The 92,537-nt window shown below is 37.9% G+C and carries 73 protein-coding genes and 1 tRNA gene (1 of these 74 running past the window's edge); 33 read left to right on the top strand and 41 right to left on the bottom strand.

Going from position 1 to position 92,537, the window contains the following annotated elements; genetic code table 11:
• The 5 genes from BUC12_RS08965 to BUC12_RS08985 form a co-directional block, all read right to left on the bottom strand.
• Nucleotides 1-427, bottom strand: the 5' portion of a protein-coding gene (locus BUC12_RS08965) for an MIP family channel protein (protein WP_062180558.1). Its footprint begins 245 nt before the window's first position; 427 of the gene's 672 nt are visible here — the first part of the coding sequence; its start codon is at nt 425-427; its stop codon lies off the left edge, out of view.
• Between the two features lie 130 nt (nt 428-557).
• Complete coding sequence (locus BUC12_RS08970; RefSeq protein ID WP_139262039.1) at nt 558-1,112, bottom strand: hypothetical protein; 555 nt, start codon at nt 1,110-1,112, stop codon at nt 558-560.
• 119 nt (nt 1,113-1,231) lie between these two features.
• Nucleotides 1,232-1,792: a hypothetical protein gene (locus BUC12_RS08975; protein WP_062180552.1), complete on the bottom strand. Its 561-nt coding sequence runs from the start codon at nt 1,790-1,792 to the stop codon at nt 1,232-1,234.
• Between the two features lie 84 nt (nt 1,793-1,876).
• Nucleotides 1,877-2,365, bottom strand: coding sequence for a GAF domain-containing protein (locus BUC12_RS08980; RefSeq protein WP_062180549.1), 489 nt, complete (start codon nt 2,363-2,365; stop codon nt 1,877-1,879).
• A 2-nt stretch (nt 2,366-2,367) separates the two neighbouring features.
• Nucleotides 2,368-3,018, bottom strand: coding sequence for a YceI family protein (locus BUC12_RS08985; protein ID WP_070808589.1), 651 nt, complete (start codon nt 3,016-3,018; stop codon nt 2,368-2,370).
• Between the two features lie 639 nt (nt 3,019-3,657).
• Between BUC12_RS08985 and BUC12_RS08990 the strand changes: the two genes are divergently transcribed.
• The 11 genes from BUC12_RS08990 to BUC12_RS09040 all read left to right on the top strand — a co-directional run bounded on the left by BUC12_RS08990 (nt 3,658) and on the right by BUC12_RS09040 (nt 15,651).
• A complete protein-coding gene (locus BUC12_RS08990; RefSeq protein ID WP_062180543.1) occupies nt 3,658-5,148 on the top strand; it encodes a 2-isopropylmalate synthase in 1,491 nt (496 codons plus the stop codon).
• Between the two features lie 8 nt (nt 5,149-5,156).
• Nucleotides 5,157-6,248: an acyltransferase family protein gene (locus tag BUC12_RS08995; RefSeq protein ID WP_062180540.1), complete on the top strand. Its 1,092-nt coding sequence runs from the start codon at nt 5,157-5,159 to the stop codon at nt 6,246-6,248.
• Nucleotides 6,245-7,639 carry a 3-isopropylmalate dehydratase large subunit gene (gene leuC, locus BUC12_RS09000; protein WP_062180537.1) on the top strand — a complete coding sequence of 465 codons (1,395 nt, stop codon included), beginning with the start codon at nt 6,245-6,247 and terminating at the stop codon, nt 7,637-7,639. Before BUC12_RS08995 ends, leuC begins: the two co-directional genes overlap by 4 nt.
• A 120-nt stretch (nt 7,640-7,759) precedes the next feature.
• Complete coding sequence (gene leuD / locus BUC12_RS09005; RefSeq protein ID WP_062180534.1) at nt 7,760-8,350, top strand: 3-isopropylmalate dehydratase small subunit; 591 nt, start codon at nt 7,760-7,762, stop codon at nt 8,348-8,350.
• Nucleotides 8,351-8,431: 81 nt separating this feature from the next.
• Nucleotides 8,432-9,943 carry an alpha-isopropylmalate synthase regulatory domain-containing protein gene (locus tag BUC12_RS09010; protein WP_062180531.1) on the top strand — a complete coding sequence of 504 codons (1,512 nt, stop codon included), beginning with the start codon at nt 8,432-8,434 and terminating at the stop codon, nt 9,941-9,943.
• Nucleotides 9,944-10,074: 131 nt separating this feature from the next.
• Entirely contained in the window at nt 10,075-11,133 is a 1,059-nt protein-coding gene (locus tag BUC12_RS09015; protein WP_062180528.1) for a hypothetical protein, read from the top strand.
• 20 nt (nt 11,134-11,153) lie between these two features.
• Nucleotides 11,154-12,416: a protoporphyrinogen/coproporphyrinogen oxidase gene (locus BUC12_RS09020; RefSeq protein ID WP_201780490.1), complete on the top strand. Its 1,263-nt coding sequence runs from the start codon at nt 11,154-11,156 to the stop codon at nt 12,414-12,416.
• Nucleotides 12,417-12,457: 41 nt separating this feature from the next.
• Nucleotides 12,458-13,525 (top strand): 3-isopropylmalate dehydrogenase, encoded by a 1,068-nt coding sequence (gene leuB / locus BUC12_RS09025; RefSeq protein ID WP_062180524.1) that lies wholly within the window; start codon nt 12,458-12,460, stop codon nt 13,523-13,525.
• 100 nt (nt 13,526-13,625) lie between these two features.
• Nucleotides 13,626-14,066, top strand: a complete 441-nt coding sequence (locus BUC12_RS09030) for a DUF4348 domain-containing protein (RefSeq protein WP_062180521.1) — start codon at nt 13,626-13,628, stop codon at nt 14,064-14,066.
• Between the two features lie 55 nt (nt 14,067-14,121).
• On the top strand, nt 14,122-15,051 hold the full coding sequence (locus BUC12_RS09035; protein WP_062180519.1) for an RluA family pseudouridine synthase: 930 nt from the start codon (nt 14,122-14,124) through the stop codon (nt 15,049-15,051).
• 3 nt (nt 15,052-15,054) lie between these two features.
• Nucleotides 15,055-15,651: an IMPACT family protein gene (locus tag BUC12_RS09040; protein WP_062180516.1), complete on the top strand. Its 597-nt coding sequence runs from the start codon at nt 15,055-15,057 to the stop codon at nt 15,649-15,651.
• 5 nt (nt 15,652-15,656) lie between these two features.
• Here the strand turns inward: BUC12_RS09040 and BUC12_RS09045 are convergent, their stop codons facing one another.
• Complete coding sequence (locus BUC12_RS09045) at nt 15,657-16,151, bottom strand: GNAT family N-acetyltransferase (RefSeq protein WP_062180513.1); 495 nt, start codon at nt 16,149-16,151, stop codon at nt 15,657-15,659.
• Between the two features lie 11 nt (nt 16,152-16,162).
• Nucleotides 16,163-16,564 (bottom strand): tautomerase family protein, encoded by a 402-nt coding sequence (locus tag BUC12_RS09050; protein WP_062180510.1) that lies wholly within the window; start codon nt 16,562-16,564, stop codon nt 16,163-16,165.
• Between the two features lie 312 nt (nt 16,565-16,876).
• On the opposite strand from BUC12_RS09050, the gene proC reads away from it, so the two are divergent.
• Together proC and BUC12_RS09060 are read left to right on the top strand one after the other, a co-directional pair.
• On the top strand, nt 16,877-17,656 hold the full coding sequence (proC, locus tag BUC12_RS09055) for a pyrroline-5-carboxylate reductase (protein ID WP_062180508.1): 780 nt from the start codon (nt 16,877-16,879) through the stop codon (nt 17,654-17,656).
• Complete coding sequence (locus BUC12_RS09060; RefSeq protein ID WP_062180506.1) at nt 17,649-18,857, top strand: hypothetical protein; 1,209 nt, start codon at nt 17,649-17,651, stop codon at nt 18,855-18,857. Before proC ends, BUC12_RS09060 begins: the two co-directional genes overlap by 8 nt.
• A 381-nt stretch (nt 18,858-19,238) precedes the next feature.
• Here BUC12_RS09060 and BUC12_RS09065 read toward each other — a convergent pair whose 3' ends face one another.
• The 16 genes from BUC12_RS09065 to BUC12_RS09140 form a co-directional block, all read right to left on the bottom strand.
• Entirely contained in the window at nt 19,239-19,853 is a 615-nt protein-coding gene (locus BUC12_RS09065; protein WP_062180504.1) for a hypothetical protein, read from the bottom strand.
• 54 nt (nt 19,854-19,907) lie between these two features.
• Nucleotides 19,908-20,681, bottom strand: a complete 774-nt coding sequence (gene trpA / locus BUC12_RS09070) for a tryptophan synthase subunit alpha (protein WP_062180502.1) — start codon at nt 20,679-20,681, stop codon at nt 19,908-19,910.
• 9 nt (nt 20,682-20,690) lie between these two features.
• Nucleotides 20,691-21,311 carry a phosphoribosylanthranilate isomerase gene (locus tag BUC12_RS09075; RefSeq protein WP_062180499.1) on the bottom strand — a complete coding sequence of 207 codons (621 nt, stop codon included), beginning with the start codon at nt 21,309-21,311 and terminating at the stop codon, nt 20,691-20,693.
• 5 nt (nt 21,312-21,316) lie between these two features.
• Complete coding sequence (trpC, locus tag BUC12_RS09080; RefSeq protein ID WP_062180496.1) at nt 21,317-22,102, bottom strand: indole-3-glycerol phosphate synthase TrpC; 786 nt, start codon at nt 22,100-22,102, stop codon at nt 21,317-21,319.
• A 6-nt stretch (nt 22,103-22,108) separates the two neighbouring features.
• Nucleotides 22,109-23,296 (bottom strand): MFS transporter, encoded by a 1,188-nt coding sequence (locus tag BUC12_RS09085; protein WP_062180493.1) that lies wholly within the window; start codon nt 23,294-23,296, stop codon nt 22,109-22,111.
• Nucleotides 23,297-23,312: 16 nt separating this feature from the next.
• A complete protein-coding gene (locus BUC12_RS09090; protein WP_062180490.1) occupies nt 23,313-24,104 on the bottom strand; it encodes a class I SAM-dependent methyltransferase in 792 nt (263 codons plus the stop codon).
• A 40-nt stretch (nt 24,105-24,144) separates the two neighbouring features.
• Nucleotides 24,145-24,432, bottom strand: a complete 288-nt coding sequence (locus BUC12_RS09095; RefSeq protein ID WP_062180487.1) for a chorismate mutase — start codon at nt 24,430-24,432, stop codon at nt 24,145-24,147.
• Nucleotides 24,433-24,436: 4 nt separating this feature from the next.
• On the bottom strand, nt 24,437-25,435 hold the full coding sequence (gene trpD, locus BUC12_RS09100; protein ID WP_062180484.1) for an anthranilate phosphoribosyltransferase: 999 nt from the start codon (nt 25,433-25,435) through the stop codon (nt 24,437-24,439).
• Nucleotides 25,436-25,448: 13 nt separating this feature from the next.
• Complete coding sequence (locus tag BUC12_RS09105) at nt 25,449-26,804, bottom strand: TrpB-like pyridoxal phosphate-dependent enzyme (protein ID WP_062180481.1); 1,356 nt, start codon at nt 26,802-26,804, stop codon at nt 25,449-25,451.
• Nucleotides 26,805-26,827: 23 nt separating this feature from the next.
• Nucleotides 26,828-27,394, bottom strand: coding sequence for an anthranilate synthase component II (locus BUC12_RS19820; RefSeq protein ID WP_062180478.1), 567 nt, complete (start codon nt 27,392-27,394; stop codon nt 26,828-26,830).
• A 9-nt stretch (nt 27,395-27,403) separates the two neighbouring features.
• Nucleotides 27,404-28,810 (bottom strand): anthranilate synthase component I family protein, encoded by a 1,407-nt coding sequence (locus BUC12_RS09115; protein WP_062180476.1) that lies wholly within the window; start codon nt 28,808-28,810, stop codon nt 27,404-27,406.
• Nucleotides 28,807-30,000, bottom strand: coding sequence for a tryptophan synthase subunit beta (trpB, locus tag BUC12_RS09120; RefSeq protein ID WP_062180474.1), 1,194 nt, complete (start codon nt 29,998-30,000; stop codon nt 28,807-28,809). The genes BUC12_RS09115 and trpB overlap by 4 nt, the downstream gene beginning before the upstream one ends.
• Before the next feature lie 255 nt (nt 30,001-30,255).
• Nucleotides 30,256-31,275, bottom strand: a complete 1,020-nt coding sequence (gene fbp / locus BUC12_RS09125; RefSeq protein WP_062180471.1) for a class 1 fructose-bisphosphatase — start codon at nt 31,273-31,275, stop codon at nt 30,256-30,258.
• A 159-nt stretch (nt 31,276-31,434) separates the two neighbouring features.
• Nucleotides 31,435-32,160, bottom strand: coding sequence for a lysophospholipid acyltransferase family protein (locus BUC12_RS09130; RefSeq protein ID WP_062180468.1), 726 nt, complete (start codon nt 32,158-32,160; stop codon nt 31,435-31,437).
• Between the two features lie 157 nt (nt 32,161-32,317).
• Nucleotides 32,318-34,063 carry a phospho-sugar mutase gene (locus BUC12_RS09135; RefSeq protein WP_062180465.1) on the bottom strand — a complete coding sequence of 582 codons (1,746 nt, stop codon included), beginning with the start codon at nt 34,061-34,063 and terminating at the stop codon, nt 32,318-32,320.
• 148 nt (nt 34,064-34,211) lie between these two features.
• Complete coding sequence (locus tag BUC12_RS09140; RefSeq protein WP_062180462.1) at nt 34,212-35,042, bottom strand: TerC family protein; 831 nt, start codon at nt 35,040-35,042, stop codon at nt 34,212-34,214.
• A gap of 302 nt (nt 35,043-35,344) precedes the next feature.
• Here BUC12_RS09140 and BUC12_RS09145 point away from each other — a divergent pair, with 302 nt between their 5' ends.
• On the top strand, nt 35,345-36,757 hold the full coding sequence (locus BUC12_RS09145) for a DUF3943 domain-containing protein (RefSeq protein WP_236689396.1): 1,413 nt from the start codon (nt 35,345-35,347) through the stop codon (nt 36,755-36,757).
• 42 nt (nt 36,758-36,799) lie between these two features.
• Complete coding sequence (locus tag BUC12_RS09150) at nt 36,800-37,651, top strand: MBL fold metallo-hydrolase (RefSeq protein WP_062180456.1); 852 nt, start codon at nt 36,800-36,802, stop codon at nt 37,649-37,651.
• A gap of 86 nt (nt 37,652-37,737) precedes the next feature.
• Here BUC12_RS09150 and BUC12_RS09155 read toward each other — a convergent pair whose 3' ends face one another.
• From BUC12_RS09155 to secDF, 3 genes are all read right to left on the bottom strand, one after another.
• A complete protein-coding gene (locus BUC12_RS09155; RefSeq protein ID WP_062180453.1) occupies nt 37,738-38,325 on the bottom strand; it encodes an FKBP-type peptidyl-prolyl cis-trans isomerase in 588 nt (195 codons plus the stop codon).
• A gap of 103 nt (nt 38,326-38,428) precedes the next feature.
• Nucleotides 38,429-39,601 carry a MalY/PatB family protein gene (locus BUC12_RS09160; RefSeq protein ID WP_062180450.1) on the bottom strand — a complete coding sequence of 391 codons (1,173 nt, stop codon included), beginning with the start codon at nt 39,599-39,601 and terminating at the stop codon, nt 38,429-38,431.
• A gap of 165 nt (nt 39,602-39,766) precedes the next feature.
• A complete protein-coding gene (gene secDF / locus BUC12_RS09165) occupies nt 39,767-42,658 on the bottom strand; it encodes a protein translocase subunit SecDF (protein WP_062180447.1) in 2,892 nt (963 codons plus the stop codon).
• A 365-nt stretch (nt 42,659-43,023) separates the two neighbouring features.
• On the opposite strand from secDF, the gene BUC12_RS09170 reads away from it, so the two are divergent.
• Nucleotides 43,024-43,097: transfer RNA gene (locus BUC12_RS09170), tRNA-Met, on the top strand.
• A gap of 65 nt (nt 43,098-43,162) precedes the next feature.
• Here BUC12_RS09170 and BUC12_RS09175 read toward each other — a convergent pair.
• The 3 genes from BUC12_RS09175 to BUC12_RS09185 all read right to left on the bottom strand — a co-directional run bounded on the left by BUC12_RS09175 (nt 43,163) and on the right by BUC12_RS09185 (nt 44,860).
• Nucleotides 43,163-43,618, bottom strand: a complete 456-nt coding sequence (locus BUC12_RS09175) for a hypothetical protein (RefSeq protein ID WP_062180443.1) — start codon at nt 43,616-43,618, stop codon at nt 43,163-43,165.
• A 24-nt stretch (nt 43,619-43,642) separates the two neighbouring features.
• Nucleotides 43,643-44,251, bottom strand: coding sequence for an NAD(P)H-dependent oxidoreductase (locus BUC12_RS09180; protein ID WP_062180440.1), 609 nt, complete (start codon nt 44,249-44,251; stop codon nt 43,643-43,645).
• A gap of 78 nt (nt 44,252-44,329) precedes the next feature.
• The gene (locus tag BUC12_RS09185; RefSeq protein WP_062180437.1) at nt 44,330-44,860 is read right to left on the bottom strand and encodes a Crp/Fnr family transcriptional regulator; all 531 of its coding nucleotides are present in this window, start codon (nt 44,858-44,860) and stop codon (nt 44,330-44,332) included.
• Between the two features lie 181 nt (nt 44,861-45,041).
• On the opposite strand from BUC12_RS09185, the gene BUC12_RS09190 reads away from it, so the two are divergent.
• The 10 genes from BUC12_RS09190 (at nt 45,042) to BUC12_RS09235 (ending at nt 53,672) form a co-directional block, all read left to right on the top strand.
• Nucleotides 45,042-45,422, top strand: a complete 381-nt coding sequence (locus BUC12_RS09190; protein ID WP_062180434.1) for a tautomerase family protein — start codon at nt 45,042-45,044, stop codon at nt 45,420-45,422.
• A gap of 117 nt (nt 45,423-45,539) precedes the next feature.
• Complete coding sequence (locus BUC12_RS09195) at nt 45,540-46,103, top strand: Crp/Fnr family transcriptional regulator (RefSeq protein WP_062180431.1); 564 nt, start codon at nt 45,540-45,542, stop codon at nt 46,101-46,103.
• 80 nt (nt 46,104-46,183) lie between these two features.
• Nucleotides 46,184-46,762, top strand: coding sequence for a hypothetical protein (locus BUC12_RS09200; protein ID WP_062180428.1), 579 nt, complete (start codon nt 46,184-46,186; stop codon nt 46,760-46,762).
• A 223-nt stretch (nt 46,763-46,985) separates the two neighbouring features.
• Complete coding sequence (locus BUC12_RS09205; RefSeq protein WP_062180426.1) at nt 46,986-48,101, top strand: acyltransferase family protein; 1,116 nt, start codon at nt 46,986-46,988, stop codon at nt 48,099-48,101.
• A gap of 72 nt (nt 48,102-48,173) precedes the next feature.
• On the top strand, nt 48,174-49,196 hold the full coding sequence (locus tag BUC12_RS09210) for a sensor histidine kinase (protein WP_062180424.1): 1,023 nt from the start codon (nt 48,174-48,176) through the stop codon (nt 49,194-49,196).
• A 1-nt stretch (nt 49,197) separates the two neighbouring features.
• Nucleotides 49,198-49,902 carry a LytR/AlgR family response regulator transcription factor gene (locus tag BUC12_RS09215; RefSeq protein ID WP_062180422.1) on the top strand — a complete coding sequence of 235 codons (705 nt, stop codon included), beginning with the start codon at nt 49,198-49,200 and terminating at the stop codon, nt 49,900-49,902.
• Nucleotides 49,903-49,921: 19 nt separating this feature from the next.
• Nucleotides 49,922-50,611 carry a class I SAM-dependent methyltransferase gene (locus BUC12_RS09220; RefSeq protein WP_062180420.1) on the top strand — a complete coding sequence of 230 codons (690 nt, stop codon included), beginning with the start codon at nt 49,922-49,924 and terminating at the stop codon, nt 50,609-50,611.
• A 74-nt stretch (nt 50,612-50,685) separates the two neighbouring features.
• Entirely contained in the window at nt 50,686-51,225 is a 540-nt protein-coding gene (locus tag BUC12_RS09225) for an HXXEE domain-containing protein (protein WP_062180418.1), read from the top strand.
• A 2-nt stretch (nt 51,226-51,227) separates the two neighbouring features.
• Complete coding sequence (locus BUC12_RS09230) at nt 51,228-51,938, top strand: class I SAM-dependent methyltransferase (RefSeq protein ID WP_062180415.1); 711 nt, start codon at nt 51,228-51,230, stop codon at nt 51,936-51,938.
• A gap of 402 nt (nt 51,939-52,340) precedes the next feature.
• Entirely contained in the window at nt 52,341-53,672 is a 1,332-nt protein-coding gene (locus tag BUC12_RS09235) for a KamA family radical SAM protein (RefSeq protein WP_062180412.1), read from the top strand.
• Nucleotides 53,673-53,732: 60 nt separating this feature from the next.
• On the opposite strand, the gene pdxY is transcribed toward BUC12_RS09235, so the two are convergent.
• The 3 genes from pdxY to BUC12_RS09250 form a co-directional block, all read right to left on the bottom strand.
• Nucleotides 53,733-54,581 (bottom strand): pyridoxal kinase, encoded by an 849-nt coding sequence (gene pdxY, locus BUC12_RS09240; protein WP_062180409.1) that lies wholly within the window; start codon nt 54,579-54,581, stop codon nt 53,733-53,735.
• A 151-nt stretch (nt 54,582-54,732) separates the two neighbouring features.
• Nucleotides 54,733-57,252, bottom strand: a complete 2,520-nt coding sequence (locus BUC12_RS09245; RefSeq protein WP_062180406.1) for a glycoside hydrolase family 2 TIM barrel-domain containing protein — start codon at nt 57,250-57,252, stop codon at nt 54,733-54,735.
• 60 nt (nt 57,253-57,312) lie between these two features.
• The gene (locus tag BUC12_RS09250; protein ID WP_062180403.1) at nt 57,313-60,138 is read right to left on the bottom strand and encodes a TIM-barrel domain-containing protein; all 2,826 of its coding nucleotides are present in this window, start codon (nt 60,136-60,138) and stop codon (nt 57,313-57,315) included.
• Nucleotides 60,139-60,347: 209 nt separating this feature from the next.
• On the opposite strand from BUC12_RS09250, the gene BUC12_RS09255 reads away from it, so the two are divergent.
• The 3 genes from BUC12_RS09255 (at nt 60,348) to BUC12_RS09265 (ending at nt 69,525) form a co-directional block, all read left to right on the top strand.
• On the top strand, nt 60,348-64,466 hold the full coding sequence (locus BUC12_RS09255; protein WP_082141912.1) for a two-component regulator propeller domain-containing protein: 4,119 nt from the start codon (nt 60,348-60,350) through the stop codon (nt 64,464-64,466).
• A gap of 252 nt (nt 64,467-64,718) precedes the next feature.
• Nucleotides 64,719-67,076 (top strand): glycoside hydrolase family 95 protein, encoded by a 2,358-nt coding sequence (locus BUC12_RS09260; protein ID WP_062180399.1) that lies wholly within the window; start codon nt 64,719-64,721, stop codon nt 67,074-67,076.
• 250 nt (nt 67,077-67,326) lie between these two features.
• Nucleotides 67,327-69,525: a glycoside hydrolase family 3 C-terminal domain-containing protein gene (locus BUC12_RS09265; protein ID WP_062180396.1), complete on the top strand. Its 2,199-nt coding sequence runs from the start codon at nt 67,327-67,329 to the stop codon at nt 69,523-69,525.
• Nucleotides 69,526-69,569: 44 nt separating this feature from the next.
• Here the strand turns inward: BUC12_RS09265 and BUC12_RS09270 are convergent, their stop codons facing one another.
• Complete coding sequence (locus BUC12_RS09270; RefSeq protein WP_062180393.1) at nt 69,570-71,201, bottom strand: ArnT family glycosyltransferase; 1,632 nt, start codon at nt 71,199-71,201, stop codon at nt 69,570-69,572.
• Between the two features lie 150 nt (nt 71,202-71,351).
• Here BUC12_RS09270 and BUC12_RS09275 point away from each other — a divergent pair, with 150 nt between their 5' ends.
• Both BUC12_RS09275 and BUC12_RS09280 read left to right on the top strand, forming a co-directional pair.
• On the top strand, nt 71,352-72,095 hold the full coding sequence (locus tag BUC12_RS09275; protein ID WP_062180389.1) for a glycosyltransferase: 744 nt from the start codon (nt 71,352-71,354) through the stop codon (nt 72,093-72,095).
• The gene (locus BUC12_RS09280; protein WP_394333930.1) at nt 72,096-72,722 is read left to right on the top strand and encodes a lipid-A-disaccharide synthase N-terminal domain-containing protein; all 627 of its coding nucleotides are present in this window, start codon (nt 72,096-72,098) and stop codon (nt 72,720-72,722) included. It abuts the gene before it with no gap.
• 39 nt (nt 72,723-72,761) lie between these two features.
• Here BUC12_RS09280 and BUC12_RS09285 read toward each other — a convergent pair whose 3' ends face one another.
• The 6 genes from BUC12_RS09285 to BUC12_RS09310 form a co-directional block, all read right to left on the bottom strand.
• Entirely contained in the window at nt 72,762-74,732 is a 1,971-nt protein-coding gene (locus BUC12_RS09285) for an alpha-amylase family glycosyl hydrolase (RefSeq protein ID WP_062180382.1), read from the bottom strand.
• A 102-nt stretch (nt 74,733-74,834) separates the two neighbouring features.
• On the bottom strand, nt 74,835-79,079 hold the full coding sequence (gene glgP / locus BUC12_RS09290) for an alpha-glucan family phosphorylase (protein WP_062180379.1): 4,245 nt from the start codon (nt 79,077-79,079) through the stop codon (nt 74,835-74,837).
• A gap of 70 nt (nt 79,080-79,149) precedes the next feature.
• Nucleotides 79,150-80,577, bottom strand: coding sequence for a glycoside hydrolase family 57 protein (locus BUC12_RS09295; RefSeq protein WP_062180377.1), 1,428 nt, complete (start codon nt 80,575-80,577; stop codon nt 79,150-79,152).
• Between the two features lie 40 nt (nt 80,578-80,617).
• Entirely contained in the window at nt 80,618-81,895 is a 1,278-nt protein-coding gene (locus tag BUC12_RS09300; RefSeq protein ID WP_062180374.1) for a glycosyltransferase family 4 protein, read from the bottom strand.
• A 35-nt stretch (nt 81,896-81,930) separates the two neighbouring features.
• Nucleotides 81,931-83,883 (bottom strand): amylo-alpha-1,6-glucosidase, encoded by a 1,953-nt coding sequence (locus tag BUC12_RS09305; protein WP_062180371.1) that lies wholly within the window; start codon nt 83,881-83,883, stop codon nt 81,931-81,933.
• Nucleotides 83,884-84,089: 206 nt separating this feature from the next.
• A complete protein-coding gene (locus BUC12_RS09310) occupies nt 84,090-84,863 on the bottom strand; it encodes an RNA methyltransferase (RefSeq protein WP_062180368.1) in 774 nt (257 codons plus the stop codon).
• Between the two features lie 118 nt (nt 84,864-84,981).
• On the opposite strand from BUC12_RS09310, the gene tamL reads away from it, so the two are divergent.
• Nucleotides 84,982-87,429, top strand: a complete 2,448-nt coding sequence (gene tamL / locus BUC12_RS09315; RefSeq protein ID WP_062180362.1) for a translocation and assembly module lipoprotein TamL — start codon at nt 84,982-84,984, stop codon at nt 87,427-87,429.
• 21 nt (nt 87,430-87,450) lie between these two features.
• On the opposite strand, the gene trmD is transcribed toward tamL, so the two are convergent.
• Both trmD and BUC12_RS09325 read right to left on the bottom strand, forming a co-directional pair.
• Nucleotides 87,451-88,128, bottom strand: a complete 678-nt coding sequence (gene trmD, locus BUC12_RS09320; RefSeq protein ID WP_062180359.1) for a tRNA (guanosine(37)-N1)-methyltransferase TrmD — start codon at nt 88,126-88,128, stop codon at nt 87,451-87,453.
• A gap of 18 nt (nt 88,129-88,146) precedes the next feature.
• Nucleotides 88,147-88,926 (bottom strand): polyprenol monophosphomannose synthase, encoded by a 780-nt coding sequence (locus BUC12_RS09325; protein ID WP_062180356.1) that lies wholly within the window; start codon nt 88,924-88,926, stop codon nt 88,147-88,149.
• Nucleotides 88,927-89,214: 288 nt separating this feature from the next.
• On the opposite strand from BUC12_RS09325, the gene mfd reads away from it, so the two are divergent.
• Nucleotides 89,215-92,424, top strand: coding sequence for a transcription-repair coupling factor (gene mfd, locus BUC12_RS09330; protein WP_082141913.1), 3,210 nt, complete (start codon nt 89,215-89,217; stop codon nt 92,422-92,424).
• The last annotated feature ends 113 nt before the right edge of the window (nt 92,425-92,537 follow it).

Here is a 92,537-nt window from a genome sequence, read left to right on the forward strand (position 1 = left end):
TAGATCCGAATACTACCATCAGGAATATAAACGTAAAGACTGTTTCTGCAACAAATGCAGGAATAAGGTCTGTATAACCGTTTGCTCCTGTCAATGTAGTTGTAGAACCCGATCCTTTAGCTAAAACATATAAAATTGCCGAACCTAAAATTGCTCCAATCACTTGAAATACAATATAGAATCCGGCATCTTTAGCTGATATCTTATTAGCAACTAACATTCCTAATGTAATAGCGGGATTGATGTGGCAACCCGAAATTTTACCGATTGTATAAACCATAGCAACTACGGACAAACCGAAGGCAAAAGCTACACCTAATGTTCCAACAGCGGCAAATGGTTGTGCAGCTCCTGCAAATACAGCACTACCGCAACCCATAAGAACTAAAACCATAGTTCCAATTAACTCTGCTAAATACTTTTTCATTTTGTTTATGCGTTAAATTATAAGCTACAAATATAACAAGATAAAGCATAATTTGTTTTTCTTTCCTTAATTTTATCTGGAAAAGTCTCTAACGCTTTTGTACAACAAGATCGAAGGGGTAAAAGATATTTTATTTTTGAGGACGGCTGCTTACTTTCTCTACCAATTCTTTAGTTACAATAATCGGATTTTCATCCACTTCCATTCCTAACACATGGATAAGTATCCGTTTCGATTTTTCCGACATTTTTTTAGCTCCTCCTCCGGATAAGTTCAAACCGGAAGGTACAACCAAGCCATCCGCCCGTGTTGTAGGATTGGCAAATATCCATTGTCCGCCCGTGAAAACAGGAACAACATAGCCATCCGGTAATTTATTAAAGGGAACCTTCGGATTTAAATTTGTTAAACCCTCCCCTATTCTATATTTATCTTCGAACTGGGCTCCTCCTGTCTTTTTGTATTTCTTGGCAAACTCAAGTAAGTCATCTTCAACAACAACTTTATTTGATTCGGAATAAGGACGTAATCCTGTAGATGGTTCTAAGGTGGGTCTAACCTGTTTTAACAAATCTTTCTTCATATCATCCTTGATCGACATAGATAATGAACTTTGAGCTTGTATATAAACACTCATCGATAAAAACAGAAAACTTGTTGCGCAGCAATGACCCAATTTCTTCATTCTCTCTATTATAAAACTGGAACAAATCTATGAAATTAGATTGTTGTATTATATGCAAAAAAGTTAACATTACATAAGGCTATTTTGTGCTTTCTTTTCCTGTTCCCGCTCCGGAAATATCATTCGTCTACGGTCTCACCTAAAACGTGTATAAGTATTGCTTTTGATTTAGCCGACATTTTCTTTTTTTCCTTCCATCCCGATAAGTTTAACCCTCCGGAAGATACATTAAGCATTAGACCTTGCAGGCGCTGCCTTTGAGATAATTGATCATGTATAAATTCATCATCTTTTTTCTCCTCCAAGCCTAGTTTTCCATTACGTACCACTGATTTAACATTTGCACCTTGCCTGATTTTCAATAAATCAGCATCACTGACAGAAGTCTTAAGTCTTTCAACGGATAATTTATCTTCGAATTGCGAACCTCCATTCCTATATAATAGTAGTTTACTTTGAATATTATCTTTATTTACGACCTTATCGTCTCCTACTACTTTCCCGATAGGCTTATCTGTAGTCAGATTCTGATCCATTATATCTACGGGAGGTTTAACCTGTTTGAGCAGATTCTTTTTACGTTCATCTTCCAGCGAATAAGAATCAGATATCTGTGCATAAACAATGTTACAGGTAAAAATGAAAAACAAATTAAGACAAAAATGTTTATTCAAGTACATAATAGTGTTGTTAGCTTATAGGACCAAAGCTAACAAAACCTATTGTTGATTTTTATATAAAAAGCTTAAATGAATATAAGAATATTATTCCAACCGGGAAACGGACAAAAACGAGATGAATTTTTGAAGATAAATAACATCTGTTTCAGAAAAATGGTTTAAAAACTGGCTGTCAATATCCAGCACTCCAATCACTTTCCCATCTTGATTCAATGGTAAAACAACTTCAGACCGCGAATCTCCATCACATGTAATATGTCCCGGAAAAGCATCTACATCGGGTACGACCAAAGGTTTGTTTTCTTTCCAGGCTGTTCCGCAAACTCCTTTACCATAACCAATCCGTGTGCAGGCAATCTTACCCTGAAACGGACCCAATACCAATTCCTTGTTTCTAACTATATAAAATCCCACCCACAAGAAGCCAAAAGCTTCTCTCAGTACAGCCGACAGATTAGCCATATTAGCAATCAAATCTGTTTCGTAAGAAATCAGAGCCTCTACCTGAGGAAGTAAATTCTTATACTGCTCTTCGCGTGAAGTTGTTTGTAATACATCAAGCTTTTCTGCCATAATTACTTCAAATCAGTAGACTCCAGCCTTGCTGTTATTACAACCTGTATTTGTATATTATCTTCAACTATACTGTTTTGCATAGCATCATAAACTGTATTCGACCCATATTTAATCCCCCATAGAGTCCGGTCTATATTAAACGGAGCAGTAATAGCTTTATAGGTATCTCCGTTTTTAGTGATTTTAGCATCAAATGTTACACCTTTTTCCATCCCTATTAATTCTAATGCGCCATTTAACCGGTGTGTCAATGAGTCCGATTTAATCTCGGTCGAATTGTAAATTGTAAAACGAGCTTCAGGATAACGAGCTACATTAAAGAAATCTCCTCTATTCAGGTGTGTCACCAATTTCTTATTATTAGCCGCATCCGTAATACTGGTACACTTTATCGTATTCATATCAATAATAAAACCTCCAAGCTTTACATTATTACCTACAACAGTAATAATACCTTCTTTTAGTTTCAATGTTCCGGAATGTTCTGTTTTAGGACCAAATCCTTTCCAGTAAATAATAGAAGCAGCTGTATCAACTTTAAGTGATATACCATTTTCTTCGGCAACAGGTACAACCTCTGTCTGCTTCTTCTCTTTACATGAGCATACAAACAATAAACTAATTAATGATATCCAGTAAATATTTCTCATATTTCTCCCTAATGGTTTTGTATCAAGTATGACTTTATAAACACAATACAAAAATAGCATTAATAATTATTCAAGCCGAATTATATGAAAAATTTTCACGACACAGTACCTTAAACATACAAAGGGCTTCATAAATACCTAATAATAAACAACAAAATACAAAGAACGACACGCATACACATATATAGAATACTGAGAGCATAAACAAAACCACAAATATAGATCACAATACTAAAAGAATAATCAAATCAAAAAGCTTATATTATATACTATCACTTTATTAAATAGCATAAAATGAAACCGAATCATAGATAAAATCGTCATTAAACCTATCACAAATGCAATAATTTAATAATTATCAAGATATTTTTTGTAGCATTTTATTTGGAATTAAAGAAATATATTATACTTTTGCTGGTGTAAAATTCAAAGCTGATTATAATGAAATCATTTAACAATAACATTAGCATTTCTATTATTCTCCTCTGGGACAAACTTAGAGTGAGTAGTGCTGTGTATTGATGAATGATCTAAAATATATTCTAAAGCCTTTCTCACTATGATGAGAAAGGCTTTTTTAATGAAAAGCAAGACACTCGGAAAGTGATTAACTATTAAATTTTTAATATTGATTTCGTTATGGACAAATTATTTATTTTTGACACGACATTGAGAGATGGAGAGCAGGTTCCCGGCTGCCAGTTGAATACAATAGAAAAGATCGAAGTAGCCAAAGCCCTCGAAGCGCTCGGTGTAGATGTTATAGAAGCAGGGTTTCCGGTTTCTAGTCCAGGCGATTTTAAATCTGTAGTTGAAATATCTAAAGCTGTAACATGGCCAACTATATGTGCTTTGACCCGTGCTGTGGAAAAAGATATAGAAGTAGCTGCCGAAGCTCTTAAATATGCAAAAAAGAAACGCATACATACAGGAATAGGTACATCGGATTACCATATTAAGTATAAGTTTAACTCTACACAAGACGAAATTATAGAGCGTGCAATTGCTGCTGTTAAATATGCAAAGCGTTATGTAGAAGACATTGAGTTCTATGCCGAAGATGCGGGGCGTACCGACAATGCTTATTTGGCAAAAGTGGTTCAGGCTGTCATTAACGCAGGAGCTACAGTCGTCAACATTCCGGATACGACCGGCTATTGTTTACCAACCGAATACGGTGCCAAAATTAAATACCTGATAGATCATGTGGATATGAAAAATGCCATATTATCGACACATTGTCATCAGGACTTAGGTATGGCTACAGCAAATTCTATCATGGGAGTTCTGAATGGAGCCCGTCAGGTAGAAGTTACTATTAATGGCATTGGAGAACGTGCCGGAAATACATCACTGGAAGAGGTGGTTATGGCAATCAAGAGTCACAAGGAACTGAACATCGAGACTAATATCAATACCCAGAAAATATATCCGATCAGCAGAATGATATCGAGTTTGATGAATATGCCGGTTCAGCCGAATAAGGCTATTGTGGGTCGGAATGCTTTCGCTCATTCATCCGGTATCCATCAGGATGGGGTTTTGAAAAATATGTCAACTTATGAAATTATCGATCCGAAAGAAGTCGGCATAGACGACAATGCGATAGTACTTACTGCCAGAAGTGGCCGTGCCGCACTGAAAAACAGGCTGATGATATTAGGCATTGAAGTTAATGATGATGAACTGAGCGATATTTATCAGAGATTTCTGGAGCTTGCCGACCGCAAAAAAGATATTACAGACGAAGATATTCTTATCTTAGCAGGCAAAGAAACTGAAAAGATGCACCGTATAAAATTAGACTACTTACAGGTAGTCGCTGGAATTGGTGTACGATGCGTTGCCAATGTCGGTATCGATATAGCTGGTGAGAAATTCGAAGCTTCAGCATCCGGCAATGGCCCTGTAGATGCTGCAATTAAAGCAATCAAACAGATAGTACGCCGTCAGACCGTAATTCAGGAGTTCCTGATTCAGGCTATAAATAAAGGTAGCGACGATGTAGGTAAAGTGCATATGCAAGTTGAACATGACGGACAAATGTACTACGGCTTTTCGGCAAACACCGATATAGTAGCTGCATCTGCCGAAGCTTTCATCAATGCAATAAATAAGTTTGTTAAGTAATAAACAATATGGCGGAGCCAAAGAAATACGAATATATCGATAGTTTAAGAGGGATAGCCATACTTATGGTAGTAGGTGTCCATATTTTATCTTTTTTCAAGGTAAGCACATCCGACTTTTTCCCTCCTTTACTGATCGATTATATATATGATTTCCGCTGCGGTGTATCGTTATTCTTCATTGTCAGTGCATATACGCTTACAATGTCTCACGAAAGGCGAAAAGACGAAAAACGTGCTACCCGCAATTTTTTTATCAGGCGTTTTTTTAGGATAGCCCCTATCTATTATTCAGCCATTATACTTATTTACCTGTTTAATATAGACCACAGTGCCGCTTACATAAAAGCAATTCCAACCTTTTGGTTTTTGAGTAATTTTCTTTTTCTGAATACATTATCTCCATATATAATTGGCACTATAGTGCCGGGAGGATGGTCGGTATCCGCCGAATTTATATTTTATTTCTTATTCCCGATATTAACAATATGGGTAAGAAATACAAATACCAGCCTGATATTCTTCGGTATCTTCATAGCAATAGCTTCAATATTTCATTACAATTTCTATGACGATCCGTTTTTATCTAAGTTCGAATTTATGGAAGTGAACTTTCTGAATCAGGTACCCATTTTCTTCTTAGGTATATTTGCATATCATGTAACTCAGAAAAAAGATTACCGGGTCAGTCCTTATACTGTAGTATTTCTGGCGTGTGTATGCCTGCTATTTGCCCATATACCGTTCCCGTACTATTTTATGTGGACTATCGCATTCACTGCACTAGTTATTATATTGAGTAAATATTCTCTCAAGGCTTTTTCGAATAAGGTACTAGCCAGTGTTGGCAAAGTCAGTTTCAGTATGTACATTATTCATTTCCTTGTAATAATGGCTCTTAACAACTTTGAATTCGGGCGAATATTACCAATAACAGGATTTATCAGTTCGCTGCTCAACTTTATATTATTATATTCGATAGTAGCGGCAGTTACATTTTGCTTATCCAATATCACATATAAATTTATAGAAATACCCGGACAAAATCTGGGACGTAAAATCATCAAAAAATTAGATCAACAAAATAATATTACTGTATGAAAACATTGTTTGATAAAATCTGGGATGCACACACTGTATCTACCGTAGCTGATGGACCTACACAATTGTACATCGACAGGCATTTTTGTCATGAGGTTACAAGTCCTCAGGCTTTTAATGGACTGCGTGCCAGAGGTCTGAATGTTCTTCGTCCCGACAGAACTACTCTAACGGCAGATCATAATACACCTACAATCAATCAAGATCAACCTGTTAAAGATCCGATCTCCAAAAACCAATTAGATACCCTGTCTAAGAACGCAAAAGAATTCGGTTTGACATTATATGCATTAGGTCATAAAAAAAATGGTGTCGTACATATTATCGGACCCGAAAACGGATATACACAACCCGGTATGACAATTGTTTGCGGAGACAGTCACACATCTACACACGGAGCATTCGGATCAATCGCTTTTGGTATCGGAACATCTGAAGTGGAAATGGTATTGGCTACTCAATGTATTTTGCAATCGCGCCCCAAAACCATGCGTATAACTTTCAACGGAAAGCTAGGAAAAGGTGTTACAGCAAAAGACCTTGCCTTATATATGATATCGAAACTTACAACAGGTGGTGCTACAGGTTATTTTGTTGAATATGCCGGAGAAGCAATCCGCAATATGTCGATGGAAGAACGTATGACACTTTGCAATTTAAGTATCGAAATGGGTGCCCGTGGAGGACTTATAGCTCCGGACGAAACAACATTCAACTATGTAAAAGGCCGTGAGTTTGCACCTAAAGGTGAAGAATGGGATAAGGCACTGGCATATTGGAAAACATTGAAAACCGATGAAGGAGCCAAGTTCGATAAAGAACTTATATTCGATGCTGCTGATATACAACCAATGATCACATACGGAACAAACCCGGGAATGGGTATGGGTGTAAACGAAAATATACCAACCTTAGAAGATATTGATGAAGCAGGACGTATATCGTTCCAAAAATCAATGGATTACATGGGATTCAATCCGGGTGAAAACCTTGAAGGAAAATCAATCGACTATGTATTTCTTGGAAGTTGTACTAACGGACGTATCGAAGACTTCCGCGCATTTACCAATTTTGTGAAAGGAAAGAAAAAAGCTGATAATGTTACGGCATGGCTTGTTCCCGGAAGCTGGATGGTAGAACAACAGATCAAAGACGAAGGATTGTATGATATACTTACAGCTGCCGGTTTCGAATTACGTCAACCCGGATGCTCGGCTTGCCTTGCAATGAATGACGATAAAGTTCCGGCAGGGAAATATGCAGTATCCACTTCGAACCGTAATTTCGAAGGACGCCAAGGTCCCGGAGCACGTACTATTCTGGCTGGTCCTTTAGTAGCCGCTGCTGCTGCCGTTACCGGTAAAATTACAGACCCAAGAACTATGCTGTAATTTCAAACAGAAGCCTTTAAGGTCTCAATACTTTTTATTTCTTTGGTAACTACAACAACAATAAGTTGTTATGATTCCAAAACATATCATTAATTACTTACAGTTACTTTAATTAAGAAAATGGAAAAATTTCAGAAATTAACATCGACATATGTTCCACTTCCGATCGAAAATGTGGACACAGACCAAATAATTCCGGCTCGTTTCCTCAAAGCTACAACAAAAGAGGGCTTTGGTGATAATCTTTTTGCCGACTGGCGGTACGAAAAAGACGGATCTCCTAAAAAAGATTTCGTATTAAATAATCCTACTTATAGCGGAGAAATCCTCGTTGCTGGTAAAAACTTCGGAAGCGGATCCAGTCGCGAGCATGCAGCATGGGCTATCGGAGGATATGGATTCAGGGCTGTAGTATCAAGTTTCTTTGCCGATATATTCCGCAACAATGCGTTAAACAATGGTATATTACCTGTTATTGTTTCGGCTGACTTTCTGTCCGAAATATTTAACAGTATAAATAAAGACCCGAAAGCAACATTAACTATCGACCTCGAAAGCCAGACTATTACTAACAATGCCACAGGTAAAAGCGAATCATTCGAGATCAACCCTTATAAAAAAGAATGCTTGCTGAAAGGATTGGATGATATAGACTATCTTCTTTCCAAAAAAGATTCAATCGAAAATTACGAAAAAGAGCGTACTTTTTGATTCTAAAAAAAACACAGTCGTGCCGGTATCTGTACAAAAGTACCGGCACGGCTCTGAAACCTAATAACATCTGAAGATATTATGCTAGAGATAATGGATACTACCCTGCGGGATGGAGAACAAACTTCCGGAGTATCGTTCTCGTCGCAGGAGAAAATGAGTATTGCTCACTTACTACTGGTCGACTTAGGTGTTAATCGTATAGAGATAGCATCAGCCAGAGTGTCGGAAGGTGAGTTCAATACTGTAAAAAAAATAGCAGATTGGGCAAAAGGTGCCGGGTATATAGATCAAATCGAAATACTGGGTTTTGTAGATAAAGGCGCATCGCTTAAATGGATAAAAGATGTGGGATGCAAGACTATAAACCTTTTAACAAAAGGATCTTACAAACATGTAACCGAACAACTGCGCAAAACTCCACAAGAACATCTCGACGATGTAAAGAGGGAAATAAATCTGGCGGCAGAAATGGGTATCGAAGTAAACCTTTACCTCGAAGATTGGTCTAACGGAATACTCAATTCGATGGACTATGTTTATTTTATGGTTGATAACCTCAAAGATATGCCCATCAAACGGTTTATGTTACCGGATACATTAGGGATACTCAACCCCCATACCACGATGCGTGCCTGCCGCCGTATGGTAAGACGCTACCCTAACCTGCATTTCGATTTTCATGCGCACAACGATTATGATTTAGCTGTTGCCAATGTAATGGTTGCCATAGAAGTAGGTGTAAAAGGTGTACATGTTACTATGAACGGTTTGGGCGAACGTGCCGGTAATGCCTCATTATCGAGTGTAATTGCCGTTGTACACGATCAGCTAAATATGCAAACCTCAATCCGCGAAGATAAACTGAACAGGGTAAGCCGTGTTGTGGAAACATACTCAGGATTAAATATTGCAGCCAACCAGCCTATTGTCGGAGAAAATGTATTCACTCAATGTGCCGGAATACATGCTGATGGAGACAACAAAAACAATCTGTATTACAACGAATTATACCCTGAAAGATTTGGCCGAAAACGGGAATATGCATTAGGAAAACTTTCGGGAAAATCCAATATACGAAAGAACATAGAAGCTCTCGGTATAGAGTTGGATGATAACGAAATGACTCTCGTCACCAACAGAGTTATAGAGCTAGGTGATAAAAAAGAAATTATTACACAGGATGACCTTCCATACATTATATCCGATGTATTGAAAGGCAGTGAGAAAGAAAAAAGAGTAAAAATCGTATCTTTCGCCTTTGTTCTATCAAGAGGAGTGCGCCCTTCGGCATCCGTACGGATTGAAGTGGACGGAAAAGAATACGAAGAAATCGCTGCGGGAGATGGTCAGTACCATGCTTTTTCGAAAGCCCTTTGGAAAATTTATACCAAACTGGATAAACCCAAACCCGATTTGACGAACTATTCGGTAATTATACCTCCGGGAGGTCGCACCGATGCTTTGGTGCAGACTGTTATAACCTGGAGATTCAATGGAAAAACATTCAAAACAAGAGGTCTGGACGCTGACCAGACAGAAGCTGCGGTAAAAGCAACGGAGAAAATGTTGAATATTCTGGAAGATATGTAAGCTTGGTAGTATCTAAAACCCCAGATTTAAGGTTACAGACCTTTTTTATTACTTTTGTAAGTAAAATAGCAATAAGCAATTATATTTCAAAAATATATAATTAAATACCTGTTGCTACTCATCATAAAGAAATGAAGCTGAATATAAAAAATATTATATCTGATCGAAAATTTGAGACATGGGTTAGTTATCAGTTGATCTACGAATGGGAAGATCAACTGTCGCAGTCTCTGCAAATACCCATTATCGATAATCCCGACAGGCTGGAAACCAATTTCATAAACCGAATCAGATATAATATATCCAAAAGAATTTCGTATCCGATTACTAAGTTTTTCCGGAAGATCAGCTCATTTGCAGGCAAACCGGACGAGTTATCTGTAAGCCTGTACTTCCATCTTATAGTATCGGCTCCTATTGAATTGAAAAAAAGTCGTTTAAACAAGATTATTCCTGTAATTGTAGATGCTTTTATTGATGAAAACTTCTTACCTGAATTCAATAAAAAGTATGCCGATTGCCCTTTGGTGCTGATTTCCAGTATCGAAGCTTATAATTATTTGAAATCGGCAAACTGCACCCTCAATATTCAATACTGGGGACTTAGTTTGCCTGACAAATACAGGATGGTAAAAGATATTGTTTATCAAAAGAAATACGACATCCTTTTAGCCGGAAGACAGAATAGTAGCCTCGAACATTTTTTAGATCAGTATCTGAAAGAAACAGAAGCTTCTTCAGGCTTAAATATTGTAAAAAGCGAAATCCAAAACGGGCAGGTTATTTTTACATCTAACAAAGATGGTAATCTGGGCAGTTTCAATAGCAGAGAAGAATACATGAAACTACTCCGGACGGCAAGGATTGTCTTTTATGCAACACCGGGTATAGATGGTGGCGAAAAGAGGACAAAGGGTTATAATCCTGTAACTCCCAAATATCTTGAATCACTATCTGCCCAATGTAAAATACTGCTCCGGTATCCGGATACTGTAGAGACCCGATTGTTTGAAATGGAAAGAATATGTGCAAGTATAAACAATTACGAAACATTTAAACAACAGATAGAATTGTATATCTCCGAAAAAGATAATTTCGATAAAGAAACTTACCTATCCATTTTAGATAAATCATATACATCTGTCAGGGCGAATGAATTGATGGATATTGTTCAATCAACCGAAATATAATTATTACTCAACACGTAAAAATGAACGATTCACGTAAAATAAAAATAGGGATTTTGGGAGCCGGCATCAGCGGACTTAGCATAGGGCAACTTCTTAAAGACAAATTCGATATAGAAATTCTGGAATCGAAACCGGTATGTGGAGGAATAGCCCGGACTACGGATGTAAACGGGATAGCTTACCATACTATAGGAGGACATTGCTTCAATTCGAAATATGAAGATGTGCTTTCATTTGTTTTCGGACAGATTCTGCCTTTAGACCAATGGAACAAAATCGAGCGGAAATCCAAAATCAAATTCCATGACTATGAAGTCGATTATCCGATCGAATTTTCGATAAAGCAAATCTACGAACACGATAAAGAGCTGGCCAAACGACTTACTATAGACTTCCTCAATTCTGAGGACGATGGCAAATATGCCAATCTGGAAGAATGGTTCGAAAAGAAATTCGGCAAAAGCTTTGCTACTGAATATTTTATACCTTACAATTCTAAGATTTGGAAAAATGATCCTAAAAAGATGAGCTATCTATGGGTAGAGGACAAACTGCCGATTCCCGATAAAGATTCTTTTTTCGAAGGGTTAATTTCGAATACAAAAGACAAAATGTCTCATGCCCGGTTTTATTATCCTAAGAGTAATAATCAGAACACCTTTCTGGATGCATTAGCTAAAAATCTGAATATAAAATACAACTATACCGTTTCGTCTATCGAGCATAACAAGGATTCGAATAAATGGGTTATTAATAAAAAAGACGAATTTGACCTGATAATAAATACCACACCTCTCGATAAACTTATCGATTGCTTTAGTGATGCCCCTGCCGATGTACAAGCATCAGCCAAATCACTGAGAAAGAACGGTGTATCAAATGTACTTTGGAAGACGCAGTCTACAGATAAAACTTGGACATATATCCCTAACAAAGATTATCTTTTTCACAGATATATCCATATAGGATCTTACTTTAGCCCGAAAGAAAACTACTCGGTATCGGAAGTCATAGGCAATCATTCTTTTGAAGAAATGGCTAAAGCCGGACAATCCGATAACTTTTTAATAGAGCCTTTAGCACATTCTATATCAGAATACGCTTATGTTGTTTTTGATGAAAATTACGACAAGTCAACTAAGAGCGTAAAAGACTATCTTCAAAATATAGGTATATATACGCTCGGAAGATTTGGCGAATGGCAATATTACAACATGGATGTTTGCATAAAAAAAGCTATAGATTTATCTAAGACAATCACAGATAAATATCTAAAAGTCTAGAAATTAAACAAATAATATTATATATAAACCGAAATAAAATTATGAAATTAAACATTGCAGTATTACCCGGTGATGGTATCGGACCCGAAATAATCGGACAGGCTCTACGTGTAACCGAAGCTATTTGCGAAAAATTCGGACACGAACTATCATACGAATATGGTATTGTAGGAGCATGTGCTATCGACGAAGTCGGAAGTCCCTACCCTGAAGCTACTCACGAACTATGTATGGAATCAGATGCTGTACTATTTGGTGCAATCGGAGATCCTAAATACGATAACAATCCTTCGGCAAAAGTACGTCCCGAACAAGGATTATTGAAGATGCGTAAAGACCTGGGGCTTTATGCCAACCTCCGTCCTATTACAACATTCCCGTCATTGATACACAAATCTCCACTTCGTGCGGATTTAGTAGAAGGTGCAGACTTTATGTGTGTACGCGAATTGACCGGAGGCCTTTATTTCGGTCGTCCCCAAGGACGTTCGGAAGATAACAATACGGCATATGATACTTGCGTATATACACGCGAAGAGGTCGAACGTATATTGCATCTTTCTTATAAATATGCACGTCAACGCCGTAAGAAAGTAACTGTTGTCGACAAAGCTAATGTCCTTTGTACATCTCGTCTGTGGAGAGAGGTTGCTCAGGAAATAGAGAAACAATATCCGGATGTAGAAACCGAATATATGTTTGTAGACAATGCTGCAATGCAGATAATACAATGGCCTAAACGTTTTGATGTTCTGGTTACCGAAAACCTGTTCGGAGATATTCTGACAGACGAATCTTCTGTTATTACAGGGTCTTTGGGTATGCTCCCTTCTGCTTCGATAGGAATTCATACTTCTGTATTCGAACCTATCCACGGATCGTATCCTCAGGCAGCAGGCAAGAATATAGCTAACCCTGTAGCCACTATCTTGTCGGCAGCCATGATGTTCGAATACGCTTTCAACCTGATGGACGAAGGCAAACTTATACGTGACGCCGTAAACGCATCTTTAGAAGAAGGTATTGTTACCGAAGACATTGCTTCGGGCGGAAAAGCTTACTCAACATCCGAAGTTGGAGACTGGATCGTGAATTTTGTAAAGAAATAACTTTCTCAGTACACAATAAAAGGGAAAGGCAACATCGGCAAGGTGTTGCCTTTTCAGCTTTTTAATCGTATTTTTGATTGCATCGAATTAAAAACTTACAATGAGAAAATTATTTTTATTAGTTATACCGATTTCTGTTTTCATTATTCTATCATCCGGATGCAAAAACCAACAAAATACACAGACAACCCAGAAAACAGGAAAAAAGATAGAGAAACAAAAAGGTGAGAATTTCGATGAATTTTATTCAAAATTTTTCGCCGATCCCAAATTTCAGTTGTCCAGAGTTACATTTCCTCTTGAATGCGACATTCAGGAACACGAAAGACGATTGACAATTATGCAAAAATCAGACTGGGACACCATGATAGTCCCCATAGATAAGGTAGACCGGAAAACCTATGAAGTAACAATAAAACGTACCCCAACCACAGTCTCGCACCGTATATACATCAAAAACTCCGATACAGACATACTCATAAAATATCAACAGATCAGAGGTAAGTGGTATCTTGTTTACTATAAGAGTATATTTCTCTAAAAAATCATACCTTTGCAGTCCTAAATAACAGACCGGAGAAATAAAAATAAACATAATGAAGGGAAAACCTCAAAATACAGCATTACAAGAAATAAAAGTAACTGAAGCAGCCGAATTACTTACATTCTTACTCGATTCTAAAGTACGTAAAAGCCGCAATGCCATTAAATCGTTGCTTTTACATAAACAGGTTAAAGTTAACGGTCAGATAGTAACCCAATATAACCACCTTCTGAAACGGGGAGATGTTGTGTCTATACATAAACACGATCATAAGCTTGACGAAAAGAAGCTGAAAGGATTAACCGTAGTTTACGAAGACAAAAGTATTATTGTAATAGATAAAGAATCGGGGCTTTTATCTGTATCCACGGGCAAAGAAATGCTTAAAGAGACAGCATATAATATTGTAAGTAACTATCTGCGGCAAAAGAACGCTTTGGTAAAACCTTATATTCTATTCCGGCTCGACCGCGAAGCTTCCGGTCTAATGGTTTTCGCCAAAGACCCCGACCTTCAGGAAAAAATGCAAAAAGAATGGATACTGCATCCGCCAAAACGTTCGTATCAGGCGGTTGTCGAAAGTCCTGTTATTCCGGAATCGGGCACTATCACATCGTGGCTTACCGAAAATAAGAATTTTGTGGTTTTTGCTTCAGAAAAAGACAATGGAGGACAAAAAGCCGTTACTCATTATAAAACAGAAAAAGCAAACAACCGTTATACCTTGCTAAAGGTAAATGCCGATACTTCGAGAAAAAATCAGATAAGGGTACAGCTCCAGTTTATAGGGCATCCTATAGTCGGAGATAAAAAATACGGTTCCAAGATCAGCCCTATCCGCCGTATAGCTCTACATGCAGACGAATTATCGTTCAATCATCCCGTAACAAAGGAAAAGATGCATTTCATATCAGCATTACCGAAAAAAATGCAGGTGATGGCAGACGCCATTAATCCACCGAAAGCAGAAACAACCGAATAAAAGATGGATACATTCAGAACAGTAAAAGAAACAGCACAAGGATTATTTACTGAGAAAAAAAGTAAATTTATCTCCTATGCTGTTCCTGTGCAAACTGTTGATGAAGTAAAATCGGAACTCGAAAAATACAGGAAAGAATATTATGATGCCCGGCACATTTGCTGGGCTTATATGTTAGGGGCTGAAAGGACAGAATTTCGGTCAAACGATGATGGAGAACCCTCCGGCACTGCCGGAAAACCTATCTTAGGGCAAATAAATTCTAATGAGCTGACAGACATATTGGTTTTAGTAGTCAGGTACTTCGGGGGGATCAAGTTAGGGACAAGCGGGCTCATTACCTCTTACAAAGAGGCAGCGGCAGAAGCCATTTCCTCGGCTGAAATAATAGAAAAGACTATCGATATGGATATTTCATTCAAATTTGAATATCCGTTTATGAATGATGTCATGAAAATAGTAAAAGACCTTGAACCTACAATATTAGATCAACAATATGATATGGATTGCCTGATGTCTTTACGTATACGGAAAGCTTTATATGATCAGCTTTTAAGCCGTTTGGAAAAGGTTGAGACTTTAGTCTTTAATGACGAATAACAACCTTATTTTATTTCTTTCCTCATAAAGCATACCCTAAAGGGTAAATGCTCAAAATCCTTGAAGCCGCTCTCAATAAACCCTTGAGCTAAATACCATTTTTTTAGCTTTATATTTGAGTCTATTAAAGAGACGGAAATAGCTTTCGCTCCCAATATTTTTATTTTAGAGGTGGCAAAATCCATTAACTTAAGCCCGTACCCTTGATTTCTGAATTCCGGAATAACAGATACTTTCTCAATATAAAATGTACCGGCTTCCCTTGACGATCTTTCAATTGCAATACAACCTACTAACTTATCATTATTGGAAATTGTATACAGATCAATCCCATTATTCAACTGAAACTTTAATGTATTTACATCAATAAAGGCGTTGTTTGTAGGATTGGTCTCTTTTGTGAAACCAAAATCTTTGGCAACGGTACCATGAGAGACATTCAATGTATTCATTACATCTGATAAATCTTTATTGGGATCAACATGAGTAAAATTGTTCATAAGCGATAATTTTATTTCTCTCTCTCGTTTCTAATTGTCATGGATACACCATCAAAACCCCAACTGTCGGGGTTCAGCTCACTAATAATAAAATAATTTGTCTTATCACATGAACCTAAAGCGTGATTGACCAGTTCCTTTCCCGCTTTTATTACTTCAGCCATTTGTTCCGGATTACTTGTTCCTTTCGAAATCCGTATCTCAATAAATGCAAGCTTCTCATGGGTTGATCTATCCATTGGTTTACCTCCTATAAACCAATTGGATTGATCGATTTCGTCTAATGTTATCACTGTCGTATTAGAATTACGTCCCATAATATTTACAATAATATCCATTAATACTTCTATCAATAAATTCTTTTGATCCTGACTAACCTGTTGCTTTATTAACTTTACATTTACGAATGGCATAACTTTTTTAATGTTTAGTTTGTGAATAATCTCATTTCTGCGATTGTTATTCGAACCTGTATTTATTGATCTGATAAACAGAGTATCCTTAATAAACAATAAAACAAAAATATAGTAAATTAATAACAAAACGATTGATTTAGCCCAATCGTTATTAGATATTACTATTTTTAGAGATTTTAGTAGGAAGAAACCCTTTAAATGATTCAAAATATCGGGTTATCGGTAAAATTTTCGATGGAGAATTGATTCAAAAATGGATTTTTGAAGATAACTTTACAGAATAAGATCATATTATAAAATAAGTATCCAATGAAAATAACAATTATAGGTGGCGGAAATATGGGTAGTGCCATTGCTTTAGGATTAGCATCCGGCAATATGATAAAAGCATCAGATATCACAGTAATCAACCGCAGACAATCTAAGGCTGACGAAATCAAACAAGCTGATAACCGCATCAATGCAGTGGTAAACAATTATACATCGATAACAGGAGCAGATATCATTATTTTAGGTGTAAAGCCATGGATGATAGAAGATGTGCTAAAAACGTATAAAGACCAGATCAATGATAACCAGATGATTCTGTCTGTTGCTGCCGGCATCACATTAGATCAGCTATCAACATGGTCAAATTCGGCCTCTCCGGTCTACCGTATTATGCCGAATACAGCGATCGCCATAAAGCAAAGTATGACTTTTATCGCTTCTAAAAATGCAATATCAGAGCAAGATAACCTTATTCTGGAACTTTTTAACGAACTAGGCAAAGCATTGCTTATCGAAGAGAAACAATTTTCGGGAGCTACTTCCCTAGCCTCTTGCGGTATAGCATATGCCTTCAGATACATACGGGCGGCTATGGAAGGCGGTGTCGAAATCGGTATAAAAGCCGACCTGTCAAAAGAGATCGTATTACAAACCATACGTGGAGCCGTTGAATTACTCGAAGCAAACCAATCACACCCTGAGGCCGAAATAGATAAAGTAACTACACCCGGAGGTATTACCATAAAAGGGCTGAACGAAATGGAACATGCCGGATTTACATCTGCTGTTATCAAAGGATTGAAAGCCAGCAATGTCTGACCTGCGCCAACTTTATTATTTCAATCCGGGGCACGAAAATGCTATTCTGAACAGCTCGCCCTACTACATGGCTCCTGCCAATGTGGTTACTATGCAGAACGATTTGCAGTATCTGCCTGTATGGTATGCCAATCCACAAGATGTGATATTAGTTGATAAGCACTTGTCCGACGATTTTCTTCATTTTTTAGCGATCAATGAGGTCTCTATGGCACAGTGTATCACAAAGAAAGATTTAAGCACAGATAAGAGAACTTATCAAACGCATTTATGGGGAATTTCTCCTCAGGGAATACATAAGCTTGAAGAAGTAAAAAGAGATACAGGTAGTAACCTCATAGTCCCTGAATGGAATCCCCGGTTAACGGAGCTCAGTAGCCGGAAAACAGCCCAGCAATGCCTATCATATCTGATAACTACCATATCCGGTATTTCATCCGATATAAAACCTCAATTTTTTTACGACTTAGAGAGCCTCGAAGAAGAAGTCAGACAAACGCCTTATCAATTACTGGCTAAAGCTCCTTTCTCTTCATCCGGAAGAGGATTATTGTGGCTTCCTGTGGAAGGATTAACCCGTACTGAACGGCAAATCCTTCATGGGATACTGAAAAAACAAGGCTCGGTCTCAATAGAAAAGGCGCTGAATAAGCAACTGGATTTTGCTATGGAATTTATTTCCGGAAAAAGCGGAAGTGTAGAATTTACAGGTTACTCACTGTTCGAAACTAATAACAAGGGTGCATATCTGGGGAACTACTTAGGATGCCAACAACATTTGGCGGATAAAATAACAAATTTCATACACCTTGATTTACTCAACAAGATTCAGAACGAACTTATTGAATATTTCACACAACACTTTTCGCCTCACTATCAAGGATGTATTGGTGTCGATATGATGGTATATGAAGAAAATGGACAATACCTGTTACACCCGTGTGTAGAAATCAATGTACGCGACAATATGGGATTAATAGCTTTACATTTAAGCCAAAACTATCTGGATAAAAATACAACCGGATCGTTTTATATTGACTTTAGCCCAAGAACAGGCGAAATATTCCGTAAACATCAGCAAATGGTCGAAGATTATCCTCCTATAATATCGGACAAAAAATTCAAAAAAGGATATTTCAGTCTTTGCCCTGTCACTGCTGATACCAAATACAGAGCTTATATATTATTAGATACTATTTAATGCAAATCTACAGTTGAAAAAAATGTCCTTTTGCTCTTGTCCATTAACCCAAGGTGCATTGGTGAATAATACAATATTTCAAGAACTTCTTCCGATTATAAATCCGTTTTATTTTTATCTATTATATACAAAGAGGGTTCTTTGAAATATTGAAAATGACAAAAATAAAAAGGAGGAAAAAATAATGAGAAAAAGATGTCACTTTTGTCACCTTTGTCACTTTAACGAGAATAATCCATTGATTTAAAACAAAATAAAAAAGTAACAAAAGTGACACTCAGGTAACAGGCGGATGTCACTTTTGTGTAGTTACTGTCACCTGTCTATAAGGAGTGCAGTAACAGAAAAAAACTACTGATTGGTATTAATTAAGAAGAAATCTTAATTACCATTTATAAAGTCGCTGTATTTTTTCTTTCCTATAAATATCTTGTAATATTCTATAGTCTCATTTCCCTGAGTATCAGTAACAGATAACCTGAATTGATATGGACCATCCATCCATGTAGGATACTCTTTGGTAGTGGGCTTATTTGTGGTATTATTAGTAATAGTTCTTGTAGAATCAATAGCAATAGATTGAATTATAGCTATATCAGTCTCTCCGAATATTTTAGTAGACTGGTAGTTTTTACGCCAGAACCCATAAGTTGTAACCACTCCGTCTACAGTCTGGTTAATGGTATCTACAACTAAAGTATCCCCTATTATATCTGTCGCATCAGGCTTCAATCCTCTGATCTGAATATTATATGAAGAGAGCTTCTTGTCATCCATAAAACGAATACGAATACGATTAAATATAGTATCCTGATCCGTAAAAACATACAGATAATCACCATCGACCAGCGAAGGCGGATAAGTAGCCGTAGAGTCTAATGGCAATATCTCGTACGTAGGCGGCGTATGATCATCGTTATCTTCCTTACTGCATGAGTAAAGTACACATATGGTAATAAAAACTGTCAATAACGAAATAAAATACGCCTTATTCATATATTTTGTTTATTTCAGCCAAATTTAAGAAAATAATTGTTCAGGTAAATAATATCAATGGCTTAAAGTTTCTTTCAAATTCTTTACAGCCTCTTTAATATCTTTCGATTCCTTCAACAGAGTAATAAATTTACTGCCGATAATAGCTCCACTCGAATTAGCCTGTGCAGCGTCAAAAGTCGCTTTATTCGAAATACCAAAACCTACCAAGCGAGGATTACGCAAGTTCATTGCATCTATTTTCTTAAAATAATCCTGTTTCTTCTCATCAAAACTACTTTGCGCACCTGTAGTAGATGCCGACGAAACCATATAAACAAATCCGTCTGTATGTTCATCTATCAAGCGGATACGCTCATCAGAAGTCTCGGGAGTAATTAACATAACTATTTTTATATCGTATTTTTCAGCAATAGGCTTATATTCTTTCAGGTAGTCATCGAATGGCAGATCGGGAATAATTGCTCCATCAATACCTGCTTCGTGACATTTTTTACAAAAATTCTCAAAACCAAATTGCATAATAGGGTTCAGGTACCCCATCATTATCAAAGGAATATGGATTTCCTTACGGATATCAGCTAATTGGTCAAACAACACTTTCAATGTCATTCCATTTTTCAATGCTACTGTTCCGCTAGCCTGAATAGTAGGGCCATCGGCCATCGGATCCGAAAATGGTATGCCTATTTCGATCAGGTCTACACCATTGTCCTGCAACTCTTTTATCACAGTAACTGTATCATTTAATTGTGGATATCCTGCTGTAAAATAGATTGATAATATATTTTTAGGCTTTTGTATAAAAAGTTGTTTTATCCTGTTCATGATCTTTGTTTATTTAAAATGAGTTATAAAGTTGTTTAGTTTTTCAATATCTTTTAATCCCGGTTCTATCTCGAATTTACTATTCACATCCAAAGCATATAAATTAGAGAATGAGAGCTTTTTGATATCATCAATATCCGCATCGGAAATTCCTCCACTCAGAAAAAAAGGAATTTGCTCTTGGTATGATTTCAGTATTTCCCAGTCGAACTTTTCACCCGATCCTCCATGCTGCGGAGTTTTTGTATCGAATAAGAAATAATCACAACAGGCAATATATTCCTTTGTCTTTTCCAGATCAGCGGATTCCGATACATTAAAAGCCTTTATGATCTTTACATTAAAACGTTCCTTGCATTGGATACAAAAATCAGGTGACTCTTGTCCATGTAACTGAATGTATGTCAGATTATATTTATCTACCAATAAACCGATTGTATCAATATCTTCATTGACAAACACCCCTACCCGGTTAATATTATCCGGCATATTTGCTAAGCTTACAGGTTCCAAATCTCCTGCATACCGGGCGGATTTCGGATAGAAAATCAGCCCCATATAATCAATCGGGAGCGCCGATAAACTATTGATATTACCGGGATACTTCATCCCGCAAACTTTTATCTTCATCACCTTCAGGCTTTCAGTTCTTCTATAAATTGCTTCAATGCCAATCCGGGATTATCGGTCTTCATAAAATTCTCGCCCATCAAGAAACCTCTGTAACCAACTTCACGTAGTTCTCTTACTGTTTGAGCCTTAGAAATACCACTTTCGGATATTTTCAGGAAGTCCGAAGGTATCTTTTCCGCCAGATCAAACGAGCCTTTTACATCGGTTATGAATGTGGTCAGGTCACGATTATTGACTCCCACTACATCCACATACTCATTGATATGCCCCAATTCTTTTTCATTATGGATTTCAAGCAGAACGTCTAATCCCAGTTCCCGTGCTTTTACCGCAAATTGCTTTGTTTCGCCGATTGTCAGTGATGCTGCAATAAGCAATATAGCATTAGCACCTAATAGCTTAGCCTGATATATCTGGTACTCGTCTACCATAAAATCTTTCCTTAGAAGCGGTGTACGTGTCAGGCTTCGGGCAAGCTCAAGGTCTGCAAAAGTACCTCCAAAAAATTCAGTATCGGTCAATACCGAGATAGCACTCGCCCCATTTTGCGAATAGTATGGAATAACTTCCTGTATTTTAGCATTCTCGAAGATCCAACCTCTGGAGGGAGACTTCCGTTTAAATTCAGCTATAATACCTGTCAGTGAATTAGCTAGCGATTCTTTGAAAGAATACAGATTTGTTGTATTCGTGATCTTCGCAGCTAATTGATCGATACTTATTCCTTTCTTTTGTTGCTCAATTTCTTTACGTTTATTAGCAACAATTTTATCCAATATATTAGTCATAACATCTTATTTTTCTGTTTTGAATATTTTTATCACAGATGATAAAATAACTATGCATATCCCGAAAACACCTATCAGACCATACGAATACCGCAAGTTTGTTGCCTGAGATATATAACCTATAAGAGGAGGCCCCATAAGAAAACCAAGGAAGCTGATACTCGAAACGATGGTCAATGCTATTCCCGTCGGTATTCTTGTACGCTGTCCGGCAATACTATATATTGTAGGAACGATACTGGATGTACCCAAACCGATAATCATAAACGCAAGAAGAGTTACCGGAAGATAAGGAAATGCCACAGCTAAAAATAATCCGATGGATATAAGTATACCACCCGCCTGAATAATCCTCTGACGTCCCCAACGTTCTATTATTCCATCTGCCAAAAAACGTCCCGATGCCATAGTTACCATATATGCGGCAAAGCCAAGGGGTACTAACGAATCCGACACTTTTACAATGTCTTTCAGGTATAATCCGCCCCAGTCAGACATCGCTCCTTCGGCTGCCATACCACAAAAAGCAACTATTCCCAATAAGTAAAGAAAAGTTTCGGGTTTATTCTTTTTCTTTGTTTCTGCTTCCTGCGGATCTTTCTTCTTCTTTATATCGGGTTGCAAATACCTCTTACTAACAACCAGATTGGCGAGAACAATAACAGCCACTATCAGGAAATGGTAAAACGGGTTCAGATGTATATTTATCATTAATAGCCCAATTGCCGAACCTGCAAAACAGGCTAAACTCCATCCTCCATGAAAAGACGACATTATGGCTTTTCCGTACATTGCTTCTATATTAACGCCTTGTGTATTGACTGATATATTACAGAAATTACCACAGAATCCGAAAAAGATCAGACTCATTAACAAAGCATATTCGGTACGCGAAGCCCCGATAGCTAATAAGGCCAATACATAAAAAACTAAAGACACAGGAAGAATTTTCTTACTTCCAATTTTCGATACCATCAAACCCGAGATAGTCATACCACATATCTGACCGATAGGTATCATCAATAATATTGTACCCCATGCCGCATCATCAAGTCCTAAATAACTTTTAATATCGGGGATACGACTGGCCCAACTCGAAAAACACAATCCTTGTGAGAAATAAAAAGCAAACACTCCTAACCGGATCCGTTTCCGTTGAGATTCACTTAACTCATGTACCACTTCTTCTGACATATTATTTTTAATAAAATCAACGCTTCATTCCTTCCAGCGCGTATACCATAGGTATAGTGTATTGCAAGTGTTTTATTTTGAACTTGCCTTTTTCGATCTCTTCTACATTTTTGAAACAAGGATATGGAGAGTAATCAAATTCTTCAAACTGCTTTATCTCGATTCCCGAATTAATCAAATTACCCATAACCTCACTCAAACTATGATTCCAACATACAGTCGTATAACTGACATCTGCATTCCGATCGGCATAGGTTCCTGCAAAGGTCTCAATAATTTCTCCTGTATTGAAATAATCATAGGCAATTGTTGTAAAATTATCATCAAATACCCATACTAATGGATGAAACTCAACAAAGATAAAACGTCCCTGAGGCTTTAGATAATGTGAAACTATCTCGCTCCATTTTTTCATGTCAGGCAACCATCCTATCACGCCATAACTAGTAAACACAATATCAAATTCTCTATCTAGAACACTAGGTAGATTGTAGATATCAGAACAAATAAACTCAACATCTACATTTAATTGTCCGGCAAATTTCTGTGCTCTTTTTATTGCTTCATCCGACAAGTCAATGGCTGTTACATTTGCTCCCATACGCGCCAAAGAGATAGAATCCTGTCCAAAGTGACATTGAAGATGTAAAACACTTTTCCCTTTAATATCACCAAGCATAGATAGTTCTATATCCTGTAATGTATTCTTTCCTTGTAAGAAAGCTTCATTATCATAAAACTCAGAACCGATATGAATCGGGGTTTTATAGTTCCATGCCTTTCGGTTTATTTCAATATAATCATTCATAATCAATCATTTATAACTGACATTCCAATTACGAGATATTTTATCGGTTTATGGCTTCTTTTTCCTGCTCAATGAAAACTCCAATCATAGCCCTATAAACCTTTTCCGCAATATTGGGATTCAGTTTTTTAGAGACAGCCACATGACGGATTTTACCAATCACCTCTTCCACTCTGTGAGGAGCTTCCACTTCCTGCTCATTTTTTTTAAAACGGGCTGCTTCATTCACAAAGAAACTTCTTTCCGAAATTAACTGTATGATAACTTTATCAATCAGGTCAATATTGTACCGCACATCTTCCAGTGATTTATAACTATTAGTTTCCATCTTCTTAACTGTTTAGTTCAAGAAATTTCTTGAAAGTTTCCTTCAATCTGCCACTATCTATAGATTCAGTAGCTTTTGATATACATTCTTCTACACTCAGCAAGGGATCAATTGTATAGATCGCAATTGCCGAGTTAGCTATCACTGCATTCTTTTGAGCCTCTGTGGCTGTATTATTTATCACATTATCAAAAATAGCAGCAGCTTCTTCGGCTGTACGTCCGCCATCAAGGTCATTTTCTTCACATCTCCTGAATCCTAATTCTTCGGGAGTATAAATACTTTCCTCTTGTTTGGTTATTACTTTAAAATCGCCGGTTAACGAAATTTCGTCATAGCCATCCAAACCATGTACAATGGAATAATCTACATCGGTCTGCTGGTACATATAGAAATACATACGCGCCATTTTCAGGTTGAAGACACCTAATACCTGTTTCTTCGGACGGATAGGATTCACCACAGGCCCCAGCATATTGAAGAATGTGCGAACCCCCAAAGCCTTACGAACCGGGGCAACTACTTTCAAGGCATTATTAAACAATGGTGCATGCAGAAATGCTATATTGGTTTTCTCTAATGAATTTTCGAGTTTGCCAATATCTGTTGTAAACTTCACTCCATGTTGCTCCATAACGGTCGATGCTCCACTGACGGATGTCGCTCCGTAATTACCATGTTTAGCCACTTTATAACCTGCTGCCGCAACTGTAAAGCATGACAGTGTAGATATATTAAATGTATTCTTGTTATCACCGCCCGTACCCACAATATCAATAGGATCATAGGCTGATAAAGCATCTACATTGGTGCGTAAGTCAACAAGTGCATCGGCAAATCCCATAAACTCTTCGATAGAAATACTCCGCATAAGGTAAACACTGATAAACGCAGCTATCTGTGAGTCGTTATACTCACCTGCCGCCATACGGCTTAATATATCTTTGGCTTCCTGCCTGTCAAGATACTGGTGATTAAATAATCTGTTTAATATCTGTTTCATAATAATTATTTCTTCATACCAGTTTCTCTAGAGAATCACGGGTTTTAGCGATTTCTTCATCTGTCAACTGATAATTTTTCATATTACCATTCATATACTGATCGTAAGCTGACATATCAATTAATCCATGTCCTGACAGATTGAATAATATAGTTTTAGGTGTACCTTCTTCTTTAGCTTTGAGTGCTTCGCGGATAGCAACAGCTATGGCATGAGTCGACTCAGGCGCAGGAATTATACCTTCGGTATTCGCAAATAGTTTACCGGCTTCAAATGTTTCAAGCTGTGGTATAGCCTGTACTTCAATAAAACCGTCTTTACGCAATTGGCTGACAATAGTTCCGGCTCCATGATAACGTAATCCACCGGCATGAATATCAGCAGGTTGAAAATCATGCCCTAAAGTATACATAGGAAGAAGCGGTGTTAATCCCACGGTATCTCCAAAATCATATTCGAAACGCCCTCTTGATAGTTTCGGACAACTCGCAGGCTCTGCAGCTATTACACGAATTTCTTTTCCTTCGGTTAATTTATGGCGTAAAAACGGAAAACTTATACCCGAAAAATTAGATCCTCCACCAAAGCAACCTATCACAATATCGGGATATTCGCCAGCCATATCCATTTGCTTTTCACTTTCCAATCCAATAACTGTTTGGTGTAAAGCAACATGATTAAGCACACTACCAAGTGTGTAGCGGGCATCAGGATCTTGTACTGCCATTTCTACAGCTTCTGAAATAGCAATACCTAAGCTTCCCGAATTATTAGGATCTTTCGCTAAAATACTGCGTCCTGATTCAGTTGTATTACTAGGCGACGGTATTACATTTGCGCCCCATGTTTGCATCATCATGCGTCTGTATGGCTTCTGCTCGTAGCTGACTTTCACCATATATACATCCAATCCTAATCCGAAAACGCTGGATGCAAAACTCAGGGCTGCACCCCATTGTCCGGCTCCGGTTTCGGTTGTCAGACGTTTTATTCCCTGTTTCTTATTATAGTAAGCCTGTGGCAATGCCGAATTAAGCTTATGCGAACCAACAGGGCTTACGCCTTCATTCTTAAAGTATATACGAGCCGGGGTACCTAATGCCTTTTCGAGCCCTGTAGCTCTGACTAAAGGCGTAGGGCGCCATATTTTATAAAGTTCCCTTACCTCTTCGGGTATTTCGATCCAACGATCCTGTGACATTTCCTGTTTGATAAGCTCTGTTGCAAAAACAGGTTCTAAGTCTTCAGGTGTCAAAACTTGCTTAGTAGCGGGATTCAAAGGAGGCAAAGGTTTGTTTACCATGTCCGCTACAATATTGTACCACTTTTCGGGAATTTCGTTCTCGCTCAAAAATATTTTCTTACTCATAGCACTAATAAAAATGAATAGGTTTATCGGGTTAAAAAGTTTTTTACAATAGTTGCTCCCTGAGGTGTTAATACAGATTCGGGATGGAACTGTACACCATGCACATCATATGTTTTATGTTTCATAGCCATAATCTGTTTAGTGTCATCAATTGCTGTCACCTCAAAGCACTCCGGCAGATCTTTTGAATCTACTATCCATGAGTGGTAACGACCTACTTCCAGATTCGGGTCTACAGCCTCAAAAAGGTAATCATCTGCTATAATATCTACCTTGGTAGAAATTCCGTGATATACATCTTCCAGATTTACCAGTGCTGCTCCAAAAGCCTCACCTATAGCCTGATGCCCCAAACAAACACCTAATACAGATTTCGTAGCGGCATATTCTTTGATCAGAGGAAGCAGTAGTCCGGCTTCGGATGGAATACCCGGTCCCGGTGACAAAATAATCTTATCATATTTAGCCACATCAGGCAAAGCTATTTTATCGTTTCTGAATACATCTACATCAGTATAACCCAGTTCTTTTACCAAATGCACCAGATTATATGTAAACGAATCGTAATTGTCGAATATTAATATTTTCATAATTTCTACTTATTTTCGTAGGGTTTCTGCCACTTTTACTGCTTTAGCCAATGCCCCAAGCTTGTTTTTGACTTCCATAACTTCTGTTTCGGGGTTCGATTTGGCTACAATTCCCCCACCCGCCTGATAGTACAATGTATTATTCTTACTCAGGAAAGTACGTATAGTTATAGCCTGGTTAAGATCTCCATCAAAACCTATATAGCCGATACATCCGCCATAAACACCACGCATAGCCGGTTCTATATCACGTATCAATTGCATAGCTCTTACTTTGGGTGCACCGGAAAGCGTTCCGGCAGGAAATGTGTCGGCAAATACTTTAATGCTATTTACTCCTTTGTCCACAACACCGCTAACCCTTGATACCAAATGGATAACATGTGAATAGAACTGAACATTTTTATAAAATTCGACTTTCACGTTACTACAATTACGGCTTAAATCGTTCCGGGCAAGATCGACCAGCATTACATGTTCGGCATTTTCCTTTTCGTCTTTCAATAAATTCTCAGACAATATACGGTCTCTTTCATCGTCTCCGGTACGGAAGTAAGTTCCGGCAATGGGATCGATATATGCTTTGCCTTTGCTTACTTTGCAGTGAGTTTCGGGCGAAGAACCAAATACCCTGAAAGAACCGAAATCGAAGAAGAACAAATAAGGAGAAGGATTGACCGAGCGTAAAGCACGATATACATTAAACTCGTCTCCTTTAAACTTCTGAGTAAAACATCTGGATAGAACGATCTGGAACACATCACCACGTTTGCAATGGGCAATCCCTTTCTCGATCATCTTAATATGCTCTTCATCTGTTATATACGAAGACTCATTTCCAATACATTCAAAATTATATTCCGCAATATTATTATTTGAAAGTACAGCTTCGAGTTCGTCTATTTTGGAATCCTCTCCATGTAGCGTATTCTCTACAATAGTCAATTCGTTCTTTAAGTGATTGATAACTATTATATAATGATACAAATTGTAGTAAAATTCGGGAACATCAGCATTGTCAAGCTTTTTATTTATCGGGTCTACATCTTCAAAAAAGCGAATGGCATCATACGAAGTATATCCCATAAATCCATTTAAGCCTGTTGGATTATTGCCTGTAACTTCAAAATCCTTTAAATAATCCTGAAAAGCTGAAGTGAGTTTCAATGAATCAGACAATAACACCGTTTCTATTGTGCCACAGGGGTATTCTTTAATTACTTGCTGTCCGAATACTTTGAATGATGCTATAGGTTTTACACCGATCAATGAATAACTATTATCATTACTATGATAGTCTGTACTTTCGAGCAGAGCCGATTCAGGATAAATATCTCTTATTTTCAGATAGATACCAACAGGAGTCTGTAAGTCCGCTAAAAGTTTTTTGGTAAGTACATGTATTTTAGTTTTCATAATCTCTGATTTTCTCTGATACGTACATAAGTCTCCATATCTTTATCGCCACGTCCCGAAAGACAAAGCACTATAACATCGTCACTCTTGAATTTCTTTTGTGCCAAAACACCCAAGGCATGAGCCGATTCGATAGCCGGAATAATACCTTCGATAGCAGTAAGCTCGAAAGCCGCTGTTATAGCTTCATCATCAGTTACAGCTAATACTTCTGCCCTACCTACTTCGGCTAAATAGGCATGCAATGGCCCGATACCGGGATAGTCTAATCCGGCTGAAATAGAATATGGTTCTTCGATTTGTCCGTCTTCCGATTGCATTATCAAGGTTTTAGTTCCATGAATAATACCCAAGCGTCCCAAATGTATTGTTGCAGCAGACTCACCCGAGTCTAACCCTTTACCGGCAGCTTCTGCCAAAAGAATTTTTACATCCGGTTCATCCAGATAATGGTAAATCATCCCTGCGGCATTACTACCTCCACCGATACAGGCTATTAAATAATCAGGAGTTTCACGTCCTTCTTTTTCAAGTAATTGCTTGCGGGTCTCTTCACTGATAACAGATTGTAAACGGGCAACCATATCCGGATAAGGGTGTGGCCCTAGTGTAGATCCTATAATATAATATGTATCCGACGGATTACAGCACCAATCCCTAATAGCTTCGTTAGTTGCATCTTTCAATGTCATATTGCCACTGGTAACGGGTACAACCGTAGCTCCCAGCATTTCCATTTTCTGTACGTTCAGTTTCTGGCGTTCCACATCGGTCTTTCCCATATAAACAATACACTCCATATTCATCAGCGCACAAACTGTAGCTGTAGCTACACCATGCTGTCCGGCTCCGGTCTCTGCAATAATGCGGGTTTTACCCATTCGTCTCGCCAATAATATTTGTCCGATAGTGTTATTTATCTTATGTGCACCTGTATGGTTCAGATCTTCCCTTTTAAGATATACTTTACATCCGTATTTCTCTGATAAGCGTTTTGCCAGATATAAAGGACTGGGTCTTCCTACATAATCACGAAGTAAATCGTGGTATTCTTTCTGGAATGAAGGATCTTCCAAAACCTCTAAATATGCATTTTTTAAGTTCTCTACGTTGTCATAAAGTATTTCGGGTATATAGGCTCCTCCGAAGTCACCATAGAAACCTTTTGAATCAACTTTAAATTTTTCCATTTGTATATATTTTGTTTTTTATTTATTCCGGTAAAAGTGTTATCAAAGAAAAAAGCCCATCGTGAGTACGACAGGCTTGTATTTTTATTAAAATTTCATTTTACTACAATACACAATGACCTAGGCTCACGACCGTTGAAGTTGTAAGCGCCACCACCAATATGTATTTGTAAGTTGAAAGTTCATTTCAGTTTCTTTTTAATAGTTGCAAAGTTATAAAAATTTTAGAATGAGCAAATATTTATCTAATAAATTTCACTTTTTTCCTTCGGATTTTGCAACAAACTCCTCTACTTTCTTCACCATGTTCTTACTTCCGCAATAAAACGGAGTACGTTCGTGAAGTTCCGTAGGCACCATTTCCAAAATGCGGGTACGCCCGTTAGACGCATATCCTCCGGCTTGTTCTGTTATAAATGCCATAGGATTACATTCGTATAACAAACGCAATTTCCCCTTAGGCGTTTTAAATGTAGACGGATACATATACACACCTCCACGCATTAAATTGCGGTGACAGTCGGAAACAAGGCTGCCGATATAACGGGATGTGTATGGACGGTTTTCTTTTTCTTCCTGACAGTATTTAATATAATCTTTCACACCTTGAGGAAAATGCACATAGTTACCTTCGTTTACCGAGTATACGTTACCATCTTCAGGGCATTTCATATTAGGATGAGAAAGGTAGAAACTACCGATTGCCTGATTCAGTGTAAATCCATTCACACCTTTCCCTGTGGTATATACAATCATGGTAGAAGTTCCGTATAAGATATATCCGGCTGCTACCTGCTTGATACCCGGCTGAAGGAAATCTTCCATAGCAACAGGTGTTCCTACCGGTGATATACGGCGGTATACCGAAAAGATAGTACCAACAGATACATTTACATCTATATTAGAGGAACCGTCCAGAGGATCCATCAGCACTACATATTTATTGTTATGAGCTTCATCAAGACCTTCGATAGTAATGAAGTTATCATTTTCTTCGGAAGCAATACCACAAACAATCTCCCTGTTGACCAATGTCTCTACAAATACATTGTGTGCATACAAGTCTAACTTTTGTTGATCTTCACCTTGCACGTTTGTAGCCCCAGCAGACCCGATAATATCAATCAGTCCTGCTTTTCTGATTTTATAACTGACAACTCTGGCTGCCAGCAAAATAGAATTTAATAACCGGGATAATTCTCCTGTGGAATATTGAAAGTGGTCTTGTCTTTCAATAATAAATTCATCCAACGTCTTTCTAGTGTTCTTCTTCATGTCAAGTGCAACGTTAAAGGTTTACATTCATCGTTTTTTATTATAAAATTCATATTTGCGTAGTTCCATAAAATCGCAATATGTTATATAAACGATTATTTTAAACGAATGTTTTAGTAAACCTATAATTTTGTCTAATAAAAATGCAGTCAGACTTATTTATTCGGAGTTCAATCCTGACTTTATGACAGCATGGACTTTATCAATCAACTCCTGTAAATCATTATTTGTCAATCCGGCTGTTTCAATAGGATCATGAAAAGTCAAAGAAATAGCCGAAGGATTCATTTGCCACGAATGAATAGGAAGCACTTTATAGACACCATCTATAGTAATGGGTACGATTGGCAATTTAAGGCTCATAGCCGTCTGGAAAGCTCCTTTCTTGAATTCTGCTATATTTCCGTCTGGGCTACGATGACCTTCGGGAAATACAACTGTCGACATTCCGTCTTTAAGTGTCTCCCTAGTGTTTTTCATAGTTTGAACAATACCGCTCCTACTCGACTGGTCTACAAATACATGTCCGGCCTTTGACGAGGCAAAGCCAACTAATGGCATCTTTTTGAGGCTTTGTTTCATCAACCATTTAAAATTATGACCTAAATAACCGTATATCAGAAATATATCAAAAGCCCCCTGATGATTGGCTACAAATACATACGACTGATTTTTGTCCAGTTTATTATTCCTTTTGACTTTTACCTTCAATAAAGCAGCCAAACAAACAAATCGCCCCCAGATAACTCCGGGATAATATCCCCAGAATTTATTGTCGCCTAATGTAGAACCGATAATGATAGTTAGTGTACACCAGATTGTAGATAGAATAAGCAAAGGCACAAAGATTAGCCATTGATAAATACGATAAAGAAATATTTTCATTAGAAAGAATTTGAGATACTACTGAATTAGTTTCAAATTTAATGGTTTAATCTGAAACAGTAAAATTTAAAACTACATCTTCTTTATTCATGATAAAGAAAAAAGCGAAAACAATTAATCTTTGTTTCCGCTTTATATTTAAAATCAGGCATCTAAATTAAATACCCAGATCTTTACAAATCTGTTCAATTTTTTTATCTGCGTCAGCATCCACTTTTGCAAAATCAGCACGCGATGCTAACTTTCCATGGATTTCGATATAGAATTTTATTTTAGGTTCGGTGCCCGAAGGACGGATCGACACTTTTGTACGGTCTTCTGTTATGTATTGTAATACATTAGAAGTTGTAGGCATATCCATCTTTGTAATTGTGCCTGTAGTGATGTCTTTTGATTCCAACGGAATATAATCTTTGACAGTTATCACCTTAGAGCCGGCAATTTCTTTCAAAGGATTATGGCGGAATTTATCCATCATAGCTTGTATTTCCTGAGCTCCGGTTATACCTTTTTTCACAACAGAAATACCTTTTTCCTTAGAGAAGCCGTATTCAACATAAATGTCTTGTAACATTTGATAAATGGTACGTCCATTATCTTTACACCAGGCTGCTATTTCGGCAAATAGAGCTGCGGCCGATACAGAATCTTTATCGCGGATAAAGTCGACAGCCAAGAAACCGTAGCTTTCTTCACCACCACCTATGTACTTACGTTTACCTTCCAGTTCACGCATAACAGTGGCAACCCATTTGAAACCGGTAAAACATTCGAACATTTCAACGCCGTTCTTTTCAGAAATAATCTGAGTAAGCTCACTTGTTACAATAGTACGAACTGTATATTCAGATCCGGTAAGTTTACCTAGCTCTCTCCAACGTGTTACCAGATAATAGATAAGGATAATCATAGTCTGGTTACCATTCAGCAGAATGAAATCGCCGTTATCATCACGCACACCTGCTCCGAAGCGGTCGGCATCAGGGTCTGTAGCAAATACAAGTTCTGCTCCTGTTTCTATTCCTTTCTGCACAGCCATAGCCATAGCAGCAGGCTCTTCCGGATTGGGAGAAACGACGGTTGGGAAGTCACCACTTACCACATCCTGCTCCGGTACATGTATTATGTTCGTAAAACCATATGCTTTTAGGGCTTTAGGTACTAATTGTCCGCCTGTACCGTGAATGGGGGTATATACAATACCGATATTTCCGTGACGTTTTACCGATTCCGGAGACAAAAGAACACTACGTACAGCATCTATAAACTGGGTATCCATATCTTCTCCCAGTTTTTCAACCAGTGAAGGATTACCATTAAATTTAATATCGGCAGCAGTTACTTTATTTACTTCTGTTATAATATTCGCATCATGCGGAGGTGTTACCTGAGCACCGTCCGCCCAATATGCTTTGTAACCATTATACTCTTTCGGATTGTGAGAAGCTGTAAGCATTACCCCACTCTGGCATCCCAGTTTGCGAATAGCAAAAGATACTTCAGGTGTAGGACGCAGGTTCTCGAACAAGTATACTTTTATTCCATTTGCAGTAAAAACATCAGCTACAATTTGTGCAAATTTCCGGCTGTTATTACGGCAATCATAACTGATTACGACTTTGATCTGCGGAAGAGCAGAGAACTCTTTCAGCAAATAGTTCGAAAGTCCCTGAGTTGCGGCTCCCACTGTATACTTATTCATACGGTTAGAGCCTACGCCCATAATACCACGAAGACCTCCGGTTCCGAATTCCAGATCTTTATAAAAAGATTCTATTAATTCGCTTTTGTCCGAACTATCTAATAATTTCTTTACTTCTGCTTTAACATCAGCATCGTAGTTTCCTTCGAGCCATGAGTTTGCTCTTGATGTAACCAGGTCAAGTAATTCTTTGTTTTCCATGAATCTTATTTTGTGTGACTATTTTATTTTCATTAAATACAAATATAATAAAACTTGCAGACAGTTAATCGCCAAGAATGGTAATTCTAAAGCAAAACAGAGAAACTTTACCATATCTTAAAATTTCTCTGTCTTTACCCAATCTATATTATTTCTTATCTTTTTCTATTATTTCCGAGTCTCTTAGCTGTACAGGTTTCGAACGTTTACGCATTTTCATATTGAAAAATTCAACCAATAACGAGAATGCAATAGCAAAGTATATATATCCTTTAGGTATTTCGCCGACAACAGTACCGAAAATACTTATTTGTGATAAATGAGCCGCCTCTAACAGAAGCATTACTCCTATCAGTATAAGGAACGACAATCCTAATATCTGAATAGTGGGATGTGTATTTACAAAACGGCTGACAGGGCCCGAAAACAACAACATGATCATTACCGATATCACTACAGCTGTTACCATTATCGCCATAGCACCTTCGTAACCAAACTCATTGAAACTGACTAAGCCTACAGCAGTCAGTACACTATCGAAAGAAAAAACAATATCAAGAGCTATAATCTGAACTATTACGGATACTAATCCTGTTTTTTTCGCTCCGTTATGGCTATCCTCTGCACCTTCCAGCTTATGATGAATTTCGGTCACACTTTTGTATAGTAAAAATAATCCTCCGCAAAAGATAATCAAACTTTGTCCGGATATAGACCCGTCGAACCACGAAGTATCGAAACTAAAGATTGGTTTGGTTAATTGCATCAGCCACGAAATACAAAACAGAAGCAAAATTCTGAAAAACATTGCACAGATCAGTCCGATAGTCCGGGCTTTACCTTGCTGTTCGGGTGGCAGTTTGGATGACATAATAGACAGAAACACAATATTGTCGACCCCCAATACAATCTCCAGAAAAGCCAACGTCAATAGCGCAATCCACGCCGATGGTAATAAAAACGTTTCTAATATTTCCATTCTAAAAAAACTTAGTATATTCGCACTTTAATAAGATCACAAACCTTTTTGTTTGTCTTGTAAGCAAATCAACAATAATCAGTTATATTTCGGCTATGCATCATTAAGCACCAACTTATATTTAACCAATACAAACGTTTGTTATCAGGTATCAATCTATCCCTAAAACGGGATCAAATGTAAAATAAATTCCTTAATATAGGCTTCGGTCTTAAATATATTTTCACTCAAACGCTATGAAAAAGTTCCTACCGATTCTTTTTCTTATATTACTTTCAACTAACACGCATGCACAATTTATAATGCGACACAAAACGACCCGGTCTCAACCTGTCGATTCTTTAGACTTACAGTATTATGCCAGAGAGAAAAAAGTCTGGACAGCTGCTACTCAGGTGTTCGGTCTCAACATGTCTGTATGGGCTTTCGACAGGTATGTGCAACAAGCTGATTTTGCTAAAATCAGCATGCACAGTATCAGGGAAAACCTAAAGGAAGGATTCTATTGGGACAACGACCGGTTAGGTACCAATATGTTCCTGCATCCCTATCATGGCAACCTCTATTTTAATTCTGCCCGTTCCAGAGGATTCAATTACTGGGAGTCAGGAGCTTTCGCCCTCGGAGGCAGTGCTATGTGGGAATTGTTTATGGAAAACGAATTTCCGTCTACCAACGATATCATCGCAACACCCATCGGAGGTATGGCTATAGGCGAAGTTTTCCACCGGGGATCGGATATGATACTTGACGACCGTAAGCGTGGAGGCGAGCGTATCCGTCGCGAGGTTTTAGCCGGAATTGTAAATCCTATGCGGGCATTAACCCGTGTTATCAATGGTGATGCATGGAGAGTGAGACAAACATCGGGCCGTCAGTTTGGTATACCGGATGTCAGTATCGAAGTTTCTGCCGGAATAAGAATTATTGAAGTTCAGGATGAAATATTCGACAAAGGTGCTGGCCTTGGTACTACTTTCAGCATCGAATACGGAGATCGCTATGATGGCGAAAACATAAAGCCTTTTGATTATTTCACCATCCGCGGGAGCTTAAATGTACAGGCATCACAACCGTTACTCGGTCAGCTAAATATAATCGGGCGCTTATGGGCCGCAGAACTGCTGGATACTAAAAAAGACTATTTCAATATAGGTATTTACCAGCATTTCGACTACTACGATTCGGATACCATTTCAAATGTATCTAATGAAATCCCTTATAAAATGGCTACGCCTGCTGCATTCGGAGTCGGGCTTATTCATAAAAGTAAAAGATTCAAGGATTGGGATTTTAATTCATATCTGCATATCAATGGTATATTATTAGGTGCAAGTCTTAGTGACCATTACAGAGTATCTGAGAGAAACTATAACCTTGCGAGTGGATTTGGGTGGAAAACCGGTGTAAATATCTCTTACAAAGATAAGGTCGGTGTAGCGTGGATATACGAAGGGTATCGGCTGTTCACATGGAAAGGGTATCCCGAAGGTACTGATCTGGCAACTGTAGATTATGATAATCTGGATGCTCAGGGAGACAATTCAAATGCAACATTTAATACGACCAGCCTAAAAATTGATCTGAAACTAAAAGATCAGTGGTATCTGACTGCTGTGGGAACCTATTTCAGACGATCTACCCATTACCGGTATTTTGACGATGTATATTCGAAATCAGGAGAGGGTAAATTAATGCTTACTTATAAATTTTAACAGATATATCTTATCAGTAGTAACCTTAAACTCATAGAAAAGATGAAAAAATATCTAGCAGTCTTATTGTTATTTACACACTCGGTTTTTGCACAAGTAAAAACTGACAGTTTGCATGTCACTTATATTGCAAACGAAGGATTCATCTTGGAGACCAAAAATAAAAAGATTTTAATAGATGCCCTGTTTACCGATGGTTATAATGCATTTGCCTCTCCAACTCAAAACTGCATTGACAATATAATGAATGCCCAAAGCCCGTTTGATAACATAGATGCTTTGCTCTTGACTCATTATCATAAAGATCATGCAGATTCTAAATTAATACGGGGTTATCTCACTAAGCATCCGCAAATGAAACTTATCACTTCTAAACCATCACTTGTATTTATTGATGGTGAAGAGTTTGGATTTATCACGCTTAAAAATCAATTTGAGGAAATGACTCCCCAAGAAAACCAAAGCGTTTTCCGCACTGTAAATGGTATTGATATACAAGCATTGGGTATAAAGCATCTTTCATTTTTTCAGAACGGTATCGACCTCGAAGAATACATGTTCAATATGGGATATCATCTGAATATTGATGGTATCAATGTCTTTCATTCAGGAGATGCTTCAATGGAAACGTTTAAAAAGTACATACAAGATAATGGTAAATGGAAAGCTCCGGTAGATGTGGCCATCATCTATTTTGATATGCTTCAAAACGGAAAAACAGATATAGAGTATCTGAAAGAAACCATCAATCCTAAATACATTATCATTATGCATGTGTGGAATAATGCGCAGGAGGAATGGACAAAAAAAGTAGAAGAATTAAAAGTATATTTCCCCAACATCTGGTTTCCTAAACAGGAGATGGAATCACGCTGGCTTAATACAACAAGATAAAACAGCAAAAATATGATAATAAAAAGGGTAGCTAAAATAATAGCTACCCTTTTGTATTTTATATTTTCTGACACATTTGTTTCAGATCAGTGACATCCACAGCCTCCGGAACCGCATCCGCAAGATTCGGCTTCCTCTTCACCGCTTCCACATCCGCAACCCGAGCCACATCCACAACCACCACCCTGTGGTGCGAATAATGCAGCAATCTCTTCGGCAGTAGCTTCTCTTACTGATAATATCTTACCTGCAAAGTTCAAAGTTTCGCCTGCCAAAGGATGATTGAAGTCCATTTTTACAACTTCATCACCAACTGATACTACAGAACCATTCAGTCTGTTTCCGTTAGCATCCATCATTGGAACAGTATTTCCTTCGAATACTACATTTTCATCCAGTTTTCCGTCTACTTCGAATATATTGCGAGGTAAGTCAACCACATGTTCATCATCATACTCACCATACGCTTGGTCAGGTGTAAGTACAAAGTCAAAAGTAGCACCTTCTGTCAGATCTTCCAGGTTTTTCTCGAATGCTTCCAACATAGAGTTGGTTCCGAAAATAAACTCAAGTGGATTTTCAGCAGTTGCTCTTTCCATTAATTCTTTCTCGCTACCCTCTCCCACATTCAGGTCGTATGATACCGAAACAAATTTATTAGGTGAAATCTTCATTTTGTTTATTTAGTTATGATTTTAAATTTATATTTGCTCTAATCTGTACTTAAAGCATTTTTGAGTATATAACAAGAACCATGCCCTTTTTGTTGTGGTTCTCTTATTTCGATAAAGCTTTTTTCAAATTATCCATAGCCTGTGCCAATACACTTCGTGGAGATCCGACATTCAACCTCATAAAGCCGGTTCCTCCCTGTCCGAACATACTACCATCATTCAACGCCAGCTTTGCATCATTGACAAATAATGACACCAGTTGCTCTTGTGTAAGATTGAGTTCGCGGCAATCGAGCCATACAAGGTACGATGCCTGAGGAATTATCGCTTTAACCTGAGGGATATTTGTTTTCAGATAATTATCTACAAACTGAATATTCTGCCAAATATATTCAACAGCTTCTTTCAACCAGTTATCACATTTCTCATAAGCTGTTTGTGTAGCTACATAAGCAAAAATATGCCCTTCGTCGAGTTCACTGCTCTTCAGGTAATTATAGAATCTGTTTCTTATCTTATCATTCGGAATGATTGAGTAAGAACTTACAATACCTGCAATATTAAACGTTTTGCTGGGTGCCATAAAGGTTATACTGTTTTGAGCAGCCTTTTCCGATACCGAAGCAAATGGTATATGCTTATTCTCCTGATGTACTAAATCGGAATGTATCTCGTCTGAAATAACTAATATATTGCGTTCGTAGCAAATCTCGGCTAAGTCTATCAGTTCTTGTTTTGTCCATACACGTCCACCCGGGTTATGGGGATTACATAGGATTAGGATTTTACACGAATCATCTATTACAGACTTTAAATTTTCTAAATCCATTTCATATTTACCGGCTGACAAAACCAGTGGATTATCAACTACTGTACGACGATGTAAAGTCGGGATAATTCTGAACGGATGATATACGGGAGGTTGAATAACTACTTTATCTTGCTTTTCGGTAAAACAGTCAATGACAAAAGCAATACCTTTCACTATTCCCGGAATAAAACTCAGCCATTCTTGTTTAATATCCCATCCATGAGATCTTTTCACCCAGTTTATTATTGAATCCGTATATTCTTTCGGTGTACATGTATAGCCATATAAACAATGCTTGGCCCGGTCAATAATAGCTTCTGAAATAGCCGGAGGTGATAAAAAATCCATATCAGCCACCCATAATGAGATAAGATCATCCCTGCCATATCTCTCTTTCAGCACATCTGTTTTCAACGCATTGGTACCCTTACGGTCTACTACTTCATCAAAATTAAATTCGGACATATAATCTAAAACTAAAATAGGATATAAATTAAATGACAAATATACTAAAATAAAACCCGAACTCTCTTATAAATAAAAGGGAAGTACTCTATAAATATTCAGTAAGGCACGAAAAACAAAAGGCTACCGGAACTCGGCAGCCTTCTATTTATAATTAGGATTGGATTATTTATTTGCTTTCTTAGCTTTCTTATCCAATATTTCGTAAGCGATAGGTGTCGCAATAAATACTGAAGAATATACAGCTAATATGATACCAAGCAACATTGCAAATGCAAAGCTTCTGATAGAATCACCACCCAATGCAAAGATACAGAGCAATACCAATACTGTACTTAATGTTGTACTGATAGTACGGGTCAGAGTAGTGTTCAACGAATCGTTGATATTAACACCTATATCTCGCAACGGATACATGTTACGTCTTTCACGGACACGGTCGAAGATTACCACCTTATCGTGAATAGAGAATCCTACCACTGTCAATATCGCAGCTATAAAGTGCTGATCGATCTCCAACGAGAATGGCATAAACAGATGGAAGAACGAATATGCAAAGACAATGATAGCAGCATCATGCGCCACAGCGATAATAGTTCCGATAGAGAACGCTACATCGCGGAATCGAAGCAGGATGTAAAGCCCCATACAGACAATCGCTATAACAACTGCAATTACAGCCGCCGTTTTCATATCATCGGCAACACTAGGACCTACTTTCTGTGAACTTTGAATATAATCGTCGATAGTTTTTCCGGGAGCAATATAACTGCTCAAGGCATTAGCCATCTTTTCTTTGATCTCTGTTTCTACACTTGTATTAGCATCCTCGATTTTATAGTTGGTAGAAATTCTCACCTGATTGCTAGAACCGATAGTGATTGTACTCACCATAGCACCGTCAAACTGAGGTTTCAATGCATCTGTAATATCATCGGTACTTACAGGCTTGTCGAAGCGTACGATATAGTTACGTCCACCCGAAAAGTCAATACCTTTGTTCAGACCCAATGTAAAGATCGAAATCACACCTAATACAATCACAGCCAACGATATCATATATGCCTTGCGGTGCATATTCAGGAAGTTGATCTTTGTATCCATCAAGAAATCACGAACAGGTTTCGTAGAGAATGTCAGGTTCAGCAACTTACCTTTCGAGAAAGCATATGTATAGACCATACGGGTCATAAATATCGCAGTAAAGAACGATGCCGAGATACCGATAATTTCAGTTATCGCGAAACCTCTGATAGCTCCGGTTCCGAAGTTATAAAGGATAAGACCTGTGATAATAGATGTTAAGTTAGAGTCAAAAATAGCCGTAAACGCATGTTTATAACCATCCTGAACTGCTGTTTTCACATTTTTACCGGAACGTAGCTCTTCTTTCGTTCTTTCATAGATAAGAACGTTTGCATCGACAGCCATCGCCAGTGCCAACACAAGACCCGCAATACCGGGCAACGTCAATACCGCATGGAATGACGCCAGAACTCCTAACGTGAAGAACAGGTTGAGAAGCAATGCTGCATTAGCAATAAGCCCCGGAATAAGTCCGTATACCAAGCACATATATGTCATTAGCACAATAAGCGCTACAACAAACGAAATAATACCAGCCTGAATAGACTCGTCTCCTAACGAAGGACCTACAATATCTTCCTGTACGATACGAACTCCGGCACGCATTTTACCAGATTTAAGAACGTTTTCCAAGTCCTTAGCTTCATCCACAGTAAAATTACCTGTAATAGAAGAGTTCCCTCCTTCGATGCGGTCATTTACATTCGGTGCAGAATATACATAACCGTCAAGAACGATAGCAATCGATTTTCCACGTTCAGCACCTGTAATAGCAGCCCAACGTTTTGCACCGTTACTATTCATTTGCATGCTTACACCCCATCCCTGGCCTTGAACCTGATCAGCCTTAGCTGCAACTACAGCGTCGCCATCCAATGCAGGACCTCTTTTAGTTCCATCACCTTTCAGAGAGAATAATTGGTATAATGTTTCTTTATCATCAATAGCTTTAAATCCCCATGAGAACTTAAGATCCGAAGGATATAAATCTCTCGCAGCATATAGTATTGCATTGATCGCAGCAGTGTCTTTCTTATCGGCAATAGCAACAACAGCACCTGCGCCCCATTTTCCATCAAAATAGTCGAAAAGAGGTTTATTGAATGCTTTATTAGCAATTGCACTTTCTACTGCTTTTACTTCCTGAACTGATGCTGTAGAATCAACTGCAGCAGAATCAGCTACATTTTTTTCGCCCGATCTTTGAGCTGTCAAGATTTCGGTGCTTCTTGAGTTGATTGCACTCAGATACCCTTGAATTTCTTGCAGGTTATAAGTTTTCCAGAATTCAAGATTCGCATTTCCTTGCAAAAGTTTCTTTACACGTTCAGGTTCTTTGATTCCCGGTAATTCGATAAGGATACGTTCAGCACGATCCAGTTTCTGAATATTGGGAGCTACCACCCCAAAACGGTCGATACGTGTACGCAAAACGTTGAATGAGTTATCAGCCACACTTTGAAGTTCTGCTACCAATACTTTTTTCACAGTAGCATTATCATCTGTCGGATTGATTTGCTCTTTCAATTTAGCGCCGAATACAGTAGCTAGTTTTCCAGACTTGTTTATTCCTTCATATTTCTCAACGAATAAAGTGATGAAGTCTTTGTTACTACCCTTACGGTTTTCATCAACCGCCTGTTGAAGGGCTTGGTTAAACTGAGCGTCTTCTTCGTTAGCCAATGATCTCAGCACAGCGGCTGCATCGACTTCAAGAATAACGTTCATACCGCCTTTCAGGTCAAGTCCGAGTCCGATTTCTTTTTCACGGGCTTGTTTCAGGGTGTATCCCAACCATACTTTTTCTGTAGAAATAGAGTCCAGATAATGGCTCTCCGCGTTAAGATCTCCGTTCGCAAATTCAGCAGCTTGTTTTTCATAATATCTCGTCACAAACGAAAATGAGAGATAAAAACAGCAGACCAAAGTCAACAAAACGGCAAATGTGATTACAAATCCTTTGTTTTGCATTTTTACACTTACTTTTGTTACTATTTTTGTATTTAATATTTAATTATCAATAAGATATAGATTAAGGCTCAATATATTCTTCATGCGTTAGTCAATCCGATTTCTCAAGTCAAGCCTAGCTAAATAGCTACATATAACTTACTTTAAGCCTGCAAATATAATCTTTTTTATCATTTTTTTACTGAAAACAGATCATTATTTGACAATGTAAGTCTGCGATAAAGTTGAATTATACATTTCAGATAATTTAAACTCTCACTATCAACGGATTTCGAATGAAAGAATAAAAAGAGTTTAATCTTTTTGAAAATAGGCTTGCATGAATAAAATATTTCGCATACTTTTGCAACCGCTAAATGAATGATGGCGGGATAGCTCAGCTGGTTAGAGCGCATGATTCATAATCATGAGGTCCGGGGTTCAAGTCCCCGTCCCGCTACCTGAAAAAAGAGGCTTATGAAAAATCATAAGCCTCTTTTTTTGATTAGCATACTATAATACATACTATTTTTTCTTTAATCCTTTCAGTAATAGAGGAAATCTAGCTATTAAATGAATAACTAACAATACGGTCATAACTAACCCAAACCTGTAATGCCATAACCCTAAAGCCGAATTTCCTCCTTCGACAAAAAATATCAAGACAATCCCTGTTAGTATCAGTATCACAAATAAAAAAGTCAAAATCAATGTGATTTTACTTTTTTTACCCAAACCATTTTTTATGATACTCTTATACCATCCCAAATGTGCTTTTACATGAAGCCAGCCTACAATAAGAGAGATTATACTGACAATAATATGTAAATGACACCAATACGACCAAATATCATGATCATTTGTACCACCTGCAAAATGAAGTTCAAAGCCTGTGTATATTACCAATACAAACACAGGTATTAATATTAAATCAATTATAAAAATCGATTTGCCTTTTGTTAATGAGATTTTCTTCTGCATATCTAAATAAAGTATGTGTCTGGGTTATAGGTTTACAAATCGTTTTTCTATCTTTTTCAACCAATCCTTGCGTTTTTTCTCTGACGAACCTTTAACCATATTCAGGCTTATCCATTTGCACTTAAAGAACCCAAGCTTCCAGAAAGTACCCCTTAATAAAGACTTTTTTATAGCATTACCGAATATAGTTCGATAAAGGAACGAAGGTGTGTTCATAGTCGTAATTACCGTTACATTCTTTAGTTTATTCAGACAGAATTTCATCTTTCCATTTTCATCATATTGGTAAGCAATACCTGGAAATATAAGTTTGTCTATAAAACCCTTCGTTAAAGCCGGCATCAGTTCCCACCAGATAGGAAAAATAAAAACGAGCCTGTCAGTGTCTTCCAATCGTTTCTTATAATCTAAAACCTGAGGAGAAAGCATTAACATGGCATCTTTCACATCACTGCGTGCTTTAACAAATGCAGCTAAATCAGTCTTGCTCATTACAGGGTCAAACTTATCCTTATCCAAATGGATTACATCTGTTTCGTGTCCTCCTTTTTTCAAACCTGCCAATACCGATTCAAGTATAGCATTACAGAAACTACCTTCATAGGGATGGTTAAATACGATTAATGTTTTCATTCCGAGATATTGAATTAATAAAATTCAAAATTCAGGATAAAGACACCTTGAAAACGATAACAAAAGATAAGAAATGTACTAACGTCGATTTCTGATACGGCTTAAAGATACCGGAGTTATGCCAAGATAAGATGCAATATAATGTTGAGGGATTCTTTTAATTATATCAGGATATTCCTTCAATAATTCTTCATATCGTTCTTGTGGAGAGTTTTTGATACGTGATAAAAACAATTTCTGATATACTATAAATCGTTGGATTATTCTATTTTCATAATGGGAACGCATTTCCTCATTTTCCAGAAGCTTTCGAAAATCTTCCTGCTCAATTATTCGCACCTTGGTCTTTTCAATCGTTTCCAATGTAAAATGACTTGGTTCTCCGCTGTAGAAACTTTCAAAAGAAGCCACTGTATCTCCTTCAAAAAAGAATTGAAAAGAGATATCCTTACCATCATGAAGAAAATGGCTTCTCAAACAACCACTCTCAATGCAATATATTCTTTTGGATATTTCCCCTTCCCTTAGCAAGATTGTTTTCGCAGGAAATATTTCTTCCTCATTGGTACTATTTGAAGTAAGCAAATATGTGAAATTCTTTTTACTCATCAGTTAGTAAATATACCTAAAATCTATTACAACTAAATTACAAATTTAGGGAAAAAGCATATATATCACTAAAACCAAACGAAAGACACACAGTAAAATGACCATTGCCCTTTTGTTCTTATATATCTTTTCTTTAGTTTTGGGAAAACTAAAAATATCTTTTAAATAATAACTGATTACTATGCCCCTAATTAAAATAGAGCTAAAGAAAGGACTCGATAAACAGACACTACTTTCTCTGAAAGATACAGTAATGGAGGCCATTATCTGCATATTACAATTACCTGATGATGACAAAAATATACGTTTGATTGAACACGAACCCGATTTTTTTCAATTAGGATCTCCCTATGAAATTTTGGTTGAGATAACTTTATTTTCAGGACGGACAAAAGAGACAAAGAAAGAACTATATAAAACGATTGCCGAAAATCTTACATCTATTGGTATAGAAAAGGAAAAAGTATTTATTGTATTAAATGAACAACCAGCTATAAATTGGGGGCTTAGAGGAGGAATACCTGCCGACGAAATCAATTTAAACTTCAAAGTAGACATATAATACCCTGTTTATAAATACAAATCGACCAGCCAGAATGTATATTTCCCCTAGAAAAAATAACGCTGCAAACCCTAAAGATCAGAACCGAACCCATTCTCAGATTGAACAAAATTTAAGATGAATACTTTTGTCGAACATATAATAAATAATATCCCATCATTTTCAGCAGAAGAAATATTAAGTGTAATGGATACAGGCACTCCTTTACTCTTGAAAAAGAATGAAGTCTTTCTGGATTATGGTAAATACGCTCATCATCTGGCCATTGTGCAAACAGGCTTACTAGAAATGGTTATATCTATGGACGGGATGGAGAAGATCGTTGAATTTTTACCTCCTTATTCATTAGCTGCAGAGTTTGCATCTTTCTCTTTGAATAAACCCGCCGAGTGTCAAATCAGGGCAACACAGGATAGCGACATTTTGGTTTTTAAGAAAGTTGACCTGAACAACTTATTTGAAACAAACCCAAAGTTAAATGTATTAGAAAAATATTTTATGGAAATATTCTATTCGAGTGCCATGGATAGAATACGCTGGATGTATTTACCTCCGAAAGAACGCTATGAAACCTTCAGACAAAAATATTCGAATATAATACAACTGGTTCCTCAGTACAAAATAGCATCGTATCTAAATGTAAGTCCCGAATGGCTCTCAAAGACAAGATTAAGCAAATAATACAATTTCTTGAATTAATTCAAGAAACCGATAGACAAGGTGATTGTAATTTTGTGTCAGAATTATAATTGATTATTACAATGAAAAGAATCGGGAAAATTTCGCTTTTATTATCAATTGCTGTAACCGCATCCATACAACTGTATAGCCAAGAAATAAAAAAAATAGAATCGAGTAAAAAACTCACCATAGGTATTGAATCTGAGGTAATGTGCTATATAAATAAAGGATATCATGGATCATTTTGGGTTGGAATGAACGGGATTAGGTCACGTTTTGTTTTTGCAAAATCTACATTCCCATCATCATTTGCTCCTGATGGATTTAAAAATTTAACCTCTACTTTTTATGAAATGGAAGTTGATTTCTTTATTGGAAAGCAAAAAAGAGAATACAAAGGTCTTTGGATAGCAGCCGGATTAGGGTTGACCAATCAAAGTATAGAGTCCAAGTCTACAGGACTGAAAGGCGATACTAATTTGTTTGATATCCATTCTGGAGCTGGATATGCAATAAGTCTCTACAAAGCATTATATATTAATCCATGGATAGGGATCGACATACATACTAACACTAAAAATATTTCTGTTGGCAATGAAACATGGAAGCCCAATATAATCGACATTGTAGGTGGCGCTAAAATTGGGTATAGATTTTAGATGAATCCGTGAAATTATGCTTTCACCATAAGAATTTATTTTGTTTTAAAGGTTTACAAGAAATCGTAAGCCTTTTTGATTTCACAACCAAAACTATATCCGACTCATGGAAGGATATTTATCCATTCTGCTATTCGTCAAGTAAATCAAGCCATTCGTCATATTAATTGGAATATCAGAATATCCGAAATTAGTTTTGGGCATATTTTAAATATATGTAAATATGCGCAGATATGATTTAGACAACCTCAGGGTTATCGCTTTCGGATTACTTATTTTTTATCATGTCGGAATGGTCTTTGTTCCATGGCAGAACCACATCAAAGACACACAAACCCATGAAGGACTCGTTCTTCCTATGCTATTTCTTAACCAATGGCGGCTTTCTATCCTTTTCGTTATTTCGGGGATGGGAACATATTATGCCCTATCGAAAAGAAGCGGAGGACAATTTGCTAAAGAACGGCTGATAAGATTGTTTATTCCATTACTTGTAGGAATGGCACTTATTGTACCGCCACAAGTATATTTCGAGTGGCTCGACCAAGGACGATTCTCCGGTAATTATTTCGAGTTCTATTCAGATAAATCATTTTGGAAGCCATATCCAGACGGAGGAGCTATTTCGTGGCATCATTTATGGTTTATACTCTACCTACTCATATTCTCGTTGATATTAATTCCGGCTTTTCGGTATTTACATAAAAATTCCGAGGCATGGCTAATAAGAAAAATGCAATCTTTGAGCAAGAGTAGATTGGGGCTTTATCTGTTAATCATTCCACTTTTCTTCTGGGAAACTTATCTGGCTCCTATTTTTCCTTCCACTCATGCTCTGATCGGTGATTGGTATAATCTTATAAATTATTGTACATTGTTTTTCTTTGGTTTTCTGTTGATTTCGCTTAAAAACATATTTTGGCAAACTGTAATAAAGAATAAACATCTGTACTTGCTTTGTGGTATTGTAGCATTTCCGTTACTTATGTTTTTATGGTTTGGTACAGATGATTTTTCAGGGAAATTGTATATATCTTCATTCGTCAAAGTAGTTAATCTGTGGTCATGGATACTTACCATCTTTGGTTATGGGGCGACTTATCTCAATAAACCAAGTAAATTCCTTTCGTACGCCAACGAATCTGTATACCCATTGTATATTTTACACCAAACTGTGATTGTCGTTTTATGCTATTACCTTAAACAGACCAATCTAGACTTTTTTCCAAAATTCACATTAATGGTAATCGGCACATTCGGGTTCAGCCTGATTATATACGAATTCGGGATAAGGCGATACAAATGGATAAGGCCATTATTCGGATTGAAAGATCAATAAACCGAACTTTATTATTTATGATTCAGAACTTTAATTTATCTTAGAGTAGAATATTTAGCAAAATAAATATAAATGAAAAATTCACTTCGCTGGTTGTATCCGTTTTTTGGAGGGATTATTCTGTTCAATATGTTACGGGTTGTTACAGATTTTACCAAGCATGATGTCTTTTGGGCAGGAGACCTGAGGTTACATCTGATCAGTATATGCTTTACTATATTCCTTTGTTATTTTTACGATATTGTATGGCGCCGGCAATTAAGCAAAATCATATCCATTAACAATAAATCCGTTATCAAAGAATATCTGATCGTAACATTACAGTTATCTACAATAAATATAGTGCTTGTATTAGGACAATATGCCGGAATATTCTATATGGGAAGCGGATGGATCGATTATATGCTTATAAATGTATGCTTTATACCATTTCTATTAATTTATTATACTCTGATAAGAAATGAAATGGTGAATAAGAATTATCAGGATAAAATGTTGACGCTTGAGAAACTAAAAGCTGATAAATCTGAGGCTGAACTAAAATTCCTGAAATCACAATATCACCCTCATTTTTTATTCAATGCCCTGAATACAATCTACTTTCAGATAGATGAAGAAAATCAGGAAGCTAAACACAGTATAGAAAAATTGTCGGATCTGTTGCGATACCAACTTTACGATATTGAGAAGGAAGTAACTCTTGAGCAGGAAATCAATTATCTGCAATCGTACATTGCCTTTCAACAACTCAGGATGAGCGACAGACTTGTTCTTAATACATATTTCGATCCACAATTAAGAGAACAGAAAGTACACCCATTGCTATTTCAGCCATTGATAGAAAATGCTTTTAAATATGTAAGGGGCGAGGAATACAGGATAAAGCTTGAAATGAAACTGGAAGACAATCTGATCCGGTTTTATGTAGAGAACACTGTATCTCAGAATCAAAACATAGAAAACATAGAGCATAAAGGAATAGGTATTAATAATTTGAAGAGGCGGCTGTATCTGTTATACCCTAACAGATACAGCTTAGATATTGAGCAAGTTGAAAATTTATTCGTGAGCAAATTAACAATAAAAACAGTATGATATGGAAATAAAATGTATTATTACTGATGACGAACCTTTAGCCCGGAAAGGATTAAGAAGTTATATCGAAAAAATAAGCTTCTTATCTCTTATAGGCGAGTATGAAGATGCGATTCAACTAAATACAGCATTAAAAACATTGCAGCCTGATCTTGTTTTTCTTGATATTGAAATGCCCGAAATGACAGGGATCGAATTATTAACTAATATAGTAAATCCGCCCAAAGTCATTATTGTATCAGCATACGAACAATATGCTCTTAAAGGGTATGAATTTGATGTAGTGGATTACCTTTTGAAACCCGTATCATTCGACCGTTTTCTTAAATCGGTAAACAGAGTACATGACGCACTGGAAAAAAAGCAAAAAGAGATTACTGATTATATTTTTGTAAAAAGCGACAAGCAATTAAAAAAACTTCTGTTTAAAGATATTCTGTTTCTCGAAAGTATGGAAAACTATGTGATAATTCAAACCACCACTTCGAGAGAAATAGTGTATTCTACACTGAAACTCATAATAGAAAGTTTACCTCCGAATATTTTTCATCAAACACATCGCTCGTATATAGTAAATATTGACCGCGTAATTGCAATCGAGGGAAATCTGTTAAATATAAACTCTCATAAAATACCTGTAGCCCGAAATTTCAGAGATAAAGTTTACAACCTGATACTTAATAACCGGTTAATAAATCGTCCATAAACCTTAAGTCTCGAAACAGATGGAAAAACGACTGAAACTTTTAGCCGAATCTTATGATATTACAATTGACCTTGGAAGAAAAGGAATCAATTTATATGAAAGATTACCTGAATATATTACGAATGACCCGGATTATCATATATATTTAAAATGGGCTACAAAAGGCAGCGAATGCAGTAAAATCGTAGAGCACTTATCACCCGAAAAGAACATGAATTTTATTGACATGGGTTGTTGCCTGAACCTCATGTTCCGGGGCTATGACAAATGGCCATCAACATATCATGGGATTGATATAAGTAGTAAAACCATATCATTACTTAATGAGTTCACCACAAAGAATAAAGTGGCTATCGGATCACTACATTGTACAAGTATTCATAAAACCCCTTTTAAGAATAATTACTTCGATATCGGCGCATGTATCGGAGTGTTGGAATATTTCGAACAGGATTTTGTTTCAATGGCCATTGCCGAAGCTCATCGAATAATAAAACCATATGGAAAACTTGTTCTTGACATCCCCAATATAGAAAATCCGTTCTGCCGGATTATGATGTTAATTGAAGAACATTTAGGCAGACCGGATAAATTTAACATTTCACCGCTTGAGTTTGAAGAAGTATTGTATAATCATTTCGAAATAGAAGAGATAGAAAAAATTGAGTCAGACCCCATGATCCGATACTTCTTGAGGTGCAAGAAATAATTTACTTTCCACCCTTTATAATAAGTAATGGTTTACCTTTATAACTTCTTTCTAAACCAGAATAATAAAAAGCGATGGATGATTTTAATCTCATAGTACTTTTATTACCTATAATCTTTATGATACATGACTTCGAAGAAATATTATTCTTCAAATGGTGGATAAGAAAGTACGAAGGGTATTTAATAAAACATTATCCACGGTTATCATCAAAAATGTTGCCTCATGTAAAAGGTCTATCCACACCGGCTTTCTCGCTGGCAGTATGTGAAGAATTTGTATTAATCAGTATAGCTGCTTTTACGGCAGTTTATATGGAGTATTATTATATATGGTTAATGCTGTTTATGGCATTCTCCATTCATTTAGTCGTCCACATCATTCAGTGGATTATAATCAGAAAATATATTCCGTGCATCATTACATCCATACTCTTTTTACCTTATTCTATATTCAGCCTGAAAATGATGAGCCAACTATCACTTTTTACCTATACAGAGTTTATTCTTTGTGCATTTATCGGCATTGTCTTTATGATTGTCAATCTGATTGCGATACACAAGGTAGCCGGAATATTCGATAAGTGGATACAAACTAAAAATACTTCTTTATAATTATGAACAACAAGCTAAGCACAAAGGAGATACAGGAAAGATTCGACAAAGATGTCGAACGCTTTTCGAATCTCGAAACAGGACAAGTTTCGACTATAGATGCCACTATTTCACTCGAATTAATAACGGAGTCAGCAAAAAGGATTTGCCCCAAAGCCACAGATTTACTCGATATAGGATGTGGAGCCGGGAACTATACTCTAAAAATGTTATCGAAAGTTCACGGGCTGAATTGTACATTAATTGATCTTAGTTTACCCATGCTGAACCGGGCTGAAGAAAGAGTTACCTCCATAACCAATGGTAATGTAACTTGTTTACAAGGTGATATACGGGAGATTGACCTCGAAAATGGACGTTACGATATTATTCTGGCGGGAGCTGTACTGCACCATCTCAGGGATGACAATGATTGGGAAACCGTTTTCAGTAAATTATACAGGATACTTAAAAAAGGCGGTTGCCTGATGATTTCTGATCTGATAACTCAAAACTCACCGCTTATCGACCAATACTTTACCGAAAAATATACCGAATACCTTACAAATGTCGGAGGTGCTGAGTATGCCCAAAACGTACTGGCTTACATAGAGAAAGAAGATACTCCCCGTCCGTTAAATTTCCAATTGGATCTGATGAAGAAAGTAGGATTCTCTGAAATAGAGATATTGCACAAAAACATCTGCTTTGCTGCATATGGTGGAATTAAATAAGTTACCCAACTTATACTCTCTTACAATAACGCAAAGGCTACGGAAGATTTTCGCAGCCTTTGCGTTATTAATACCAATCGTAGCCTGTACAGACTGGATTTTCGATATTTTTTTGTATATTTACACTTCGGACTTTTTTGAAAACACAGTAACATACTTATCCTATACCTGTTACGTTTACTTCGGTTGATTAGAAAAATAAACCAGTCCAGATTTAATTTTCAGGTGAAAACCCTGTCATTGTACAGGTCTCGTCATTAGCTTAAACCTATTATATATAGGCGAATAAGCTCTATCTATTCGCACAATAGACAAAAATCTTGATTATTAAATGAAAACAAAATATTTAACATTTCTGTTTTCTCCAAAATTTACGAATTCTAACTAAAAAACTAAATATAAATGACTAAATCCAACAATCAGCTAAAAACGTATACATTACACAATTATCGATCTATCCCGCAGATGGCTAATATTCCTCAAGAATTTATCAAAGATATTGAAGTCGTTGGGCGGGTATTACCTTTCAAAACCAATAATTATGTAATAGACGAGCTGATCGACTGGGACAATATCGAAACCGATCCTATTTTCACTCTGAACTTTCCTAGAAAAGGAATGCTCGATAAAAAACATTATATGGCTGTAGAAACATTGTTAGATAATAATGCAGACAAATCTGTACTCGACAGCAAAATACTGGATATACGTCTGTCCTTAAATCCGAATCCGGCCGGACAGGAACACAATGTCCCATATCTGGGAGAAATAAAGCTAAAAGGAATTCAGCATAAATATCCAGAAACGGTTTTGTTCTTTCCAAGCCAGGGACAAACATGCCATGCTTATTGTACATTTTGTTTCAGGTGGCCTCAATTTTCGGGTATGAGCGGACTAAAATTTGCTATGAAAGAAGCTGATCTTTTAATAAAATATTTACGGGTACATAAGGAAGTAACAGATGTTTTATTCACTGGGGGTGACCCTATGGTAATGAGTGCCGCTATACTGAGAAGCTATATTGCACCATTGTTAAGCCCCGAATTCGACCATATCCGTTCTATTCGTATTGGGACTAAATCTTTGGCTTATTGGCCTTACAGATATCTGACCGATAATGACAGTGATGATATTATTCATTTATTTGAAGAAATAAATAATTCGGGCAAAAACTTATCGGTTCAGGCTCACTTCAACCACCCGAAAGAGTTATCGACCAAAGCTGTCAAACAAGCTATCGCCCGAATCCGGAGTACAGGCACTCAAATACGTACCCAATCTCCCCTACTCAAGCATATCAACGATAAACCTGAAATATGGGCCGAAATGTGGCGCAAACAGGTCGATCTGGGTTGTATTCCCTATTATATGTTTATTGCAAGGGATACAGGATCGAAACATTACTTTGAAATACCTTTAGAAAAATGCTGGAATATATTCCGTAAAGCATACAGGCAAGTCAGCGGATTGTGCCGTACTGTGAGAGGCCCTAGTATGAGTGATCATGCAGGAAAGATACAAGTATTAGGAGTACAGGAGGTTAAAGGAGAAAAAATATTTGTATTACGGTTTATCCAAGGGCGGAATCCACGATGGGTAGATATTCCCTTTTTTGCAAAATATAACCCGAAGGCAACCTGGTTCAATCAACTGGAACCTGCATTCGGGGAAGAAAAATTCTTCTTTGAAGAAGACCGGTACAAAATAACTACTAAGCCTTTCTTATTCGAATAAATTTCAGTTCTAATCAGATAAAAAAAAGAAGAGCTATTGTTGGCTCTTCTTTTTCATTTATCATCTCTCTATACAGTTCAACAAACATTCGGAGTTCATTTCCCTGCAATTTCTTTCTTTCGAATATATCAGTGACCTATATAATGTTTCGGACGCTACATGTGTAGCCTTCAACAGATCGGCTCCTTTAGCCATTTGGACAGAAACAACAGCAGTAAACAGGTCTCCCGCTCCCACCATCGCAATATCAACTTTAGGCGAAGAAACACGTTCTATCCTGCCATCTTGTATAACCAGCATATCAACAACATCAACCGGAGTATCTTTTAAGATACAGCCTGTTACTACTATTTTTTTTGAAGACAATACCGGATGAGACATCACTGCTTCCAAAATAGAATCTATTGTATCGGCATCACTCCGCAGCAAACGTTTCAGCTCGTAGTGATTAGGAGTCAGAATATCGCTTATAGGCAAAAGGTGTTGTTCTATGGATTCTGCTACTTCATCCGAAACATACATTCCCTGATCGAAATCACCCATCACGGGATCGCATATATATAAACGGTCGGGAAACTGTTCTTTAATATGTTTGATGAACGAAGCCGAAGATTCTACAATCTCAGGAGCACCTATATACCCCGTTATCATATTATTGATATCCTTAATTACATTTATTGCCTTGATTCCCTCGATCAGTTCATCAAACAGAGGTTTGTTTATCGCGCTTCCGTATATGCGCGAAATACCCGTATGTGTAGAAAACAGAACTGTAGGAAAAGATATCACATCTAATCCGTATAACTGGATAGCCAGTTCCGCTATATTATTACCTACATAACCACAAACTAAACGACTTTGTATCGAAAGGATTTTACGTCTCGATCCTGTACCTGTTTCCTGATTCATCTTTTTTACCGTATTCACTCTAATAATCCGTTACAGAAAGTAAAGTAAACTATAAATTTCGAAAAAACACTTTTGACCATTATAAAAAGAAAGGAATGGCCTGCTCACAGCCACTCCTTTCCCAAAAGAATAATCTTTTCTTCATCAAAAACTAGTCACCATGTGTACTTATATCTATGGTTGCGCTCTTCAGTTTTTCCGACTTTGCAGTCAAGGTTATATTTCCAGATTTTCTTCCGGACTGAAGAATCACTACTGCTTTTCCGCTAAACAACTTCCGTCGTGGTCTTTTCAATGAAGTACTATCGGTCGCATCTCCATTATCGGTTCCGGCGATAAATCCATTTCCCGACACTGTAAAGTCGATCAGATCATCTGCAACCGGTACGGGTATGCCGTTAGCATCCAATGCCTCCACTGTTACAAACGAAAGATCTTTTCCGTCCGCTTTGATCTTACTTCTGTCAGCTGTCAGTTTTATAGAAACCGGATCACCCGAAGTTTTAGTCTCTTTTACCAATACTTCTTTTCCGTTCTTATAAGAAACTGCTTTTAAAGTACCTTTCACAAATGGCACTCTCCACATAACGTGAAATTGATCTGCCTCTTTCGACTTTTTACCCAATGATTTTCCATTCAGAAATAATTCCACTTCATCGGCATTGTTATAATATGCCCAGATATCCACGGTCTGCCCTTCTTTCCAGTTCCAATGAGGAAAAACATGCAGAACATCCTTATCCGTCCATTCGCTCTGATACATATAATAGACATCTTTAGGAATCCCTGCCAAGTCAATAATACCAAAATACGAACTTCGCGATGGCCACCAGAAAGGTGTAGGTTCTCCCAGATAGTCAAATCCTGTCCAAATATATATTCCGGATATATGCGGATTATTCTTAACTGCCCGCCATGAATCTTCGTGAGTTGTACCCCAAGGCACATGACAATTGTCATAAGACGAACATTGATGAACCGGACGGTCAAATGGCTTATCCCATCGTTCGGGCCAAATATTCATACTATCTGACGGCATCTCGTAATATCCACGGGACATCAATCCTGACGTAGATTCTGTAATTATTAACTTCTGATCCGGGAATTTTTTATGAAACTCCTCACCCCAATTATTTTCATGATAATTAAAACCTATTATATCCATCGAACCTGAACGGAATACGTGATTCGAAGGCTCTGTTTCATTATTACCGGTAGTTACAGGACGTGTAGGGTCGAGCTTCTTAACTATATCCGCTAATTTGCTTGCTACAAGTGAGTTTATATGCAAATCTTCGGACTGTATTTTCTTATTATCCAACGTATTCGCAAAGTTGAGTATCATATTGGCCTGTTGTAAGTCGAGCGTATCAGCATCAATATGTGACCACTGTTCCAAAACCTCGTTACCAACACTCCACATAAATATGGATGGATGGTTACGGTCTCTAAGTATGAGGTCTGTTAAATCTCGCTCATGCCATTCGGGGAAATATTGTGAATAATCATAAGGTGATTTTTTCTTACGCCACATATCGAATGCTTCATCCATTACGATAAATCCCATTTTGTCGCACAAGTCGAGCAATTCGGGTGCCGGAGGATTATGGGCTGTACGTATGCCATTACATCCCATTTCTTTCAGTATCTCCAACTGGCGCTCTATTGCCCTGACATTTACTGCTGCTCCGAGTGCACCTAAATCGTGATGGTTGCAAACTCCTTTAATTTTCACAGATTTTCCGTTCAGAAAGAATCCTTTATCTGCATCAAAATGAAAATAACGTATACCTATCGGTGTCTCATAATTATCTATGAGTTTATCATTCTGCACAATGCGGGTTACCACCTTATACATATACGGATTTTCGACAGACCATAATGTCGGATTATCTACATTCAGGGTTTGCTCTACCGATACTGTATCACTAGCCGAAAGCTTTACCGAAACATTAACAGTCGCCACTTCTTTTCCTGTAGCATCCACTAATACCGAATACAGTTCCACATCCTGCTCGGAGGTGTTTCCATTTTTGATACGGGTAACTATTTTAACAGAAGCCTCTTGATCCGTTACACTGGGAGTAGTTACGTAAGTACCCCAATAGTCGACATGCACAGGATTAACCTTTGTCAGCCAAACATTCCGATAGATACCTGACCCCGAATACCAGCGCGAATTAGGCTGCTTAGAATTATCCACTCTTACTGCGATTACATTTTTCTCTCCGTATTTTATATACGGGGTAAGATCGTACCGGAACGAAATATATCCGTTAGGTCTTTCTCCTATCAGTTTTCCATTGACCCAAACTTTGCTGAGCCAATATATACCGTCGAAATCAATGTATATTGTCTTATCCTTATCAGCCTGATCAACAGTAAATTCTTTCCGGTACCACCCTATTCCACCGGGTAGAGCTCCACCTCCGGGAGTTGCCGGATTGGAAAGCGAGAAATCGGCTTCGATACTCCAGTCATGAGGAAGATCGAGCTGTCTCCAATTATTATCATCGAAATCTGCTTTATAAGCTTCCGGTTCGTCTCCGAGATTGAATTTCCATCCTTCGGTAAAATCCGAAACTTGACGCACATCCTTTTCTGAAGAACAGGAAACCGCCAAAAAACAGAAAAGAGCGATTACAGATAGTATACTGTATATTTTCTTCATACATGAATTTGATTAAGATATTTCCGGAAGATTGTGGTCTTCCGGAAATTCCTGATATTTTTACATATTTACTGTAAGCTGTTTACCTGTGTAAGTAACTGAAGTTACAGGACGTTTTTGTCCGTCTTTCGAGAACCATTCGATATCGATTTTTCTCGATTTAGGCATTCCGTCATATTCACCCTGAATATCTCCTATTGTAATTGTTTTAGTCTTTTCATCATAAGAGATCTTGATAGTAGAATATTTTCCTTTTTCGTAGTTATAGTTTACACCTTCATCTTCATACAGCGTAAATTCTCCGTCTTTTCCTGTATAGACTTGCAATACTATGTCTTCCTGAACTTGTTTTGTATTCTGAATATCTTTACCCATCGGAAGAATAGCACCTTCACGCACAAACAAAGGGATCTTTTCGTAAGGAGCAGATACTACCTGATCTTTTCCTCCTGTAATGTAAGCTTTAGTCTCGAAATCGTACCAGTTACTGTTTTCAGGGAAATATACATTCCGGCTGGTCGATTTGTATTTATAAACAGGGCATACCATCAGATCAGGTCCGAACATGTATTGGTCGCTGATATTATGAGTTTTTTGATCGGCAGTAAAGTCCATAACCATAGCACGCATAATTGTATAATCGTTGAAGTATGTCATTCCTGCCAACGAATATATATAAGGCATCAATCTGTAACGCAGTTTAGTATAATATACCATACTGTTGTAAGCAGGATGTCCTTCGGGGGCAATATTATATATTTCGCGATAAGGATATTGTCCATGGCTACGGAACAACGGACAGAATGCTCCGAACTGGAACCAGCGGGTATTTAACTCGCGCCACTCTTTCAAATCTTCCGAACCTTCTTTAGCTGTTTCATATCGTTTTTCGACACAGAATCCCCCTATATCCATTGTCCAATAAGGAATACCCGACATGGCAAAGTTAAGTCCCGCCGAAATCTGCGATTTCATATCTTCCCAACGTGTACCGATATCCCCACTCCATGTAGCAGTAGAATATCTTTGTAAGCCGGCAAATCCGGAACGAGTTAACAAGAATACACGGTCGTTGGGTTTCTCGCTGCGCTGTCCTTCATAAATACCTTGTGCGTTAACTAATGCATAAGCATTGAAATACTCTGTTGAAGGACCAAGAGCGGTCGGAGTCATCAACTCTTTACGGTATTGCATACTTGCGTTAGACAGAATATCGGGTTCCGATGCATCCATCCACCAAGCATCTATACCTTTCGAATATAGTTTTTCGCTCATTTGATTCCAGAACATTTTACGGGCACCTTCACTATATGCATCATAGAAACCTGCAATATATCCTGTTCCGATCCAGTCGCGGATACTGTCTTTTACGGCACGGTTAAACATCCATCCTTCTTTGTCGAAAGCTTTATAATTATCTGTTGTATAATAAAATTTAGGCCATACCGAGATCATAATACGTGCGTCCATAGCGTGTATGCTATCGATCATACCTTTTGCATCGGGAAAACGTGCCTGATCGAAATCGTGGCTACCCCATGCATTCTGAGGCCAATACGACCAGTCTAATACTATATTATCGATCGGAATATTACGCTTGCGATATTCTTTCAGTGCACCAAGCAATTCATCCTGAGTTTTGTATCGCTCTCTACTTTGCCAGAATCCCATTGCCCATTTAGGCATAACCTGAGACTTACCTGTCACAGTACGGTAACCCTTAATTACATCGTCCATATTATTACCTCTGATGAAGTAGTAATCGATTTCGTCACCCATTTCAGACCACAACGAAAGTTTATTCTGATCCTGATCTGCTCTTGGGTTTAAGAATTTCAAACTAACATAAGAGATACCACCGTCCGGTTTCCAATCTACCTTTACTTTGTATTTCTTTCCAGCTTCAAAGTTGTATGTGAATTTGTAGCTGTTAGGATTCCAAGCTGTACGCCATCTTTCGGCAACCACTTCTTCGTCATTTATATATACTTTGGTATATCCTGCATAGTATAAGATGAAACGGTGAATACCCGACTCTTTAGCTTCAAGCTCACCTTCCCATGTAATACGTGAGTTGTTGAAAGGGAAATCTTTAGGGAAATTCTCTACCGTTTCCAGATTTTCATAATCGATTTTATTTTCGCTTCTTTCAACAAAAACCTGTTTTGGATCACCGTTAACCAGATAAGTTGCGGTTAAAGAACCTTCCTTTCCATTTTTGTCATAGAGTCTGAATTGATTCAAATCCTGATAGTCGTTCGGATCTCCGAACTTTGTCAATGAATAATTATCCCACAGGATTCCGTAGTTTTTAGAAGAAATAACAAAGGGAACCGAAACTTTAGTATTGTATTGGAACAATATTTCATTTTTACCTTTATAATTGAATTCATCAGCCTGATGTTGTCCCAGCCCATAAAAAGCTTCATCATCGGGCGATTCAAATACTTGTCTGAAAGTATAAGCTTTTTTACCCTCTACTTCGATATCGGTAAACGATTTTCCTCCGCCTTTGTTTTCCGAAAGCAAAACATTGCCATTCAAATCGGTAAATACAACCTCACCTGTCGTTAGTGAAACGGTGGCAATTGTAGTTGCTGTTTTAATAGAGACAGTACTGTCTTTTTCTACAACATCCCATCCTTGTTTTTGTGTTGATTCAAAAACAGTAATAAGGCTCTTTTTATCAGAAAATTTACCTGTCGGAGTAGCAGTAACCCGTATAACATCGTCATTAATTACTTGTAAACGGACACTCTTAGCTGAATTTGCTTGCTCTTTCAGGCTCACAATTACTCCGTCCTCTGTTTTCGTATAGGACGAACTCTTGCAACTGAAGAACAGAGCCGGCACTAATAGCGCTACCAAAAATAGATGTTTCTTCATGAATTTGATTTTTATAGTTTAGTTCATATTACAAAAGTAAGCTTTACGAGATAAGTAATATAGATTGAATGTTCTTAAAAGAAGGTATTCACTGATTTACGATAGGGTTCAAATGTTTCTTTAACCATACTTAAATAGTAACAATAACATCCTCGGTTATATATTTTATATAAATTTGCATTAAACCCTCAAATGCCCTACTTAGCCACATGAGATTACTTTTTGCCTTTGCTTTTCTACTGTGCAGTTTATATAATGGTATAACTGCGCAGACACAATCCATAGACTTTTTTCATCTTAACAGCAGCAACGGATTATCCAATAATCAGGTCGAATGTATTTTTAAAGACAGTAAAGGTTTTATGTGGTTTGCTACCAACTCAGGCTTAAACCGATACGACGGACGTAATTTCAAAATATTCAAGCACAACAAACACGATATCAATAGTACACCTGTCGACCGCTACTCGAACATACAAGAAGACGCAAACGGCAATTTATGGCTATACTATAGCGGAATCGATTACTACATATATAATTACAAAACAGAACGGTTTATTCGGAATATCGCTCCCGAACTCAAAAAGATGGGTTTAGCCACCTACCCTTCAATAATCGAAATAGACAAAAACAAAGACTTCTATGCTTATTATGCAGGTAAAGGAATATACAAATATGAAGTAGAGTCGAAACAAACTTTATTTTATAGTCAGGATATATCCTCCGGTCAGATAAACCCGGGAAAAATCGCTAAAATGAAAATTAACGGCGACTATATTTGGATATTACACAGAGACGGGCTTATCGAGCGCTTTAATCAAACTACCAGAAAAGTAGACTTACGAGATTCTTTTTTTCAACAACATGCCGATAACTCCCTTATTATAAAGTCGATATTTATTGATTCCGATAATCATTTATGGGTATATCCCGGCGTAGGCGATAAAGGCATAGGTTATCTGAACCCTCAGACTACAGAATGGACTTTTCTGAATAAAGATACCAATATAAACTTATCCAACAGCCTGATCAGATCAATCAGTCAGGATAAGAACGGACTATTCTGGATCGGAACAGACCATGGCGGAGTCAATATCTTTGACAAGAAAAATAAGGTTGTAACAGTACTGAAGCACGATATATACAATAATCATACAATCAGCCAGAATTCAATCATCAGCACTTACTGTTCTGATGACGGAATCGTTTGGGTAGGAACATACAAAAACGGACTGTCATACTATCATCCCGACTTGTTCAAATTCAAAAAATCACCACTTTTCGAAACCTATAAGAAAGATTCTGAGCCACTTGACTGTAATAGTTTGTTCAAAGACAGCAACGATAATCTCTGGATCGGAACAAATGGACGCGGACTTATCAGATACAATGAGAAATCGAAAGAGCTGAAAAATTTCCGGACTTCACAATCAGACCCAACCAGTATCTCTTCTGACATAATTACATCGATTTACCTCGATCACAGAAAAACAATATGGGTCGGAACGTTCATGGATGGATTAAATGCTTTCGATGGTTCAGCTTTTATACGATACCAGATAGATAGTAATAATCCGAACAGTATATCGGGTAAGAGCATATACGGGCTAGCCGAAGACGACGAAAACAACCTGTGGATCGGAACCCTTGGCGAAGGTATTGATAAACTGGATGAGTCTCGTAAAACTTTTACTAAATACAATAAACAAAACACATCACAATTATTGTCAGATTACTGCCTGTCGATGTTTACTGATACCGAAAAGAATATTTATATAAGCTCCGACAGAGGCATAAATGTTATTAATGGCGATGACAAAAAGATATATCCTTTTTTTCCGGATAAATCAATGATTGACTCCCTTACAAATGTCCCGGTAAATAATGTACTAATAGACTCCCGCAAATTGGCATGGATTGCTACTGACAATGGAATCAATATATATAATAGCACCACTCGCTCATTTACATTTATAACAGCCGTTAATGGCTTATACAATGACGAGGTTGTTTCCCTGATCGAGGATAACAATGGCAACATCTGGGCCGGAACCCGGAACGGATTAGTACGTATAGATTGTCAATTCACTGATAATAAGCTATCGTATTCAATTACTAACTTTGACATAAATGACGGATTACCCAGTTCTATATTTAACCAGAATTCAATATTCAAAGATAATATAGGATCTATCTATATCGGTAGTACTAATGGATACATTTGTTTTAATCCGAATGGTATAAACTTCAATAAAGTGGTACCTAAGCCCCGTTTTACCGATTTATCGATATACCAGAACATTATCAAACCGGAAGAAGAATACAACGGCCATATTATCTTAAAAGAACCTATAACTGATCTCAGTGAGATTGAGCTAAATCATGACGAAACTAACTTTACATTGTTTTTCTCTTCTCTCAACTATATTCATCCGGAGAAAAACCATTACCGGTATATGTTGGAAGGACTTGATAATCAATGGACAGAAGTAAAGAATGGTATAGGTACTGCCTCCTATTCCAATCTCAATCCGGGGACTTACAAATTGATCGTTTATGCCAGTAATAATGATGGGGTATGGTCTTCCGACCCTATAGTCATGAAAATAATCGTAAAACCTCCATTCTGGCTGAGCTGGTGGGCTTTCGTTATTTATACATTTATTATACTGGTTATTCTCAGAAAATTTATTCAGTACAAACTGAATCAGCAGAAAAAGGAGTTTAAGCAAACCCAGAAAATCATGGAGGCTGATAAACTGCATGAACTAGACGAACTAAAGTTCCGGTTCTTCACTAATATCAGTCACGAGTTTAAAACTCCTATAACCTTGATATTGACACCTCTGGATAAATTATTGAAAGAACCCTGCACAGAAGATCAAAGAACCCTTCTTTCTATAATGAAAAGAAATGCACAAAATCTTCTTGAAATGGTAAACGAAATACTGGATTTCAGAAAATTAGACTTAAAAAAAGAAAATCTAAGCCTTGCTTCGGGTGATATTATATCATTTACAAGGGATATCTGCTTAAAGTTCTCTTCTTTAGCAGCGGAAAAATCAATAAAACTCACATTTACAGCTTATCTGGAAGAGTTGTATATGGATTTTGATCCGGAGAAACTAAATAAAGTACTGGTCAATCTTCTCTCAAATGCCTTTAAATATACCGAATCAGGACATATAGATGTCAGCATAGCTATCACAGAAGCAATGGACAGAGAAGCGGTAAAAAAATTATGTGTCAAGGTTTCCGATACAGGGATCGGAATTCCGAAAGAGGAACAAGATAAAATATTCGATCGTTTTTACCGGGTTGAAAACCAAGCTCATAGAAGTCAGCCGGGAACAGGTGTAGGGCTACATTTAGCTAGTGAATATACCAAGCTGCATAGCGGTGAAATAAATGTAGAAAGTGAAGAGGGTAAAGGCAGTACCTTTACTATATATATCCCCATCCGTAATTCGTCCTACAAAGAACTGAAAGCACAGGATGTAATTCACGAAGCAGAAGATAAAGATATATCTCCCGAAAATACTCCTGTCATAAATAACGATAAATCTAAACCTGTACTATTAGCTGTCGATGATAATGAGGACTTCAGGGAATTCCTTACAAGCCTTTTCTCGCAGAACTATCATGTTATAACAGCCAATAACGGAGCAGATGCTTATCAAAAAGTATTGGATCAACTCCCCGACATTGTTTTATGTGATGTAATGATGCCCGTTATGGATGGATACGAGTTTTGCAGGAAGATAAAAAGCGACATCAGAACATCTCATATCCCTGTAATACTGCTTACGGCAAAATCGTCGGAAGAAAATCAATACTCGGGAATCGAAGCTGGTGCGGACGATTATATATCCAAGCCCTTTAATATAGAGATGCTGACTCTCAAGATTTCGAAAATAATAGAAAAACAGAAGAGTACTCAATCATCATTTAAAAGAAAAATTGATGTATCGCCCAGCGAAATAGAAGTAATGACAATGGACGAAAAATTCGTCAAAAAAGCGATATCTATTGTAGAAACCAATATTGATAATCCCGAATTTCTGGTCGAAGACCTCTGTCGCGAGATGGCTATGAGCAGAGTGTATTTCTATAAAAAGATACTGGCGCTTACCGATAAGTCGCCGTCGGAATTTATACGGTTTATCAGGCTAAAACGGGCAGCCGATCTTCTCGAAAAAAGCCAGATGTTCGTCAATGAAGTAGCCTTTCAGGTAGGTTTTAATGACCCTAAATATTTCAGAAAATATTTCAAGGAGGAATTCAGTATGACACCAAACGAATACAAGAAAAAGTTTACTCAGGAATAACGAAAAACAATTAACTACCTTTTAGTTTACATATCGCCCCTATCTTTATTTAAAGAATACCCATAAGTGAAACACAGATCGGGGACGTTCATTAAAGATTACTTTATCTTTGTATCATTGAAGTAACTGTAGGTATTTATAATATATTATAGAGATTTGTTTTATTTACAATAGATAAAAAGATCTGAGACCTCATTCCTAATCCATGACAGGATTTCCGTTTTTTCGGGTGTCCCAATTACAGCTAATAACATGAAATACTTTTTCCTAAGTTGTGCTTTATTTCTTTGTTCTCTAATCCTCGAAGGACAAAACGTATATCAATATTATTACAACAGTCCTGCTACTATCTGGGAAGAATCGGTACCTCTTGGCAACGGACGTATCGGTATGATGCCTTGGGGTGGAATAGACAGGGAACGGATTGTTCTCAACGAAATATCTTTATGGGCAGGAAGCAAGCAAAATGCAGATAATCCGGATGCTTATAAATACCTGAAAGAAATAAGACAACTTCTGTTTACCGGAAAAAACAAGGAGGCTCAGAATCTGATGTATAAAACCTTCACCTGTCTGGGTAAAGGAGGCAGTGATAATGCTGCCTTCGGGAGTTTCCAAAACTTCGGGAATCTATACATAGAATTTACATACCCCGACAGCTTATCAACAGTAAATGATTATAAAAGAACCATTTACCTTAACGACGCCACATCAACAACTACATATACCCGGGCAGGTATCAGTTATAAAAGGGAATACTTCACATCATTTACAGACGATATCGGTATTATACGCTTAACGGCTAATAAGAAAGGTGCTTTATCCTTAAAATTATTTCTGCGCAGAGACATGAATTTCAAATCCTATGCTCAAGATAATAACCTGTACATATCGGGACAGATGAATGCCACTGTCAAAAGTGAAGGTATGAACTATTCGGGGCAAGCTAAGATTGTCAATAAAGGTGGTACTTTAACTACAAACGATAAAGACATAGTAATATCAGGAGCCGATGAAGTATTAATTTATGTGTCGCTTGCTACCGATTATAAAGGAAATAATCCTGTTGAAACGAATACCGAATTATTAAAGAACAGCCATAAAAAATACTCTAAACTCCGCCAAAACCATATAAAAAGATATAAACACTGGTTTGACCGGGTAGATGTAACACTCGATAAAAACCGGAACTCTAATCTCCCGATCAATAAGCGTTTAGAGGCCTTCGCTAAAGACAGGACAGATTATGACCTTATTGGCCTGTATATGCAATACGGGCGCTATTTATTGATCTCATCAACCCGTGAAGGTGGTTTACCTCCAAATTTACAGGGTTTGTGGGCGCCACAAATTTTCACTCCGTGGAATGGTGATTATCACCTGAATATAAACCTGCAAATGAACCTTTGGGGAGCAGAAACAGGTAATCTCGCCGACTTGCATATGCCTTTGATAGAATATACCAAATCTCTGGTGAAACCCGGAACAAAAACGGCAGCAATATATTACAACAGCCGTGGCTGGGTCACACACATACTGGGCAATGTCTGGGGATTTACATCTCCGGCGGAAGATCCGGCATGGGGAGCAACCAATACTGCCGGTGCATGGCTATGTCAGCATCTATGGATGCATTACCTATACAATAAAGACAAAGAGTATCTGCAATCGGTATATCCGACAATGAAAGGTGCTGCCCTATTTTTCGAGGATATGTTGATCCGGGATCCTAATAATGGATATCTGGTTACAGCTCCCACAACTTCCCCTGAGAATAAATATATCACAACATCCGGCGACACTATAAGTGTCAGCGCTGGTTCTACTATGGATAACCAGATTATCAGGGAGTTATTTACCAACGTTGTCGAAGCAGCAAAAATACTTAATGTAGATTCGGACTGGGTAAATATAATTGAATCGAAAAAAAGCAGGCTTGCCCCTACTTCCATCGGAAAATACGGACAGATAATGGAATGGCTTGAAGACTACGAAGAAGCAGAAATAGACCACAGGCATGTGTCGCAACTATATGGATTATATCCCGGTAGTGAAATAACCGTCGAAAATACTCCGGATCTGATAAATGCCGCTAAAACAACGCTTGAAAGACGTGGCGACGCATCTACCGGATGGTCTATGGCATGGAAAATAAATTTCTGGGCAAGGTTAAAAGATGGCAACAGAGCCTATAAGCTGATAGGAGACCTGCTGAAACCTGCCGGAAAAGGCTGGGGAACCTACCCTAACCTATTCAGTGCACATCCACCTATGCAGATTGATGGCAACTTTGGAGGCTCTGCCGGCATTATGGAGATGCTGCTACAAAGCCATAGCGGATATATCGAATTACTTCCGGCAATACCCGATAGTATGCAAAATGGGAATATAAAAGGGTTGAAAGTACGGGGAGGAGCTTCTGTTAACTTCTCATGGAACAATGGAAAGATAACTACAGCAACTATTAAAGCCGATGTTACGGACACCTTTATCCTGAAAATTCCTGATGGTGAAAGCCTAACCGTTTCCGGAACAAAAGACTATTCGAAAGAACAGGATAAACTTATTCTGAATCTAAAAAAAGGGCAGTCGGCGACCGTCAAATTCTAACACTTTTTATCTATAAATTAAAAACAAGGGCTTGAAAAAGCATAAGACAAAAAAGAAATAAAAAAAACGTGTATACTTTGTCACTTTTGTCACCTTCTCCTATTTAAATACCTGACTATTAGCTTTAATAAAAGGTGACAAAGTATACAACAAAGTGACACTTATATATACAATGCTGTACACCTTTGTTTCTTTTTTGTAACCCATGCAGTGTAATCTATGTCAATACTAATCAATTTATAATCAAGTAATGAAGAAACTTTTTTTATTAAGCATCTTAGGCTTATTCGGAATTCAGACACAGGCACAAAAGCAATTACCGACCTATCTGGATGACAATAAACCTCTGGAAATAAGAGTTGAAGATGCATTATCGAGAATGACTCTCGAAGAAAAGATTGCTATGATTCATGCTCAGTCAAAGTTCAGCACACCGGGAGTACCCCGGCTGGGTATACCCGAAATATGGATGAGCGATGGGCCTCACGGAGTACGCATGGAAATAGACTGGGATACATGGAACCATGCCGGATGGACTAACGATTCATGTACGTCATTTCCGGCCTTAACTTGTCTGGCAGCAACATTCAACCCCGACTTGTCTCTTGAATACGGTAACGCCTTAGGTGAAGAATCCCGTTTCAGAAAGAAAGACATTATTTTAGGTCCGGGTGTAAATATCTACCGTACACCGATGAACGGACGTAACTTCGAATACATGGGCGAAGATCCTTATCTGGCTTCCAAAATGGTTGTTCCTTATATCAAAGGAGTACAACAAAACGGTGTTGCAGCATGTATGAAACACTTTGCCCTGAATAATCAGGAGCTATGGCGCGGACACATCGATGTCGAAGTCAGTGACAGAGCTTTATACGAAATATATCTGCCCGCTTTCAAAGCCGGGGTTACCGAAGGTAAAGTATGGGCTGTTATGGGTTCTTACAACAAGTTCAGAGGTCAATACTGTTCTCACCATGAAGTATTGATCAATAAAATTCTAAAAGGAGAATGGGGTTTTGATGGCGTGGTAGTAACCGACTGGGGTAGTGCCCACGATACGAAAGAAGCTGCCCTTTACGGACTGGATATCGAAATGGGTAGCTGGACAAACGGGCTTACATGGAGTAAGGATCTTGCCTATGATCAATATTTTATGGCCCAGCCTTATCTTGAAATGTTGAAAAAAGGAGAAGTACCGATGTCCACTTTAGATGAGAAAGTAAAACGGGTACTTCGTCTTAACTTTAGAACCAATATGGACAGACAACGTCCATTCGGAAGCTTTGCAACTCCCGAACATGCGGATGTAGCCCGCCGCATTGCTGAACAAGGTATCGTACTGATGAAAAATGATAAGGGCTTCTTTCCTATATCAAAAGACAAATACAAGAAAATTGTCGTTATCGGAGAAAATGCGACTCGTACCCTTACCGTAGGAGGAGGATCATCTGAATTGAAAGTGAAAAAAGAGGTCTCTCCACTTGAAGGTTTAAAACTAAAATACGGAGCCGATAAAGTATTCTATACCATGGGATACGGTTCGGGACCAACTGTATACGACAAGGCTATACCCTCACCATACAATGCGGATTCTCTAAAACGTGAAGCCTTAGCGTTAGCTCAGAACGCCGATGTAGTACTATTCTTCGGTGGATTGAATAAGAATTACCAGCAAGACTGCGAGGGTGGAGACCGTACTTCTTTTGACCTTCCATTCGGACAAAATGAACTGATCGATGAACTTCTGAAAGTAAACAAAAACACAGGAGTTATACTTATCAGCGGAAATGCAGTATCGATGCCTTGGCTTGATAAAGTTCCTGCACTTATGCAGTCGTGGTACTTAGGTTCAGAAGCAGGTAATGCTACCGCTAATGTTATTTCCGGTGAAGTGAATCCGTCCGGTAAACTTCCTTTCTCTTTCCCTAAAAAGCTGGAAGATAACGGAGCTATGTCATTCGGACAGATATCTTATCCGGGTGACAGCATCAAGCAGATATACAAAGAAGATATTCTTGTAGGTTACCGCTGGCACGATACCAAGAAGATTCCGGCAATGTTCCCATTTGGATATGGTTTATCATATACCACATTCGAATACGGCAAAGCTTCAACCGACAAAAAAGAATATGGTAAGAATGAGACTATCAAAGTATCTTTAACCCTTACCAACAAAGGTAAAATAGATGGTGCTGAATCGGTTCAGTTATACGTATCTCAGTCAAAACCTACACTCGAGCGTCCTGCAAAGGAGTTAAAAGCTTTCAAGAAAGTATTCCTGAAAGCAGGAGAAGCGCAAACTGTAGTGTTGGAAGTTCCGGTTCAGAGCTTGGCATTCTTCGATGACAAAGCCCATAACTGGACTGTAGAATCCGACGAGTTCACACTGCATTGTGCAGCATCTTCTGCCGACGTAAAGAGTTCTGTCTCTATAAATATAAAGTAACAAAAGAAAAGGGATCCGGCTATGGATCCCTTTTTCCTTAGTATTTATTTTTTTCGGATTATAGCAACTTCTTTTACCAGATCTTTATTGTATTTACGACTGGTCTTCTTTTGCCAGTTATTATCGAAAGTATCAATAACTTCAATGGTAACATTCTTATCAGAGAATAAACTATCAATAGGCAGTCCGCTGACAAATACAAAAGGCAACTTTGATTGTATATCAATACTATCAGAAATATCCAGCGGTCGAATTATCTGATTAGCCTCATACACCAGCTCCATCCTCACATATTCATCCTGATCATGATAAAAGGGCATATTTTGTACAGTTGCAATATCTCTCAGCATTTTTATACTATGCCTGTCGTCATTTATAAACATACGCCCTATAGGAATCAAGCAGAGTCCTTCCACTACAATCATAGTCAGTATAACGCCGGTAAAAGCCTTGTACACATCTACTCTATGTTTATTAAAAACAGCTAAAGCAATGAATACAGCCAACGCTATGCTTAGTACAGATATGGCAATATACATCGGCAGCCCCATCATACTTTCCTTCATAAACATGATATAAAGAGCAACAGGCAGCGCCAGTAAGATTAGAATGATCAAAGACATATTGAACCGGAAGATATTCTTTTCTTTTCGCGACATTATTGCAGTTGCACAATAGTAGATATAAAATGCAATATTAATGGCACCGGGTATCAACATCGGCAAGAGGTAACGGGTCTTTTTCTCCGGAATTACAGATAATAAAACAAAGGCCGCAAAAGTCCAAACAATCGAGAAGATATACATCCGGCGGTTTTCGATCTTTCTTTTCCAATAAAACCAGCATAATGAGGTAACCCAGAACACAGCCCAGATACCTGCTTCGGCCGGAAATTGCCAGTAATAATACAAAGGGCGTACATTATGCCCCAACCACGACGAAGATTCTTTACTTGCTACAGCGACCGACAATTCGGGATGAGACAACCGGGCATAGACAGGCCACCATGTAGATATAATTAAACAGACTAATAACATTACCAATATCGGTAAGCCTTTTCCCTTAGCCGAAGGGCGAAACATGATAATATAACTAATAAGGAAAGGTAATAATAAAGCATAAAACGATACAGGCCCCTTACTAAGAAAAGATAACCCTAGAAAGATACCCGTCAGAATGAACCACTTCCATTGCCGTCCTTTCTCTTCTAAACCTAATACCAGAAAATAGATTGCACCGAGCATAAAACTATGGCAATAAATATCCCATGTAGCAGTACGCCCCATCAATATTATATTGAAACAAGATACTAATACAAGAGAAGATATTAACCCCAGATTTCGGTTCTTTGTCAACCTAATGACCAGAAAGTATAGGAAGAACGCCATTATAGTAGCTGAAATTCCTGCCATATACCTCTGAACTATCAGGTTTCCCGGAATAAGAAGCTCTACACCGGCAGCTATCCAAGTTGGCAATGGAGGTTTTTCGAGCCGTGGTTCTCCATTCATCGTCGGCATCAGATAATTATCGGTATGAATCATTTCCTGCGCAGTCGCCAGATTCCGTGATTCCATAAGATCGGCAGGAATCACCTGATTATTTACAAAGAAAGCGAACAGGCAAACAACCAATAAAATGAAGTAATGAATTAAATAGTTCCGAGAGTCTGTCATATCTTGTTTATTATTTATCCGGAAGCAAAGATATATAATTTGAAAATTATGACTATTAATAAAACGCCGTTTAATAAAAAGATCAATTCATTATTTTATAAAAAATAGATACCTTTACCATCCCAAAAAGCAATATCGATTAGAACAACTATGAATAGAACCAAAGACTACGAATTTACGATAATAGTGCCTATCTACAACGAAGAAGATAATATCGGACGGTTAGAAAAGGAATTATCTGTATATTTGAAAAACTCCAGCGTCAAATCATGTATTCTCTTTGTTAATGATGGATCAAAAGACAATAGCCAAACTCTGATCGAAACAACTTGTCGGCAAAATAGTTCTTTCTTTTATATTAGCTTTGACCAAAATAGGGGCTTAAGTGCAGCAATCAAGGCAGGAATCGACACCGCCGAGTCTCAATTTGTTGGATATATAGATGCCGATCTGCAAACAACACCCGAAGATTTTGAGTTGCTTCTACCCTATCGCAACCAGTTCGAATTAGTGATGGGGATACGGACCGGACGCAAAGACAGTCTGGGTAAAAAACTTTCGTCTAAAATAGCCAATGGATTCCGCCGCTGGATGACTAACGATGGTGTTGCAGATACAGGTTGCCCTTTGAAAGTTATCCGCACTGATTATGCCAAGCGTATTCCGTTCTTCACAGGAATGCATCGTTTCCTTCCTGCTTTAATTCAACTACAGGACGCAAATGTAAAACAGGTTCCAGTCAGGCACTTCGAACGGCTTGCCGGAACATCTAAGTTCAATCTTTGGAACCGGCTTATAGGCCCTTTCATGGATTGCTTCGCTTATCGATGGATGAAAAAACGATATATCAAATACAATATAGCATCTGACAATATCTCTACACACAATATTTAAATCATGGATAAATCGTGGTATTTCATCATTGGATTTCTCGCACAAGGATTATTTTCAATCAGAGTATTGATCCAATGGGTATTATCTGAAAAGGCAAAGAAAGTAGTATCCCCTACTATTTATTGGCAAATAAGCTTACTTGCCTCTTTTCTTTTCTCGATCTACGGTTGGCTTAGAGGAGATTTTGCCATCATACTCGGACAAATATTCTCATACTATATCTATATATGGAATATAAACAATAAGAACCATTGGAAAGAGATATACCCCATTATACGTTATATTATTCTGGTGACCCCTATACTAGCAGCAGGCTATGTTTTATACAAAGGTGATAGCAGTATCGACCGCCTTTTCAAAAGCGTTCCTATCCCTTTGCTTATTTTCGGTTCTCTGGGACAAATCATATTTACATTCCGTTTCATATATCAATGGTGGTATTCTCAGGCAAAAGGAGAATCATCGCTTCCTGTTAATTTCTGGTTGCTGAGCCTTGTTGGCTCTATTATAACTATAGCATACGGTATCTTCCGTAAAGATCCGGTCTTAATATTAGGACAAAGCGCCGGATTTATAGCTTACAGCCGTAATCTTTGGTTAGCAACAAAGAGCAGTGATAGCTTATAAAAACAGAGCTGATATTTTCAGCCCTGTTCTCTATAAGTTTCACTCAGTTTTATGCAGCACAAAAGCACTTCTGGCCGGGATATACAACCTTAGGATATTTTTTCCTTTTTCAGGTTGGGTTATATAATTATAATCCATTTGGATAAGATCAAATCCATCAAAACGGGAATCATCACTATTCAAAACTATCCGGTAAGTACCTCTATCTATCTCAAAAGCATAATCTGTATATGATTTAGTAGGGCTAAAATTAAATACAAATATCAGATTCTTTCGCTTAAATATTAGTATCTGCTCTTTCGTACTTTGAATAATAGCAAAAGGTCTGCTTGAAAAAATCGAGTGCTTTTTTATTACTTTAAGCATAGCACTTTCGAATTCAGACAGAAAATGATATCGTAAATTAGTATCTTTTTCCAATCCCCATTGACGACGGGCATATTTGTACGACCAATCATTTCCCTCTCTTGGAAAATCGATCCACTCCGGATGTCCAAATTCATTACCCATAAAGTTCAGGTATCCATCACCGGCAGTAGAAATAGTCGCTAAGCGTATTATTTTATGCAATGCTATCCCTCTGTCAACTTTAGGATTCCGTTTGAACACATTCATATCGGTATACATCAAGCTGTCCAGTAAACGAAAGATAATAGTCTTATCTCCTACCATTGCCTGATCGTGGCTTTCAACATAGCTTATTGTAGATTCTTCTTTCCGCTTATTCGTCAATTCATAAAACATATCCCCGACGTGCCACTCTTCGTCGAATTTCGTTTTAAGAAGCTTCACCCAAAAATCGGCTATTCCCATAGCCATACGAAAATCAAAGCCTATACCCATCTTCCTTATCGGAGAAGCTAATCCGGGCATACCGCTCACATCTTCTGCAATAGTTATAGCTTCGGGATTCAATTCATGTATCAATTCATTAGCTAACGTAAGATAGGCAATAGCATCTTCATCCTGATTTCCATCATAATACATCGAATAATCGACAAAATCCCGACCAATGCCATGATCATAGTACATCATACTGGTAACTCCGTCGAAACGAAACCCATCGAAACGAAATTCCTCCAGCCAGTATTTACAATTCGATAAAAGAAATGACAGAACTTCATTTTTTCCATAATCAAAACATCTGGAATTCCAAACCGGATGCATACCTCTTTCTCCATCATGAAAGTATAAATCAAAAGTTCCATCAAAACGGCTCAACCCGTCTGTTTCATTTCTTACAGCGTGTGAATGCACAATATCCAACACCACGCTTATTTTCAGTCGGTGGGCTTCATCTATAAGTTCTTTTAACTCTTCCGGAGTCCCAAATCTTGAACTAGGAGCAAAGAAGTTAGCAACCTGATAGCCGAACGATCCGTAATACGGATGTTCCTGTATAGCCATAAGCTGAATGGTGTTGTAACCCATCTTGGCTATATAAGGAAGTACTTTCTCCCGAAAATGTATATATGTGGATACCCCTTCTTCTTCGGATGCCATACCAATATGCGCTTCATAAATAAGAGGATTCTCTACCTTCTTAGATCTGGCATGCTTCCATTCGTAATTGGATGTCCATACCTGTGCCGAGAATATCTTATTTACATCATCCTGTACAACCCTCCGGCAATAAGCCGGGATACGCTCTCCGGCACCATCTTCCCATTTGATCCACAGTTTATACAACATACCATGCTGTAAAATATCAAGAGGTAGCTCTAACTCCCAATTTCCATTATATGTATAATAAAATGCAAACTCTTTTTTCTGTTGCCAGTTATTAAAATCACCTATCAGATATATCTCCGTAGCATTCGGTGCCCATTCGCGCAGTACCCATTTATCAGGATAACGGTGCAAACCATAAAATAAGTAACCATTAGCTATATCACTCAAGGATGAGCCATTGGCCAGTAATTTTTTCTTTTGTTCGAACTTCTCATGCCTTCTTGTTATGACTGGTTTATACTTATCCAATCCCTTATCATCATATATTGATTCTATCATGCTTGTTAAGGTAAAAATTATTCAGAAATGCAATATGGCTATATTTGAATAAATTCAAAATAGCCATATTATTAATTTATCAGGATAAGCTATTAGCTCCTGTTACATCCATTTCACAAGTCCTGAATCTTGCTGATGTGCTAACATATCATTCTGGGCATAAACCCGAAGTCCTATTGAGAAGCTACCGATACGGCTTGTGGTATATTTCAAGCGGTATGTTGCAATACTGCCACTTTGATCTACCAATGTGAAAGGTTCTTTCACCAATACATCATCTGTTTTAGTATCCTTATCATTAGTTACTACAAGTTCAACACCTATATCCTCTGCCGACAACGATCCGCAGCTCAGTTTGATTTCCAGTTCATAAGTCTGTCCTAAAGTAATATCTTCTTTATAGATACTAGGCATATTTACAGACATAACCTCTATACTATCCCAGCCCCGGGCCATTTTGTGCTTCCATGCTACTATATCCTTAGCCATCGCAAAATTGTCTTTCCTGACTTGATGCGCACGCTCATTTAATTTATTATAGAAGCGGTCTTCATAATCAGTCAACTGACGGTTCATAGTAAAGTTAGAGGCAACTTTATCTATCGAATTCTTTATATGCTGAATCCATTCGTTAGGTACACCTTCTGCATCTTTATCATAGAACAATGGAGCTATTTCATTCTCGATGGTACTATATACCAGCTCTGCATCAAGTTCATTCTGAAACTCGTCATTTTTATACACTTGCTCTAGAGGTAAAGCCCATCCGGCATCTTTCTGATAACCTTCGACCCACCAACCATCAAGAACACTAAAGTGCATAACACCGTTCATCACAGCTTTCTCACCACTCGTTCCCGAAGCCTCCATAGGGCGTGTTGGTGTATTCAACCAAATATCAACACCTTGTACCAAGCTGGATGCCAACTCCATATCATAGTTCTCAATAAAGAGTATCTTGCCCAAGAACTGAGGATATTTAGAAATCTCGACAATCTTTTTAATCAGGTCTTGCCCTGCTTTATCAGCTGGGTGAGCCTTTCCTGCAAAAATGAATTGTACAGGGCGTGTCGGATGATTAACTATTTCGTTAAGAGTATTGATATCTTTAAACAAAAGCTGAGCACGCTTGTATGTAGCGAATCGACGGGCAAAACCAAAAGTCAGTTTTGTTGGATCTAACGCTTCCACGATACTAACAATCTCCCGTGGGGTATAATACATCAATTCATCATGCTTAGTCAAACGTTCCTTGATATGCTCAATCATTCTGGCACGGAGTTTACTTCTGATTCCCCATATTTCATGATTATCGACACCATGTATGTTAGCAAAACATGATTTATCATAATGGTGATTCGCAAAGTCAGCGCCAAACACTCTTTCGTGCAATTCTTTCCATTCGGGAGCAGCCCATGTCGGGTAATGCACACCATTAGTAACATAGCTGATATATGATTCCTCTGTCAAATATCCGGGGAACATGTCTTTAAACATTTCCTGTGATACTTTTCCATGAAGCCAACTTACTCCGTTAACTTCCTGTGAAAGATTTACAGCCAGATTACTCATAGAGAATTTTTCATGAGAATCCGAAGGGTGAATACGTCCCATTCCCATTATAGTCTCCCAGCTAACCTGGAAACGGTCAGGATAATGAGATATGTATTTACGAAGCAACCCTTCTTCAAAGGCATCATGTCCGGCAGGAACCGGTGTATGAGTTGTAAATAATGAAGAAGAACGTACTACTTCTTTCGCCTCTTCGAACGACAGGTTCTTATCTACCATCAATTGATGTATACGCTCCATACCAGTAAATGCAGCATGCCCTTCATTACAATGATATACATTAGAGCGTCTGTTCAACTTACCTAGTACGCGGATACCTCCGATACCTAACAGTAATTCTTGTTTCAAACGGTTTTCCCAGTCACCTCCATACAAGTGGTGTGTCACTGACCTGTCTTCCGGTAAATTATCTTCAAAATCTGTATCCAATAAGAAAAGCTCGACACGCCCTACGTCCACTCTCCATACGCGGGCATGAAGATTTCTTCCAGGTAATGCAATCTGAACAGTGATCCAGTTTCCTTCTTCATCACGTTGTGGTACTATAGGTATCTTGTCAAAGCGTTGAGCCTCGTAGATATTCTCTTGCTCTCCAGTTGTCGATAACCGTTGTGTAAAATAACCATATCTGTATAACAACCCGATACCGGTCATTTTCACACCCTTATCACTGGCCTCTTTCAGATAGTCACCGGCTAATATACCCAATCCCCCCGAATAAATTTTCAGTGAACTGTGCAGTCCATATTCCATACAGAAATAGGTGATAGTGGGACCTTCCTGTTTATTTTTTTCTGCCATATAGGCATTGAAACGGGCATAAACAGCATCTAACTTATTCACAAAATCATGGTCATTCTCCAAAGCCTGATAGCGTTGAAAATTAAGGCTATCGAGCAATGCTATCGGATTGAAATATACTTTCTCCCAAGCTACAGGATCTATTGATTGGAATAATTCTTTGGCATCCTGGTTCCAGCACCACCACATATTGTAAGCTAATACTTCGAGAGCTTTCAATCTAGTTGGTACATTACGATGAACCATTATGTTGAGCCAGTTGGGAGTCACACTTTGAGGCATTTGAGGAATATAATTTGTTTGATTATCACTAATAAAATCACTTTCGGTGTAGCGTTCTGCTACTTTTGTTAAAGCATCGCTGTATGCTTTCATGTAATAATATATCAGATTATCCCAAAGGGCAATCTTAGATACTTCGTAAGCATTTTCTTTTACCTGTCTGTATTCTTCATCTTTATAATCGGCATGACGGATAACATGTTCTTCGATCTTTGCAATTACTTCTGCATCATTATCATCGGTACGCTTAATTACCGTAATACCCGGACGTTCTTCTGTATAATGGGTTCTTACCCATAAACCGAATCCGGCCAGTGTAGTAGTAATAGTAGGTACTTTAAATGCGACACTTTCGAGAGGGGTATATCCCCAAGGTTCATAATAAGAAGGGAACAAAGCCAGATTCAAACCTGCTAACAGGTCATAATAAGGCATATCGAAAATCCCGTCATTACCATTCAGGTAAGAAGGCACAAAGAATATTTTAACCTTATCTTCATTACTGTTATTCAGACCATTATTACGTATCGCATTAATTACAGGATCATATTGTTCGTCACTCAACTCGTGTGACAGGTATGGACTACGTAAAGGTTTCGCATCTGCTTTATTATTCAAGTTGTATAGCAAATCTTTTATGGGTCCGTGATGTCCTGCAGGAACCAAGATGAAGCCAACAACCTCACGAGTCAATGCTTTGTTCTGGTTCAACTTTCCTAAAGCTTCGATAAATACATCGATACCCTTGTTTTTGAACTCATAACGACCACTGATACCTATCAATAAAGCATTATTATCAATAGGACGAGCCAGAATAGCTTCTGCTACTTTTATCAACTCATCCCGGCCTTTCTTTTCCTTTCCTAAGAAATCAGACTCATCAGCTATAAAATCTTGAAATCCGTTGGGGGTAACAATATCTACAGGTTTTTCAAAAAACTGCTCACATTCTTTAGCTGTAATATCACTAACCGTTGTAAAACTATCAGCTTCCAGAGCTGCCAACTTCTCCAACGACTGTTTTGCTACAACATTAAAGGTACGGGAAACAACATCAGGATGATAACTTTTCAAATTATCATATAATGGTAATCCATTACCTGCAATACAACGTCCTAATACTGTTGCATGAGTTGTAAAAACACATCCAACCTGAGGTACCGCCGATTTTAGATACAGAAGCCCCGAACCTGTCATCCATTCATGGAACTGTGCTATAATTTTATCATTAGGAGCACAATGGTATTTTATATAGCTCTCGATAACTTTACCCGCGGCATATCCGAACAAAGTAGGTTCAATATAATCCCACTGACCGGTTAGCGAATCCAAATGATATTTTTCCCACAAGAGACTCAGTATCTCATCCTTTTGAGAAAAAAACGGGGTAAAATCTATCAATACTATAATAGGTTCATCAGCTACATTCCATCGCCCGACCCTGATACGTAAACCTTCGCTGGCAGCTTTCGCTCTCCATGCTTTCAAGAGTAAAGAATCTTCGATAAACTCCTGATTAGTTTCGTTTCCTTGAATTACATCCGGGCCAATCAGAATATGTGGTTTATTCAGAACTTTCCGTAATGATGCAATCTTGGTCGCGATAACGGTATGAATTCCCCCTACCTTGTTACATACTTCCCAGCCTACTTCAAATAAATAGTCAGGCAATAATAATTTCTCGTTTTGCATAATTATCAAATATGTTGTTTTCGAATCAACTAAAAATTATCCGTTCTTTAAATAATATAACTATTTGATATTACTTATTCTTAGCCTTAGTAGGCTTTTTCGGAGTCTTTTTTACGTCTTCAGTTATACTCTTTTTAGTTTTAGCAGCTTTTTCTGACCTTTGTACTGGATCAAGATTCAGTTCTTCTTTTAGTGCTTCTACAGCCTTTTTAATTTGAAGTGGTGTATATCTATCTTGAGATAAAGATACAATACCTTCAAGTTTACCAGCATATTTTTTATTACCAAGCAGGTCTTTTATCTTGAGATTCACGATTTCTTCAACTCTCAATATAAAGTCGCTTAATACATTCATATAGTTTATATATGCATCGTACGGGCTCGAATAAACATTCCTGAACCTGCGGGTCGAACCATCGGTCAACCACTTAGTTCCCATATAATAAAAGTTATCGCTATCCTGTAACCGTTCCCAGTCACGTGTTAATTCCTCATCATTTGCAAATGAAACTTTAACACCCAACTCACAAAGAGAATTAAAGGCATCGTTTTGCAAATCATTGCCCAGCCAAATACTAAGGTCTCTTTCTTCTTCCGACCACGAAATAGGATACGGAACATGTACAGGAGCTTTTGCATCGTGCTTTTTAATGATCTCAGAAGGTGTCTGGAATTCAAAATCCCCCCGTTTTAATATTTCCTGAGGCAAGTACCTCATAAATTCAAATATACCTGACCCTTTGGTGTGCCTTTCGCCGAATGTAAGATAATCCATAAACAAATTCACAACCTCTTCATGTTTATCGACCTCGTGTAACCATTCCGAAAATTTTTCGCCCGTTACCGGCCATTGATCCCAACTTCTGTCTGAAAAGCGGTAGGCAATATCATCACTCAAGTGGAAATTACGAAGTAAAATCTTGAGATCAGAATTACATGCATTATTATATAAATAATTAGGGCTCTTCCATCCTAAAACATGTTTAGCTCCTTCAGTTATCATTGCTTTGAATCCAAGTTTGGCTATACGCTCGCCAATTTGATCGGAATAAATAAGTCCGGTCAAACGAACTGTTTGAGGATATTGTCCAAAATATTTTTTAATTGTTTCGGCTTGCTTCAACAATTGTCGGTCAAGTTCATGTTCGTCTTTCAAGAAGGCAAGGGAATGCGAATATGTTTCACAGAGAAATTCGACAGAACCGGTATTAGCTAATTCCTGAAAGCTTTTTAATACCTGAGGCGCATACATTTCGAGTTGCTCTATTGTTTCGCCTGTTATAGAAAGTGCAACTTTAAACTGTTGTCCGTATTCTTTGATTATATCTGACAAAACCTTATTCATTGGCAGATAACATTGTTCTGCTGCCTTCTGTAAAGCTGTACGAGTATTAAAATCGTCATAATATTCATGCGAATTACCTATATCGAAGAACCGGAATCTACGAAATTGAAATGGCAAGTGTATCTGAAAATAAAAGCATAGAGATTTTTTCATAACTAGTAAGTGTTTTTTTTGTTTTTTCTTATAAAAAAAATCAGGCCATAACGCTTTCGTATACAGCCTTTACTCTATTGGCACTGTCGTCCCAATTTAAAGCATTTACCTCAGCTGTACCTTCACCCTGAAGTGCTGTTGCTAAAGTCGGATATGTAACCAATCCGTACATAGCATCAGCTAAGGCATTAATATCCCAGAAGTTAACTTTAATAGCATGTTTTAAAACTTCTGATACCCCCGATTGTTTCGATATAATAGTAGGTACTCCCATACGCATGGCCTCTAATGGGGATATCCCAAAAGGCTCTGATACAGAAGGCATCACATAAACATCGCTTTGTGCATACATTTTATGAACATCGTCACCGGTAAGGAATCCGGTAAAAGTAAATTTGGTACCCATTCGCAATTTAGCTACACGGCGTACCATTTTATTCATCATATCCCCACTACCAGCCATTACAAAGCGGACATTGGGACATACTTTCGAGACTTTGTATGCCGCCTCGATAAAATATTCGGGTCCTTTCTGAAAAGTAATACGACCTAAGAAAGTTATAACTTTTTCTTTCAGAACTTTCTGTGACGCGACAGTTTCTTTTCCCGAGAAATCGACGGCATTGTGTACCGTTACCACCTTATTTTTATTGATACCATAACGATTAATTACAATATCACGCGTCAGGTTACTAACCGTAATCACCGAATCGGCGTGCTCCATCCCCATACGCTCCAGGTCGTATACTGTACGGTTCACATTCTCACCACTTCTGTCAAATTCCGTAGCATGTACATGTACAACTAAAGGTTTTCCCGAGATACGTTTTGCAACTATACCAGCCAAATAAGTTAACCAATCATGTGCATGTATAACATCAAATTCATTTTCGGCTGCTATTTTTGACGCTATATAGGCATACCTCATAACCTCTTCCATTAAATTAGCACCATACTTTCCTGAGAAGGTAAATTTACCACCCAGATGTGTAAAGTTTGTTCTTTCCGAGCCTTGCGATATTTGTGCAATATGGGCATACTCTTCCCAGCCGAGATACGGGATCAAACCCGAATCAACCGGCAAAAAACTTATATTAGACCAAAATGAATCAGTAGAAGAAATAGAATCAGGCATATTCACATCACTCGCATTAATAATCCGGCCAATGCTCCCATCCTCATCTCCTGATGCCCTGGGCATCACAAATAAAATTTCTACATCTTGCTGAACCAATCCCTTAGTCAACCCATAACAAGCAGTTCCTAAGCCCCCCGAGATATGAGGGGGAAACTCCCATCCAAACATTAATACTTTCATAGTGTTCTTTGATTTTTACAGGTTGTTTTTAGATTTCATTTTTTTTCGTTCTGTTCTATCATTTGTATTATTCTTAAGATTTCACTTACACTCCAAGCCTGAGATATACTACCTCCCGGATGATGTGGTGGGTTTCCATCATAAACCTCGGCTATGCTACATATCCCATAGTCGGTCATGTCTTCCTCAAATGCAGATACAATTTCTTTAGCTCTCGTAAGATAAGCTTTTCCATGAAGTCTAAAACAAGCCTCAACATAATGGCCTAGTTGCCATACCCATACAGTTCCCTGATGATATGCCCTGTCACGCGTAGGTTGATCACCCGAATAGAATCCCTTATAATCAGGATGGCTAGGAGAAAGAGTACGCAACCCTTTTACCGTTAAAAGATCATCCTTGAGTTTGTAGATAAGAGTACTCTTCTTTTCATCATCAATCGGACTGTAAGGTAATGATGCAGCTATTATCTGATTGGGTCTAAGATCTGTATTCTGACCCATCTCATCTACATAATCAGCCAGATAACCTAATTCATCATTCCAAAACAAAGGAGTAAAATTTTCTTCTATTTTAGAGGGCAAATCCGCCCATTCCTTCACAAATTTCTTATCGCCGTTTTCTTCTGCCAGTTCCAGTGTATATTTAATGGCATTATACCACAGTGCATTTATTTCTACGGCATATCCGGCTCTGGGAGTTACCGGTACACCATCAACAACTGCATCCATCCATGTCAGAGCTTTGCCTTCCTGACCAGCCCAGATAAGGCCGTTGTCATGCATACGTATATGAGAGTTTATTCCATTCCGGAAAGCCTCCAGTACCTGCTTCATTTTTTTTCCATAGTCTTTCCATACTACAGTTTTATCTTTTATCGCTTCTGCATATTTTTGTATTGCCCAAAAGTACCACATCGGAGCATCAACCGAATTATAAGCAGCATTGTCATCTTTTCCTATATTAGGAAACAATCCATTGCTAACTTCTCTCGACATAGTGTCCAGTACTCCTTTACAGGCTGCGAGATCATAGTTAGCCGCCAATGTCAATCCCGGAAGAGCGATAAATGTATCTCTACCCCATCTGCCAAACCAAGGAAATCCTGCCAGAATTTCGGTATTCTTTCCTTGTTGTACTATAAACTGGGTTGCTGAGTTCTTCAAACAATTAAGAAAACTATCTTTGGGGGGACGCAAGGATAGTTCTTTATCAAAGAAAGCCGACAGTTTTTTCGTTTTCTCTTCTTTTAAGGAAGCAGAAACAATAATACTCTCTCCTTTTTTTATCGGTACTTCAAAATAGCCGGGTGTATACAAGTCTTCCTGATAATCGTACCCTCTGGCTTTTTCTTCCGAATATTCGATATTGTAATACCAATCAGGATTTGAAATAAATTTATTTTTCTTGTCGAGCTGTAAGTTCAATACAGGAAAGCCACTGTACATACGAGCGGCGATACCATCTTCTACAACATCATGATCGGTATTAACAAATAGATTGGCCTTGCTCAATTGATGCCTGTTGCGATAAGCCATAAACGGACGTAACCGGAGTGTAGTCGGGGAATGAGCATCCACTAAAGTATATCTGATCAGTAGTTGATCTGAATTATGAATCATTAGTAACTCCTTTTTCAGAATTACCCCTCCCACCCTATACACTAAAGTAGGTGTAGGTTCGAACTCAAAGTCGACTATATATTTATGTCCCCGAGGTTCGTATACGCCATTAGGATATTGGTGAATACCAAGGTTAAAAGTCTGTTCGTGTTGAATAACCGTTTCATCCAGTGAAGAAAGGAGCACATAACTCTCTCCGTCAAACTCTTGTATAGGACATACCAGAAGCCCATGATATTTACGAGTGTTACAACAAACTATAGTTGTACTCATATACGCTCCGGCTCTATTCGTGCTTAATATCTCCTTATGCAAAGAATATTGGAGGTTCACCAACTCACTTTTATTAAAAGTTAGATATCCCATAATAGTATAATGTAATTTAAAAACGTGAAACGAACGAAATACATCCTAAATATAGCATTTTTCCCAACATTAACTATATTTTTTGAACATGTTTTATAGCAAATTGTTTAAAAAAATGCTCTTTTTAACCTTATTAAATACAATCTGATTTTTCAGGAAAGAAAACAAAAAAAGGGATCCAAATACCCCTCGGAGTCTATCCTCCTTTAAATCAACAACAAACGTCTAAATTCACTACAAATAATAGCCGTCGCCACTGAAACATTCAACGATTCGGAAGTGGATCTTCCCACAGGATAATTCGGAATCAAAAGCTTATGAGAGACCGCCTTTTCTACATCAGGACTAATTCCTTTTCCTTCGTTCCCCATTACGATTATGCCATTTTGCGTAAGTTCTGTTTTGTACATATCTTCTCCATCCAAAAATGTCCCATAAACAGGCATTTCTTTCGATACAGACTGTAGAAAAGAAACCATATCCTCATAATAGACATTCACTCTGGATAAAGCTCCCATCGTCGCTTGTACAACTTTTGGATTATATATGTCCACTGTATCCTTCGAACAAAATACATTTTCAATTCCATACCAATCGGCCAACCTTATTATTGTTCCCATATTACCGGGGTCCTGTATCCCATCCAAAGCAAGGCTAAGTTGGTGCGGTAACTGCATCTTATCATATGAAGGTTTACGCTGATAGAATACTGCAATCACTTGTTGGGGATTTTTTTGAAAACTGACTCTTTCAATCTCCGATTTTGAGACTTCTATCAATTCTTCTATATCATGGAAGGCGGATAGGTTATTTTTTTCAATAAAATCGGTAGTAGCAAGTAACGCCTGGCACTTCATTTCCGGCAAAAGGTCTAAGACTATTTTATCGCCTTCGGCTACAAATGTTCCATAAATATCACGGTCTTTTTTATTTTTTAAAGACTGTATATATTTTATTTTATTCTTAGTTAAACCAGCCATGCTCCTTTTATTCTAAAAAATTAAAATGTCTTTCTCTAACAAATCTACAAAAAAGAAATAATTATATTCTAAATTTGCCGTTATTTAGGAACAGATTGTTTTTCTCAGCATTTAAAGAATGAAATTTAAATATATCTTCCTTTTAGTCATAACTGGTTTTATTGTTCTGATCTATTCATGTAGTTCAACCAAATATGTGCCCGATAATGAATTTTTATTAGCAGATGCAAGAGTCAAAGTAGATGCTAAAGACATCAGCTCATATGACCTTGAACCTTATATCAAACAAAAATCGAACTACAGGACATTCGAGTTATTCAAGTTTCCATTATTCGTATATAATCTCTCGGGAAAAGACACCACCAGATGGTATAACCGCACGTTAAAGAATGCCGGAGAACCACCTGTTATATACGACAGCACACAAGTAGAGCGTACAGTAAGCCAACTTGCGCGCATTATGGAAAACAAAGGGTATCAACATACCGATATCACTCCCCAGATTACTCAAACAGATAAAAAAGTAAAGATCATATTCGACATTAAGTCGAATGAACCGACCCGGATTGCCAATTATACAATAAATATAAGCGACTCGGTATTCGACAGAAAGGTATTCGAACATTCATTTCCAATCCCTGAAAGAATAAAACGCAGGCTTGGTGATACTGCAACCGTAAGCTTAAACCGCTATTTATCCTTTGGCAGGTTATTGAAAAAAGGAGACCAAATGGATCTTGACTTATTAAATGCCGAACGTGAACGTGTCACATCCATTTTAAATAGAAATGGATATATGGCTTTCGGTAAAGAATATATTGAGTTCGTAGCCGACACCATTAATAAGGATAACGAGGCTGAACTCGAACTTATTATTTATCCTTTTACTCAAAGACTCAATAATCACGAAACGGTAGACGTTCCTCACAAGCAGTATTTTCTCGACAATGTAGACATATATGTAGACTACAACCCCATTACAGACGGAGATATAAACCATTACCAGGCAACCGATACAGTATACCGGGGTAAATACCGTATTTTCTATGGTCCCCGTGGACGTTTTATCAAACCGTTCGTGATAATGAATAATTGCTATATACAACCCGGAAACTTATATAATGGAAGCCAGGTAACTACTACGTATAATGCCTTATCACAACTCAATATCCTGAAAAACGTGAATATCCGTTATGAGCAATATCTGGAAAACGATTCGACCCGTATGCGTTGTATTATAACGGCTGTACCCGATAAGAAGCAAGGAATCTCCACTGAAATTGAAGGAACTAACTCTTCAGGATTCTTTGGCATTGGAGCCGGTCTCGGATATACTCACCGGAACATCTTTAAGGGTTCTGAATTATTAAACATCAAAGTACGAGGATCATACGAAGCTGTTACGCCTAACTTTTCAAGTTTCAGTGATAATTATTTCGAGATTGGAGGAGAAGCTTCGCTAACCTTCCCCCGATTTATGTTCCCTTTTCTTAGTCACGACTTACGGCGCAGACTCAGAGCCTCAACCCAACTTACATCCAGCTATACATATCAACGCCGCCCCGACTATTTCACCCGGACTGTATTTGCTACCGGCTTGAAATATATATGGGAGAACAGGAATAACGGAACAATAAGGCACACACTCGACCTTGTTGATATCAGCTATGCTCACATTCCGGAACTATCGCCCGAATTTGAGAAGCAACTAACAACCAACGCCAAGATATATAGTTTTACCGACCAATTTATATTAAGTACCGGCTATACATACTATCGCAGTAATAATACTACGCAAAGGCTATTTTATGCACCTAGCCGGAGAGACAGATCGACATATTCACTTCGCGCCTCTTTTGAAACAGCAGGAAATGCCCTCGCTCTTTTTGCTGCACTAACCAACATACAAAAAGACGAATACGGTTCCCGTAAAATATTCGATACTTACTATGCTCAGTATGTAAAGGGAAACTTCGATTATAGCAAGTCCATCCAAATAGATGAGAACAATGCTTTTGCATGGAGACTGGGTGGAGGAATTGTATATCCATACGGAAACAATAAACTCGTACCTTTTCAGAAACGCTTCTTCTCAGGAGGAGCTAATAGTGTCAGAGGGTGGAGTGCGAGAGAATTAGGTCCGGGAGCTTTCTTCCGTCAGGATGCGAACTTCAATGACCAATCGGGAGATATACGATTCGACGCAAATGCCGAATACAGGAGTAAAGCCTTCTGGAAGCTCGAATTTGCCGCTTTTCTCGATGCAGGTAACATCTGGACGATAAAAGGAACGGAACGCCAATATAAAGGAGAATTTAAATTCGATAAGTTTTACAAGCAGATTGCTTCCGCTTGGGGATTAGGGATAAGACTGGATCTGGATTTTGTTTTAATACGTCTCGACTGCGGATGGAAACTATATAATCCGGCAGATACTCCAATCTACAAAATGGATGAGAACGGATATAATGTAATAGACGGGTATGAGTCTAAATGGGCTGTCTTGAAACCTCTCAAATTCAGACAAAATACAGCTTGGCATATTGCTGTTGGTTACCCATTCTAATACAAAGGTCTTAGAAATAGATTATTTCTCTAATAAATCGGGGCGAAGCCTTTTTGTTCTCTCCAGAGATTGCTGTAACTTCCATTCATCTATTTTCGCCTGATGGCCGGATAATAAAATATCAGGCACACGCCATCCTTTATACTCAGCCGGACGTGTATATACAGGCGGAGCAAGAAGATTATCCTGAAAAGAATCGGATAAGGCAGATTGCTCGTCTCCGATCGCTCCGGGTATCAACCGGACAACCGCATCAGAAATAATTGCGGCCGCAAGTTCTCCCCCTGTAAGGACATAATCTCCAATGGAAATTTCTTTTGTGATAAGATGCTCCCTGATACGAAAATCAATACCTTTATAATGACCGCATAGAATAATCATATTCTCTAACGATGACATTGTGTTTGCCATCTTTTGGTCGAAAGTTTCCCCGTCGGGAGACGTATATATTACCTCATCATACTGCCTCTGGCTCTTCAGATGAGTTATTACATTATCAATCGGTTCTATTTGCATAACCATACCGGCCTCTCCTCCAAAAGGATAATCATCTACCCTATTATGCTTATCGTCAGTATAGTCCCGCAAATTATGGATACAAATCTTGGCTAAACCTTTATCCTGAGCTCTTTTTAATATAGAACAATTAACAGCCCCTTCGAGCATCTGTGGTAGTACGGTTATAATATCGATTCTCATCTAACAAATAATAATTGATTATTGACTGACTGCTACTGAACCGGATCTTTGCTTAACTTGCTTTCGGGGTTTTATCTTACCGAAAAGCTTACTCATCCGCAATTCGATAACACCGTAAAAAGCTTCCCCAAATATACCTGCATTCATTTTCGACTCCCCCAGAACTCTGTTCACAAAGATTATGGAAACTTCCTTCAATTTAAACCCTAAAGTATGGGCTGTATATTTCATCTCTATCTGAAAAGCATATCCTTTAAACCGTATTTTATCCAAATCTATAGTTTCTAAGACCTTGCGTTTATAGCATACAAATCCTGCGGTAGCATCGTGTACTTTCATACCTGTAACAAGCTTAACATACTTGGAGGCATAGAATGACATAATCACCCTTCCCATAGGCCAATTCACGACATTAACCCCAGTGGAATATCTCGACCCGATAGCCATATCAGCACCGTCTTTTGCCGCACAGGCATCGTATAAACGGATTAAATCATTAGGATCATGAGAAAAATCGGCATCCATTTCGAAAATATATTCGTATTCTTTCTCTAATGCCCATTTAAATCCTGTAATATATGCAGTTCCCAGCCCCTGCTTTCCTTGCCTCTGAAGTAAAAATAAAGACGAAGCATACCTGCTTTGGAGCCGCTTCACGATATCAGCAGTTCCATCAGGAGAACCATCATCTATAACCAGAACATGAAAAGCCTTAGGCAAAGAAAAAGTATATTCGATGATCCTTTCGATATTCTCTTTCTCGTTATAAGTAGGTATAATTACAATAGAATCTGACATACACACAAAGTTTTTTCAAAATTAGTTATTAGAAAGCATCTAATAAAGTTATTATTTAAAATTTAATAGAATTTACGATAAAAACTACCCAGTACGGTTTTAACAATGCCCCTTTGCATCTCTTTTTATTTATTATTAATTTTGTAGCCTTTCAAATACCTACAAAAATTGGACTCAACAACATTACTCCGGATAATAGACGAAAAAAACAAGTCGAATGTATCAGACCAAGTATTAAGTAAACATAAAATAGTACAGATAAAAGGGCTCTTAGGGTCATCATGGGCTATGTTTGCTGCTTCTAATTTTTTAAGGAGTTCCCAAACTTATCTATATATTCTTGACGATGCCGAAACTGCCGGATATTTTTATCACGACCTTAATCAGCTTCTGAAAAGCAAACAGGTTTTGTTTTTCCCCTCAGCATACAAGCGGGCTATAAAATTCGGGCAAATCGATTCAGCTAACGAAATCCTCAGAACCGAAGTATTAAGCCAGCTTCAGATAGAGAACAACCCTTTGCTGATTGTTAGTTATCCCGAAGCTGTAGCCGAAAAAGTAATCTCGAAAAAAACACTAAAGGAGAATACCCTTCAATTAAAGGTAAGCGAAAAAGTTGATTCTGTGTTCGTTTCAAAAATCCTTGAATCGTATGGTTTTGAATATACCGAATACGTATATGAACCCGGACAATATGCTGTACGAGGTAGTATCTTAGACGTATTTTCATACTCATGCGAATATCCGTACCGTATCGATTTTTTTGGTGATGAAGTAGAATCTATACGATTATTCGATATCGAGAACCAGTTATCGAAAGAACAACTGAAACAGATACAGATTATCCCCCAAATATCAAAAACCGACCAATTACAAGAATCTATACTGAACCTTCTGCCTGACAATTCCTATATCGGGTACAGGGATCTATCGTGGATACAAGGCCGTATCAATTTTATTTACAACGATCTGCCGGTATTGGATAATTCAGAATATGTAAAAGACGTACAAGCGCGTCTTATTACAGAAGCTACATTCACCGAAGAGGCAGAAAAGCTTAAGCAACTGATATTTTCAAGTTCCACTACTTTAGTTCCGGAAGCAACAATCGAATATCATACAGCGCTACAACCTATCTATCACAAAAATTTCGATTTAGTAAGTAAAAGCCTCGAGGAATTTATGGATCAGGGCTATACTATTTATATATTGAGTGACAGCCAGAAACAAACCGACCGTCTGAAAACTATATTCGAAGACCGGGGAGAAAAGATACCTTTCATTCCGGTACTACATACTTTGCATGAAGGTTTTTCGGACGAAAAGGCAAAAGTATGTTGCTTTACCGACCACCAGATATTCGACCGTTTCCATAAATACAATCTGAAATCGGAAAATGCCCGTCACGGAAAAATTGCCCTCAGCCTCAAAGAACTTAACCAGTTGCAAGTTGGGGATTTTATCGTTCACAACGATCATGGTGTTGGTAAGTTCGGTGGACTTGTCCGTATGGATATGGGCGGAAAGTTGCAGGAACATATCAAGCTGACCTACCTCAATGGGGATGCTATTTTTGTTCCCATCCATTCGATTTATAAGATATCCAAATACAGAGGGCGCGAAGGTGAACCTCCCCGTTTGAATAAACTGGGTTCCGGTGCATGGCAACGGATGAAGGATAATACCAAAAGACGGCTTAAAGATATTGCCCGTGATCTTATCAAGTTATATTCGAAACGCAGGGAAGAAGTAGGATTCAAGTTTTCGCCCGATTCTTTTATGCAAACCGAACTGGAAGCTTCTTTTATTTATGAAGATACCCCCGACCAGATAACATCTACAGCGGACGTAAAAAAAGATATGGAAAGCGACCGTCCTATGGATCGTCTGATTTGTGGCGACGTGGGTTTTGGCAAAACAGAGGTTGCTATTCGTGCTGCATTCAAAGCCGTGGCCGATAATAAGCAGGTAGCCGTATTAGTTCCTACCACGGTTCTGGCTACACAACATTTTCATACCTTCAAAGACCGTTTGAAAGATTTTCCCTGCAAAATAGATTATATCAGCAGGGCCAGAAAAACATCCGACGTAAAACGTATATTACAGGAGCTGAAAGAAGGTAAAATTAATATACTGATAGGTACACACCGTATTGTCGCAAAGGATGTACAATTTCATGATTTGGGATTGCTTATAATCGACGAAGAACAAAAATTTGGAGTATCGGTAAAAGAGAAGCTAAAACAAATGAGGCTCAATGTAGATACATTAACAATGACAGCGACTCCCATTCCCAGGACATTACAATTCTCACTGATGGGCGCACGGGATTTATCGACCATCACAACTCCGCCACCTAATAGGTATCCGACTCATACCGAACTTCATACATTTGATCCCGAGATCATACGCGAAGCTATTAATTTCGAGATGAGCAGGAATGGTCAGGTTTTCTTTATCAACAATCGGATAAGTAATCTGCCCGAAATAGAAAAAGTTATCCGTCGGCAAGTACCCGATGCACGGATAGCTGTTGCACATGGTCAAATAGACCCACAGAAGCTGGAACAAATAATTACCGACTTCGTAGATTACGAATACGATGTACTTATAGCCACATCCATAGTTGAGTCGGGTATTGATATTCCGAATGCTAATACTATAATTGTGAATAATGCCCAGCAATTCGGTCTAAGTGACCTTCACCAACTTAGAGGACGCGTAGGCCGGGGTAATAAGAAAGCTTTTTGTTATCTGCTGGCTCCCCCACTCGATACTTTGACACCTGAAGCCAAACGACGCCTGCAAGCTATCGAGAATTTCTCAGAGTTGGGCAGTGGTATCCATATCGCAATGCAGGATTTAGACATACGAGGAGCAGGTAACTTATTAGGAGCTGAACAAAGCGGGTTTATAGCCGATCTGGGATACGAGGCTTATCAAAAAATACTGACCGAAGCTGTTAGCGAACTCCGCAACGAAGAATTCGCAGAACTGTATCACGAGCAAAAAGAAGGAGAAAAAACAACAGGTGATAATTTTGTCGAAGATGTAGTCATTGATACTGATTTGGAACTACTCTTCCCTCCTATTTACATACCGAATGATTCGGAACGTATCTCGATATATAGCGAATTGAACAAGCTTGAAAAGGAGGCCGATGTTACTAAATTTATCAGCATGCTCGAAGACCGGTTCGGTAAAATACCACCGGAAGGTCAGGAATTGATCGGAGTAATAGGTATCCGGCGAATAGCCAAAGCACTGAGTATTGAAAAGGTTACCTTGAAAAAAGGACAAATGGCTCTGTATCTAGTGTCGAATCCCGATTCATTGTATTATCAATCGAAAGCGTTCGATAAATTATTGACTTATATACAGAAACATCCCAGAGAATGCCAGTTACGCGAAACTCAGGGAAAGCGCTCCATCCTTATTAAACATATAGAGAATGTCGACAAAGCATATAATATACTAAATGATATAGCGCAACAATAAACAAAAAAGCCGGATATTTGAAGTGCCCCCCCAAAGTTGGACAATAAATTATTAACTATATTTAGATTGAGTTCGGTATTTTACCGGGCTCAATCCGTTTAAAGACAGTTTAA

This window comes from Indolivaga macrotermitis (assembly GCF_900128985.1).
GTDB classification, from domain to species: Bacteria; Bacteroidota; Bacteroidia; order Bacteroidales; family Dysgonomonadaceae; genus Dysgonomonas_A; species Dysgonomonas_A macrotermitis.

What these genes read in the sequence shown, in the direction of transcription:
- BUC12_RS08985 (WP_070808589.1), bottom strand. Translation starts at nt 3,018, where the DNA reads ATGAGAAATATTTACTGGATATCATTAATTAGTTTATTGTTTGTATGC.
- BUC12_RS09090 (WP_062180490.1), bottom strand. Translation starts at nt 24,104, where the DNA reads ATGAATGATTATATTGAAATAAACCGAAAGGCATGGAACTATAAAACC.
- leuD (WP_062180534.1), top strand. Translation starts at nt 7,760, where the DNA reads ATGGAAAAATTTCAGAAATTAACATCGACATATGTTCCACTTCCGATC.
- BUC12_RS09180 (WP_062180440.1), bottom strand. Translation starts at nt 44,251, where the DNA reads ATGAAAACATTAATCGTATTTAACCATCCCTATGAAGGTAGTTTCTGT.
- proC (WP_062180508.1), top strand. Translation starts at nt 16,877, where the DNA reads ATGAAAATAACAATTATAGGTGGCGGAAATATGGGTAGTGCCATTGCT.
- BUC12_RS09230 (WP_062180415.1), top strand. Translation starts at nt 51,228, where the DNA reads ATGAACAACAAGCTAAGCACAAAGGAGATACAGGAAAGATTCGACAAA.
- BUC12_RS09035 (WP_062180519.1), top strand. Translation starts at nt 14,122, where the DNA reads ATGAAGGGAAAACCTCAAAATACAGCATTACAAGAAATAAAAGTAACT.
- BUC12_RS09135 (WP_062180465.1), bottom strand. Translation starts at nt 34,063, where the DNA reads ATGGAAAACAAAGAATTACTTGACCTGGTTACATCAAGAGCAAACTCA.
- BUC12_RS09255 (WP_082141912.1), top strand. Translation starts at nt 60,348, where the DNA reads ATGAGATTACTTTTTGCCTTTGCTTTTCTACTGTGCAGTTTATATAAT.
- BUC12_RS09210 (WP_062180424.1), top strand. Translation starts at nt 48,174, where the DNA reads ATGAAAAATTCACTTCGCTGGTTGTATCCGTTTTTTGGAGGGATTATT.
- trpC (WP_062180496.1), bottom strand. Translation starts at nt 22,102, where the DNA reads ATGACTAATATATTGGATAAAATTGTTGCTAATAAACGTAAAGAAATT.
- BUC12_RS09015 (WP_062180528.1), top strand. Translation starts at nt 10,075, where the DNA reads ATGAAGCTGAATATAAAAAATATTATATCTGATCGAAAATTTGAGACA.
- BUC12_RS09095 (WP_062180487.1), bottom strand. Translation starts at nt 24,432, where the DNA reads ATGGAAACTAATAGTTATAAATCACTGGAAGATGTGCGGTACAATATT.
- trpD (WP_062180484.1), bottom strand. Translation starts at nt 25,435, where the DNA reads ATGAAACAGATATTAAACAGATTATTTAATCACCAGTATCTTGACAGG.
- BUC12_RS09140 (WP_062180462.1), bottom strand. Translation starts at nt 35,042, where the DNA reads ATGGAAATATTAGAAACGTTTTTATTACCATCGGCGTGGATTGCGCTA.
- BUC12_RS09075 (WP_062180499.1), bottom strand. Translation starts at nt 21,311, where the DNA reads ATGAAGATAAAAGTTTGCGGGATGAAGTATCCCGGTAATATCAATAGT.
- BUC12_RS09295 (WP_062180377.1), bottom strand. Translation starts at nt 80,577, where the DNA reads ATGAAAAAATCTCTATGCTTTTATTTTCAGATACACTTGCCATTTCAA.
- leuC (WP_062180537.1), top strand. Translation starts at nt 6,245, where the DNA reads ATGAAAACATTGTTTGATAAAATCTGGGATGCACACACTGTATCTACC.
- BUC12_RS09175 (WP_062180443.1), bottom strand. Translation starts at nt 43,618, where the DNA reads ATGCAGAAGAAAATCTCATTAACAAAAGGCAAATCGATTTTTATAATT.
- trmD (WP_062180359.1), bottom strand. Translation starts at nt 88,128, where the DNA reads ATGAGAATCGATATTATAACCGTACTACCACAGATGCTCGAAGGGGCT.
- BUC12_RS09300 (WP_062180374.1), bottom strand. Translation starts at nt 81,895, where the DNA reads ATGAAAGTATTAATGTTTGGATGGGAGTTTCCCCCTCATATCTCGGGG.
- BUC12_RS09105 (WP_062180481.1), bottom strand. Translation starts at nt 26,804, where the DNA reads ATGAGTAAGAAAATATTTTTGAGCGAGAACGAAATTCCCGAAAAGTGG.
- BUC12_RS09010 (WP_062180531.1), top strand. Translation starts at nt 8,432, where the DNA reads ATGCTAGAGATAATGGATACTACCCTGCGGGATGGAGAACAAACTTCC.
- pdxY (WP_062180409.1), bottom strand. Translation starts at nt 54,581, where the DNA reads ATGAATCAGGAAACAGGTACAGGATCGAGACGTAAAATCCTTTCGATA.
- fbp (WP_062180471.1), bottom strand. Translation starts at nt 31,275, where the DNA reads ATGAAGAAGAACACTAGAAAGACGTTGGATGAATTTATTATTGAAAGA.
- BUC12_RS09225 (WP_062180418.1), top strand. Translation starts at nt 50,686, where the DNA reads ATGGATGATTTTAATCTCATAGTACTTTTATTACCTATAATCTTTATG.
- BUC12_RS09160 (WP_062180450.1), bottom strand. Translation starts at nt 39,601, where the DNA reads ATGTCCGAATTTAATTTTGATGAAGTAGTAGACCGTAAGGGTACCAAT.
- trpA (WP_062180502.1), bottom strand. Translation starts at nt 20,681, where the DNA reads ATGAACAGGATAAAACAACTTTTTATACAAAAGCCTAAAAATATATTA.
- BUC12_RS19820 (WP_062180478.1), bottom strand. Translation starts at nt 27,394, where the DNA reads ATGAAAATATTAATATTCGACAATTACGATTCGTTTACATATAATCTG.
- BUC12_RS09150 (WP_062180456.1), top strand. Translation starts at nt 36,800, where the DNA reads ATGAAAAAATATCTAGCAGTCTTATTGTTATTTACACACTCGGTTTTT.
- BUC12_RS09030 (WP_062180521.1), top strand. Translation starts at nt 13,626, where the DNA reads ATGAGAAAATTATTTTTATTAGTTATACCGATTTCTGTTTTCATTATT.
- BUC12_RS09250 (WP_062180403.1), bottom strand. Translation starts at nt 60,138, where the DNA reads ATGAAGAAACATCTATTTTTGGTAGCGCTATTAGTGCCGGCTCTGTTC.
- BUC12_RS09085 (WP_062180493.1), bottom strand. Translation starts at nt 23,296, where the DNA reads ATGTCAGAAGAAGTGGTACATGAGTTAAGTGAATCTCAACGGAAACGG.
- BUC12_RS09270 (WP_062180393.1), bottom strand. Translation starts at nt 71,201, where the DNA reads ATGACAGACTCTCGGAACTATTTAATTCATTACTTCATTTTATTGGTT.
- tamL (WP_062180362.1), top strand. Translation starts at nt 84,982, where the DNA reads ATGAAATTTAAATATATCTTCCTTTTAGTCATAACTGGTTTTATTGTT.
- leuB (WP_062180524.1), top strand. Translation starts at nt 12,458, where the DNA reads ATGAAATTAAACATTGCAGTATTACCCGGTGATGGTATCGGACCCGAA.
- BUC12_RS08975 (WP_062180552.1), bottom strand. Translation starts at nt 1,792, where the DNA reads ATGTACTTGAATAAACATTTTTGTCTTAATTTGTTTTTCATTTTTACC.
- BUC12_RS09045 (WP_062180513.1), bottom strand. Translation starts at nt 16,151, where the DNA reads ATGAACAATTTTACTCATGTTGATCCCAATAAAGATTTATCAGATGTA.
- BUC12_RS09235 (WP_062180412.1), top strand. Translation starts at nt 52,341, where the DNA reads ATGACTAAATCCAACAATCAGCTAAAAACGTATACATTACACAATTAT.
- mfd (WP_082141913.1), top strand. Translation starts at nt 89,215, where the DNA reads ATGTTTGCTGCTTCTAATTTTTTAAGGAGTTCCCAAACTTATCTATAT.
- BUC12_RS09185 (WP_062180437.1), bottom strand. Translation starts at nt 44,860, where the DNA reads ATGAGTAAAAAGAATTTCACATATTTGCTTACTTCAAATAGTACCAAT.
- BUC12_RS09285 (WP_062180382.1), bottom strand. Translation starts at nt 74,732, where the DNA reads ATGATAGAATCAATATATGATGATAAGGGATTGGATAAGTATAAACCA.
- BUC12_RS09145 (WP_236689396.1), top strand. Translation starts at nt 35,345, where the DNA reads ATGCGACACAAAACGACCCGGTCTCAACCTGTCGATTCTTTAGACTTA.
- BUC12_RS09050 (WP_062180510.1), bottom strand. Translation starts at nt 16,564, where the DNA reads ATGCCATTCGTAAATGTAAAGTTAATAAAGCAACAGGTTAGTCAGGAT.
- BUC12_RS09155 (WP_062180453.1), bottom strand. Translation starts at nt 38,325, where the DNA reads ATGAAGATTTCACCTAATAAATTTGTTTCGGTATCATACGACCTGAAT.
- BUC12_RS09205 (WP_062180426.1), top strand. Translation starts at nt 46,986, where the DNA reads ATGCGCAGATATGATTTAGACAACCTCAGGGTTATCGCTTTCGGATTA.
- BUC12_RS09200 (WP_062180428.1), top strand. Translation starts at nt 46,184, where the DNA reads ATGAAAAGAATCGGGAAAATTTCGCTTTTATTATCAATTGCTGTAACC.
- BUC12_RS09040 (WP_062180516.1), top strand. Translation starts at nt 15,055, where the DNA reads ATGGATACATTCAGAACAGTAAAAGAAACAGCACAAGGATTATTTACT.
- BUC12_RS09310 (WP_062180368.1), bottom strand. Translation starts at nt 84,863, where the DNA reads ATGGCTGGTTTAACTAAGAATAAAATAAAATATATACAGTCTTTAAAA.
- BUC12_RS09060 (WP_062180506.1), top strand. Translation starts at nt 17,649, where the DNA reads ATGTCTGACCTGCGCCAACTTTATTATTTCAATCCGGGGCACGAAAAT.
- BUC12_RS09260 (WP_062180399.1), top strand. Translation starts at nt 64,719, where the DNA reads ATGAAATACTTTTTCCTAAGTTGTGCTTTATTTCTTTGTTCTCTAATC.
- BUC12_RS08990 (WP_062180543.1), top strand. Translation starts at nt 3,658, where the DNA reads ATGGACAAATTATTTATTTTTGACACGACATTGAGAGATGGAGAGCAG.
- glgP (WP_062180379.1), bottom strand. Translation starts at nt 79,079, where the DNA reads ATGCAAAACGAGAAATTATTATTGCCTGACTATTTATTTGAAGTAGGC.
- BUC12_RS09020 (WP_201780490.1), top strand. Translation starts at nt 11,154, where the DNA reads ATGAACGATTCACGTAAAATAAAAATAGGGATTTTGGGAGCCGGCATC.
- BUC12_RS09220 (WP_062180420.1), top strand. Translation starts at nt 49,922, where the DNA reads ATGGAAAAACGACTGAAACTTTTAGCCGAATCTTATGATATTACAATT.
- BUC12_RS08970 (WP_139262039.1), bottom strand. Translation starts at nt 1,112, where the DNA reads ATGAAGAAATTGGGTCATTGCTGCGCAACAAGTTTTCTGTTTTTATCG.
- secDF (WP_062180447.1), bottom strand. Translation starts at nt 42,658, where the DNA reads ATGCAAAACAAAGGATTTGTAATCACATTTGCCGTTTTGTTGACTTTG.
- BUC12_RS09245 (WP_062180406.1), bottom strand. Translation starts at nt 57,252, where the DNA reads ATGAAGAAAATATACAGTATACTATCTGTAATCGCTCTTTTCTGTTTT.
- BUC12_RS09305 (WP_062180371.1), bottom strand. Translation starts at nt 83,883, where the DNA reads ATGGGATATCTAACTTTTAATAAAAGTGAGTTGGTGAACCTCCAATAT.
- BUC12_RS09190 (WP_062180434.1), top strand. Translation starts at nt 45,042, where the DNA reads ATGCCCCTAATTAAAATAGAGCTAAAGAAAGGACTCGATAAACAGACA.
- trpB (WP_062180474.1), bottom strand. Translation starts at nt 30,000, where the DNA reads ATGGAAAAATTTAAAGTTGATTCAAAAGGTTTCTATGGTGACTTCGGA.
- BUC12_RS09325 (WP_062180356.1), bottom strand. Translation starts at nt 88,926, where the DNA reads ATGTCAGATTCTATTGTAATTATACCTACTTATAACGAGAAAGAGAAT.
- BUC12_RS09115 (WP_062180476.1), bottom strand. Translation starts at nt 28,810, where the DNA reads ATGAAAACTAAAATACATGTACTTACCAAAAAACTTTTAGCGGACTTA.
- BUC12_RS08995 (WP_062180540.1), top strand. Translation starts at nt 5,157, where the DNA reads ATGGCGGAGCCAAAGAAATACGAATATATCGATAGTTTAAGAGGGATA.
- BUC12_RS09065 (WP_062180504.1), bottom strand. Translation starts at nt 19,853, where the DNA reads ATGAATAAGGCGTATTTTATTTCGTTATTGACAGTTTTTATTACCATA.
- BUC12_RS09195 (WP_062180431.1), top strand. Translation starts at nt 45,540, where the DNA reads ATGAATACTTTTGTCGAACATATAATAAATAATATCCCATCATTTTCA.
- BUC12_RS08980 (WP_062180549.1), bottom strand. Translation starts at nt 2,365, where the DNA reads ATGGCAGAAAAGCTTGATGTATTACAAACAACTTCACGCGAAGAGCAG.
- BUC12_RS09130 (WP_062180468.1), bottom strand. Translation starts at nt 32,160, where the DNA reads ATGAAAATATTTCTTTATCGTATTTATCAATGGCTAATCTTTGTGCCT.
- BUC12_RS09265 (WP_062180396.1), top strand. Translation starts at nt 67,327, where the DNA reads ATGAAGAAACTTTTTTTATTAAGCATCTTAGGCTTATTCGGAATTCAG.
- BUC12_RS09275 (WP_062180389.1), top strand. Translation starts at nt 71,352, where the DNA reads ATGAATAGAACCAAAGACTACGAATTTACGATAATAGTGCCTATCTAC.
- BUC12_RS09215 (WP_062180422.1), top strand. Translation starts at nt 49,198, where the DNA reads ATGGAAATAAAATGTATTATTACTGATGACGAACCTTTAGCCCGGAAA.